Genomic DNA, 115,343 nt, shown 5'->3' with positions numbered 1-115,343 from the left:
CTCTGAGCGAAAACATTGCTGCCTTGCGCGCCGATCCAATCCGCGCGGCGGTCTGATCGGCGCGGTTTGACCCGACGCGTCACGATATCAGATGCGCTTCGCGCACGCATGGGCCGGTCTGTGGTTGGCGCTACAGCGTCACTTTTGCCTACGCGAAAGTCGAGAGGGCGCCCGCCAAAGCTGAACCCGGTCATGATAGCCATGCCTTATGGCAAAAAGTCAACTGGGACCGAATTATTGGCGGGGCGGTGGTGCTTTGCTGGCCAGACTGTCGATGTCGGCGCTCACGGCCATCCTTTCTCCGTATCTATGCCGTCAGAGCGCTACGCCGGGTGGATTCATGATTTTGACTGGCTGTTCGATCTTCTCACAGCTCAGGGCGGCGCGGCGAAGGCCGGACAATTAGCGGTGCAATGGGCTGATCTGTTTGCAGGCGGCAACAGCTTCGTCTTTGCGCCGGATCGCCTCGCCCGAAGAGGTCTGAACTGGGGTCGTGCCCTATCCGCTTTGCCAGATCCGACCGGTCAACTCGCGGCGCGATATGCTGGACAGATGCGGGCGCTTAGACGCGCTTTGTCGCGCGTCAGTCCGGGCCTACCAATGCTCCGCGCCCAAGCTGCATTGGTGATTTTTGGGGCCCGTTTAAACGACAAAGCGGAGACGGTCTTAGCCCGCGCGCTTGATGGGCTTGATGAAGAAATAACGGGGCAGATCCTTGCGGATGGCGGCCATATCAGCCGTTCTCCCATGGCGACGCTTGATGCCCTTGAGATTTTGATGGGAACCGACGCAGTCTTGCAGGCGGCGGGTTTGGAAGGGTCGCGGGCGCTAGGGCGCGCGATTGATCGGCTCATGCCGATGGTTGCGACACTGCGCCATACGGACGGTGCGATGGCCGTTTTCCATGGTGGTCATGAGGGTGACCCGGACAGAGTGTCAGCGCTCCTTCGGGGTCGCGATGGTGGCGAGTCCGATCCTCAACCGTTCGCCTATGGCCCGCATACGGGCTACCACAGGCTCGATGCAGGTGAGAGCGTCGTCTTGATTGATACGCAGAGCGTTGCACCGCGCCCATATGACCTTGATGCGCATTTGGCTCCGCTCGCTATGGAAATCTCGACATCTGAAGGTCGATTGCTGGTGAATTGCGGGTGGCACCCTGCCGCTGCGCCAGATTGGCGTCGACCCGTCCGGGCCAGTGCAGCCCATTCAACCCTAACTTTGGCTGATCGTTCGCCAGGCGAAATCCTCGAAGACGGCTTTATGGCTGACGCGCTTGGCGCAGTGGTTGCAGAAGACTCCGGTATCGTGCGTGCCCGTCTTAAGGAGCAAAGTAGTGGTATTTGGTTGGAAAGCTCGCATGACGGTTATAAAGATGCGCACGGCCTCGTGCATCGACGCAGGTTATTTGTAGGTGAGGATGGCGGTGATATTCGTGGCGAAGATAGCTTGTTTGTGCCGATGGGTGACGCGCCGCTCTCACGCGATCCTGTTCCTTTTGCCCTGCGGTTCCATTTCCATCCTGATGTCCGCGTGAGCCTCGCTCAGGATCTATCCAGCGCGTTACTTGTGCAGAATGGCCGTTCTGGCTGGCGTTTCCGCACGGATGGTGGCCCATTAGCGGTTGAACCGAGCGTCTATCTCGCTGGCGGGGCGCGCCCTGTCCGCTGTCAGCAGCTTGTCATTTCCGGCAACGCTTTAGGGGATGGAGATGGTCAGGGACGCGACAATCGTGTGCGCTGGTCACTGCGTCGTCTCAGGGGTCGATCAACGTGACCCGAAACAAGTCCGACACATCTAACGCCCGCACACCTCTGCATAGCGCCTTAATCAGCATAGCGCTGGTTTTGTTTGACGGCGCTATGGCGTGGTTAGCCATGTTGATGGCTGTGCGTTTGCGGTATGATTCCATCAACCGACCCATCCAAGCCGATATTGATCATCGCTCAGCGATTGTTGCGGCTATCGTCGCCGTTCTCGTTTGGGCGTTTATGCGTCAGGATAGAGCGATCTGGCGGTTCACGTCGCTTGCCGATTTCAGACGCCTTCTCGCAGGCGTTGTCGTTGTTATGCTGATCGTCCCGCTTGTGCTCTTCTTGGGATTTGAACGCGGCGAACATTTCCCACGCTCAGCCCCATTTATTGCGGGGCTTTTATTTGCGCTCGGTATCATTCTGTCACGCCTGATCGCGATGGTGATCCGCAATGGTGATGTGCGCGCGCTCTACCGCTCACCTTCGCACTTTTCGCATGATGCTATTCTGGTTGGACAGGCGTCTAATTTGTACAATTATCTGCGCGATAGCTCGCGTCGCGACCGCGCCAAGGGCTTTAATCCGGTCGGCCTGATTGAAACATCGGGGCAATATGCGGGACGCTCAATCCGCTCAGTGCCGGTGCTCGGTAAGCCGGACGATTTGGCCCCCATCTATCGCAAGCTGGCGGCCCGACGAGATCGTCCCCTACATATTCTCTCGCTGGACCCCAACCCCGACCGCCAACTCACGCAGCATTTAATCAAAGTGGCGGCTGAATTGGATGCACCGCTATCAAGATCAGCGCCTGGACCTAATAAAGGTCTGACTCGGTTCGAAGCCGCCGATCTGATTGGGCGTGACCCGCGTCTGCTCGACATGACGCCCGTATCGCAGCTCATTTCTGGCAAGCGGGTTCTGATTACCGGAGCAGGTGGCTCTATCGGCTCAGAACTTTCCATGCAGATCGCCCGGCTCGCACCCAGCCATCTTGCGCTAGTGGATGTAAGCGAACTCAACCTGTTCAATTTGGAACGCCATCTGGCGCCATTGCAACCCTATGCCCACTCTGCGCCTTGGCGAACCTATTTGGGTGATGTGTGTAGCGCGGGGCGCATGGACGAAATCTTCGCAGCTGAACGGCCCGAAATTGTGCTGCATGCGGCAGCGTTGAAACATGTGCCGTCAGGTGAACGTAACCCGGTCGAGACGCTCCGGACTAATGTTTTGGGCACGCATGTCACGCTCGACATGTGCGAAATTTACGGGGTTGAGCATTTCGTTTTGATCTCAACGGACAAGGCTGTGGACCCGGCGAATGTCATGGGCGCGTCCAAACGTGTGGTCGAATTGCTGACACTCGCGCGTCAGAGTCAGGTGCCGACTATGCATGCATCCGCCGTGCGTTTTGGGAACGTGCTGGCCTCAACCGGCTCAGTCGTCACTCTATTTGAAGAACAGATTGCGGCGGGCGGACCCGTCACGGTCACCCATGAAGATATGAACCGGTATTTCATGACGGTTGAAGAAGCGTCGTCGCTCGTGCTGCAGGCTGCGGCCCTCAACGCCGCGCAGGAAGCTGAAACAGCGCATATCTATGTGTTGGAGATGGGCGATCCGGTGAATATCGCGCAACTGGCCCGCAACCTGATCCGTTTGCGGGGCAAGGTTCCTGAGGAAGATATCGAAATCCTCTATACAGGTTTGCGTCCCGGCGAAAAACTGACAGAGCGTCTCACCCATAGTGAAGAGATGTTGTCGCCGACCCCGGTATCGGGCGTGGCGCGGTTTGATGCGCTTGTGGTTGATCCGACGTCAATCCTGCGGCGGGTTGATGTTCTTCTCGATGCGATTGACCGACGGGATCGGGTGCAGATCAAGAAGGCCTTGACCGGCTTGCTCAAAGGCTATGCGCCAAAGGATACGCTGGACGGGCTACAGCCAATCCACGATCTACCTGCGCCGGCGAACATTCCCGGACTGAAATCCCCGCGACCAGGGCCTTCTTCACAGTAGATGGCCTTCTTCACAGTAAACCGTCTGGATCGTCTGGTTTGAGATTGCGGACCGTGATAGCGCGCCCGCGTCCATTCCTCTTCTCTTCGACGGACCGACCATGCCTAGCCCTAATCCTGACCTTAAACCTTTTGATCCAGACCGTCGCCGCCCAGTCGCGCGCGCCCTGATTTCTGTCTCTGATAAGTCGCGTCTGATTGATCAGGCCAAAGCCTTGTCCGATCTTGGCGTCGAACTGGTCAGTACAGGCGGCACGCGACGCGCCATTGCTGATGCGGGAATTGCCGTCAGCGATGTAGCGGATTTAACCGGGTTTCCGGAAATGATGGATGGCCGGGTTAAGACGCTGCACCCAATGGTACATGGCGGCTTGCTCGGTGAGCGTGATCTATCCAGCCATGTCGACGCGATGAGCGCGCATAATATCCGTCCGATCGATCTGTTGATCGTCAATCTTTACCTGTTTGAACAGGCTGTGGCCGCTGGCGGCGATTATGAAACCTGTGTCGAAAATATCGACATTGGTGGTCCAGCCATGATTCGGGCAGGGGCGAAGAACCACGCCCATGTTGCGGTGTGTGTCGATGCAGATGATGTGGACGCCGTGATTGCGGAAATGCGCGATAATGATGGCCAGACGTCGGGCACGTTGCGCCAACGCTTGGCGCATAAATCCTTTGCGCGCACCGCTCATTATGATGCGGCAATTAGTAATTATTTCGCTGGCGTTCGCGGCGATATGGCGCCGGAATACCGCGCCCAAGGCGGCTCACTGCGTCAAAGCCTGCGCTATGGTGAAAATCCTCACCAGACGGCGGCCTTCTATTCCGACGGATCGGACCGTCCCGGCGTAGCCACCGCGGACCAGCTCCAAGGTAAAGCTCTGTCCTACAACAATATCAACGATACGGACGCGGCCTATGAACTGGTCGCGGAATTTGGTGATGCCCGGAGCGGTCGCCGACCCGCCGTTGCGATCATCAAACACGCCAATCCGTGCGGCGTTGCCGTCGCGGATAATTTCATTTCAGCCTATAAAAACGCGCTTGCTTGCGACCCCGTCAGTGCCTTTGGCGGCATTGTCGCACTGAACGGCTTACTAGACGAAGACACGGCCAAAGAGATTGTGAAGGTCTTCACCGAAGTCGTGATTGCGCCCGACGCCACAGAGGCTGCGATCAAGGTCTTTGCTAAAAAGAAGAACCTACGTCTGTTGATTGCGGGTGATCTACCCAACCCGTCGGATGCGTCGCTCACCTACCGGAATGTAGCGGGCGGTATTCTTGTACAGGACCGCGATAATGGTCATGTCGCTGACGGCGCGCTCAAAGTGGTCACCAAACGTGCGCCGAACGAGACCGAAATGGCGGACCTCAAAATGGCGTGGCGTGTTGCAAAACATGTCAAATCCAACGCCATCGTGTATGTAAAAGAAGGCTCCACGGCTGGGATCGGCGCGGGCCAGATGAGCCGTTTGGACTCAGCCCGCATTGCAGCCCGCAAGGCCGAAGACGCAAAAGAGGCCGCCGGTTGGGATGAACTCCGCACTCAAGGCTGCGCCTGTGCATCCGACGCCTTCTTCCCTTTCGCAGACGGTATGCTCGCTGCTGCTGCTGCGGGCGCGACCGCCATCATCCAACCGGGCGGTTCAATCCGCGACGACGAAGTCATCGCAGCCGCTGACGAAGCCGGGCTTGCCATGGTGTTCACAGGGATGCGGCACTTTAGGCATTAGAGCTTGGCTGTAATCACCTTTGCGTCAGAGGTCCGGGTCAAGCGTCGATTTCTTCACGATATCAACCTATAGGCTCGCTCATGCGCGCCCTGTTCTTGTCTCTCTTTCTCTGGTTAATCGCGACAACGAGCGCTTTTGCGACCACCTCGCTCTCTGTCGATACGGGGAGGGTCGAGGCGTCGCTGCTCTCTTCTCATTATACGGTCACGCCGGGGCAGACGTTTCAGATCGCCCTGAAGACGGAGCTGGACGAGAACTGGCACACTTATTGGCGTAACCCCGGCGACAGTGGTGAGCCGGTCCAGATTACGTGGATTCTGCCCGACGCGCTTAGCGCGGACGACATTGTCTGGCCCTTGCCCGACACCATTCCGACAGGACCGATTATCAATTACGGATTTGAGGGTGCTCCGCTCTTTCCGGTCGCGTTCACCGTGGCTGAGAATGCCGCGATCGGCTCGATCCTCGAGATTGAGGCGCAGGTCTATTACCTCGTTTGTTATGATATCTGCATTCCCGAAGACGGTACGTTGCGGATCGTTTTGCAAGTGTCCGAGACGGCGGATCTGAACGATGAAAACGCTGCCGCAATCGTTGAAGCGATTGGTCAAGCTCCGCGCGAGATTGCGGTCCGTGCGGCCATGCAGGCCGACGGCGCGGCCTTGTCGATCCAATTTTCTGACCTTCCCGAGGGTGATTTTTCGGACGCCTATTTCTTCCCCTATGACAAAACACTCTTAGTCCATTCCGACCCCCAAGTTGTGAGCGTCGGCCCAGATGGGATCCAGATCGACACGAGCGCAAGCTTTGGCTGGCAAGATGGGTTTTCCGGCTCACAATCAGGCGTGCTGGCGTTTGATCTTAACGGTGAGCGGACAGGACGTATTGTCAGTGTTGCGCCAGGCCCCGCCATTGCGGTGGGTGCCGTCGCAGGTAATCTTCCAGGGGGTTCTGGACCTTCGGGCGCACCCATTGGCTTACTCGGCGCTATTATTGGCGCGTTCATAGGCGGCCTCATTCTAAATCTGATGCCCTGCGTCTTCCCCGTCATCTCCTTGAAAGCGCTGAGTCTCGCCAAGTCAGCCCATAGCGAACGCGCGGTCGCGCGCCGTGAAGCGTGGGCTTATGCGTTCGGGATTTTTGCGACCTTCGCGATTTTGGTGGTCGTGCTTTTGGCTATCAAAGCAGGCGGTGCAGAACTCGGGTGGGGCTTCCAACTACAGAACCCTATCTTTGTGGGTCTGATGGCACTGTTGCTCTTTGCTGTTGGGCTCAATCTGGTCGGCGTGTTCGAAATTGCGGGTGGGACTTATCAAGGTACTGGCGCTGGTCTCGCAGGGCGAGGCGGACTTAGCGGGTCTTTCTTTACGGGCGCATTAGCCGTGCTTGTCGCAACGCCTTGTGCGGCCCCCTTCATGGCTACTGCGGTTGGATATGCCCTTTTGTCTGAATCTGCGTTCGTGACGATGTTGGTTTTCGCGGCGCTCGCGGCCGGTTTTGCTGCGCCGTTTATCTTGTTCGCCTACGCACCAGGTCTGTTATCAAAATTGCCAAAGCCAGGGCCATGGATGGTTCGTTTACGTGAATTCCTCTCATTTCCGATGTTCGCTGCGAGTTTGTTGTTTGTTTGGGTCGTGGGTAATCAAGCGGGCGTCGACGGCATGGGATTGGTCCTGCTGGCCATGCTCGCTTTCGCGCTGGCCGTTTGGCTGTTGCAGCGCAAGGGGATATGGCGGATCGTCGGCGTAGCCACCATCATTCTTGCGATAGCTTTGCCCTTTGCAGCTCGGACTGAGACAGCCACTGGTTCGGCTGATATCGCGACAGATGCATGGAGTCCGGAACGGGTCGCTGAACTGCGCGCGGAGGGCCGTCCTGTCTTTGTCGATTTCACGGCTGACTGGTGTGTGACGTGTAAGGTCAATGAGCGGTTGGTGTTGAAAACCGACTCTGTGAAACAGGCTTTTGCAGAGACAAACACCGCGTTTCTGATCGCAGATTGGACGAATAAGAATGATGTTATCGCCCGTGAGCTCGAAAGTTATGGCCGGGCTGGTGTGCCGCTTTACCTATACTTTCCAGCGTCTGACAATTCCGTGAGGGGGCAAGTTCTCCCTCAAATCCTGACGGTCGATATGTTATTAAATACGCTTAAGGGGACCTGATAAATTTCTAACGGAGAGTGACAATGAAGACTTTCGCCCTAGCCTTAACCTTGCCTCTGGCATCCGTGTTGGCCTTTTCAGCGCCCGCATTTGCTAAAATTGCAACGGGGTCGACGGTGTCCGATATGGCCGTCGTCGATAGTAATGGCGTAACCCACAATCTTTCCGATTTTGAAGGCCAGCGTGTCATCCTGGAATGGACGAACGAAGGCTGCCCTTACGTCAAAAAGCATTATAAGAGTAACAATATGCAGGCTCTGCAGCGCGAAGCGACGGCGTCTGAGACAGAGACTGTTTGGCTCTCCGTGATCTCTTCCGCGCCCGGCAAACAGGGTCACAAGGACGGCAACGGTGCCAATCAGACTGTGGAGCGCTATGCAGCCGCTCCGACGGCTGTCATCCTCGACGAAGAGGGCACGATGGGCCTAGCATTCTCTGCGCGGACGACGCCGCACATGTATATTATCGATGCGGACCAGACGTTGGTCTATCAAGGCGCAATTGACGATAATAGCTCATCTAGCGTCGCATCCATTGACGGGGCAACAAACTATGTCCGGGCCGCTCTGGCCGATCTGGATGCGGGCCGTGCTGTCGCGACCACAGATACACAGCCCTATGGTTGCTCGGTTAAATACGCATCTTAGAGATCGACAAAGACTCAGAATGAAAGAAAGCCCGCCAAATTGGCGGGCTTTTTCTATTCAATGGTCTCAACCGTAAGGTTATTATTGGTGAAGACGCAGATCCGATCGGCGATCCCCATGGCTTTGCGGGCCAAGGTTTCGGCGTCTTCTTCATATTCGGTCATAGCGAGAGCGGCAGCGTAGGCGTAGTTACCGCCAGAGCCGATGGCGACAATGCCTTCATCAGGTTCGACGACGTCACCATTTCCGGTCAGCACAAACGTCTGATCCGCGTCAGCCACGATCAGCATGGCTTCCAAATTGCGGAGATATTTGTCGGTCCGCCAATCCTTGGTCAGTTCGACACAGGCGCGGGCGAGTTGGGTCGGATATTGTTCGAGCTTGGTTTCAAGGCGTTCCAGAAGCGCGAAGGCATCCGCCGTCGCCCCCGCAAACCCAGCCAACACGTTTCCGCCGCCGACACGACGAACTTTGCGGGTTTTTGCCTTCATCACGGTGTTACCCGCGCTGACTTGGCCATCACCCACAACCACAACTTTGCCGTTCTTACGTACAGATAGAATGGTCGTGCTACGCCATTTTTCATTTAGATAATCATCGCTCATGAGAGCGATGTGGTCATGGTGAGCCAGAGCGTCAAGCGGCTGAGTGTTTAGCGACCCCAGCGGGCCGTCGTTCCGCGCCCGTCAACATGAACAAACGGGCCGTGGACCGCATTGGCCCGGTAAGCGCCGATCCCACCCTTGGGCAGGTCCTTCTGGTTCTTGTAGAGCTTTTGCGCATAGTCGTAGAGCCAATTGGCGTCAGCCTTGGTGATTTTTCCGTCGCGGTTCAGATCATCCATATTGCCGTTGCGAGGTTTGTAATCGACATAGATATCAGCGGCATCGCCATACATGTGGCGAGAGAATTTAGCCGATCCGATGGCTGAGTTATAAAATGGTGTGCGAAAGCCGCTCATCACGAAAAATGTGTCTGCATCCGTCGTTTTGTCATCGTTGAGGGATGTCAGCAGGGCTTCTAAACGCCGCACATTATTCTGTGTCACCAGAACATATTTCGGCCAGTGCCCCGGCTGTTGTTTGCACAGAAATTGCCCAACTTTGAAATGTGGGGAGAGCGCGTGTTCGCGATCTTCAGGACCGTCAAGACGAATGAAGCCTTTCGGCGGATTACGCGGATAGGTGCCAATACGGTAGCCATTCAGCCAGCCTTTGGAATCGATGTTGGTGCTGGGTTCCAAGACGAACACGTTGATTTTGGCGATTAAATTGCCGCCTGATATAAGTTCCGCCGGCAATGTTTGCGCTGTTTCTGGGGCGCGCCAAGCTGGCGTCCAAACGGCTCCATCAATAACCAGCTGGTGTCCTGCAGGCAGTTCAACCGCCAGTCCGTCACCCGGCATGATGGTCTCATACCATTGATCGAAAAGAGGGGCGTAGGCCGCTTCGCTTGTGCCGGAAAAACTAGTCTTAACGACGTCGCCCATCTGCGCATATGCAGGCAGGGCTGAAATCAGAGGCAATAAGAGTGCGGCCGCGAGGAGTGGCTTTATAGGTCGTATCATTATTGCAGCGTATCCGTCCGGTGACCGCTCTCATCATATGTTTCGACAAGAAGGTCATTACTATCATCTTCTGGACGTATATCGTCAGAATATGTCCCGTTCGCTAGCGTCGGTTTCTTAAATTGCTGATATATATCAGCGGGAAACTCAACACGGCCTTCAGGACTGACAACAGCAGGCAGATACGTCAGGTGAACCTGCACATGCCTGTCGAGATAGAAGCGTTCGCGTTCACGGCTTTCCAATGTGGTATTGAAAACCTCTGTCGAGACACCTTCATCTCCATCCGTCAGCCAATTTGCCATAGCGACAGGGTCTTGTAGGCGAATACAGCCAGATGATAGAGCGCGAACGTCCCGTTCAAACAGGTGGCGATCTGGTGTGTCGTGTAAATAGATGGAGTGCTTGTTCGGGAAAATGATCTTCAACTGACCCAATGCATTATGCGGTCCCGGCGTCTGAACCATTTGAATTTTTCTTGAAATGCCCGGTTCAGTCCAGTCAATATCATATGGATTGACCTTGGCGCGGGTCGCACGATCATAGACCACATAATTGTGGCGGGCGGCATAGCCTGGATCCTTACGCAGTTTGCGCAGCTTCTGACGTTTGAACAAACCAATCGGCAGGAACCACTTCGGGTTCACCACAATATATTCGATTTCGTCTGAGAATGCGTTGCTGGGCGTACGTTTCTTACCAACGATCGTGTCCATCGTAATCTCGCGGACGCCATTGTTCCAGCCTTCAACCCGATAGGATGGGATATTAACCCAGACATGACGCTCGCCCAGATTGGCGTTTTTGCGCCAGTGATTCATAGAGCGTTGGATGCGATCAATTTTTGACTCAACGCTTTCGTTAAGCGCGGCCAATGTCGCAGGGCCAAGGACGCCGTCTTGTTCCAAACCATGGGCCGCTTGGAATGCTTTGACTTGATCGACAAGCTCGTCATCATAAACGGTGGGCGCGAAACCCATATCCAGATCTAGACTGGCATATTGCCACTTCAAGGGTGATGGGTTGAAACAGCTCTCAGCTTTCAACCGCTCACGAAGCGCCGGAACGCGTGGATCATCCATGCCGGGCTCCAGCATGTCTTTGCCGTCGCGGATTTTCATCCAACCGCCATTCGCGGCGTGCTGGCGGTAATGCTTCAGAGCGTCCTTGAGCATGTCATATTGTGGAGACAAGCTCGAAAACCGTTCCATTGCTTTGATAGGATCACTTTGCCCCGCATCGCGTAAGGCTGTCACCAGATCGGACCGTGTCGGGCGTGCATCCGTGGATCGGACCATGCCGCCTTCGTCGGACAGACCGCCGCTCATCCGTGACGCTATGACCAACCAGGTGGCTGTAAGCTTCAGGTCACCAGAGGCGCGCTGGCCTGCGTCGCCTGTGAAGCGATCGTCAATAGCAGCGCGAAGTTCGTCATCTGTGAAACCAGAGTCAAAACCATTTTCCTGACAGGTTGGGTTTGCGAGCATCAGTTTCTCAGCCGCTTCACGCGTCCAGAGCGGAGCAAAAACGCCTTGAGCGTAGGCCTGACGGGCGGCTGCTTTCGCGCCGGGTGAAACCTTATCGCCGAGTGTTTCGTCGATCCGGCCTTCCATCACGCGGTCTTCGATCTCAGCGGCGATAGCAGACCCTTTAGGTTGCCCCATCAGCGATGTGACTAATTTTGTCGGGCCGTCGGCGCGTTTGACGGGAGAATGCATTTCTGCATTCGCCATGGGAACGGCAAACAAGACTGTGCTGAGGGCAATCGTGCTCGTTGCTAAGAGCTTCAAACCCTGCGTTCGGGCCTTGGGTGTCTGTGTCGAGTTAGCGTGTGTCATGCAGGTCAAACGCCTGCTTGCCCCGCAATGTTCCCATTGATTGTGTCTGGAGGCAGTTAAAGCGTGCGAGCGCGTTCAATCAGGAGGATCGGAACGCCGTCCCGGATGGGATAGGCAAGACCCGCCTTTTTGCTAACCAACTCATTGGTTTCATTGTCGTGGACTAAAGGTCCACGCGTTTTTGGGCAGACCAGAACCCCCATCATTTTTGGGTCGATAGGAACGGGGGCTGTCAGAGTGTCGGTCATAGGCTTTATTGTGTCGGCTGTGTCTGATTGTCATCGGCGCCGCCTGACGCATAGAGATGCATCAGCCCAATTAATAGGCGGCGACGCTCATCCGACGTCTCGGCTTCGATCAGCGATTGTTTGTCGGGCGATGAGAATGGGCTGATCATCGCCGCTTGATTGACAAGAATAGGTAAGGGGATTTCTGCAAGCGCTGTCCAGTCCACCTCAACCCCGACAGCTTTTGCGAGCGCCTTCATAGCAACTGTCAGCGCCGCACGGTCCGATCGTCCGGATTCGGACAAGGCCTCAGATGTCTGCCGGACCGCGTGTAGATCAGGATCTTCTCCAAAACGGTCATAGCTTACATCGGCCTGCCGATAGGGTGTGTCGACTGTGGGTAGCCCCGTAATCCGGAACCGGCGAAGTCCCTTGAGGACCACGAGATAGCGACCATCGTCAGTCTCAGAGAACTGAATGATCCGGCCGAGCCCGCCAACCTCGGCGATACCTGCTGGGTTGGAGTCATCGTCCGTGGTTTGCACCATACCGATCAATCGGTCGCCTTTGAGCGCATCGTCGATCATGTTGAGATAACGTGGCTCAAAAATATTGAGCGGCAGGTCACAGACAGGCAGCAACACCGCGCCGCCGAGCGGGAATATAGGAATCCGCGCAGGCGTCGTCCGACGGGCCAAGGATTTATAATGCGCGCTCATAAATCTGTTTACGCAAACAAGATCGAAGAGAGGCGGCGGCGACCGTCAATAGAGACCTCGCTTTCCGGTCCTTCGGCTTCAAAAATGGTGAGCAGGAAATGGCGGGCTGCCTCGTCATCATGCATTCGGTTGCGTCCGATTGAATAGATGAGGTGATCCACTGCCTCGGCGCGTCTGCCGCGCGCCGCGAGGGCCTTAGCAAAGACCAGACGCGCATTGAGGTTGGTTTCATCCGCCGCGACGGACGCTTCTGCGTCGCGGAGTTCCGTATCGTCTTGGGCAGGCGCGTCCGGTTCAGGCGCGCTTTCTCCCAGCGCGAGCTCAGAGCGGATTGAGGCCACTTCTGGGTGCTCTGACAGGGCGCCCGTCGCATTCTGAACCATTTCTGTCGCCATTTCCCGATTGCCCATATCCAAATAGACGCGCGCTAGTCCGGCCAAGGCAGAGCCGCTTTCCGGATCAAGCTGCAAGGCCTGCGCGAAGTCTTGCGCAGCACCGCCCGGATCACCAGCCGTCAGGCTATCGCGAGCCCGCAGGACGAGTGTTTCCGCTTCTTCCTTGGGATCCACGTCGCCGGACAGGCGCGCGATGAATTTGGATAATTCGCTTTCGGGTTGTGCGCCCATAAAGCCGTCGACCGGTTCGCCGTCCTTAAATGCGAAGACAGCTGGGATACTGCGCACGCCGAGTTGCCCTGCCACGCCTGGATTTTCATCGATGTTGATTTTGACTAGCTTGACCTTGCCGCCAACGGCTTTCACCTGTCGTTCCAGCGCGGGCATGAGTTGTTTACAGGGTCCGCACCATGGGGCCCAGAAATCTACCACGACGGGCGTTTCCTTGGACGCTTCAATTACGTCAGCCATAAAGGCAAGATCGGATGAGTCTTTTACGAGATCTGTCATGAGAGCTTAGATGGGCGACAGCTCGCGCAGGTTCAAGGCGGGTTCCGACAGAGTCGCGAAAAAGTGAGGGTCAACCGTGAGGGGCAGCCTCAGAGTCATTCGCCCATCGGAGCGTAGTAAAACTGTTCGCGGATAATTTTTCCGTCCGCATCAACCGTGTAGAGACCCACTTCGGACATTTGCATACGTTGGCTGCTCTCTTTTTCGGTCACGTCCATTTGGAAGATCAAGCTGAACTGATCCGGTGCATGGAAAAACGGGCCTTGGGCAGAGGTGGCATGTTCTTCAAATGCGCCGTCCCACCAATCATGCTTAGCTTGAATTGCCGCGAGACCTTGGGCTTCGCGCCCATTCGGCCCTTCCAGTGCCTCAACACTGACGCAATCGGCATGATAGAGCGTATTGAGTGCATCGCGCTCCGTGCCGGCATTACAATGCCCTGCCAACGCCGTTCCCGTCTTGACCAGATGTGTATCAAATCGCGCCTGTCCCATTGTCAGTCTCCTGCTGCTAGCCCCGCCAGATCGAGGATAAGCGGATCATGCTCCGTTGCTTTGGCGAAGGCAATGAGGTCGTCAGCCCGAACGCGCGTACTCGCTGTGTTACGCAAGGGATGAAACCAGACGAACTCTTGCTCGAACAGCGCCGCGTCGAGCACCAATCGGACTTGAGCGTTGGTGTCATTCATCACGGAAAACACGGTCACAGATCCGGGCCGCACACCTAGATGATCGAACAACGCCTCTTCTCGTCCAAAGGATAAGCGTTTCATTCCTAGATGAGCATGGAGTCGGTTCAGTTTGATCGGTGTGTCGGCCAACGCGCTGATCAAGACGAATTGACCCGCCTTGTCTTTCAAGAAGAGATTCTTGGAATGGCCACCCGGCAAGCGCGCTTTTATGTCCCGGCTTTCCTCAACGGTGAACACAGCCTCATGCTCTTCAGTCTGGTGAGCAATGCCCAGCTGGTCCAGTAGAGCATAGAGTTGGGGTTCATTAGGGTGTAAAGCGTTCATATGGCGGGCCTAAACACCGCGCTGCAAATTCTCAAATCTTGATGTTGCAACGCGGCGCGCACTTTCATATACGCCCGGCTTCAACGACTGCGATGCGGGCGTAGCTCAGTGGTAGAGCATCACCTTGCCAAGGTGAGGGTCGAGGGTTCGAATCTCTTCGCCCGCTCCAGTTGTTATCTCTTATTTCCAAAGCTTTATAAGTGGCGCGTCAGCGCCACTTGGCGTTGGCCATGACAGGCGTGGATATAGCGCGTCCGGGTTTTATCCCGATGTCTGCGCCGTACCCAATACGACAGCATTCACGAGCAAAAGATTCAATCCATGTAAATAGGCGCGTGTTGTCGGGTCTTGCGTGAACCCGATCACCATCCCGTCGCCTGCGGTCTGCATCATAACAAAAGGTTTGTGGGCGAGTTGGGCGCGGTTCTCTTCCCAGAGGTAGCCGCTCAGCAATAATTCGTCGGCGCTGGAAAATGAGAAAACATTCTCACCATCTTCGCGCTTCAGGGGACGATAAATATCATTGCCGATGACAAGCACATTGGCGGTGTCGTACCCGGCGGCCAGCCAGTGATCGGTGTTGGCAGACGCCTTTGCTAGAACGCCGGGGACGTCCTCAGGGGATGCCGCATGATTGGAGATGTAGCGTTCATAATCATCTTTTGTTTCAAGAATAAGGCCTTCCCCCCGGTCCTCTGTCTCATCGTCTGAACTGGGTTTTTCGACCTCCTCTGAGAGCGCTGCAAATTCGCGCTGTGTCGCCAGTAGAGGCGTGTCTCCCTGCGCCAAGGCGTTAATCGCTCCCTGCAGACCAATGACGACGCCGCCAGTTTTAGCAAAACGCCGGACATGTTCTAACGGTAGATCGCCGCGCATGTCGGGCACAATCAAGACGTCGTATAGACCCAACTCGGCATTCTCTAAATTAGACAATCTGATTGGGGCCACGGGCAGGCCAAGCTGTCGTTCAAGCACGAAACGCGTATTGCCGGCTGAAGTCGCGCGTGTGCCTTCGCCCCAAACCATTGCGATTTTGGGAAGTTCTACGGTTTTAAAAGCGCGGCTGCCAAAATTTGGCCCACGATCAACCCAGCTATTGGGCATACCAATCAGGGTGGATCCATAGGTTTGCGCGAGACCTTCTAGGACTTGTCGGAAATCAGCTGAGTTTCCTGATGTCGGGAAAATAACGGTGCCAGATGGAAATTTGGTGCCGCCTTGTTCAAACGACTTATCGGTCGATTTTGCATACAGCCCGGCTTTGAGGGCTGCGATGACCAGCCGAGCTTGGCCGCCATCCGTCCACGGCACGGCATAACCGAAACTGGCCTGGCCAGAGATATTGGCTTTGGCTGTTGCGTCCTTATCGACAGTAACCGCGTCACTCAGGTCGACATTGGCGCACATCTGCGACGAAACATTGTCCATTAAAGGTAAGGACCAGGCGGTCACGTCATAGAGTTCGTGATTGAGGTTCCGCGCGCGTCGATCTTCTTGGATGTCAATGAAGTCCGCGGCCAATTCTGTTGACGGCGCTAGAAGTGTGCGGGCCAAACGGCCCCTTGGCTGAGCGAGGTCAATAATGAGTGCACCGTTTTCATAGGATCGCCCACACTGCGATGTGCCGGGGCGGGTGCGTTGGACCGCAACTCCTTGCGACGCCATGCGGCCTGCCAACGACTCCGCCTCAAATGTCCAGCTTGATAGATCAAGGACGACGTATCGATCCTTACTGTCCTGCGCGCTGTCGACGGCGCTTTTCCGATAATCCGCATAATCGGTGAGATGTTTGGATTTGTTTCTCGCGACAACTTCCAAGGCGGACAGTGACGTCAAAACATTGTTTCTGACGCCCTCAGCATAGGTGAGCTTTGTTCCGTCGTGACGAGCGAATAGAAGGCCACGCGGTGAGGCCTGCTCATGCGTCATAGCGGTCGCGCCATTAAGCGTTGGCCACATATCGCCATAACCCGGATAGAAGGCATCATACACTTCGCGCGTGAAATACGGCACGCCGAACTTATCAAACCACTTCGCATGATTGAGCCCCATATCACTTTGTTTTGCGCGCTGCTCTGGCACAATAAGGGGGTTGAGAGGACGGGCAGGGGGCGGGAAGAAATAGGTGCTGTCGCCGCTCATTTCATGGCTATCGACATAGACAACAGGGTTCCATTCGAGAACAGCGCTGACTTTGCCTTTGGTTTCAGGTTGGGTGAGGGCGAACCAGTCCCGGTTCAGATCGAATAGATAATGATTATAACGTCCACGTGGCCACGGCTGGTCATGCTCTGCGGTATGCCTGTCGGCTAAAGGCTCAAGGCCTAGACTGGACTCAAAGCTGTGAACGAAACGGGCGCGGCCATCTGGGTTCTGGCTCGGGTCAATAATGACGATCACGTCGTCCAGAATCTTGTCGACGAGCGCGTTATTCTCTGCGGCCAGCAAATGATACGCGACGAACAGCGCACTGTCGGGGGGCGTTATTTCGTCCCCATGCACACCATAAGATAGCCAGACAACGGCAGGTATCTCCGCAATGATGCGGTCTTGATCGGCGGCGTTCAAATTTTGACCAGATGACAGCTGACCCATATCCATTTGGATAGCGTCGAGCCTCTGCATGTTTTCCGGAGACGAAATAACCGCGTAGATGAGGTCTCGACCCTGCCAAGTCTGACCATAATTCCGCACTTGTATGCGATCAGAGGCCGCCTCTTCCAAGGCATGAAAATAGTCAGAAATATCAGAAACGCTTGAGATCGCCTCACCATGGTCATGCCCGACGACCTGTTCCAATGTCGGAATAGTCTCAGCATAGGTGGCAGTGGGATATGCCTGCGCCGCCGCCAGCTGCGGGGCAAAGCAGATCGCTATGACGTTTAGAACAATGACAAGGCGGGCTAACCCGAAAGGTTTCTGAGAGTCATTGGACGTAAACAACATAATATCTCTTGCTTGGGGCTACTCGTTTTTACAAACCATCGTGCTGAGCAGCATTGGATATCGCTTCTCCTTAAAGAGAGAGGCGATGTGTCGTGCGATTACATAGAACCGTCGCTATTCAAGATACTGCTCATACCAATCCAGATAGCGGTTGTAACGGTCCCGCACGAAGCTTGGACGACGTATCCCGTGATGTTCATTCGGGTAAACGACGAGCTGAGTCGGTGTGCCAATCCGTTTCAAAGCCTGATAAAGCTGCTCTGAGTTTTGTATGGGAACATTCCAATCCAAGTGCCCGCCAATGACTAAGGTCGGAGTCGTGACCTTTCCGACATTGTTGAACGGATTAATGCGTTCCCAAGCGTCGATGTTTTCCCACGGTAAACCAAGTTCGGTTTCCCAGGCCAGCTGATAGATATCGTGCCCGTAATTGGCCCTATGATTGACCTCACTCGCACCAGACACAGCCGCCGTGTAACGGGTCGTTTGTGTGATCATATAGTTCGTCAAGATGCCGCCATAGGACCAGCCGCCAATCCCGATGCGATTCTCGTCGGCGATTTTATTGTCGATCAGATGGTCCGTAATTGCTTCGATGTCGGCAAAATCCGGAACGCCCCATTGCTGGTTCAGGGCATAGGAAAAGTCTTCGCCATATCCTGATGATCCGTGAGGGTTCGGCAGAACGGCGATATAACCCTTGGCGGCGTAAAGCTGGCCCCAGGAATCAAAGCTTGAGCTATGTTGGCCAACGGGTCCGCCATGGAAGTTAAAGATAACGGGATAAGGCTTTCCAGCGTCATAATCGGAAGGGTAATAGACGAAGCTTTCGACGTCCCTGCCTTGCCACCCACTGACCTTTAACCGCTCCACGCGAGCGAGGTTGACGCCGTCGAGCAAGTCTTTGTTGAGTTCGGTTAAACGAATGTCGCCTTGGCCCGCTCGCACATATACATCGGTCGGCTGATGATGAGATGAAAGGAGATAGGCAATCTCGCCGTTCTTCCCGAGGTCAAACCCTCGGATGACAGTGTCGGGTTGGCTATGGCGTGTCCGCGTGCCGGTCTCCACATCAAATTCAATGAGAGGTGAGTCGCCCTCATCGGCGGCCAGAGCATAAATGGACTCCCCCGATGGCGCATAAGCGAGCGAGTAGACGAAACGATCATAATCTTTTGTGAGAATTTCCACATCGCCACTGCCAGAGGCAGGAGCAATCGCCAAATGCTCGACATCATACCAAAGCTTCTCGGGCTCTGTGGATGTAATATGGGCGATTGATTGGCCATCCGGCGACCAAGCCGGCCCAAAGTCCGGGCCTTTATTTTGAGTAATTTGCGTGAGTGGGAAGGTTTTCGCGTCCGCATCTGCGGCAACTGTCCAAATATCACTATTGCTATTGGAATCTGGATCGCCCTGTCGCTTGGATACGAAGGCGATTTTCTGTCCGTCAGGACTCCAAGCTGGATCCTCATTGTCATAGTCGCCGCTTGTGATTTGTACGGGATCCGCCTCTCCATCGAAAAGATAAAGGTGCGTGCGGCGACGATCGAGGTAGCCGACATAGTCTTGTTTGAATTGTAGGCGATCAATCACCCACGGTTCGGCATCTTTTTCGTCCTCACCGTCTTCGGCTTCTGGCTTGGCGTCTTGGATGACCAGAACCATTTGATCTCCCGACGGGGAATAGGTGAATGAGTCTACACCTTGTTTAACCGTCGTATACTGACGCGCTTCACCACCACGTCGATCTAAGAGCCAGACTTGCGTTTCCGCATCTTCATCGTCCCCGCGAACCCCCAAAAACGCCAAATCTGTTCCATTCGGGCTCCAGCGTGGACTCGACGCGCTGCTATAGCTTGCCGTCATGGGTAGGCGTGTTTTTCCGTCGGTTGAGCTCATCCAGATTTGAGAAAAGGACTTGTCTTTCTCTTCGTCCATACGCCGGACGACATAAGCGACCCAAAGACCGTCAGGACTTATTTTCACATCGCTGACTGTCTTTAGCGACATCAGGTGATCAACAGTGAACGTAGAATCCGAAGCTTTTTCATCGTCCGCAAACGCAGGCGAATTGAGTGAAAATGCCATGAGAAGTGCGGACGTTAGACCGTAAAAAACCCGCGTTCTAAAGAGAGGGGATCGGTCAGGTGTTGAGAGCATCATTTTTTCTACGAGTTTTGTAAGGCTTGTCAATCAAACCCATAAACCCTGAACAACCTCTCGGTCGCTATTGACGGAAGGTGTAGCAAGACTAGCGTCCTGAAACTGTGCGCAACGACAAAGGGTCTTTCAGTGAAAACCATCATCAAATGGATTGCCATCGTGTTTGGCGGGCTTGTTGCTTTTGTCGCTATCTTGGCGTTTTTCGGAGAAAGTTTGGCGACGGCCTATCTCGGCGCACCTAAAGCATTCTCGGCAGAGAAAACGCCCGCGCGACTAGATTATACGTCGTTGGACAGTTGGGCTGCGCACCCCGATACATCCGACCCAACCGATCTTCATAAGGCGAATGAGACACCGCCCGAAGACGCCGCCCATCCCGTTGATGTTTTTTACGTTCACCCAACAACCTATTTCGGGCCGGGTGAATGGAATGCGATTGCGGATGATAGTAATTTCGCGGGGCAGCTATTGGAGCCTATTCTTGCCGTGCATGGCAGCGTCTTTCGGGATTGTTGCGATGTTTATTCGCCGCATTATCGACAGGCTCATATCGGTTCATTCATTCGCCATGGATCCCCAGCGAGCTTTGCCGCGCTCGATCTCGCATTCTTTGATGTGGATGCGGCGTTCGATGAATTTTTGTCGCAACGACATGCTGACCGACCGTTTATTATTGCCGGACACAGCCAAGGCTCTTTACATGCCATCCGGCTGATCGAGACTCGTATCCAAGGTACGGACTTGCAGGATCATATGATCGCAGCTTACCCGATTGGTTATTGGGTGCCTGCTGACAAGTTGACGCGGGGTCTAGGGCCGACGGGTCTGTGCCAGACGGCTGACCAAACAGGCTGTCTCGTGACCTATGATAGTTATGGCGATTTGGGTCCGGGTCGGGATCTGAGCGGGCAGATTCCCTACTGGTATGCGTCAGGCTGGGAATGGGTGTCTCCGCAGACAACGCTCTGCGTCAACCCTCTGAGTTGGGAAGCGAACACAGAGACGGTCTCAGCGGACGCCAATAAAGGGGCTCTGACAACGGACTCCGTATTTTCCCTCATAAGCCTTTTACGCGATCGAAATGACGGCATCACCTTTGACGCATTGCCAGACTCAGTTCCGGCGCTAACGGGGGCGCACTGTGATGCGAACGGGACCTTGTTTGTCGAAGGCCAAACCGAAGGCCCGTTTTCTGTCGGCATGGATCAGAAAACCCACATGTATCACAGCTATGACTGGTCGCTGTTTTACGAGAACCTGAAAGAGAATGTCGAAAACCGGATCGTAAAATTTGCTGGGTAAGGCGATCTTACCCTGACCTGCTGGCTACCTCTTAAGGCTTGGAGGCGAAGTCACTCCCCTATGCTGGCAAGCTATGGCCAGGGACTGTCACAAAGTCTCCATAGTAACGTCACGACACTGCAATCTGACCGTCATCTGTTTGAAACATCTCGGTCGCAGGGGCGCTTCGAAATCTTCGAAGAGGTGACTCGTGTCTCGCAAATCCGTTTTCGCGCCAAACTGGCTCGTTTCCGCGTCTGTTGCAGTTCTCTGCGCCGGACTCCCACATCTAGCTGCAGCTAATATGCTGACAGGTCAGGTGACTGACGCCACAGGTCAGGCGCCGTTTGAGGGTGCCATTATCCGCATCGATGAAACGGGTCAGACAACCGCCACCAATCGGTTTGGGCAGTATCGGCTGATCAATCTTGAGCCCGGCACATACACGGTGACGGTAGAGTATATCGGTGCGCCGTCAGTCACGCAGACCATAGTGATCCCAGAAGCTGGGGCGGACCTTGATTTCATTTTAGGCGACGACGTTGCCTATGAAGATAATATCATCGTTGTCGGGACAAAGGCCGCGCAAGCAAGCGCTTTGAATCAACAGCGGGTTTCAGACGCCCTCATCACGGTCATCGACTCTGATGGGTTGGGTAACTTCCCAGACACGACCGTTGCGGAATCACTGTCGCGCGCCGTTGGCCTTTCGGTTGAGACCGATCAGGGCGAAGGGCGATATGTCTCGATTCGGGGTATCAATACGGACCTGATTTCGTCTTCGATCAACGGTGTGCGGACCCCGTCGCCAGAAGGCCGTCGCGGCGTATTGCTGGACGGTGTGCCGTCTGATTTGTTGGATGGGATCGAAGTGCAGAAATCCCTGACGCCGGACGTCGATGCAGACAGCATTGGCGGCGTCATCAACCTAAAAACGCTGTCGGCCTTTGACCGGAAGAACCAGTTCTTCCGCGCCAAAGTCGAAGGCGCTTATAATGAGATCACGGACCAAGTGTCGCCCAAGGGCTCTGTCACCTATTCCAATACATGGGCCGATACGTTCGGCGCGGCGGTATCAGTCACCTATCAAGACCTGGCGATTGAATCGCATAATAACGAAATCGGCGAATGGGATCGCGACGCCAACGGCAACTTCTTTGTTGCTGATGATTATGAGCAGCGTTGGTATGACCTGACCCGAGAGCGGATCGGTCTGGTTGCAAACTTTGACTGGCGTGTGTCTGACAATACCGAACTTTATCTGCGTACCCTCTATAACCGATACGTCGAAGATGAAATCCGCAACAAGTTCGAATTTCGTGAATTTGACGAAGAGATCATTGGTGTCACGCCGGACAGCACCACGATCCGGCGCGGCGAAGTCGATGCCGAAGGAAAGTTACGCAAGGAAATTCGTAACATCCAGACCTACTCGGTTGGCGGCGAAAGCTTTGCCGGTGCTTGGACGGTCGATTACCAAGCCTCCTACGCCTATGCTGAAGAGGATGACGCCGACAATCACGACATCAAATTCCGGTCTACGCCGGAACAAAGAGATAGCAATGTCGGCTCTATCACGCTGACCTATGATGATCCGCAGCAGCCTATCGTCTCCGGTCAGGCGCTGCCCTTCCTGCTGACCCCGTCTAACTATGAGCTCGATGTGTTCGAGCGGGAATTTACGATCAATAAAGACACGGAATATGGCGCGCAGTTCAATGTCGCCTATGACGGCCAGCTTGGCGATACGCCAGTCGTCTGGAAAGCAGGTGCGAAATATCGCGACCGCAAGAAGACACGGGATCAGAATATCGTTTTCTACGAACGTGACGATGTTAATCTCGCTGACTTTATCCGCTCAGACGCTGAAGTTACGGATTGGCGTCTGAGTAACCGCATGTTCCGTTGGCCGGATGCAAACCTGACATCGGCTTTGCGCGGCGCGTTTACCGAAGATGAATTGGTGCTCGACGATACATTGCTGGAATCCAGTGTCGGTGATTACCGCATCGATGAGCGTATTCTTGCGGGTTATGGCATGGGGACGTTCACATTGGGGCAGGCGACAGTGGTCGCAGGCGCCCGGGTCGAACAGACGAATGTCGATTTGCTCGGCAATCTTTTTGATGAAGCAACCCTGACGGCCACACCACGTGAAGTCTCACAGGATTATACGGATGTATTGCCATCCGTAAACTTCCGCTATGATTTCAATGATCGTGTGATCGGACGTGCCGCCTATTACGCCGCCGTTGTCCGCCCAGCCTTTGGCGACATGGCGCCGACAGCTCTGCTCAATGATGACCGGGACGAAATCGAACTCGGTAATCCAAACCTTCAGCCTTATGATGCGGACAATTTCGACATTGGTTTGGAATTTTATCCGACCAACCTATCCGTCTTTTCAATCGGTGCGTTCTATAAATCGATTGATAATGCCATCTTCCCGGCGGAATTCGATATTGCCGACTTGCCTACTGACATTGACCTAAGTTTCCTGCCTGCTGCGACGCTGGCTGGGATCACCGACGTCAACACCTTCATCAATGTCGGCTCAAGCAAGATTTACGGTATGGAAGTCAACTATATTCAGAATGTCGGCGATCTGTCGGACGCGCTGGACGGATTCATCTTTTCGACCAATCTGACCTTGTCAGATAGCGAAGCGACCTTGCCAGACGGACGCGATGTCCCGTTCCTGAAACAGTCCAGCGCCGTCTGGAACATCGCGCTGGCTTACGACAAAGGGCCATGGGACCTGCGCGTATCAGGCAATTATCGCGGTGACTTCCTTGACGAGTTACAAGAAGCCGAGCTTGACCGTTATACGGATGATCGGTTCCGCGTGGAAGCGTCAGCTAAATACCGGGTGAGCCGTCAGTTGCAGCTTTATCTCGAAGGACGGAACCTGACGGACGCACCGGAATATTACTATTTCGGCGACGAGTCTCGTCTCTCACAATATGACGAATTCGGCCGGACAGTCGTCTTCGGTGCCCGCTTTACTTATTAGGAGCTGATCATGATCCGCAACTCTACTCTTGTCGCACTATTAGGTAGCGCCGCATTGCTCACTGCCTGCGCGACGACCCTCGATCCTGCCTTTGAGGCCGTCCCAGTAACGGCCGCGTTTGAAACGCCTGTTATGGCCAGCATTGGCGATAGTGCCGACGATCCGGCTATTTATATCGGCGCGGATGGTAACGGCTTTATCGCCGCGACGGACAAACAGGCCGGGCTCTATATCTATAGCCTTGAGGGCGAATTGCGCGAGTTCATGCCCATTGGCACGCTCAACAATGTCGACCTACGCGAAGGCTTCTCCTATCGCGGGGTGGATCACGTCCTGCTGGTTGCTAGTAATGACGAAACCAACGAAATTGCGATGCTGCTATATAATCCGGCGACGGACAGCTTCACGCGTCCTGAAACGCCTACGATTTCAACCGGAACGCTGTCGCCCTATGGCATCTGCCTCGGTCTTTCGGTCAATAAGACTTATCATGTCGGTCTGACGACGAAGGCTGGGATTTATGAGCAGCATGTGATCTCAGAAGATGACGGCACGCTCAGCGCCCGCAAGGTTCGCACATTCTCGACTGGGACCAAGACCGAGGGCTGCGCCTTCGATGATCGTACGGGCATGCTTTACATCGCTGAAGAAGGGGGGGGACTTTACCGCTACCCGGCGTCCCCATCTGGCAAAGACGGACAGATCGTCATCGCAACGGCCAAAGATTACGGCATGAAGGCCGACCTAGAGGGTGTGACCGTCTATGAGGATGGCGCGAATAGCGGCTATGTGCTGGTCTCCTCACAAGGCAATAATAGCTTCGCCGCTTTCAATTTGCCCGACCATAGTTTCGCGGGTCGATTCACGCTGGTTGACGGAATTGTTGACGGCGTGTCGACGACGGACGGCATCGCTGTGACCTCAACGCCGACCGCGCGTTTCCCCAAAGGGTTCATGGTGGTCCAGGACGATATGGACGAGACCTCCATCTCAGAGCCGCAGAAGAAACAGAACCTTAAAATCATCGACTGGCGCGAGATTGAAGCGGCATTACAAAGCCGCTGAGGCTGAGCGCTCAATCTAGATTTAGAAGCCTGACCCGAACATCGCCGTCCTGACGGGGTAAAACCCAGTCGGGACGCGATGCGGCAAGGTCGGCCAGATCAGGCCCGATACCGTAACGTAGGATGGCGATCTGTCCGACCGGCATATTGGCGGGTAGCTCAATATCAATCCGAGCTTCCCTGACGCTCCGTCCGGCTACGCGTACACCCCATCGGCTGGGTGTTACCTCAACCCCATTGATCGACAACGCAGTCCAAAGAGCCTCGCGGGAGGCGGGCGCGAGATGAAGTCTGTCGGCCGTAGGTGCATTAACGCTCAAGCTTAATCGCCGCACATCATTCTCTGTTTGGTCGTCAAGAACGACCAAGCTCGCTTCAATGTCGGGCTGCGTCGCTGTGGACCGGGTCCATCTGGAGCGGTTATAAGCGGGTAAGGTGACGTCTGCGGGACCTTCGAATGTGAACGCGCCTTCCTCAGTCATAGCGGGCGGCGGCATTGTGCGACCCGAAAGCTGCACATAATTTCCGGCGTCAAATTCGATATGCCGGATCGATACGCCGCGCGGCGCGTCGACGCTATAGGGCGGGACCAAGGCAGCCGTAACGATCAAGATGAGCGCCAAGGCGCCTGCACCCATCAGCGGTACATCCAATACTTTTCGAGGCGGGATTGTAGCGATGAGGATAACCGTGGGTATAGCCCACAGCGCCGCGAAGGGTGCCGCGTCAGCGCCAAGGGCCGCAAGCGCGAAGCCCGGTAAGGGTAAGTTGGTGATCAGGAACAAAACCGCAGCAGCGGCACTGAGTCCAACGGCTAAACCTTTACGCCCGAATAAGGCAGCGAGCGCACAGAGTGTTGCCACCGCCAAGGCAGGCACAAAGATCACAATAGAGCCAGAGAACAGAACCAAGCCTATAGCTCCCAGGACGGCTAGCCAAACCCAGCTTTTCAGCGCGGGACCCGGATCGACAGCGTCGTCTGTGTTATGGTGATCATGGAGGGTGATAGCTATCAACGCGCTGATAAGCACCGCAATTCCAGCCTGCGCCCCCTGCAACGCCCATGGATGCGCTGGTGCAAAGGCACCAGCCTCACGGATTAGTCCCAGTCCCATTGACAGGCCGACAGAGGCCAGGCCGGCTGCGATGAGGGCGATCGGTAGAACAGCCCATCCGCGCCAACCACGCCATGCGCTAGTCTTTATAAGGGCGGTTAGAGACAGCGCTCCGCCCAGAATGATCGCAGCTATCCCGGCCCAGAAGGGAACAGAGACAACGCCGCGTGTCAGGAGGTCGAAATAGAGACGGCGAGTTTCTGGCGACTGAGCAGCACTTTGCTGAGCAAAGCCTTCGACCGCGGCCAGCGCATTGATACCGGAATGGAATAGTGAACCCCGGTCTAGGTTTGCGAGATTGTCACCCGGCGTGTGGTAAAAACTGTCGCCTAGAATGAAAGCAAAATTGGTCGCATCGACCGCGCGCGGGGCGTCGTCATCTAAAAACCGCGAGAGATCCGTATCGTTGGGCATGGCGTCGTAAATGTCCGAACTCAACGTGTTCGCCATAGCTGTTCGCCCGGTCTTGGCGATCGCGCTGATATCGCGACTATTAGGGCGGGAGGTTTGGAACATGGAGACGGGACCGGTGACGCCGCGTGCCTCGACATTGACGACCGATCCGATCCGGGTCGCCAGCGGGTCCGTTTGCACAAAGCTTTCTGCGCCCAATAGACCAATTTCTTCGCCGTCCGTGATCAGGACCAGCACAGGCCGGGGCAGGTCTCGACCCTTAAGTAGACGCGCCACTTCTAGTCCGACCGCCACACCCGCGCCGTCATCGCCTGCGCCGGGTCCAGCAGGCACGGAATCATAATGGCTCATCAAAACCACACCCTGTGTCACTGTGTCCGTCGGCGGCACGGCCCAGAACATGACGTTTTGGACTCGTCCGCAAACGCCGCCGAAATGATTGGTGCAGTGGAAATCATCCCTCACAATCGGATCAAACCCAAGCGCCCGAATTTCCGTAAGCAGTCGCTCTCGCACGGCATCATTGGCATCAGAGTCGATGGGGTGAGGCCGCTCGTCACCGAGAATGCGCGACAAGGTCTCAGCGGCGCGTACGGTATCGAATGGGTGGTCAGGATCCGGTGAGGGGGGGCGTACAAAAGAGAGGCTGAAGGTGAAAATCAGGATCATCCCGACCAAACCGAGTGTCACTAAAACGGACGTATTCTTACTTCGTTTCGTTGTCATACTCTGTCCCCCAAATCGTCTTAAGGCATGGCATGTCGGCGGGTTCAAGTTATGAGATGATTATGCTGGACGGCCACATCATTATTATGGGTGTTTCAGGCTGCGGAAAGTCCACGGTCGGAAAGATGCTGGCAGAGCATCTGGGTCGGCCTTTTCTCGAAGGCGATGATTTTCACCCGGCCGAGAATGTTTCGAAGATGGCGTCGGGTCAGGCGCTTACAAATCAGGATCGTGAAGCTTGGATAAAAGCGCTCTGCCATTCAGCAAACGAAAGCCAGCTTTCGATCATTGCCTGTTCGGCTCTGAATGCCACCGTTCGGAATTGGCTAGGCGCAGGATTAGAAAAGTCTGTTTCTTATATTTGGCTAAAAGGGTCTGAAACTCTGCTCGCTAAACGGCTGGCCACCCGGTCGAACCACTTCTTTTCCCCAAGCTTACTAGCGAGCCAGTTCGCGGCGCTTGATCCGCAGGAAGATGCGATTGCGGTCTCTGTTAATCAACCCGTCGAGGCCATCATTGCCGAAATCCTTTCAGCCTTAGACGACGAGTGATAAGGCGCAGCAGACGGCGAAGCCTGTCAGGCCGATCAATGTAGTTGAGACGGTCCAGCTGCGTAGTGTTTGCGACTCTGTCAGGCCGAGATAGCGGCTGACTAACCAGAAGCCGCTATCATTGACGTGGCTCAGCATGGATGCGCCAGACGCGATTGCGATCACAATTAGCGCAAGCCCAGCCCCCTCGACACCGGCGACTTGTGCGACGGGAGCGGTCAAACCCGCCGCCGTGATCATGGCGACGGTCGCAGAGCCTTGCGCCACTCGGACGATGAGTGCGACGATAAATGCGAAGAGCAGGATCGGCATAGAGCCCGCCGTGAGCGCTTCGGCCAGGAGACGGCCCGCGCCACTGTCGACCAAGATTTGCTTGAACACGCCGCCCGCGCCCGTGACCAGAACGACAAGGCCAGCGGGTTCCAGCGATTTCAGCATTGCATTATGGACATCGCCCGCCGCCATCCCGCGCCGAATGCCAAAGGCATACCAAGCGTAAAGACAGGCGATCAGCAGCGCGACGAAGGGATGACCGACGAAGGCGATAATTGTTGCGGCTGTGCCCGAGAGATCCAGCGCCATGGTGATCGTCGCGCCGAGGATGAGCATAAGTGGCAAGGCGATCACGCTCATGGCAGCCCCAAAACTGATTGGGTTGGCGGGGGCGTCTAAACCGGGCGCAAAATCGATGGCTTGCGTGACGGCAAATTCCGGACGGTCGGCAATGATCCGCGCCAACATCGGCCCGCCGACTAACATGGCGGGGAGGCCCGCAATTGCCCCGAACAGAATGACCCAACCCAGATCGGCCCCTAGGATTTCGGCTACGGCAATGGGTCCGGGCGTCGGCGGGATGAAGGCATGAGTGACAGCGAGTCCTGCCAATAGCGGGATCGCGAAATAGACAAGGCTCTTCCCTGTTTTGTCGCGCAGGCCAAGTAGAACTGGCATGAGGATAATGAAGGCGACATCGAAGAAGACGGGGATCGCGACAAGAAAACCGATCACGCCGAGAGCCCCTTGTGATCGTCGCTCGCCGAAACGTTTCAAGATCGTGTCTGAAATAGCCCCAACCCCGCCCGACGCTTCGAGCAGTGCGCCCATCATAGCGCCGAGACCGACGACGACGGCGACGAAACCGAGCGTCCCGCCCATGCCTGTTTTGACCGCTTCGATAACATCCATCGGAGCCATGCCGACCGATAGGCCAAAGCCGAGAGACACGAAGAGCAGCGCAATAAATGCGGGTAATCGAAAGCGCAAAACCAGAAGCAGCAGTCCCGCAATAGCGACAACCGTCATGACAAGCGGATAGGCCATGTGAAATCTCCCCTGCATGCGGCCCTAAATCAGGCGATGCGGGTCGTCACGTTAGAAATCGATAGAGCGCGCGGCAGGGAAATTAGCTCAAGACAAAATGGGTGGCTAAACTTGACCCATATCAAGTCCGCTTCAATGCATGTGTTGGATTGTCACACCCTAACGCAACACGGCTCGGGACAGCCGGTTCGATGTCCGGAACTATTTCCAGACCCAAGGGGATTATATGACGCATTCGAATTTATTCCGCACGGCAAGCTGTGCATCCGCACTTCTCCTTGGTCTTGGCGTGGCCGCTCCGACATTGGCTCAAAGCACGGACGAGACTGTCCGGATCAAGGACGAGATCATCGTCACGGCCCGGAAGACGGAAGAGACGCTGCTCGACGTACCGCTCTCCATTACCGCAATCACTGCCGCGGATATCGAGCGGTCGGGACTGGACAGCATTGCAGATGTGGCGTTGCAGACACCCGGTTTCTCTTTCCGCCAAGGTTTCGGTCGGGCTGAAGGCGGCGCCAATAGCCGCCCTGCTATTCGTGGCATGTCCAATGTTCTCGGCTCACCCAATGCAGGTTTCTTTGTCGATGGGATCTTCGTTTCTGACAGCATCACCTCTTATCAACTCGATAATCTTGAGCGTGTGGAAGTCATTCGTGGACCACAATCTGCTCTGTTTGGGCGCAATACTTTTGCAGGTGCTGTCAATTTCGTGACCCGTGATCCGGGCGAAGAAATGCAAGGTCGCATTTCTGCAATGGCCGCTGAGCATGACGCCTATGAGCTGACGGGCTATGTTAACGGTCCGATCAAGGAAGGCATACTCTACGGTGAAATCAATGCCCGCTTTAATACGTTTGGCGGCGACTATGAGAATGCGGATGGCGGCGACAATCTCGGCGCGCAGGAAACAACTAATGTCGGCGGTAAACTGGTCTTCAAGCCGACCGACGCGTTCACGGCTCGGCTCAATCTGGGCTATTCTCAAGTGCGCGATGGCGGCTTCGCTTATGGCGGATTGGGCAGCAATAATTTGAACTGCTTCCAGCCTAATGTGACTGGCTCCTTCTTTGGAATTGATCTCTCGTCCAACCGGTCTCGCGGTTACTTCTGCGGCGAAATTGAAGTGCCGGACACGCTCGCCTTCAACGATGCTGAGCTTAATGATTTAGGTTATGAAGGGATTGAACGCGATAGTTTCCGGTCCAGTCTGCAAATGGATTGGGATTTGGACAATGGGTACTCGCTGACATCGATCACGGCCTATAACAGCTCCGACAATATCAATATTTTCGATAATGCTTTGGTGTCATCAACAGCGCCAAACTTCTCCATCGGCAAAACATCCCGGAACGATTTCTCGCAAGAGCTTCGGATCCTGTCGCCACGCGACAAACAGTTCCGCTGGCTCGCAGGCGGATACTATTTCGAAGAAAATGACGGCGAAGGCTTTGATGCAGGCGGCGTTTATGCGCCTAATGGCCAATCTAACCGTCCGCGACTGTTTGATTCTGGCGACAAGGTCGAAAACATCGCCGTTTATGGTATGGTCGAATATGATGCGACGGAAGACCTAACCCTCTCGCTTGAAGCGCGCTATCAAGAAGACACAATCACGGCGACGGAAGAAGTATTAGGTGCGGCTGATTCCACGACCCGCCCGGCCTTCACGGACATTCGTGAGATCAAATATGATAGCTTCCTGCCACGGGTCACGGCGCGTTATTCTCTGAATGAAAATACGAATATTTACGGATCAATTGCCAAGGGTAATAAGCCGGGCGGTTTCAACTCCGTGCCGCCTCAATCTGAATTCTTCAATCCACAAGATTTTGCTGAATTCACGCGGGACTTCGCCACATTTGAAGAAGAGTCGATTTGGTCGTACGAAGTTGGGGTTAAGGGGCAGGACGGAACCGGGCGTCTCAACTATAATCTTTCGGCCTATTACATCGATTGGTCTGATCAGCAGCTGACGCAGTCCCAACCCTATACAACGGCTTCATCAGGCGGTCGGTCCGGGACGACGTTCCCGGCTGTGGTCAACGCAGGGGCTTCGGAAATCTTTGGCTTTGAAGCTGAGCTCTTTGGATCCGTTGATCGGTTCGACTACTCGCTGGGCTATTCCTACAGCAACGCTGAACTGACAGACTTTTACGATGAAAATGCTGAGGAGTTGTTTGATACGGACGGGATTGCGTCGGGTCAGCCCGGTGATGTGGACGGCTTAAATGGACAGCTTGCAGGCAATAAACTGCCGCAAACGCCCGCCCACCAGATCAATGCATCGGGTACCTATACAATCCCTATCAGCGACACGACGGACTGGTTTGCTCGTGCGGATTACAATTATGAGTCCAAGCGGTTCGTGCAGGTGTTCAATCTTTCGCATACAGGCGATTCGCATATGCTGAATCTGCGGACCGGCATCGATCGTGGGAATTGGAGCCTGTCAGCGTTTTACAACAATGTTCTAGGCGATAACACGCCCCTAGTTGTGACGCGTCTGCTCGACTTCAACCGCCCACTGCTGATCCCTGATCCGGTCCGGTCTTTCATCTTCCTGCCGAACCGACGCTTTACCTTCTATCGTGACTTCACGATTTCCGGTCCGCGCAAATCGCAGTTTGGGGTGAGAGCCTCTTACAAGTTCTAGTCATGGCGGGCCTGATCTCTCCGGCGCTCCGGCTCAAATTACTAAAGTGGCATCGCTGGTTTACACTGGCGTTGCTGCTGCAGTTGGGGATCTGGCTGACGACGGCGCTTATCATGACGATGATCGCGCGGGCGTCCCTGACGGCCTACCGTGCGCCTGCACCCATCTCCGTCGATGCTGTTGCGACTTGGCCGGATCTGAACGCTTTAAAGGCGGGCGCTCCGGATGGCGTCATGCGGGTTGCGCTTGATCACGCGGGTCCGACGGTTCGCCTTAGCTTTGACGAAGACCGTGTCGTTTCTCCTGATACGCTCGCGGTTCTTATACAAATCGAACCTGCCCGAATTGCGCAGCTAGCGTCGGAGATGACGGGTGAGAACATTGATGTATCAAACGTCAGTCTGAAAACACGCAATACGGTCGAGTATCAAAAACTCCCGATCCCGGCTTGGCGCGTTGAGGCAGAGCAGGCGGTTCTGTTTTTCAGTCCGACGACGGGCGAATATATCACTCAGACCACCCGTATGAAGTTTTTGGAAAACCTGGCCACGACCATCCATATCATGGATTATTCGGGCCAGGCCGAATTCCGACGAAACATCGTCTTAAGTTTTTTTGCGCTGCTGTTCTTTAGCGCAGCGGTCATGGGCGTGCTGGCCTTCAAGAAACTCTATCTCAAGAAGCGCGCTATTCCGAAAGCAATGAAAATCCACCAGATCGTCGGGTTAGTTCTGGCGGTACAGGTATTCTTCTGGGTGACATCGGGTCTCGGGATTGTCTGGTTGCTGCACCCTCTTCGAGATCAAGCGGAAAACATCCTGAAGCATGACGTCGCTCCGATCGATTGGACCGCAGTGGCCGTTCACCCGACCGATATTTTCGACGTCTCGGATGCGCGTGGCGCGCCGTCCGCTATTGTCCTTCGTATGCTTGGGGGCGAGCCCGTCTACCAAGTTCGCTGGCCAGGGCGAAATCCGGATCAAGTGCTTTGGAGCGCGCGGGATGGCCAGACGTTGAAACTGACGGAGGCAGATCGCGATGCGATTGTATTGCGTCGGCTTGTTCCGGAAGCCGCAGGATCGATTGAGCGCTGGGAGGTCGCGGAAGGGCCGCAGGATTTAGACTTCTATTTTTACACCGGGCCTTATCCGGTCTGGAAAGGCTATTTTACGGAGCCAACGGCGGGCGCTGTCGCCATCGATCAAGTTACGGGTCATGTTCATGACCCACGGACCGGGACCGAGATATTCTTAGAGCGCTATTACAATGTCCACGTCGTCAATTGGCGCTTGCGAGTGATCCAATATCGGCGCGAACCCGCGCTCCTGATCGTGATTGCGCTCGCTATGCTGCTCTTCGTAACTGGCGTGATGATGCAAATCCGGCGTTGGAAAGCGACCGGTCGGCTTTAGGCGCTGGTTTATCTGTATTATATTTATCGAAAAACGATAAATTTCTTGATCTCACCGCATTAGCGCGTCTAGGGCGATACCCAGCAATCACATTGCACGGGGATCGATATGAACACGTCCAATATTACAGGTCACGCTTTACTCGCGACCATCATCATCGGCATCATTGGGGCGCTGACCGTTAATGCCGGCATCGACATCAATCTTTCGGCTGACGTTGAAGCAACAGCTAGTGCGATGTTGGAAGCGGAAACGCGCCTTCGTGGTCGGGCCTACCTCTCCTTGCTCGTCCTCGGGTTGAACATATTGTTTCTTGTGGGCGTGTTTCGTCTTTTGAAAACCAAAGGCCCTTTGCTGGCGGGGTGGAGCCTGCTTGTTGGTTTGGGCGCGGGGCTATTGTCCCTCGTCGGCGCGGTCGCTGCCATGAATGTGGCGGAGCTGGCAGGTGGGGTCGCTTATCAGTCCTTAGCGAGCGCCGAGCAACGGCTTCTATTGGCAGGCTTGCAGGCGACGTCGGACTATACGTCTTTCCACCTTAGCTTGGTGTTGTCTTCAGTGTCTAATGCGGGTTTCTTCTGGTTGTTTCTGCGCGCGGGCGGGCTGCCGAAGATCACGGCGGGATGGGGGTTTTTTGCCTCGCTCTTTGTCGCAGTTTCTATCGTCGCGAGAGATTTTATTCCCGCCTTCGGCCACGATCTTGTGACCATGGCCTTCATGCTGGCTAATCTGACGGCCCTGATTGCAACTGGGATTTACCTAGTGGTCTGGGGCAAAAGCGAACTGACTTAGACCCCGCGCGCGCTCGTCATGGGCGAGGGCGCGGCCAAGTGGCGGATGGGCGCGTTGCGGGCAGGCTTCTCGTTCACACAAATAGCAATTTGGCCCAATCGGCATCGGGTTGCCCGATAACCAATCTGAATAGACGAGGCGCTTGGCATGGGTCATGTCGCAACCGAGCCCGATGGCAAAGCTCTGCGAGGGGGCCGAGCTAGTCCCACCGGAGCGGGTCACGCGGCGCGCGACTGTGAGATATGTCTCCCCGTCCGGCATCTCCACTGATTGAACCAGCGGCTTATCCGGCGAGGCGAAGGCTTCGTGGATGGCCCACCGCGGGCAAACTCCACCAAATCGTGGGAACACGAATCGGCCTTGGCTAAACCGCTTCGATAGATTTCCAGCAATGTCGATGCGGACGAAAAACATCGGAACGCCGCGCGCTTCGGGTCGTGACAGCGTAGTGAGGCGGTGGGCGACCTGTTCAGCCGAGGAACCAAACCGGTGGGCGAGCGCGTCGATATCGTAACGAAGAGCTTCGGCGGCTTTCAGAAACGGCCCGTAAGGCATCAGTAGAGCGGCCGCGAAATAGTTGGCGAGGGTTGTACGGAGCAATCGCTTGGCATCAATGGTTGGCAGATCGGCGCGCTCAACGATCGTGTCGATAACGCTGCGTTGCTCCAACATCCCAATCTGAAACGCGATCTGGAACCGGCGGGAACTGGCGGGCAGAAGTTCAGACAGGTTCAACCGCCCGGAATGGCGATCATAATAGCGCAGCATATCAACCATTACATCATTTGGAAGGATGCGAACGACGGTGTTATGGTGATCCTTCATCCGGGCGATGAGCGCAGTAAGTGGCTCAGTCCGGCGCAATTCAAGCTCTGTGTGGAGATCTTCTGCGGCGCGGTCGAGCGGGTCGAAATAATTGCGTGCGCGCTGCAAGACATCGCGGACAAGATCGGTAGCCGGAACGGTGCCTTGTAAAGCGCTCGCTGCTTCGTCGGCGCCTTCTTCCCTTACAAGCCGCCGCGAGAGTTCGGTATAGCGTTGATGTAGGTTGACGAGCGCGCGGGCGGTGGCAGGGCTTGCGCCCACCACATCCTCCACTTCAGATTTTGGCACGCGATCACGACCGAGCGCCGGGTCGCGCAAGGCTTCGAACAATTCACCGACCAACTGTTGGTCCGTTCCGGACGTCAGCGCCGAGAGGTTGATGTCATAGGTCTCTGACAGGCGCAGCAACACCTTAGCCGAAACGGCGCGTTGGTTGCGCTCCATCAGATTGAGGTAGCTACCAGAGATGCCCAGATCCTCAGCCATGCGAGTCTGGGTCAGGCCCAGACTTGTGCGGAGCCGCCGGAGCCGTGGGCCGATCAAAATCTTTTCCCCACGCTTGTTTACAGAGTTCACCATATTACTGATTTTGACTTTACAAACGCAACAAAGCAACCCGCATTTTACAGACTCATACAAAAAAACTCGCTAACGGACGCTCACACGATTTTGTTGGAGAGTGCCATGAATGCGCCCGTTACCCCTGAGACCACCCCGATCCCGCGTCACCGCGTGTTAGCCAAAGTTGTGGGCCCAAAATCAGGAGAGGCCGTCGCCGATCTGGATCGTGTCCTAACGCCGGATGCCCTTCTATTTCTGGCGGACCTTGAGAGGCGATTCGGGCCGCAGCGCCGTATTCTGCTGTCAGATCGCCAACTTCGCCAAGACCGTTTCGACGATGGTGAGCTGCCTGGGGTCCCGCTTGAGACGGCTCATATTCGCAACAGCGCCTGGGAAGTCGATCCGGCCCCCAAAGCGCTAACAGACCGCCGCGTCGAGATCACAGGCCCCGTTAGCCGCAAGATGATGATCAATGCGTTCAATAGCGGCGCAACACAGTTCATGGCTGACTTTGAAGACGCCTCTTCGCCGACCTTCGCCAACATGATCGAAGGTCAGGCGAATATGATCGATTACACAAACGGTCAGCTGACCATGAAAACAGAAAAGCGGGCTTACGTCATTGGCGACAACCCAGCGACATTGTTGGTCCGTCCGCGCGGCTGGCATTTGGAAGAGAAGAACGTGACCGTTGATGGCCTGCCTATGTCGGCCTCCCTGTTCGATTTAGGTCTGCACCTGTTCCACAATGGTGTGGCACTGGCGTCGGATGGTCGTGGACCCTTCTTCTACCTGCCGAAGTTAGAGTCCTATCAGGAAGCTCGTCTGTGGAATGACGTGTTCAACTTCGCCCAAGCGTCACTGGGTATTGAAAACGGGACGATTAAAGCAACTGTTTTGATCGAAACCTTGCCCGCCGCCTTCCAGATGGAAGAGATCCTCTACGTCCTGCGTCGCCACATTACGGGGCTGAATTGTGGACGTTGGGACTACATCTTCTCTTACATTAAGACGCTGCGGAACCATAAAGCCTTCTTGCTGCCTGACCGGGCACAAGTCGGCATGGATCGCGATTTCCTGCGCGCCTACTCCCTCCGCTTGATTGAAACCTGCCATCGTCGTGGGGCTCACGCGATGGGCGGTATGGCGGCACAGATCCCAGTCAAAAATGATGACGCAGCCAATGATGCAGCATTTGCCAAAATTCGCGCTGACAAGGAACGTGAAGTCCGTGCTGGTCACGACGGCACTTGGGTTGCGCATCCTGCAATGGTTGCGGCGGCCACCGAAACTTTTGACGCTCACATGCCAGGTAAGCACCAGATCAAGGCCAAACGTCAGGCTCCGCGCATCAGCGATGAGGCGATGTTGGAACCACATGACGGCACGATTACCGAAGCCGGTCTGCGGACCAATATCGAAGTCGGTATTCGTTACATCGCGGCCTGGCTGTCAGGCCGCGGCGCGGTCCCGATCCACGGATTAATGGAAGATGCCGCAACGGCTGAAATCAGCCGCGCACAAGTCTGGCAATGGCTGCGTCACGGTGCAGATGTGCAACTCGCGGACGGATCATCCGAACGCATGAGCAGCACGCTTTACGGGCGCATCTATGACGAGGTGTTTGAAGCGCTTCAGACGGAGCTTGGTCGCGACACTTTTATCGCCGGTCGTTTCCCAGAGGCCGCTCGCCTGTTCACTCAGACGGCGACATCCGCCGATCTGCCCGAATTCCTAACTATTCCTGCATACGAAATTTTGGAGGCTTAAATGACCTACACACAAACACTCAATGACATCCAAGCCCGTTACCCTAATGGTGTGCCGGGCGGCATTAATGTCGAAGACATTGCTCAGTTGAAGGTTCAGAACACCTACGAGACCCATCTGGATATTGCCAAAGCGATGGCGAAAGTCATGCGCGCCGACATGGCGCGTTATGATACGGACACGAGCCAGTTCACACAGTCACTCGGCTGCTGGTCCGGCTTCCATGCCATGCAAATGATGCGCGCTATTAAACGCCAAAAAGGCACGCTGGACCGCGCATATGTCTATCTGTCCGGTTGGATGGTTGCGGGCCTGCGCAATAGTTTCGGACATTTGCCGGATCAGTCTATGCACGAGAAAACCGCGGTGACCGATTTGATCAACGAGATTTATACGTCACTGCGCCAAGCCGATGAAGTTGACTTGAACGATTTGTTCGGCGAGCTGAAATCCGCCGATGACGATGTGAGTCGCCAAGCGGTCATTTCAAAGATTGACGGGTTTGAGAGCTATGTCCGTCCGATCATCGCTGACATTGATGCTGGCTTCGGCAATGTTCATGCGACCTATCTGCTTGCCAAAGAGCTGATCAAGGCGGGCGCTTGCTGCATTCAGATCGAAAACCAAGTGTCGGACGCCAAACAATGCGGACACCAAGACGGTAAGGTCACAGTTCCGCGTGAGGACTTCATCGAAAAACTGCGCGCTGTGCGTATGGCGTTTGAAGAACTTGGTGTGGATGATGGTGTGATCGTGGCGCGGACCGATAGTCTCGGTGCTGGCCTGACACAGAAAATCCCTGTCTCGCGTGAAGCGGGTGATCTGGCTTCGGAATATACCAAATGGCTTGAAGCCACACCGGTCGAAGGCCTGTCTGATCTAGACGATGGCGATGTGGCCATTCGGCTGAACGGTCAGCTCGTTAAACCAACGCGGCTGCCCAACGGTCTCTACAAGTTCAAAGCCGACACAGGTGAAGAACGCGTGGTCGAAGACTGTATCGCGGCGTTGAATGATGGTGGCGCAGACCTGCTCTGGATCGAAACGGCGACTCCGAATGTGGCGCAAATCGCGGGCATGGTGAACCGTATCCGCGAAGCGGCGCCGCAGGCGAAGCTGACCTATAACAATTCACCGTCCTTCAACTGGACGCTCAATCTACGCAAACAGGTGCGTGAAGATTGGATCAATGAGGGTCGCATCCAAGCGGGCGATTATGACGAAGCTCGTCTTATGTCCGCGGCCTTCGATGAAGACGCGCTGGGTATTGAGGCGGACCGTCGCTTGCAGGCGTTCCAGACGGATATCGCGCGTGAAGCGGGTGTGTTCCACAACCTCATCACTCTGCCGACCTTCCATATGGACGCGCTCGGTATGGATCGTCTGAGTGAAGGCTATTACGGCGACGAGAAAATGCTCGCCTATGTCAAAAACGTTCAGCGCGAAGAGATCCGCGGCGGTGTGTCCGCAGTGCGCCACCAGCATGAAGTTGGATCCGATATTGGCGACAGCTTCAAAGTTATGACCGGCGGTGATCGCGCTCTGAAAGCAGGCGGTGAGCACAATACAATGAACCAGTTCGCAGACGTCGCCTAACCACGACACGGATGTGGCTAAGTAAAGCCACCGCGCGTTCTAACGAGTGGCTCCACAACCGGAATGAACCCTCGGCCCATTGGTCGGGGGTTTTTGCGCACGGCACCGCGATAATCTATGCTATGAAGAACCCGCCTTGGCGAGCAGAGCATGGAGAATCACAGCATGGTGACAGGCAAGTCTCCGCCGAAAGCGCCTGCTCAGACGCATGGATATTCAGGTAAGTCATTGTTTCAGAAAATTGGTTTGAAACCAAGTATGACCTGTCTGACCATAGGTGCGCCAGATCATTATTCAGAGCTCATTGCGGGGGCCGAAAATGTTGCGTTCAGAACCCGGGCAAAACAAGCTGACATAGTCCATCTCTTTTGCCCAGATCGCAAAACGCTTGAACGGAAGTACGACACAGCGTTGGGAAAAGTGGCTAATGGCGGAGCCCTATGGATCTCTTGGCCCAAGAAATCGTCTTCGCTCTACAAAGACTTAACTGGTAATGACCTCAGGCGCCTCATCCTCCCAACGGGTTGGGTGGATGTCAAAGTTTGCGCCGTCGATGCAGACTGGTCTGGACTAAAATTCGTTCGCCGTAAGGGCACGTAGATGGCACTCAGACAGAGTGCATATGCATGTATCCATTCTAATACTTCCCAGGTTTCTTTGTCTTGTTGAGGCGGATCATTTTGCCGAACTCTTTGTCCTTTTTCCGACGTTGAGCGAGGTTGGCGGAGTTAAACGCTTCTTCAGCGATGAGTTTCCGCCATCGTTTCAGCCGTGCCGTGTCGATGTCACCGCGTTCTAAGGCGCTCAGGACTGCGCAGCCGGGTTCTGTTTCATGCTGACAATCTCTGAACCGGCATTGGTTGGCAAAATCACGAATGTCTGAGAACAGATCCCCGATTCCCGATATTGCATCTGTGAGCTGCAACTCACGCATGCCGGGTGTGTCCAACACCATGCAGCCTTCTGGAATACCATGTAATTGCCGAGTCGAGGTCGTGTGGCGACCTTTGGCATCGTCTTCGCGGATCGCTTGCGTTTCAATCAACTGATTGCCGATTAGAGCGTTGGTCAAAGTCGATTTTCCAACACCTGAAGACCCCAGAAATGCAACGGTTTGGCCGGGTTTACACCACTCTGCCAACTTCTCCCTTGGCTCATCACCGCGCGCATCTAGGGCAACAACGGTTATGAGGTCAGAGATCGCGCGGGCCTGATCCAGATAATCTTGCGGTGTATCGGTCAGGTCGGCCTTAGTTAAAATGATGACGGGTGTGATGTCCGCGTCAAGCGCCAAGGCGATGTAACGTTCGAGCCGGGCCACATTGAAATCTTGGTTGAAGGACGAGACGATAAACGCCGTGTCGATATTGGCCGCAATCAGTTGGATCTGTCGATCCGATCCTGGCGCGCGGCGCTGTATAATGCTCTTCCGCTCGAGGACGCGGCTGGTCTGGGCTTGCTCGCGATTAAGCAGGACCCAATCGCCAACCGTAGCGTCTGATAGCGGTGGGATCAGTTCATCAATATCATCGCCGATAACGTGCAACGCGTTGCGGTGTACTTCGACGATGCGGACAGGCGGCGTGTCAGCTAACTCGTCAACGCTCGTCTGTTGGGCGAAGTAAGGTTGCCACCCTAGTCGTTTAAGGGGTGGGTCGTTTTGGTCTGAATGTCCGCGTCTCATCTCAGGTGGTAGGAATTTGGAATAGTCCCGTGTCATGGCGGGTCAACTTTCATGGCTTCGTCACGAGCAAAGCTCGGACATATAGGATCAGTGTCGTTCGAAACTGCAAACCAACAGGCCCGCCAACGGTCTTGGCGGTGTATATCAATCGTTGGTTTTGCATCGGGAGGACTGTTGCCTCCCCACTTTACCGGGGCATGAAGTCTCCATTTGAGAGACCTTTACCATAGGCTTTATATAGGCCTGCATCAAGATATTCCGTTGCAATTTCACGCAAGCCGAGCCGACTGCGTCAGGTCATCGGCGACTTCTAGGCCTATGGTTGGGTTGATAGTGGCGTCTATTCTGCTTCATCTATCTTTGTGTAAATGCCCGTGAACCAAGGTTTCCATTCGTCGGTGTCTTCAGAATATTGATGGAAAACCTGCTCGACTGTGCCGTCTTCACGCAACGTCCACTTGCCGCGAAATCGACCATTATTGTCCGACCCCGGCAGATAACCAATCCGGCCCTCCAGTATCATGGCACCGTCCGCATCCAGTCCGCCAGAATAATTGATTGTTGCCCCTGTTGAAACCCAGACTTGTCGCCAATCGCCAGTATCGCGGTCTACGAAATTGTAACTCTGGCCAGTGCCACCGCTGGCGCTTGTCCAGCGTTCGACCAGAAGGCATCCGCTTTCTTCTGACGTGATCCGGTTGGTCCCCGCCAGTGCCCCATCGGGTGATCGAACCTCCCACGTTCCAATCCAGAAATCGAAATCGCGATAAGGTGATCCGGTACAGGCTGGTTTTCGAACCGGGGCTTCAACAGAGGGGTCTTCCACATTTTGCGCAGTGGCCGTGTTCGCCGATAAAGCCAGACACGCGACCGAGAGGATAGTGAGACCTATGGTTTTCATCATGACTCCAACGCCTTGAGAATTGCGGCACTATTTTCGTTCAACTGCGGCGACGGCGCGTGGCTGATACCATCTTTATTATTAAAACGCGCGGCCGGACGCACCGAGAAGATTTCGCCGAGATAAGGGTGAGTAACAGTTGCGACTGTGCGGTTCGCTTGGATCTGAGGATGAGTCATGGCCTGTTCCGGGGATAGGCATTCGCAGCACGGTACATCATGCGCTTCCATATAGGCGAGCACGTCAGCGATCGGTTTGTCGACGGGTTGGGCCGTCATTTCCGCAATCATAGCCCCAATGTTCATGAGCCTGGCCCGTGGCGTGGCAAAGCGCGGGTCATAAATTAGCTGTGGCTGCCCGATCAGGTTGAAAACGGCTTTGGCTTGAACGTCGCCTATCCCAGCAATGACGAAGTAACCGTCCTGAGCCGCCATCACCGCATAGGTCGCCGTGAGCGGATCAAGATGAATGGCGTCATCCGCAAGCAGCGTGTGCTGCATCAGCCCGTCAGGGAAGAAGAAATGCATGCCCGCGTCAATCATGGACAAATCTATGCGGGAGCCTTGGCCCTGATTAGGTCCGAGTCGTTCACGCGCGAAGAGGGCAGAAGATACGGCCTGCGCCGCCATAAGTGCGGTCGCTTTGTCGCAAATCGCGTGCTGGATATGGACCGGTGCGCCCCCTTGCGCCTCGCCTTGGGCGGCCGTCATGCCAAGCTGTGCCTGCATGACATGGTCATAAGCGGGTAACAGGGCTTGCGGCCCATTGGTGCCAAACCCGGTAATGCGCGCGAATACGAGCTTCGGATTCACAGCTTTCAATGCCTCATAAGACAGACCCAGCCGCGCCATCACGCTAGGGCGGTAGTTTGAGACAACCACATCGGCGCGTTCGCAGAGCTTGCGCGCGACAGAGAGATCACCCTGATCTTTCAGATCCAGCGCAATGGACTGCTTGCCGCGATTACAATTGTGAAACAGCGCAGAGAGCCCCGATTTCTGTGAGCCGATAAAGCGCATGGGGTCGCCCATACCTTGCGGTTCAATTTTGACGACGTCTGCACCCTGTTCAGCCAAGATCATGGCCGCAAAGCTCGCCGTGATCATGGTGGACATCTCCACGACGCGAATGCCGTGAAGCGGCAGGTGCGATGTGTCGCTCATACTATGCTCTCCCTTGCGATGCTTGTCGCGTGCCGCACGTGATTTGTCCAATCTGCTCCCGCTACCGCTTTTGGAGATTACGCGGTGTCGTGCCACAAGATACTGATAGGGGACATTTCATGCGAAATTTGACGGCAATATTTATTCTAGGCACCGCGACGTTGATATTGGGGGCGTGCACACCAACAGCGCCGACTTCGACTTCGGAAACGCTGACAGTTGTGGAGGCACGGCCAGTGCCTGTTGTGGGCGAGGGACGGATGATCCCGATCAAAACAGATAAAGGCACATTTGAGGTCTTCACAAAGAAAGTCGGCGACAGCCCAACGATGAAGGTTCTGCTGCTACATGGTGGGCCGGGCGGCACACATGAGGTCTTCGAGAATTTCTCTGACCATCTTCCGGATGCCGGAATCGAGTTTTATTATTACGATCAACTGGGCAGCTATTTTTCAGATCAACCCAATATGGATGATCTGTTGACCATAGACCGCTTTGTCGATGAGGTCGAACAGGTGCGTCAAGCGCTCGGGCTCAATGCCGATAATTTCTACCTTTATGGCCAGAGTTGGGGTGGTGTTCTCGGCATGGAATATGCGCTCGCTCATCAAGATAAGCTCAAGGGATTGATCGTGTCGAACATGGTGAGTTCGATCCCCGCCTATAATGACTATGCCCATAACGTTCTGATGGCCGATATGGATCCGGCGGTTCTAGCTCGGCTGGAAGAACTGGAAGCAGCGGAAGCGTATGAGCACCCGGACTATATGGGTCTGCTGATGGAGCATCATTATGTGGATCACATTCTGCGCAGGCCTGCCGACCAATGGCCGGAGCCTGTGATGAGAGCCTTCCCGCATCTCAATCCTGAGGTTTACATTCCGATGCAGGGACCGAGCGAGCTTGGCGCATCCGGTCTGCTCGTCGATTGGAATATTACAGATCGGTTGCACGAAATCGCTGTGCCGACCTTGGTTATGGCGGCCAGCCACGACACGATGGAACCTGCCTTTAAACGTATGATGTCGGAGCGTATGCAGCAGGCGCGTTATGTTGAAATGCCAAATGGCGGGCATTTTGCACAATGGGACGATACGGAAAATTACTTTCCAGCGCTGATTGATTTTATTCAGGATGTAGATGCAGGTCGATCTATCGCAGAATAGACGACCTCACTCCGCCGGTTTGGCGGGGGCCTCGGGCTCTGGCATCATATGTGATTGTCCGGCGATGCAGGGCGTCGGAACGGCTTCGAGTTTAATACTATCGCGCCATTCTCCGGTGTCTTCATCCTTGCGGCCATCGATACGGGCCCAGCCACCGTCAGCATAGGTCTCGAAATAGATACGGCGTTCGTCGCCTTCAGGGTAGACCTGCCACAATTTCATTCGGCCCGTTTCAGGGTCGAATTTTTGGTGAAGTTCTTTCGTTTGCAGATTAGCCGTGTGGGTCCAAGCCGTTTTCCAAAGATCACCCGTTTCGTCATAGAGGCGGATATTAATCCCGGAATCTTTGGGCGTATGCCACCAGTCCATGACGGCGCGACCGTTAAGAGCATAGCGCCCGTTCCATCTTGCTAGCGGAATGGAGGGGCTCCACCCATCTGCTGTCATCCGGCGCGCCATGACGACGAAATCCCCAACCATGAAATCGAACTGGGCGAAGCCTTCCGGCATATTCGGCGCAGGCTCTCCCATGTCGCAATTCACTTGGGCGGCAGCTGGCACAGCCAGACCGCTGCAGAGGAGTCCTGACACGACAAGTTGCTTAAAACAGTATGTCATTCGATTTCCCCTGACTAAGTTTGAGGAGACTAGATGACGAAGCGATCTCTGTCGATGCCCCGATCCTTGGCTTGCCTCTCGCAGCATACCGACCTAAGCGATCCGTCGCGGCGGGCGTAGCTCAGGGGTAGAGCGTCAGCTTCCCAAGCTGAATGTCGTGGGTTCGAATCCCATCGCCCGCTCCATTTCTTGAACCAGTAAAATCGACGTTTCTACGGGACATTGAAGCCAATTCGATGTTTTCGACTGGGTTCGAGAGTTGCTCTTCGCGGGGTCCGAGGGGCTCGGTTACTTCGTGGTTACATGATGGGCATGAACACGAGGGAAGGCGCATCAACGCTTTCCAAATGTGAAATTATTCGGAGCCAGTACGGACTTCCTCATGACGGGGTCATGAAACTTCTGCTGTTTGACTGCTGCAGTAAAAGTCGTCTGATGTTCGCTATGGGGGGGGGCAATGCTGACACTATCTGAGCAGCTTAAAACGCCCTCCGTTCATCTCCCCGAATCTGGCCGATTTTGTTCTTATTCTTATTTTTCGACGATGGATTAATATCGGATACTACTCCTTCTGTAGTTGGTGCATCAGATTCTAAGGGGATTAACACGATAAGTGTTACACTCACGCAGAAAAACGATATGACGGCAATTGCGGCTTTCATATTGAACCTTGGAACGACAGTGGTCTGAAACAGTTCAGCCTGTCCGGATACCACGCCCAAGAGTGTATAGCCTCTGCCTCTAATTGTCCGAATATAGCGCGGGTTCTTTGGATCATCGTCCAAAGATTTCCGTAGCAGTTTGATGCGCTGAGCAATTGTTTCGTCAGATACGTGGGTCTTTCTCCAAACCGTATTTGAAAGCTGTTCTCGACTCAGAATAGCAGGCGCTGACTGAACTAAAGCTAAGAGTAGCTCAAAACTGAGCTCCGGGAGCTTAAGGGCTTCTCCATCGCGGGACACAGATCGAGATGTGATGTCAATTGACAGATCTTTGAAGGAATATCGCATAACCTACTTTAAAGTATTGTTTTGTCTACATTATCAGGAATCTTCATTATTCTTCAGGTGATATAGACGGCGGTTGATTGGCATACGTTTAGGAGGACCACACACTGATAAAGAGTTAAAGATGCGTACTGCAATCATACTAGCATTTTTCGGCCTCATCATGGGCGTTGCATTTATCACCATTTTCACTGAGCCGGAAGACATTCGGAAAATTGCAAAGAGTGAGGAAGCTGAAATCGAGCGGCACTTGCAGGAAGTGATCGAAGAACATGGTATCAACACAGCCGCAATTTCTGTTATCAAAGACGGTAAGGTTCAATGGACAAGGAGCTTCGGTCAGCAATCTCGTGTGTCAGCTGTTTCTGAGAGCACTTTATTCAATGTCGCATCGATCACAAAAACGGTGATCGCAGAAACTGTTCTATCGCTCGTCGCAGAGAACCGGATATCGTTGGACGAACCCATGTTCGATTACTGGGTTGATCCGGACCTCATGGACGACCCTCGTCATAAGCTTCTCACGCCCCGTATGATCTTGTCCCACACATCAGGCTTTATGAATTGGCGTTTTTTCGCCGAAGACGGAAAGCTCAAATTCGTATCTGATCCGGGCACGACTTATGGATACTCTGGAGAGGGATATAAGTATCTAGCAGAATTTGTTGAACGGAAGCTTGGTGAACCCTTAGAACAACTGGTTGATCACTACGTATTTACGCCTCTGGAATTAAACAATGCATCATTGACTGTTCGATCTGACTTGTTTGCTCAAATTGCCCAAACACTAGATCAGGATGGACAATTTCATGGTCACTATTGTCGGCCAGAAGGGTGGTGTCGTGAGGAAGGGAGTTTTTCTGCCTCAGGCGACATGGTCATATCACTGTCGGAGTACACGAAATTTCTTATTTCAACGATGACAGATGAACGACTGGGGATCGCTCTAACGCAGGAACGTAATTCAATCGTCAAGCCTGAAGCCGAATATGATTGTAGACCTGTTCCGGATGCACTGTGTCCGGATCGATCCGGATATGGATTGGGTTGGCATGTCTTCGACCTTCAAGATGGAAAGACGGTCGGACATTTAGGGTCGGATTGGTCTATGGTTACCTTGGCGTACTATTATGAGGATAGTCGCGATGGTTTGGTTGTGTTTCTGAACGCTACGAATGCGGCTGGGATATCGGCAATGGTCGACATTCTTGATTTGCTCGATCCGGACTCGCCGGAACTTCATGGCTATGTTGCCCGTTCAAAGCGATTATAGCCGTGGCTTCCTAGATCCAAGGTCGCATCCTCGAATTCCACGACAGGTCGGCACTTTGGTGAGCTTTTCATGATACGCTGTCGCTGCAATGCGCATTCGTGCTTTAATACTGTAATCTGTTTTATTATTGACCGATTTCGTCTGCGGTAAGTGTATTTACGCATGCACGCATCGCAACTCTTCGTATTCGATTTTGAAAGTCTAAGCGCCCTAAATTCTACCCTCAAGGATACTCAGCCGATGTCCGCTTTGTCCACAAAGTAGCCGTTGGCATGACGCCATTAAAACGGCTGGAAACGACCAGATGCAGACTTTGGTGAGCGTCTTATTTTGGGCGTTTTACGTCTCTGGCTCGAGTGGCCGTTATGGGGCGACTTTAAGACGCTCAACGTCTGATGTGACAAGGTCGGCATCTGCATTTAAGATCTGACGGTATCACGCCCAGCTATTCAGGTGAGCTTGGTCGCGTCCAGAGGAATAGGCTAACGAGGCTGAGCACACCTATTTGCAACCAAATCACAAAGGCTGGGAGCTGTAAGAAGACGCTAAAAGCGACAATCACAATCATGGATATGAGGCTAGCAATCTTTGCATTTATCGAGATCGCCCGGTGTGTCTGCCAGTCCTGAATAAGCCTTCCGAAAACTTTGTGCTGCAACAGCCACCTGTGAAGTCTGGGAGATGAGCGAGCGAACGCAAAGGCCGCAACAAGCATAAATGATGTGGTCGGGAGTAGAGGCAAAAACACGCCTATTGTTCCCAGACACAGGCAAACCAACCCAAGACTTAGCCAGAGAAAGCGCCCGGGAGCGTAAGGCTTCATAGTAGAGGTAAAGCCATTGAGACTTGGCGGATTATCAGCATTTTTCACGGCTTTCCTCGGCGGTATTTGTGAGTGTTTGGACACCTATCAAAATAAATGCAGACCTGCAACTCATTCTCATTTACATCAATATCGCTATTGGTTAGAGGGCCTCGAATTCATTCTTGTGAGGTCATATGTTCCGCTCCAAATTCTCTATCGCTCTTCTACTGAGCACGTCACTGAGCCTTCTCTCCAATGCCGCGTTGGCGCAAACATCCGTTCAACTCGATGAGATTATCGTCACCGGGGAGCGCCAAGAGACGACTCTAAAGAACACAGGGTCCAGTGTCGTCGTGACAACAGGCGCAACACTCGATGCTTTTGCTGGACCCGATACGCTGGAGCGCATCTATCAACAGACCGCCAACGTAACGAGCAGTGGAGCAGATGGCCAAGGCCCAACCATTCGGGGATCAAATACAAGCGGCATTCTAACGAGCGTTGAGTCATTCTTTGGTGGCGCTCTGCCACGCACAACAATTCAAGTGGACGGGCGACAACTGTCTTTCAATGAATTTGTTTATGCCAGTGCATCAGCCTGGGACATCAAGCGTGTCGAAATCTTCCGAGGCCCCCAAACCACGACTCAGGGGCGCAATGCGATCTCCGGCGCGATTTTTGTCGAAACGAATGATCCGAATTTTGAAGAGTTTGAGGGCCGCGTTCGAGCTATTGTTGGCGACGATGCCACACGGCAAGGTTCTGGCGTTATCAGCGGCCCCATCGGCAATGGCGATGTCGCCTTCCGCCTCTCTGCCGATTATCGGGAACAAGATACGTTTATCGAACCGCTTGGCGTAACCAACGATTTTGGCGCTGACAGCCTCACAAAAACCGAAAGCCTGTCATTGCGCGGCAAGCTCGGTATCCGCCCGTCATCTATGCCGGGTCTGGATGTGCTCTTAACAGTCTCTCACTCTGACAGAGAAGGTCCACAGTCGGAAACCTTAGACGCGCCATTTGAAAATCTCACGCGGTTCAATCCGACCTTTGCGGTTTTTGGAACCGATGCCACGGCGGGTATCGCTAATATCAAATATGATTTGAACGATACAATTTCGTTTCAGAACGTCTTCACCATTTCTGATGGGAACGCGACGCGCCTTGCGCCCGCAGGGTCCGGGGAGGCGACCATTAGTTCTGATGAGGTCAGCAATGAGTTTCTCGTCAAGCTCAACACAGACCGCCTGACGGGCCTCGCAGGTGTCTATGTCTCCGCCATCGATAATGATGATGCCATCAACCTAGCAGGCTTCGGGATTGGGAGCGGCAGCTTTGAAGGGGATCGGGACAGCCTCGGTCTTTTCGTGGAAGGCACATACGGGATTACTGATCGCCTCTTCCTGACAGCAGGCGGACGGTATCAAAAAGACAGCCAGACTCGCACAGGGGGATTCACGATAATCCCGATCAACTTTGATGATACGTTCGATGCGTTTTTGCCCAAAGCCGAACTAGCCTATGATGTCACAGACAATGTCCGCATCGGCCTTCAAACTGAAAAAGGGTTTAATGCGGGCGGTTTTACCTTCAACTTCGAAACCTTCCAGCAGGATGTCTTCGAAGAAGAGACATTGTGGAATTACGAGGCGTTCTTACGCGGTGATTTCTTAGGCGGTCGTTTGGGCGTCAATGCTAATGTCTTCTACACAGACTTTAAAGACATTCAGCTCTCAACTTTGGTCGAGCTTGGTCCTGACTTTTTCGCTAATGTCTTTTCGAATGCGCCTGAGGCGCGCGCCATTGGCGGCGAGGTCGATGTACGGTTTCAAGCGACAAAAACGCTACGATTAAATGCGGGCTTGGGACTGACCGACACTGAAATTGAAAGCAATACGACAGCGGGTGCTTTAACCACAGGACATGAGTTTCAACGCGCACCCGGCTTAACGGCGATAGCGGGCGCAGTTTGGAACCCGATAGAACCCGTCGAACTCAGCGCTTTTGCTAGATATTCAGACGGATACTTCAGCGACGATGCCAATTTGGACGCCAACGCTGTCGACAGCTATTTCACAATGGACTTGCAAGCCAGCTATACGATTGGACAAGCGCGCTTCTTCATTGATGCCACCAATGTCTTTGATGAGTTTTATGCGGTCAACGTGTTCTCCGAAGGCGCATCGGGAACCATTGGTGACCTTCGCCGCGTCAGTGTCGGACTGGACTATCGTTTCTAGTGCCTAAGGCTGGTTCTCAAAAACACCGAAACTTGCGCGATTGGGTGCTGGACACCCACGCCTGGATGGGCGCTGTCGCCGCACTCTTCATCTTGTCCGTATCCATTACAGGGATCGGCTTGGCGTTTACCGGATCATTGATGAAACTAGAGACGGGAGCTTTGTCTGTTTCAGGCGAGCGATCAACTTTGGTTGATATAGATAATCTTATCGAAGCAGCGCAGGTTAAGGCTGGAGAGACCTTTTTGCCTGTTGGCTATCTTGGCCCTAGTGCAGAGATCGTGACGCCCGCTGAGATGATCTACGGGATGTCCGACAGGCCAGAGAATGGTGGTGAAGTTCAAATTATCAGTTTTGATCCTGCCAGTGACCAAGTCACAGGCACCTTCTACTTAGACAGAACTTGGACGCATCACCTTATCGATTTTCATTATAACCTACTGGCGGGCACAGTTGGTCTCATCCTTATAGCCGTTGTTGGAATACTCATGGCGGCTCTGGCTATCATGGGAGTTTGGTTATGGTGGCCCGGTCGCGGACGCGCGTGGAAGAAGGCCAAAAAGACATCTTTCAAAGGGCCATGGATCACGAAGAGCTTTAGGCTCCATGGCTTAGCAGGGCTATGGTTGTCCGTTACTGTGCTGCTCTGGGGACTGAGCGGAACCTATTGGTCAAAACCTGACTGGTTTCCAAAAGGGCTAACACCCCAAACAGACCGTATGGCCAGCACCCTTCCTTCTGAATTTGTGGACGCCACATGTGGTAGCGCCATATCAGTGGGTGAGGCCGTCTCGTTTGCCTTAAATGAATATCCAAAGCATCGGCTTTTTGAGGCTGAATTTGCGGCCCCGTGGCAGAACTTTCATGTTCTGTATCTCAGTTACGGATCAGATACTGACCAACTCGATGCGGATACTCGCATTTGGGTTCATGCCCAATGCGAAGGTTTAAGCGTTAGTGAGAGCTTATCTGGAGCGGGGAAAGCTGGGGCTATCGCGCAAAGGCTACACTCCGGACGTTTGTTTGGAGCATTGAGAGTGCCGATAATCATTCTCATCGGAGTGGCTCTCATTTTGATGTCGCTGACAGGTTTACATCTGTGGTGGAAACGTGTGCTCCGACCGCGGCCTCGTCTCAATCCATAAAGTAATTTCGGAGTGATTTGAAATGAGCACGGAAACGATAGTGGGCAGCCGAGGACTGGCCGATCTGTTAAAATCAGAAACGTGGGACCTGCACAAAGAGGCAGAGACAACGGGATTTATCAATCAAGTTCTTCGCGGCACCGCAAGCTTACCCAGCTATATCAGCTTTCTTAAAAACCTAAAGCCGATCTATGAAACGATGGAGAGCTCTAGAAGATGGCTTGAGACTTATCCCAGGCTTAAGCCCTACATCGGGGAACCTATTGCTCGAACGCACGCGATAGAAACTGATTTGGTGCATCTTCGCACATTTTGTAAAAAGCCTGTCTGCCCCGCTATTTCCCCAAACACTCTCACCTATCAAGCGGATATAAAAAAAGCTCTCATGCAAAATCATCCAGCCATGTTGGCGCATATTTATGTGCGCTATCTCGGAGACCTAAACGGAGGTCTGGTTTTGCAACGTCTTTTAGGAAAGAACTTTGGCCTTCCGGAAGAGTGCCTTAACTTTTACAACTTTCCAAAAATAGACAATGTTTCGGGCTTCAAAAAGGACTTTAGGAAGGCTCTCAACGACATCGCCTTGCCTGAGGACGATGAAGACAGGGCTATTGAAGCGGCGAAAAATGCGTTCCGTTTTAATGTAGCGTTATCGACCACATTGACGGGATAAAATCAGTCCGACACTTTAAGTGTCTGCAAAATTTAGGCGACTGTAAGCTACAATTAGTGAGCGTCCGTTTTTGCGCGTTTTAAGTCACTGAGCCAAAGTCGGTTTCTGCCGCCAAGCTGGACTAAACGACCTTCTCGGTAAATGTCTGTTTTGAAACCAATTTTGTGACGCGGTTACTTCGCGGTTACGAGTTCTAGATCGAAACTCATTCGACAAAGTTTCACGCTTCTTCACTAGAATTGACAAAAACGGCCGACACAACCCCCGATTTTCAAAGGCAATTCGGCTCACATTTCGTCAACAATCGTCAACTGTAGCGCACTGACCGAACATCCCAATTTTCATTTCCCAAGCTGAATGTCGTGGGTTCGAATCCCATCGCCCGCTCCATTTTCAAAACCCCCAAAATGGACAGTATCCACATCGCAAAATCGAGTCCTCTTAAAGGGCGTCGGTGCCGCAAATAGGCGACTCTGCATCGTGTGCCGAAAGGGCATCGGTTAAACAGATGTTCGATAATGATGCTATTTGAAAGGGTAGACATAAACCAGTCAGGCAGCTTTGCTTGTGCCACCGCAGAGATTGTCCTGGACGCCAAACACTAGCCCGTTCACCTGCCCGCCAAGGAACTTTACGAGATCTAGCTTGTCAATGATGTAGTCAACGCCAAGGTGGCTGGCACAACACAGGTAAGTCTGACTTATGTCTGCCGTCGCAATAACCATCGGCATCGCGCCTCTCGCTGCATTCATCATTGGGACGGTAAACTTGGCGTTAATCGATCTGCTTAAACGATTATCTAAAATGATAAGATCGAAGTCATTTTGATGAAGCTCAGGTATGGCCCGGCTGCACTTTGAGACGTGCGTTACGAAGCACTCTCGTTTCGTGACGGCCTTCAAAGCTCGCTTTATAATGATGGCTTCCTCGGGGTCGTCATCGACGAGAAGGACTTTGTAGTTTTGATCAATGGTGCCCATGCTCTGGCACCTAGCTCCGCTTAGTGAACAGGGTCTGAAATGTCTTAGTAAAGCGCGCGTTAATTACCGATACAAAGACACGGTCCGTTTCGATATTGATACCGACGCCTCAGTCTAATAAGCCATTCGCCAATGCGGATTTGAACTGGAACTTATCAACGACCTTATTGATGCCAAGACGAATTCGGTCTTTGAGGTGGTTTGAGTTGATGTCTTTCGAAATCACCACGATTGGCACATTGAAGGCTCTTTTCTGCAATTGCGGAATAGAATCGGCTGATGTCATGCCGCGCCCTAAACGATCATCCAACAGGATCAAATCGACAGGTTGTTCTGAGAGGTATGACTGTGCATCCGCTATATTCTGAGCATAGCCTAAACTGAAGTCGTCCCTAAATCGATCTTTCAATAGAAAGTTCACGAACATGAATTCATGTTTCTCATCATCGACTAGTAAAAAACGCCTCATATATTCAGCCTCTTGCACCTAGGGTTGCACGGCCCCCGTACACCATTACAGCTTGGTGAACAAGTGTTAACACATTGTATCAATTTGGACCATGGACGAAATGTCGCGATTTCTTTCGGCCTGTTTTGGCGTTCGTTCAGTGATTTTCGCATTAATCCGCCCTTAACCGCAAATATAGACCGACCATTAAATCCTGCCCATTAGATGGTTTTGCAGGGATAACTTATGTCTCAGATCATTTTGACGGATACCCGGAGTATTTAGTCAATCTGCCCTGATACAAATAGTTGGCACTTTCCCTTTAGTGGCCGTCTTCAGAAGACAGCTCACAGAGTGCCCGAGATTTTTAAGTTGGATTGTCGCTCCTGACGATCTCATAGACCTGATCTTAATCAGATCTATCAACGCGCCTTCATTCCGTGGACAGTGATGTCCATGAACAATGTCGCTTGGCTAAAAATCTCAGCGCCGCCGTTAAGGCTTGCGCCCAAACCTCAAAACTAAACTTCACATGATGGTTTCGGCCATCTTCATCTTACCGACCTCTGAAAGGAACTCAAAATGACCTTCACGTTTAAAAAAACAATGATAGCTTGCGTTGCGCTTTCGACTTTGTGTTTCGCCTCAACGGCGCATGCTGGGAACGCGTTTAACAAGTTTCCCACCCAGCCTTCGACGGCCACGACTCAAGGCCTTCAGGATTCAGCCTATATTGTCGTCAGTGATACCAAATCGGCTGTGACCACAACAAAACGTCGTATCAAACGGGTCGTTTTACCTGTGCCCAAAGCGCCATCTGCCCAAGTGTCATATGCTCTAGATACGGGCTCGACCAACCTGGACCGTGGTTTCAACAAAATGGTCCCACAGGCTAACAAGTCCATTACGACCATGCCGGTCCTTGTCGACAACCGCGCTTACACAGCTCGATAAAGAAGTAACGTGGACGGAAGTCCGCGATACGCTTTGGACGACCATTTAGGCTCCCACCTCATCCCAAATTGGATGGTCGTCCAAAGCATTTTCAGACCCTTCCTCACCCTATTCTACAGGAGAGCTCCATGTCTTTTTCACGCCATATCATTGCGGCACCTGGTGTATTCATTTTAGCGGCATGCGCCGTAGCAGATCCGCTGCCCTATGCTCAGCTGGAGAGCCCGCCCCCCACAGTGATTTATGTGAGTTCAGATTTTGCGGCAAAGAAGAAGCCGGAAGAGATTGCAAAAATGATGGCGGACGCCAGCCATATCACACCCCGCATCAAACCAGCCACTATGGCTTCTGTCCCGGCCTATAAAGACAAGGCACTACCATCTTTGACCAAAGCATCCGTCCAAATGCCTCAAGCCAAGAACCCTATATATTGGAACACCCATATCGTTGAAGCCGGCGACACTGCCTATAGTCTAAGCCGCCGCTTCTGTAGCCGGACGGAAGACATAAGGGCGTATAATGATTTGGACAGTCAATACTCACTTCAAGTAGGGCAAGCGATCATTCTGCCCCGGACGACGTGTTAGGCCTTCTGCTCGGTGTCGGCCAGATTATGCTGTACGAAACTGTGCGGCAAGATTATGGTTGAGCAGGGAGGGGCCGGACATGAGTTACGATCTCTCAGTGTTAGCTCAGTCTTAATCGGACCCCTTATAATATGCGATTTCGTCGCAGGAATCATGCATGTCTCCAACCCTAAATTCAATCCTAGACACCCATCCAGATCTTATCTGTCGGTATAATCCTTCGCTCGAATTCACTTATGCAAATTTAGCGATGGTAGAGTTTCTCGGCGCTAGCAAGGAAGAGGTCTTAGGATCGAATTTGTTGAGTTGGTATCCCGCAGACATCAAGAACAATATACTTTCAATCTATGACGTGATTACGCCTGAGCGCCCGTCGCAAACTCTAATACAAGCGAGCGATATGAAGACCGGCGCGTCCAGTATTCTTTGGACGACTATTGGCTTATTCGAGGGCGACGCTGTTAGAGAATACCAGTCTGTTGGTCGCAACATAACGGCCGAAGTCGAGCTTGAGCATAAATTAAAATCTCAGACCCAAACTCTTGATCGTGTTCAGACGGAATTACGATCAGTCTTAGACGCCGTGCCGTCTCGTATTTGGTACAAGGACGATAAAAACAACATTCTTCGTCTGAACCAAGCTGCGGCCTCATCCATGGGAATGACGGTCGCTGAAGTCGAAGGACAGAACACATACGACCTCTTTGGTGATGCAGCCAAAAGCTATCATGAAGCTGATCTGAAAGTCTTCGAGTCTGGCGTGGCGATCCGGGGTCTTATCGAAGCTTATACCCCTGAAACAGGGGAGTCGGGCTGGGTACAGACTGACAAAATTCCGTTCGACGACGATCCGGAAGAGCCACGAATTTTGGTTGTCTCGACCGACATCACCGAACTCAAGGAGCAGGAGGCTATCCTGAAATCAATCAACAAAAATCTTGATGACTTCGCCTCACTTGTTTCTCATGATTTGCAAGCTCCATTGCGGAAAATCGCCATTACAGCTCAACTGATGGAGCTTGAGCTTGGAGACCAATTACCCAAAAGCGCTGGGGATTATTTCAAGGACATTTCACAAGGCGTCAGCCACATGCGGACGCTTATCCAAAGTTTCTTGAAGTTTATGCGCGCATCACCGGATAGTGTAGCGCTGGACACGGTGAACCTAACAGCCCTTTTGCGGGAAATGGCTGATGAAGAAATGACAGAAGCCTTCAGTGATGCCGGCGGCACACTCAGTCTGCCTGACAATGATATCCTCGTGCGCGGCGATATGGATCTACTCAGGCAAATATTTGCGAACCTTCTAGGGAATTCGATCAAATACCGAGCCGCGGATCGCCCGATAGAGGTTGAGATCACTGCCAAAAAGGATCAGCAATTTTGGGCAATAACGGTTTCCGACAATGGAACGGGTATCGATGAGAACAGTTCCGAACAGATTTTTGATCTTTTTGGGCGGTCCAAACCTCATAAAGAAATCGAAGGATCAGGCATCGGCCTCGCACTCTGCCGTCGAATAATAACTTTGCATGGTGGAACAATCGAGCTAGTCTCTAAAAACACACCCGGAAGCTCTTTCAGGGTCAAACTCAATCGCGCGAGGCAAAGTGATGGATAAAGTCGTCATCATTGACGATAGCGATTTCGATCGCAAAATGATCATGAAAGCGATCTCTTCTGGGCGCTCAACGGTTTCGTTCACTGAACTCGAAAGCGGAGAGAATGCTGCCGACGTGATTGCACAAGAATGCCCAAAAATCACGATTCTTGATATTCGAATGCCTGGAATTGATGGTTTTGAAGTTCTTGCCAAAATTAGATCCAATCCTAAGTTCGACGATATACCGATTGTAATGATTTCGGGATCGGAAGAAGCTGCTGACCGCGCTTTGGCCACAAAACATGGTGCCGATGGCTACTACGTCAAACCTCCATCCGTGGCTGGTTACCTCTCTCTCGGTCAAAACATCTGCAGTCATTATCTCTGACGAAATTGCCGTTTTGATGGGTTAAAAGGTCAGGTGCTTACGGCGGCAAAGCAGTTGGCACGGTCATTCCCAGCGGCTGGACTACGATCACGATGGCCGACCTCCGAAGCGCAAAGACCTATGCGGAACGGGCTCAAGTCATTAATATTTATGTTCTTATATAGACAAGACAGGGCTCCCATCGCCTGCTCAATTTTTCCTCTTAAACAATCTCTATGCCGTCGAAGAGGGGGTCATTGTCCGCTCTTTCAACACGGTCTTCTATGGTTACTTCTGCATCCTCTAGGTCGCCGACTCGGGCGACATGGAATAACGCGTCACCTCGATTGACGATTGGCAAATTCGTGCGGCCAATGATCACGCCCGAATATTTGACGATCACCTCTTCTTCGACTTGGCCTAAAGGCCCTGCAATGCGAGCAATAACGGATCCTTTTTTAACCACATCGCCGAGGCTATAAGCGGCCCGCATGAGGCCTGACATGGGCGCACGAAGCCAATGGCTGGACGTAGGTTGCACCGGATCAACGACCGATTTTCGAGGCTTTAGCTTGGGCAACATGTCGATATGACGGATGACGCTCAGAACGCCTTTGACGCCGATACGAATAGCGGTCTCATCGAATCTTAAGGCTTCACCAGCCTCAAAGAGCAACATGTGGCAGCCAACGGATTGCGCGGCTTCACGCAGGGATCCATCCCGAAGATTAGAGTTCAGCATGACCGATGCTCCAAAGGCTGTCGCCATGCCTTTGACGACGGGATCATCTAGGTCAGCTCGGATTTGAGGTAGATTTTCGCGGTGTATGGCACCGGAATGAAGATCAATCCCAAACTGACATTTGGACACGATTTCCGTCATGAACGTATGTGCCAGTTGCGACGCCGGCGATCCTCCGCGATGGCCCGGGAAGACGCGATTTAGATCCCGGCGATCCGGTAGATAACGCGACATACCCAAGAAGCCGTAACCGTTCACAATCGGGATAAGGATGAGCGTCCCTTTGAGACGCGATAGCATCTTCATTCGCGATATCCGCCGGATGATTTCTACACCAATAATTTCATCGCCATGTATGGCGGCGCTGACAAAAAGCGTCGGTCCAGGTTTCTTGCCGTGAATGACCTGCAGCCGCAGCGTCATGTCCGTGTGGTCGGCCAAGCGGCTCAGTGGAAGAAGGACGGTTTGCTGCGTTCCAGGGTCAATGGAATGCGCCCCAATGAGGAAGGGGTCCCGCATTCTAGCCTTTACCTCGCGTGGTCGTTTTCCCAGGCTTTGCGCTCTTCTCAATGAAGTCGATGATCTTGCCCGCAACGTCAATGCCTGTCGCGTTTTCGATCCCCTCCAGGCCGGGCGATGAGTTGACCTCCATCACAACTGGGCCCCGAGAGGAACGGAGCAGATCCACACCGCAAACATTCAGACCCATAGCCTTGGCGGACCCAATCGCTGCGGCGCGTTCTGCGGGCGAAATTTTGATGGATTTAGCGGAGCCGCCGCGATGAAGGTTGGAGCGGAATTCCCCTTCCTTGCCTTTGCGAAGCATGGTTGCGATGACCTTGCCGTCGATAACTAAACACCGAACGTCTTCCCCGCCGGCTTCGGCGATAAACTCCTGAATCAGGATATTCGTATCAACGCCGCCAAACGCCTCAATGATACTCTCCGCTGCTCTATCAGTTTCGCTCAGCATGACGCCAATACCTTGCGTGCCTTCGATCAGTTTGATCACCACGGGTGCGCCCCCTGCGCGTTCAATAACCTCACTCGGATCATTGGTCTTATGCGCGAAGATTGTGCGGGGGAGTCCAATACCCCGCTTACTTAGCAATTGCAGACTGCGTAATTTGTCTCGCGAACGTGTAATCGCGACAGACTCATTGACGGGATAAACCCCCATGACTTCGAGCTGACGTAGTACGGCCGTCCCGTAAAATGTAACTGACGCTCCAATTCTGGGGATCACGGCGTCGTAAAGAGGGAGTTCCTCAGACTTATAAACTAGCTTGGATTGTCCAGACGATATGTCGATCAAGCACCGAAGGTGATCGATCACATCCATCGAATGGCCACGCTCTTCGGCGGCTTCGACTAATCGTCTGTGCGAATAGAGCTTGGGATTACGGCAAAGCAAAGCAAGTTTCATAATCGTCTCCTGAGAAAGAGAGACGATAACACGCCTTAGGCACGCGGTGTGGGCTCATTATTTATCAAAATCGCGACATCAGGATATAAGGGCCAAATCTTTGACCTGAATTGAAGGCTATTGCACAACCGCGCTGAGTGTTTCACTGTTGATGGGCTTATTAAATTTCACGCCCGCGAAGAAGTCGTTCTGCCATCTGACATGACCGGCATGCCAGATACCTTCGAGTTCAACCTGCACCTTGCCTTCATGCAAAATCCGGCCTGAATGCTCTAGTTTGAAGCCATTCATGGAGATATCGACAACAAACATTTCGGCTTGTTCCATTCCGAACCGGACTTGCACGGGCTTATGGAGAAGGCTTCGGGCCTCGCGGACCGTGCGGTTTTTGGCGCGACGCCGAAGGTAAAATCCGAGGGCTATCAGCGCTATTCCAAGCATTATCAGTGAAAACAGCGTGGTGCCGCCATCCATAAGGGCGCCGCGGGCGAGGCCCACCCCATTTGATTGTCCACCCGTTTCAGCGCCGCTACCAGAGCCGGGGTTCTTGGCTTGAAGATTGACGGTTTCTTCCCTGCGGTCTTCAACCGTTTTTTCGTCGGCGCCAGCGCCTCGCGCGGCATCGACAGGGATGTCCTCGTCCTCTTGGCTGAGTTCTTCATCGGGTCCGCAGCCCCAATGTTGATCCAAGGATTGCAGACTCCGCGCGAGATCTCGGTTGAGTCCGGTAATTAAGGTCTGTCGGGCGTAATCATCATAGCCGGATTTCGATCCGGCAATGGCTTCGCGAATGCTCGATAGATAAGCGCGGACGGCGGCGCTTTCATCCGCCAGCACGTCGCCGGTTTCCGGTGGGACAAGGGCTGGCAGTGATATTTGACCGACCAAATTTTCTAGTCTGGTAAAGTTTTCAAAATCGTTGCGATGGGTCTTATCGGCCTGAACTTTCCGGATGAGTGAGGCGGTTCTCATGACCGCACTGATCGTATCGCAGGCGGGTTCGGCTCTTGCGGTTTGGACGCCGCTCAATGTCAGGACTATGCCGAATATGATGCCTGTGCGTATCATTGCGGCACATCTATGCGCGATTGAGGTTAAATTACCATTTCGAGCAAAGGCGGAGCTGTTGCGGGTTTTTCTCCACTGACAGCCGTGGCGCATCCGAACATATGGCTTGTATCGCGAACCATCAGCCCGTGCTTGCGGAGCTGTTCGCCGAATTCACGGATATTTCCAAACCGTGTGCTATATTGGCCGATCATCGAGAAATCCTGCGCACCACGCAGCATGAGCCGTTCGACCATCGGCAGTACGCGCGTCAAATGGAAGAGGTAGAGAGGCCTCAACCACCAGCCTTTTGGATCAGACGCCTCGATCATTGCAAACCGACCTCCGGGCTTCAGGATATGGTCGACGAGCGCGGCCAAACGGGCTTGTTGATATGGATCGAACGTTTTCAAACCGAAAGTGGAAACGACAAAGTCTGCACTCGCCTCGGGTAACGCGCTTTCCAGAACATCGTCGCGAATGAAGTCTATTTTGTGAGCTCGGTGCTTGTGAAGCCTATCCATCGCTCGCTCATGCATGCCGGTCGAAATATCGACGGCGGTAATAGCCGCGATGTCGGAATGACGTTTCAGAAGATGTGGCCAGACTTCGCCGGTTCCCGCCATGAGGTCGTAGCCTTTGGCGCCACTAGACGAGGTGAGTGCGAGCAGGTTTACGCATTGGGAGCGCCAACGTTCGGTGAATCCTAATGAGCAGAGATAGCTAAAGGCGATATAGGTTCCAGAACATCGATCAAACACATCTTTGACGAAGGCCGGGTCATATATCGACCCGCTCCGTTTGGTCGTTTCCAGTGTGGTATCGATGTGGCTCACCCGACCGCCATAGGGGCGGTTCGGGCTCGCCTCAACGATCTACTTTGCTTCATGATCCCGAACAAGTTGATCCATGAAACGGACACCCCAACCGGCATGGCCTTTGGGTGCCGTCGGGGTTGCGCTATCACGCCAATCCACGCCGGCGATATCGAGGTGAACCCATGGCTGATCCGCGTCCACGAATGTTCCGACGACGGCGGCCCCGATTGAGGCTCCGGGATTGCCGGCAGTCGATTTGATATCGGCAATGTCTGAATCAATTTGAGTGAAGTGGCTGTCATGTAACGGAAGTGGCCAAACATCTTCACCAGACCGCTTGCCAATATCCATCATCTCAACGGACAGGTCGAAATCACGGGTGATCACCGCACCATAATTGTCGCCCATGGCTCGCGCGGCCGACCCGGTCAGGGTGGCAATATTGACGAGCAATTCAGGGTCATACTTATCCTGCGCATAGGCGACAGCGTCAGCCAAGAGAAGGCGGCCTTCTGCGTCCGTCGACATGACTTCAATCGTCGTGCCGTTATAGGTCGATAGAACATCGCCAGGGCGGATCGCCCGACTACCCGGCATGTTTTCAGCCAATGGCATCAGCCCAACCAGATTGATGTCGGCACCACGTTTCGCGGTCGCAAGCAAGGTTCCGGCGACCGCAGCGGCACCGGACAAATCAGACTTCATTAGCCACTGACCGGTATTGGGTTTCAAGCTGATTCCGCCTGTGTCGAACGTGATCCCCTTGCCGACCAAGGCAATAGGTGCGTCCGTTCGGTCTGCACCGCGATAGTCTAGGATCAGCATGCGAGGATCATGAACAGACCCTTGGCCGACGCCAACGATGCCGCCCATGCCTTCACGCTCAAGGTCATTCAACTCCAATACGGTCACACGCAGGCCGGGAATGCCGCGCGCCTCTGCACGAACACGTTTGACGAATTCTTCCGGATAAACCGCCATTCCAGGCTCATTGCCCAGATCGCGCGTTAGCCGGATTCCATCGGCAAGGCCGTCATAATCGCGCTTCATCACAGCGTCTTCGGCAGCTGGGTTCGCGGTGACAATAATCACATTACGGTCATCATTCGGCATATCAATGACGCCCTTTTTGCCAGTCTTGCCGGTTTTGTAGGTTAGGAAACTATAGTCGCCGAGCTTATAGCCCATAGCGATTTCCGCGCTTGGCAGAGCTGCTGCCGTGTTTAGGCCGGTCGCAATGATGGCGATGGTCTCCTCGCCCGGAGCTTTGACCGTATGCCCACCAAGGTCATGCAACTGACGACGGGAAAGAGCTTCGTTCCCCGTACCAATTACAGTCACTGCGTCGAAATCACCAAGGCCATAGAAAGTTTCATGTTTGCCGAAGGCTCCGCCAAATCCCGAAGATTTCAGCGCCTGATTCAATGCGGCCACATCCTCAATATCCATGAGCTCACCAATATCGGGCAAGCTTAGAGTTTGATCGAGATAGAGAACAATATTGGACGCGTCAGCCTCAGATAGAGAGCTGAAAGTAATCTTATCGGCCGCCAATGTAGCTGGAGCAACGGAGAGAGAAAGGGCGAGCGCGAGAGAGGCTTTAAGCGCGCGGGAACGTGTAAGTGGCATGGGTGAGCTCCTGTTCATGAGAGTTTGTTTTAGGGCTTGAGTGCAGAAACAATGTCCCGACACGGCGGAAACTCCAAGCTATACTGCCTATAGTTTTCTCCCTTAACTTAGGCGCACGTCTGTTTCGGGTTGCAGGAGCGCTTCCGCAGCGCTCGACAGAATATGCCCGATAGTCTGAAATTTGGGTGAGAGCGGCGAAGTCGGGCGCCAGAGTAAGGCAATGTCGCGTATGGCTTCCGGCGCTTCGATCCGACGGATGACAAGGCCCGGATCCTCGCGGGCTTCGGATCTGGTGTATAGGCTTGGCAGAACGGCAACCGATCCGCCCATCGCGGCCATCTGACGAACGGCGTCTAGACTCGTTCCTTCATATTCAGAGCTGATCTGCGCACCGGCGATTTCGGCAAGACGTCCGACTAGGACCGATAATTTGTGTCCATATCCGAGCGTTAAAAGGTCACGACCCGACAGCTCCGTCAAGCTGACTGGTCCGCTCTCACGGGCTAAGGGGTCATCTGGCGCGACTCCAATGAAGAGGTTTTCACGGAATAGTTTCATGTGGCGCATGGTTCGATGATCTTCCGGCGTCGAGATCACCACGTCTAATCGCCCATCCTCTAAGTGCGCTTGCAGATCGACGGTCCGTTCCTCTCGCACAACAATACGAAGTTCAGGGTAGAGCTTGTGCAATCGGCGCACGGCCAGAGGCAGCAAATAGGGACCAATTGACGGCAATGTGCCTAGCCTGATCCGCCCGGCGAGTGTCTGTCCGGCTTCCCGTGCGAGCGTTCGAAACGCGTCCATATCGCGCAGGATAATTCGGGCCCGACCAGCGAGTTCTTGTCCGATGGGTGTTAGGGGCGCCCCTCCGCGACCGCGTTCGACTAAAATCGTATCGAGCACTTCTTCCATGTCGCGTAATTGTGTCGATAGGGATGGCTGCGAGACATGGGATAGTTTCGCCGCTCCAGAGAATGTCCCCGCCTCATCAATGGCCACAAGATACTGCAACTGTCGCAGAGTTGGTTTCATCGAAAAGCCTTTTGCGAGGTATATAGTCAAAAACTATAGAATCTATTCAATACTTATTATCTCCCTAAACCGAGTTCATGCGTATTTCAACTGAGAGAACACGAAAAGGAGATCAAAATCATGTTCCGCCTGAAGCAAGCCTTGTCCCAAAGTGAATTCCTTGCTGGATTTTCCGCCCGTGCCGAACCGGCATTGAGGCCGATTCCGATTGCAGTCGAACCGACTGATGTTCCGAGGCGGTTGTCTCGTCGTCGTCGCCCGTCGCGCGTTTACGTTCAGATCCACGGCGTATGATTAAAGGTCCGCAAAATTAATTTCAAAAGATAGTTCCCAGAGGAGAGTGTCATGACCCGATTAACCGCCGCCTTATGGAAGGGTAAAGCCGAACTGACCTTGATCGGGCTTGTCGTGTTGATTGGTGTGACTGCCTAACAGTCCCCTCGGTCGCGTCATGCGGCCAATTTTGACCCCTTGCCGCGTCCGGTTCCCCTGCCGGGCGCGGTTTCTTACTTGAATTCATTCTTTAAATCCGCACTTTGCGAGCCGACTGAGACGATTAACGGCCTCTGTCGCAAGATCGCTATATCCGAGAGTTTCTCATGACCGACACACCGCAGCCCAGCCGCTATGCGCCGCGCTCGATCCGACAGCGCGTGATGGACTTTATCCATCTAGAAGCATCAGGCGGGATCGTCCTGATGTTCATGGCGCTTTTGGCGCTGCTTGCGAACAACTCTCTGATGGCGTCCGGCTATACCGGAATTCTAGACACGACTGTGAAGGTACAGTTTGGCGATTTCATTATTCAGAAGCCGTTCCTGCTCTGGATCAATGACGGGCTTATGGCGATCTTCTTCTTCCTTGTCGGATTGGAAGTTAAACGCGAGGTTCTGGACGGTGAATTATCCTCATTGGATAAAGCAGCCTTACCGATCTTTGCGGCTGTTGGTGGCATCGCCGTGCCAGCCATGGTCTATCTCGGCTTCAACTATTCAGATCCGGTCACGTCCCAAGGTTGGGCTATTCCGGCGGCGACTGATATTGCCTTCGCACTTGGTATTTTGGCTTTGTTGGGACCTCGTGTTCCCGCATCATTGAAGATATTCCTTCTGGCTGTTGCAATTATCGATGATCTGGCTGCGATCATCATTATTGCGCTTTTCTACACGCAGGATCTGAGCCTTGTCGCGCTCGGCTGGGCCGGGGTGGGCACGGTCGGACTAATATTGCTCAACCGGTTCGGTGTTATGCGTATTCTTCCTTATGCGCTGATTGGCGTGTTCGTTTGGGCCGCCGTTCTGAAGTCAGGTGTTCACGCCACGCTGGCGGGAGTTGTGACGGCGCTAGCCATCCCATTGGCGCGCCCTGACCCTGAAACGCCGTCTCCCTTGAGCCGCGCGGAGCATGGCCTGCATATCTGGGTCGCATTCCTCATCCTTCCGCTCTTTGCTTTCGCCAATGCGGGTGTGTCTTTGAAAGGTATGTCGTTCGCCGATCTACTGTCGCCCGTCCCGCTCGGGATCGCTTTAGGTTTGTTTATCGGTAAGCAGATCGGGGTCTTCAGCTTGTGCTGGATCGCCGTAAAAGCAGGGTGGGCTAAGCTCCCTGAGGGGGCGAACTGGGTGCAGGTCTACGCTGTTGCCTGCCTGACCGGTGTTGGTTTCACCATGTCGCTCTTTATCGGCACGTTGGCCTTTGATGACCCACAGCTTCTTAACGGTGTCCGTCTGGGTGTCCTGATGGGGTCGATTGCCTCGGGTATACTTGGCTATATGCTGTTGCGGGTCTTCTGTAAGAGTGACGCAACCGAATCGGAAACGCCTGTCGCCGATCCGACTTAAGCAACCTAAATCAGACGCGCTGGAGCGACCATGAATACTCACGCCGAAGCGACTCCCGGAGGGGCTGAAGCCGGACCGAAAAAGCTCGATAAGAACCTCAAGCTGTTCGATGTTTATGCGATGTCGACAGGTGCGATGTTTAGCTCGGGTCTGTTCCTGCTGCCGGGTATTGCGGCGGCGGCGACCGGTAATTCGGTGTTCTTGGCCTATTTCTTTGCCGGGTTCCTGATCCTGCCCGCCATGTATTGTATGGCGGAGCTCAGCACCGCTATGCCAAAGGCAGGCGGAACCTATTATTTCCTCGATCGGGCCATGGGTCCACTCATGGGAACGATTGGGGGTCTTGGCTCTTGGGTTGCGGTCGTCTTTAAATCGGCCTTCGCCTTAGTCGGCATGGGGGCCTATCTCGGTCTTTATCTCGACCTGCCGTTTGAGATCACAGCGATCATTCTCGCCATCGCGTTTGGTGCTGTGAATATCGCAGGCGCGAAAGAGACGACGAAGTTGCAGCGCGTACTTGTGACGACCTTGGTCGCGATCCTGGTTGGGTTTACACTGCTGGGTCTGAAGGCGGCACTTGAGAAGAACGGGTCGTTGATCGTGTTTGACCCAGCCTATGGCGATTTCTTCAAAGGCGGTTTGGTTGGGTTCGTTTCGACGATTGGCCTCGTCTTCGTCTCTTATGCGGGTCTGACCAAGGTCGCGTCCGTTGCTGAAGAGGTGGAAAATCCTGACCGGAATATTCCGCTCGGCATGACCTTGTCTCTGTTGACAGCGACAGTGCTCTACACGTTGGGGACAGTCGTCTTAATCAAAATCCTGCCCGGCGAAGAATTGTTCGGTAGTCTGACGCCCATCGCTGATGCGGGTCGTGTCTTCATGGGGGACTGGCCATTTGATATTGGCGTTATTCTGATCGTCATCGCGGCCATTGCCGCCTTTGCCTCGACTGGCAATGCCGGCATTATGAGCGCGTCGCGCTACCCCTACGCCATGGCGAAGGACAAGTTAGTGCCAGAGAAGTTGGCCGAACTGGGAAAATTCAAGACGCCGACATTCTCAATTCTGCTGACGGTCGCGGTCATGATTGTGGTCATCATCATCTTTGATGTGGCCTCCGTCGCCAAGCTCGCCTCCGCCTTCCAGCTTCTGCTCTTCATGCTGGTCTGTGCGGCGGTCATGGTGATGCGGGAGTCGCGCATCCCAACCTATAAGCCTGGCTTCAAAGTCCCGCTTTATCCGTGGATGCCCATTGCCGGTATATTGATCAGCTTCTGGCTGATTATCGAAATGGGCACGATGGCCATCGCCTTCACGGGCATGATGGTGATTGCTTGCGTCGTTTGGTACAACACCTATGCTTCCCGCCGCGTTGAACGCCGTGGTGCCATTTTCCATGTGCATGAGCGATTGGGTCGGAACGCCTATGAGGGTCTTGAGCATGAATTGATGACGATCATCAATGATCGGACCCAAGCGGAGAATCTGTCTTATGAAGCCGTGATTGCACGCTCTCTGGTCACTGACTTCCGCTATGGCCGTTATGATTTCGATCAGCTCGTCGATTTGATGGCCGTCGAAGGCGAGGCGCGTTACAAAATTGAGCCAGAGCAGACCCGCGCCGTGATTGCGACGACACCTCCAATCTTCCGCCCGATCAGCGACGGTGTCCGTCTGACCCGCTATGTTGATAGTCGCGTGACTGAACCGGAGCTTTTCATCTTCCGCTTTGGTCCAAAGGCACGGCTCGAAATGGAACTCGACAATGCAGATGACGTGCACACGCTGATGGTTTTACTATGCCCTGCCAAGCCCGCTGGGCTTGATATGCGCATCGGTGGCCACTTGGCAGAAATTGTCCAAGGTGAAGGTTTTGAACGGCGTTGGTTGTCAGCCCGGTCCGAAGCCGAGTTGAATGACGTGCTCGTTCGCGATGACCACTTCCTCCATGTGCCAATCGCTGACCTGCCGCGCCTAAAAGCCCAAGTCGGTCGACCGGTCGGCGATCTGGCGGGCTTAGGTGACGTTGTTGTGGCGCTGATTGAGCGCGGCGATAAAACCATGATTGCAACATCCGACAACGTCCTCATGGACGGGGATGTGGTTGCATTGGTAGGGGAGCCGAGCGACTTAATGACGCTGCGCGGTGCTTCTGCCCAATTGCCCGAGGAAGAAGAATGAACGCCCTCGACACCTTGCTTTCGCCGGTCGTATTATTTTTCGCGCTTGGCCTTTGTGCGGCACTGTTACGCTCACCGATGAGCGTCCCGCAGAGTTTCGCCAAGGGTCTCGCCATCTATCTGATGATGGCTATCGGCTTGAAGGGCGGCGTAGAAATGTCCAAGACCGCCATAGATGGGCAGGTTTTTGCAGTGTTCGGTGCGGCCACGATACTGTCTTTCGGGATGCCCCTTATCGCTTATGCCGCGCTGAGGTTTACGAGCGGATTGTCGAAAACGGACGCGGCCGCAACGGCGGGCCATTATGGGTCGATCTCGATTGTGACGTTCGTTGCTGCAATTGAGGCTTTGCGCATCGCGGGCGTGCCAAGCTCCGGTTATCTGGTCGCCGTGGCTGCAATCATGGAAACCCCGGCAATCATCACGGCGCTTTGGCTCGCTATGCGCGGGAGCAAAAAATCTGATGCAGATGAGGTCGCTCGCGACAAGGGCGAGTTGGCGCGCGAAGTGCTACTCAATGCCTCCATCGTTGTCCTTCTCGGCGCACTGGTGATCGGTGCGGTTGCAGGGGCTGAGGGTTATGAGCGTCTGTCACCTTTCTTCACCGCACCGTTCCAGGGTATTCTCTGCCTCTTCATGCTCGATATGGGGTTGAATGCTGGTCGGGGCCTGCGCCGTGGCTGGCGGAAGTTGGGTGTCGCGCCGATTCTCTTTGGTATCTACATGCCGCTGATCGGTGCGAGCATTGCGGCCGTTTGCTGCATTCTGATCGGGCTACAGCCGGGCGATATGGCTCTGCTGATGGTGCTGTCGGCATCAGCCTCTTACATCGCAGTGCCTGCTGCCATGCGGCTCGCGCTGCCAGAATCGGACCCGTCCGTCTATCTGACGCTATCGCTGGGCGTGACGTTTCCCTTCAATATCGCGCTCGGTATTCCGCTCTATATCGCCGCCGCTTCCATGCTAGCTGGGTAGGGCTATGACTGACGATAATAAGAAACTCCGCCTTGAACTCATCATTGAAAGTCCGGCTTTGCGCCGGGCCGAGGACTTGTTGCGCGATGCGGGCGCAACTGGCTGGACCGTGGTCCCGGCTATGTCCGGTTTTGGCGGTCAGACTCGATGGTCGCGCGGCACGGATATTTCCGAGGCAACCGATATGGTCGTGCTGATCTGTATCGCTGACGAAGATGTCCTAGAACCGGCGTTGAAGACGATCCTCTCGATGCTCGACCGCCGCATCGGCGTGGTCAATGTCTCTGACGTTCGCGTCCTGCGACCGGGTCTCTTCTAGACGCCAATCTGGTCTTTGCTTTGGAAGAAGCTGTTGAGCGTCAAACGCGCTGTCTCTGGATTATCCGAGAAGGGAAGGTCTTTTGGGATCACCCCGGAGTGCAGCAGGTGCGAACGGTATAGTACCGCCCGGTTGGGCTTTGCCGCTATGTGACCGATCTGCTCGAACCGTGTGTCGGACCCGCGCATATAGCCGGGTTGGGGCACGCCCTCGGCCTCTATCGCAGCGGTGTACTCAGGGAGCCCAGCCGTGTTCAGCGTTTCTGTCCCGGTCCCGCGGTGCCGGTAGAACGCCGTGCCGCCCGTTTCTTCTCCGGATAGGTAATGGAGCAAAGCGATCCGCCCCGGATCGGTCGTATCCACATGCGGAAGGCTTTGGATTGGTGCGAGGTCGGCGTCTGGCACAGTCACCACCGAATAAGTGCATTGGATCAGCGATACGCCAGCGCTGACGCCGAATATCTCTTGAAATATCTGCGTCAGTAAAGCGCCAACAGGCTGTAAATGCCGAGGGTCAGCCGGGGCCTGTAGGCCGGGATAATGCGGTCCGAGCCGACCATAGTCTGCACCGTTCGCCGCGGCGCGTAATTGGTCAAAGTCAGGGTGGAAGTCCTCTATGACGACAACTGGCTCCCCGACATGGCCGACATAGCTAGTCTCGAACATAGACCATCCACCCCCAAGCCGGGAGGGTTTGCATCTCATCGCCAAGCGTGACGGGCGCGTTCGTACGGAATGTCCGGTAATCCCCTTTGGGTAGACCGTCTGTGAATACAAAGCTTTGCGGTGTGTCCGAGAGGTTGGCGATGACCAGCACAGCATTCCCATCATCATTTCTGCGAATGAAGCTGAAGACTTTTTGCGGATTGCTGTTCTCGACCTTGGTCGTGGTCGCGCCCCACGCGCCATTATGCAGCACGGGATTATCGGTTTTGAGCTGAACCAGATCGCGGAACAAGGCGTTGAGCGGATCGTCGCAATTCCAAACGATCTCATCCTTTTCGAAGAATTCTAACTGGTTCGGGTTCGCGCATTCCTGTCCGCTATAGATCAGCGGAATGCCTTCGCCAGTGAACTGCAGCACGATGGCGGCTTCATAGGCATCGCCATAGATATTTTGCGGAAGGCCATCCCAGCTATTTTGATCGTGATTATCGGTGTAGGTCATGCGCATGGCATCGCGCGGCCAGGCGGATTCATTGGCCGAATAATAGCCGTAGAGCGCGCCGGTGTCAGACTTGCCTTGGGCGATGTTTTGCATGCCTTCTTTCCATTCCCACGCATAGGTCGCGTCGAACGCGCGTTCATGCAGGTCACGGGTCTGCCACTCGCCAAGCATGAAAACGGGCTTGATTGTATCAAGGCGGGCACGGAGCCCGTCCCAGAAATCAAGGGGAACATAGCCAGCGACGTCAGCGCGGAAGCCATCAACGTCCATTTCTTCGACCCAATAGGTCATAGCGTCTGACATATATTGCCGCACGCCAGGTTCGCTAAAATCGAGGTCGATAATGTCGGACCAATCCCACCAGGGTGTGGGCCGGAAGTCGCCCTTCCAGTCTTTTTCGTACCAGTCGGGGTGAGCGGTCGCGAGCTCATTATCCCAAGCCGTGTGGTTGGCGACCCAGTCGAGAATGACTTTGAAGCCTTGAGCGTGAGCATCATCGACAAAGCGTTTGAAATCGTCTTTTGTGCCAAACTCCGGATTGACGCCGTAATAATCACGCACGGAATAATAGCTGCCCAGCGTGCCCTTGCGTTCGACCTCACCAATCGGATGGATCGGCATCAGCCAGAGAATATCGACGCCGAGGTCTTTGAGCCGAGGCAAGTCCTCCCGCACCGCGTCGAACGTGCCGGCGTCCGAATATTGCCGCACATTGATTTCATAGATGACCGCATCGCGGCTCCAGTCTGGATGCTGAATTTTGACATAGTCTTGCGGTGTGATGCCGTCAGAGATCGGTGCAGGGGCAGGCAATGTTGTGCAGGCGGCAATGAGCCCCATCAGTAGAGTATGTTTCATCGTCTTTCTCCGCCGTCCACATCCTCGCCCGCGAGCAGGAATTGTAGCGGCACATGGACCCGGTTGCGCCAAGCGCGTTCAGAATGGTCATGGCCTTGAAATTTTCGCGTCGTCCAATTGTTACCCGCCGCATATCCGGCGGCCATCACGGCGCTGTCCATCCGGTCCTGATAGCGCTCATAATTATGATCGAGGGTTTCCGTTCCAAAATCGAAATAGAGTCGGTGCGTATCAGGGTCCGGCAAACGGTCTGAGAAATAATCAACCAGAGCCCCATCGCCGAGCGGGAAATGAGTGGAAACCATGCCCGCACGACCGAAGACTTCCGGATATTCGCTGATCGCATAAAGCGAGATCAGCCCACCCATAGAGGAGCCCATAATGGATGTGTCGTCGCGCCCCGGTTGGGTCTGATAGGTCGCGTCTATCTGTGGCTTTAGCTCTTGGACCAGAAACGTCAGATAATTGTCTGCATTCAGCTGACTTAGGTCGAATTGTCCGAAATCGCGCCGAAAGGCGTCAGCCTGTTCAGGGCCGGCTTTCTGCGGAAAATAGTCGGGGTTACGGGTTTCGGAATCACTATGAACACCAACCACAATGACCTCAGGCACATGACCATCGGAGATCAGCACCGTCAGAGCTTCGTCTATGCCCCAGTCCCACTTAGAATATTTAGACTGTTCAGGATCGAACAAGTTTTGCCCGTCATGCATGTAGAGCACGGGATAGCGACGGTCGGAATCAGACTCATAGGAGGGTGGCAACCAAACCTCTACATCACGTGTCGTCACAAGATCGGATGTCGCCGTGAAACGCTCCACTGTGCCTGTAATCCCGCGATAATCCCCCGCGACGGTGTCAGGGTCGACTTGTGTCTCAACCGCTACGGCTTCGGGCTGAGCACAGGCTGTCAGCCCGATGAGCGCGATGGCAGCTAAGGCTCTCATAGTTTCTTGAATCGGATCGCCGCGCCGCCGGAGCGAGCGAGTGGAAGAACAAGCCGATCCTCGCTGGTCACGGTTCGGCGTTCGATTCGTATGTCGTAAGGATTGGTTTCATAATCCGCTTCGGGTCCGTCGCGGTAGATCTGGGCCTCATAATTCCCATCGTCGAGGAAGCTCAGTTCAACTTCGACAGCCCGTGCGTTGGCGTCAGTCACCGCTCCCAGATACCAATCGTCTCGGCTGCGGTCTTTCCGGGCGATGACGGCGAACTCGCCGATCTCTCCATCGAGCGCGACGCTGTGCTCCCAATCGGTCGGAACATCTTTGATGAATTGAAACGCGTCGGGGCGCTTGGCATATTCTTCGGGACTGTCGACCACCATCTGGATGGGCGAATAGAGCGCGACGTAGAGCGCGAGTTCCTTGGCCAGCGTATGTTCAATGCGTGATGCGGGACTGTTTCTCTGAAAGTCGTCTCGGACGGGTGGTTTTTCATTGGGACGTAGATCGAAGGCACCCGCCGTATAATCCATCGGCCCGGATAGCATGCGTGTGAAAATCAGGTTCGGTACATGGTCCGGACCGTTGGGCGGCACGCCCCACGCATTGAATTCCTGACCGCGTGCGCCTTCACGCGAGACCCAGTTTGGATAGGTGCGGCGCAGCCCCGTGTCCTTGACAGGCTCATGCGGGTTCATCGCGATCTGGTGCTCATGCGCGCGTTGGACGACCTTGATGTGATGGGCGACCTGCGGTTGGCTATCGTGATATTCGTAGCGCGGCACGCCGTTCGCATCGACAAATTTTAAGTTGCCATCATCGGCGACATAACCGGATTTGATGACCCGAACGCCGCTTGCCTGATAGAGGTCGAGTGCGTCTTCGAGTTGAGTCTCATAATTGGTGATGTTGCCGGATGTTTCGTGGTGACCGATGAGGCGCGTGCCGACTTGCTCACCATAAGCGGCGACTGCGGCAATATCGAAATCATCATAGGTTTCGGTGAAGGAAAACACGTCGCCATTATTAAACCAGTCGTCGTCCCAGCCGATATTCCAACCTTCGACCAAGACACCTTTGAAACCATTCTCTGCGGCGAAATCCATATAGGCTTTGGTGCGCTCAGTTGTGGCGGCGTGCAGGCCCGTCAGCTCGCCCTGAACCTGTCCCCAAGTGCCGTTGCGAATATGCTGATCCCACCAAATGCCAGCATATTTGCCCGGTTCGAAATATGAAACATCGCCCAGTTTATTGGGCTCATTGAGGTTGAGGATCAAATCTGAATTGATGAGGTCGACGGCTTCGTCGCCAATCTGGATTGTCCGCCACGGCGTGACAAATGGCGTATTGACCACAACCTTTTTACCATCGCTGCGCGGCGCGAGGCTGGCTTCCAGAACACCTTCGCGCTCTTGCTCCAAACTCATGCCGGAATAGTTGATCAGTGCGGCTTCATGGATCGACAGATGCGCCCCGAAATCCGTGCGCATTGTAACCGGCGTATGCACCATCTGGATCTCGCCCACTGGCGTGTTCTGATAGAGGTATTCGTAGCGATTATACATGCGCGATGGGATCCACCAGCTGTCCGTCTGGGCCCCGACATTGAACTCCGTCAGCTCATCCATAATTGAAACGGTTGCGGGCAAGTTGGCCTGTTCCGGCACTTCGTAGCGAAAGCCGAAGCCGTCATTGAAGACACGCACGCGCACATTGAAACGGATATCTGGTTCTGCCCGGCGGAGATTGATCAACAATTCCGTATGATTGTCGCGCACGACTCGGCGCTCACCCCAAGGCTGCTCCCATGTCTTGTCTGATTCGCTCTCTTCAATTCCGATGATTTCAAGATCATCATCCAAACCGAAGCTTTCCGCGAAGCGCAGACCGAGCCGCGATTGGCCGATGACAGGTTCCCCTTGGAAATCCACGGTGTAGCGAAGCAAGCCGCCATCCGTTCGAAGAGTAAACTCGATTTCACCATCGGGGCTCGCGACCGATGTGGTCTCAAATATCTGCTGTGGCGCATCTGGGGCAGTGATGGCGGGGGGGCTTTCCGCCTCGTTCGCGATGGGTGTTTCGGACGTGCAAGCCATGAGGGCGAACAGGCAAATACCGATTAGGCCCTTTGAGCGCATGGACATGATGATCTCCCCTGTTACTCTGTTTTCATTCCTTTACAGGAATTTGCGTAAACTGGAAAGTGAAAGCGATATAATCGTGGTTTTATTGCGATTTCGTTTTGCAAAATTTGCGAGGCTTCATGTCAGATAATCAAGCTTTGTCGCGGATTGTGATTGTTGGGGGCGGTTCAGCGGGCTGGATGAGCGCTGCCGCGCTGGCCAATGCGATCGGTGGGTCTGTGCAGATCGATTTGATCGAGTCTGAAGCGATTGCGACGGTCGGCGTGGGCGAAGCGACCATCCCGCCTATCCGCACGTTCAATCAACGGCTTGGCATTGATGAGGCGACCTTCATCCGGGAGACACAAGGCTCCTACAAGCTTGGGATTGAATTTGTTGACTGGTTGCGGATCGGTCATCGCTACTTCCACCCCTTCGGACAGTATGGGGCCGAATTTGATTGGGTACCTTTCTACCAATATTGGATGCGCGAACATCTGGCAGGGCGAGATGAGCATGGGCTCGATGCCTATTGCATGGCGTGGGCGGCGGCGAAGGATGCTCGGTTTGAACCGCCTATGGCGGACCGCCGTAATATCCGTTCGCGCCACGACTATGCCTATCATTTTGACGCGATGTCCTATGCCCAGTTCTTACGGGGTTATGCAGAAGCGCGCGGTGTCACCCGTCATGAAGGGCGGATCGAAACGGTTGAACGCGACCCGGAAAGCGGGTTCATCACATCTGTTGCGACAGGTGATGGGCGGTCTTTTACGGGCGATCTGTTTTTGGACTGCTCGGGTTTTCGCGGTTTGCTGATCGAGGGGGCGCTAGAGACGGGCTATGAGGACTGGTCCCATTGGCTTCCGATGGACCGCGCCGTCGCTGTGCCCTGTGAACCGGTCGGCCCGACCTTGTCCTATACACGTTCGACCGCACACCGGGCAGGCTGGCAATGGCGCATTCCCTTGCAGCATCGGACTGGCAATGGGCATGTCTATTGTTCGGCTTACGAGACGGCGGACGACGCGACGAAAACCCTCCTAGATAATCTTGATGGCGCACCGATGGCGGAACCCAAGCATTTGCGTTTCACGACCGGCATGCGAAAACAAATCTGGTCGAAAAACTGTGTTGCGATTGGACTCTCTGCTGGCTTTGTGGAGCCGCTGGAGTCGACGTCGCTGCACATGATCCAATATGGGATCATGCGGTTGCTCGCTATGCTGCCCGATGCGGGGATGAGCCCTATTCTGGCGCAGGAATATAATGCGCTGACCCGTGCCGAGTATGAGCGTATCCGCGATTTTCTGATCCTACATTATCACGCGACGGAACGGGATGATTCTGAGTTTTGGACGTATTGCCGGACAATGCCAATCCCGGACACGCTCGCCTATAAGATCGACCATTTCCGCCGGCACGGTTTGATCGTCTCAGACGAGCGCGAGCTGTTCAATAATCCAAGCTGGATCGCGGTCTATACCGGGCAGGGCATCTGGCCGGAACGCGCGCCGGTCCTATCTGAGCTGCGCGGCGCTGTGCCCGTGAGCGACCGTCTGGCACAAGTTCGGCAAGCGATCGCAGAAGCGGCTGCGGCTATGCCTGAACATGACGATTATCTGCGTCGGATCATCGGCTCATAGAAGACAGGCGCGCTATACCGCGCAATGGGCCGCGATGAAGTCCGCATGGCTGGGAAGCGGGTTCACCGTCTTTGCGATGATGGCCTGAACGTCGGCCATGAACTGGCCGAGTTGTTCGTCGCTGAGTTGGTCGGCATGGCGATGCCAGCCTTCCGGCATGATCCCTTGTCCCAACATCACTTGCACCCAACTGCTCTCACGGAACAGATCCTCGGGGTCGCGGAACAAGTGACCCGTAGTTCGGAATAGATCTATTTTGTGTCGTAGGCTGTCCGGAATTTCCATGTTCGCACAATGACGCCAGAAGGGTGTGTCATTGCGATCGGTCCGGGCGTAATGTAGGATCAGGAAATCGCGGATCAGGTCATATTCCTTGGTCACGACCCGATTATATTCGGTAATATTGGCGACCGAAAAGCCCATGTTCGGGAAGAGTTCGATCAGACGCGATACATTGCTTTGGATGATATGGATCGACGTGCTTTCTAACGGTTCGAGAAAGCCCGATGCCAAGCCTAGGCTGACGACATTTTTGTGCCAAAGTTGTTCGCGCCGCCCGGTCTTAAATCGCAAAAGACGTGGCTCCGCAGTCGTGGGCGCATCGAGATTATCGAGCAGAGTCTGCGTTGCCTCATCATCTGATAGGAAATCGGACACATAGACATGGCCATTGCCGGTGCGGTGCTGCAAGGGAATGCGCCATTGCCAGCCCGCACCATGCGCCGTGGCTTTGGTGTAAGGCAGGAGCGGGTCTGTCCGTTCACAGGGCACTGTCACGGCCCGGTCGACGGGCAGCCAGTGGCTCCAATCTTGCCAAGCCACGTCAAGCGAGCCGCCGATCAGCAAGCCTCGAAAGCCAGTGCAGTCGATGAAAAGATCGCCCGCTATGATCTCTCCGGATTCCAATGTCACGCTGGCGACATGCCCGCTTTCATTCTCTAAAGTGACGTCGACAACTTTGCCTTCCGTTCGGACAACACCGCGCGGTTCTGAGAGTTTGCGCAGGAACAGGGCGTAAGCTGTCGCGTCAAAATGATAGGCATAGGCGAGTCCCGTCATTGATGTTCGGCCGACGCGCTCAACCTGTCCGAACTTGTGGGCGTAGGCGGCGCGATGATGCAGCGAATAATCCCAGAGGTTCGATCCTTCGAACGACGCCGAATATTTTCGCCAATAATGATGGAAAGGGATGCCCTGTAAATTGATCCCGGCATCGCCAAATGTGTGCAGATAGCGTTCGCCCAAATGGCCCCAATTGTTGAACTCTATGCCCAGTTTAAACGAGCCTTTTGTCGCGCGAACAAATTCATGCTCATTAATGCCGAGAATGGCGTTGAGCCGCCGGAGCTGTGGAATTGTGGCCTCGCCGACGCCGACTGTGCCGATCGCGTCTGACTCGATCAGACGAATGTCGACGGCCTTACCAAGCGTTTTCGCAAGCGCTGCCGCCGCGATCCATCCAGCTGTTCCGCCCCCGACAATAACGACAGACTGGACGGGCGGATGTGAAGCAGCACTCATACTAAACTCCTAACTGATGAAAGCGACGATGTCACAGTGACTTGGGGAGAGGAGGCGCGTGAGAAGGGCGCACAAAAAAGCCCGCCGAGTGATCGGCGGGCTGAACTGTTTTGGCTGGGGGCTGACCTAAAACTTCTTGGCCAGCGTGATGTTGAAGGTCCGACCATAATCCTCGTGGCGAGACACGAAGGTGGCCGTGCCAGCGCCATTGCCGTCGAGATCATTTTCGGTCCGGAATGGCTCGTCTGTGAGGTTGTAGGCTTCCAAATTGACCGAAAAACCTTCGAGCTTGCCGGACTGGAATTCGTAGCCGAGTTGCGCATCGACGATGAATTCGGACAAAGCCTGCTGACCGTTTAGCGACCCATCAAACTCTTGGATTTCCGCCAAGAAGCCAGAGCGATACCGCGTATTGACGCGGGCGCGCCATCCGCTTTGCTCGTAATAGACTTCGCCAGAGAAGGTTTCTTTCGAATAGCCCGGAATGGGGATGGTCTGTCCTTGGAAGTCCAGCGAGTTGTCTGTGTAAGTATAGGCCGCGTTGAGTCCGAAGCCTTCAAGGGCGCTGAAGACATCTTCCAAAGGAAGACGCAAGGCGAGCTCGAAGCCTTTCAGGTTTGCGGATTCAGCGTTTACCGGACCACTTAGACCAATCAGAGATGCTCCTGCCGTGGAAGCTGCTGTGCCCGTCAAGAATGGGGCCACTGCGGCACCACCTTCAATCAAATCGAAGTCACTGACGATGTAATCGTCCACATCCTTGTTGAAGACCGCCAGTGTGACTGCGCCGCCTTCAGAGAAATATTTCTCAATAGCCGCATCCAGAGATGTCGACTTGTAAGGACGTAGGAACGGGTTGCCGCCGTTAATCTTGAAACAAGTCTGGTTTTGAGCGGGGTTGAAGAAGGCCGTGACAATTGTGTCGGCGATCCCGTCGCCATTCGTGTCAGGACAGGCTGTCGAATTGAGCTCAAGCGCCCCAGATGCCCGAAGCTGGTCCATACGGGGACGGGTGACGGATTTTGCAGCACCCAACCTGAAGAAGGTTTGATCCATGATTTCGATGGATAAGTTGGCGCTCGGCAAGAAGTCGCCATAGCTATCTTCAAGGAAACCACCGGATATAGATGATGATTGCTCAACATCGGCATATTGCGCGCCGATGTTACCGCGAACCGGCATGTCGCCCAACTCCGTATCGATTTCGACATAGACGTACGGTGTGAGGATTTTTTCTTCCACACTCCACTGCACGCCCGCTGTGGGGTCTAGGCGATAGGTACCATTGGTGATCAGATCAGTCGGATCATAGGCCGCAATTGGGAAGCCGAGCGATCCCGTGTCGGTGGCGCCAAGGAAGTTCGGAATGCCAGCAACGCCGTCCACAAAACCGCTTCCTTCGCGTAGGAAGGCTTCGTTGGAGTCAAATGTCTTCTGACGGTCTGTATAGATTAAGCCTGCAGAAATACCGTCAATGAAGCTCAGACCTGTTTCATATTCAGCTTCCATCCGGATTTGATTCAACTGGTCGTCAATCTGCGGTTCTTTGATGAAGCCCGCTTGGCCCCAGCCGCCTGGATCGGTCAGGACGATATTGTCTGGGTTGCCATAATCGATCGAGCTGTCGACCGAATAAGCGCCATCTGACGGGGTCGTATAGGTCAGTGAGCCGCGCAGTGACGGATCCGCAGAGGCGGGGCCGAACAAGATGCCCGGTCCTGTGCCCGCATAGCTTTCATAATCGATGTCACTCTTATCCACGCCTGATGTCGAAGCGTCGATGGTGATCCGAACACGCTCACTCAGATTTGCGGACAAGTTGGCACCGATGGCATAAATTTTAGCCGTTGTGCCTTCAGTATCCGTGCGAACAATTCCGCCAACAGGCGCGTATGTCGCGGAGTCGACGAAATCACCTGAGCCAGAGGAATTCGTCAGCTGTGCGCCAGACCAGCCCGCAATCGGTGTCTCGACGCCGCGGAAAATACCTGTGTCTTCGAAGTCTGAATAAAACCCATCGACGGTGAAGGCGAAAGTTTCATCCGGTTCAAATTGCAATGTACCGGCAACAGATGTCCGTTCGAAATCACGTGATGTCACGCCAGAGCGAGGATTGTCAGAGGCATAATAGGTCCCGTCTGCCAATTGTCCTGTTTGGAACTGGTTCGTTTTCAACTCACGCGAAATATATTGTGTGGGATTGGACTGGTTAGTGATGCCGATGGCCCAACCGAGCGTGCCAGCTTCATTCTGATCAATATAAGACCCGAATAGACGGTAGCCTTGGTCAGAAAAGTCGGGGTTCAATCGGCCATTATCATTGATAACATATTTGCCGGACACGTTGAATTGACGGCTAGTATAGTCCAGCGGCTTGACGGTGCGCAGATCGACAGCACCAGCGACGCCAGTTGTCGCCAGACGCGCATCCGGCGTTTTGTATACAACACCTTGAGCAATCAACTCAGACGGGAAGACATCAAACTCAATGCCGCGATTATTACCCGCGGAGACGACTTCACGGCCATTCAGAAGTGCGATCGAGAAATCCGGGCCAAGGCCACGGATCGAAATTTGTTGGGCCCGGCCACGAACGCGTTGGGCGGTCACGCCTGGCAGGCGCGCCAGAGAGTCGGCGATGGAAACATCGGGAAGCTTACCAATGTCTTCAGCCGTGATGGCTTCAATAATAGAAGAACTGTTCCGCTTCAGATCCAAGCTTTCTTGGATCGACTGACGAATACCTGTGGCAACAACAACATCTTCTTCCGTCTCACCGGCTCCGGGGGTCTGCGCGTAGGCAGGGGCGGCGGATAGAAGCATGGCGAATGAGGCGACGCCGAGCAGTAGCTGGCGCTCCAACGTGGACGACTTGGTCATGGTTTTCCCTTCGTGAGCGTCGCTCAACTGGCGGCGCATTCATTGTTTCGAGTCCGTAAATGCTGGCGCAGCTCCGTCCTCTGTCAATAAACCTACACAAATTTGCATAGATTTTGCAAATCTTTTTATTGTGAGCTTCAATTTTCCGCACAAGTCTGTGGCAATTTGGCAACAAATGCGCTGAAATAGGGGGCTTATGCGCCGAAAATGCGGTTATTTGACATAATTTGTTCGCTTAAAATTATGCAAAGTTTTGCATTTAGCCTTGCGTCTGCGTCCAATCTCACCCTATGAGGTTTGAAACAATAGGGATTGTAGGCGGGCATCATTCATGTCGGCTGCAAAAAATGATATGTCAGATGTAACTTTGCGCTCCGCCCGACCCGTGATCCGCATAGGTTTGCGGCAACTGGCGATGGCCGGCGCTGCAATGCTGACACTTACAGGGTGTGAAACCGTTTCTGCGGCGGACCCTGTGGAACAAGCCTCAGCGATTACAGGCGAGATGTTGCGGACGGCTGAGCGACTCCCACAAGATGAGATCGTTTACTTCATGCTGCCGGACCGGTTCGAAAATGGTGATGTGTCAAATGATGTAGGCGGTTTTCCTGGCGGCCGACTTGATCATGGTTTCGACCCGACATCTAAAGGGTTTTATCAAGGCGGCGACCTTAAAGGTCTGACCTCACGTCTGGATTATATTCAGGGTATGGGTGCCACAGCGATTTGGCTGGGTCCGATCTATAAGAACAAACCCGTACAGGGTGGGCCGGGTCAGGAAAGCTCCGGCTATCACGGCTATTGGATTACAGACTTCACTGATGTTGATCCACATCTCGGCACGAAGGCTGATCTAAAGTCATTCGTCGATAGCGCCCATGAGCGCGGGATGAAAGTCTATCTTGATATCATCACCAATCACACGGCTGATGTGATCAGCTACCGGGAATGCCACGACGCAAGCTATATGGGCGCGGACAAGGTTGATGATGGTTGCACCTATCGCTCCGTCGCAAACTTCCCATACACGACCGAAAGTGGCCCAGACAGCGCACCGATTAATCCCGGTTTTCTAGGCGATGCCCCGCATGTGCAGACCTATGAGAATTTTGAAAAACTCGTCGATCCCAACTATGCCTACACGCCCTATATCCCAGCAGGCGAGGAGACTGTGAAAACTCCGGCCTGGCTCAACGACCTACAATATTACCATAATCGCGGTGAAACGACGTGGTCTGGGGAAAGCTCGCTTTATGGCGATTTCTCGGGCCTTGATGATCTCTTTACGGGGCATCCCGTCGTAGTTGACGGTATGATCGACATTTTCAAAGACTGGATCACGGATTACCGGATTGATGGATTCCGCATCGACACGACACGGCACGTTAATCCAGAGTTCTGGCGCGCCTTTTTGCCAGCCATGAAAGAACATGCGGCCTCCATCGGCATTCCGCATTTTTACGCGTTCGGAGAGGTCTATGATCCTGATCCCGGCGCCTTAGCCCGGTTCACCCGCGTCGACGGATTTGAACAAGTGCTCGACTTTGGGTTTCAGTCTGCCGTCTTTGATGTGGTTTCCGGCAAGGAAACGACAGCGCGGCTGGACACCTTCTTGCGCGGTGATGATCTTTACGGAGACGCAACACAGAAGGGGCTCACCCAGCCGACGTTTCTCGGCAATCACGATATGGGTCGCTTTTCTGGCATGTTGAAAGCCGAAAACCCTGATATGAGCCAGGGCGAATTATTAGCGCGCACGCAACTGGGCCACGGTCTGATGATGACCATGCGCGGGGTTCCCGTAATCTATTCCGGTGATGAGCAAGGTTTCGTTTCAGATGGCGGCGATCAGCTGGCGCGTGAGCCGCTCTTTCCGAGCCAAACCGACGTTTACAATGACAATGATCTAATCGGCACGGATGCGACGACCGCTGATAGTAATTTCGATACGGATCATCCGCTTTATCGCTATATCGCGGCAACTGCGAAGATACGCACGGATCATACGGCCTTCAGGCGTGGCGCGATGGAAACGCGCTTGTTCGAAATGGGCGGCGCGGACGGGACAGGGCGTGCCTTTGCTTTTTCCCGCTTTGATCCAGTGACTGGTCAAGAATATCTCATTGTCGCGAACACAGGCGAAGTGCCTCTGACAATTAATACGCGCGTTGAGCCCACGACGAAGACCCTAAGTCCTCTCATGGGGACCTGCCCAACACAGGTTGCGACCACCGCGACAGCGACTGTAAATGTTCCGGCTTTTGGGCTCGTTGTTTGTGAAACTGACGGACGTGCGGAGCGTCATATCCGATGACCCTTCCAACCTCTGTTGCAACGGTGCAAAACCCCATCGTGAGTGATATGACTATCCAGCCAATCAATCAGACTGACACGGTGCCTTGGTGGAAAGGCGCAGTGATCTATCAAGTCTATCCGCGGTCCTATCAGGACACGACTGGTGACGGCATTGGCGATCTGCCCGGCATCACGCAGCGCATGGACCATATTGCCTCGCTTGGAGTGCAGGCGATCTGGATTTCGCCCTTCTTCACCTCACCGATGGCCGATTACGGCTATGACGTCGCAGATTTCTGCGATGTGGACCCTATTTTTGGGACCCTCGCAGATTTCGATGCACTTGTAGCCAAGGCGCATGCATTGGGGCTCAAAGTAACGATTGACCAGGTCTACTCTCACACGTCCGACCAGCACCCTTGGTTCGCAGAATCGCGCACGTCTCGCGACAATGATAAAGCTGATTGGTATGTTTGGGCTGATGCGCAAGCTGACGGGACGCCGCCCAATAACTGGCAGTCTGTCTTTGGTATGGGGGCGTGGGAATGGGACGCTCGCCGGGGGCAGTACTATCTGCACAATTTTCTACGAGAGCAGCCAGACCTTAATCTCCACAATCCAGATGTTCAGTCCGCAATTTTAGATATTACTCGGTTCTGGCTGGAGCGTGGGGTCGATGGTTTCCGTCTCGATGCCTTGAATTTTGGCATGCATAATCGCGATCTGACCGACAATCCGATCGAGACGGACCACAAACAAACGCCGACCCGCCCGTTCGATTTCCAGCGCCACATCAATAATATGAGCCAGCCCGAAATCGTCCCGTTCGTCGAGCGTATTCGGAGTGTTGTCGATGATTTCGGTGCCGACAAATTTACCGTTGCAGAGATTGGGGGCCCCCGACCTCTCGACGAGATGAAAGCGTTCACGCAAGGGGATCAAAGGCTAAATTCCGCCTACGCGTTTGACTTCTTGTACGCCGATCAACTGACAGCAGAGTTGATCCGAAAGACCCAAGCGCAATGGCCGGGAACAAGCGGCGAAGGCTGGCCAAGCTGGGCGTTTGAAAATCACGACGCCCCGCGGGCTGTCAGCCGTTGGCGCGGGGACTGCGACTCTGATCACTACGCCAAGCTGCTCGCGCTTCTCCTGATGAGCCTGCGCGGTAACGCCTTCATTTATTATGGCGGCGAGTTAGGGCTGACCCAAGCGAACATCGACTTTGAGGACCTTAAAGATCCTGAGGCCATTACCAACTGGCCCGAAACATTGGGTCGTGACGGTGCACGCACACCCATGCCGTGGGACGGAACAAGCAATGACTATGTCGGCTTTTCCGAGGCCAAACCTTGGCTCCCCGTGTCGGACGATCATGTCGCCGCGAGTGTAGCGGCCCAAAATGCAAATCCAGACTCGGTCTTAAATTTCTACCGCTCAGCTATCGCTCTGCGAAACAGCTGCCGGGTTTTGCGAGAGGGTTCCATCCAGTTTGACGGTTTGGGTGAACTCCTTGTCTTTGTCCGGATTTTAGATGGACGGTCACGGCGATGCGTCTTCAACATGAACGCAGAGCCGCTTGCCTATAACGGTCCGACGGCAGCGGAATTTTGTCTAGGGGATCGTCCGAGTGATCGTATGGTGCCCGGCTGGTCAGCCTTCGTTTCGCCTTTGAACTAGCTTTCTGACGGACTATCATCACCCAGACGAAACCTTACGACAATGACCCACAGCTCTCGCGCTGGATTAGCTCTGTGGGAAGCCGTTCGGAACGCAGATCACTTGGTCCAGACGCGTTGAGTAGTTTCATGACCATCAACCGCCCAGCTAAGGTCAGATCTTGACGAATTGTAGTCAGGGGTGGTTCAATATAGCGGGCCAGTTGAATATCGTCATAGCCGACGACTGACACGTCATCTGGGACAGAGCGACCGCTCTGTCGTAAAGCGCGAATGACGCCAATGGCGACCAAATCTGATGCGCAGACAGCGGCGTCAAACTCAGTTCCGCGTAAAATCAGCGAGTGCATGGCATTGGCAGCGCTTTCGATTTCAAATGGAGCTGGAAACACCAAGTCGGGATCAAGGTCGAGGTCGAACTTCTCCAGTGCGCGGCGGTAACCTTGGAAGCGCTGATTAATTTCTGGTGCGTCTGTGTCGCCGAAGAATGCAATGCGTTTGCGGCCTAGTCGCGCTAGATGAGCTGCGGTGATTTCACCGCCTTTCAGATTGTCCGACCCGACCGATGCATAGTCCTGACCAGGAAGTTGCCCACCCCAGACAATGAATTTCATCGGATGTCCGGTGAGTCGATTAAGGCGGTCGTGCAGCGAACTTTGTCCTAGAAAAATGATACCGGCAGCCCGCGAGCTATCGAGCAGTCTGGAGAGATCGTCATAGTTTTGTGGGTCGGAGTGGGAGACATGGTAGTCGCAGCTTAGTGCCCGTGCCGCTTCGCCGATACCGCCTAGCAAGGCCTGAAAAAAGGGATCCAGCATCCATTGGCATCGACCCTGAGGTTTAGGCACGATAATAGACAGGGTGGCATCGGCAGATACGCCGCTGCTGGGTACGCTACGAATATTGTAGCCCTGACGTCGCGCCATATCCCAGATGCGTCGTTTGGTCTTATCGCTCACGGCTGGGTTGTCAGAGAGAGCCCGCGATACTGTCGCGATTGATACGCCGGCTTCCAGCGCAATATCTTCCAACCGAACTTTCTTAGTCATCAGGCGTTTTCCGGTCGCTCATAAGGCACAAAGATCAGGAGCAGCGCGCCGAGCATCATCACGCCCCCTGCAACAACGAGCGTCAAAATCGTTTGCCCGCCGAGAACTGTGTTGAGCACGGTTCCCATGATCGTGCCAACGACCAATTGAGGGATAACGATGAAATAGTTGAAAATGCCCATATAGGTTCCCATTCGTCCGGCCGGCAGAGCATCCGCCAATAAGGCATAGGGTAGGGTCAAAATGCAGGCCCAGACAATACCGATCCCAATGGCGGACAACCAAAACAGGCTCGGTGGGAACAGATAAATCGAGATAAAGGACAGGCCCCCAATCAGAAGTGAAAGCGCGTAGAATGCCTTCAAGCCAATCAAGCGGGTCCCGACCGGGATCAGAAGCGAAAAGCCCCAAGCGACCAGGCTGTAGATGGCGAAGATATTATTCACGGCCAATGACCCAATGCCAAAAGCATCGGATGTTGGGTCGGTCGTGCCAAAATGGTGCGAGGTAACCGCGGAATTGAGATAAACCCACAGGGTAAAAAAGGCGAACCAAGAGGTGAACTGCACCAACGCTAATCGCTTCATGAGCGTTGGCATGGTCGCCAAATCGTCCATCAGCGATCCGATCATGCCTGCAGCGCGCCCGCCTTTGAGCCGTAGGGCATTGTAGATCAGTAATAGTCCAAGGCCGACAACGAGCGCTGCGAAGACGCTCAACTGTCGCTCGGCCGTCCCGGTAATGACGAGCAAGACCAACCCCACGCCGATAGCCAGCGCGATCAGTCCGCGCATCTGGAACCAGCCTGGTGCAGGCACGGGGCGCTCGACGCGGCGGGCTTCGCCCAAGGCGCTGTCATCACTGGCCTCAAAGGCGTCCAAAGTGTCCGGGTCATATTCCTTTGATGTCAGGATGGTGAACAGGACCGACGCGAATAAGAGCGCGGCCCCAAATAGAAACGCGATCTTCAATGAGTCAGGAATGACATTGGCTTCCGCCGTATTGGCTGCGCCAAATTTTGTTGCCCATTCGGGTAGTTTGGAGCCGACATAGCCGCCCGCACCGATGAAAAAACCTTGGATCGCATAGCCGAATGTGCGCTGTTTCGTGTTCAGATTGTCACCGACAAAGGCGCGGAACGGTTCCATCGAAATATTGAGTGAGGCATCAAGAATCCAGAGTGAGCTGGCCGCGATCCATAGCGCCGGAGAATTGGGCATGAAGATAAGAGCGACGCTGGCAAGGAAGGCCCCCAAGAAAAAATAGGGTCGCCGCCGACCGAAACGAGTCCAAGTTTTGTCCGACAAATAGCCAATGATGGGCTGCATAATCAGGCCTGTGACGGGACCAGCAAGCCAGAAAAGAGGGAGCGTATCGGGATTGGATCCAAGTGAGGTGAAGATGCGCGAGGCGTTGGCGTTCTGCAGCGCAAAGCCGATCTGCAGTCCGAAAAACCCAACCGCCATGTTGATGATGGACAAAATTGGTAGGTTGGGTTTGAGGCGGGGATGGCCGTCTGTCGCAGCAACGGTTCCGTCATAGGCCGGTGTATTTGTCATGTTGTCCCCTTAGCCGCTGGTTGGAAAACCCATGGGGAACAACCAGCGCAAACTCTTTGCATTGAACCTGCAATTATTTTCATTTTGTCGCAAGGGTAGACCTTCTATCACCCATAAAAAAAGCCCGTCGCGGGGGAGCGCGGCGGGCTGATAAGTCAGTCTAGGCGATCATTTAGCCATCGAGACGGTCATCGAGGCGATCAAAAAACTTGGCCGATGAACAGACGTCAGCGTAAGCTGTTTTCAGAAGCTGTGTGCCTGTGGTGTCGAGTTGGCCATCTTCGATACAGTCTTCGATTCGGTGTGCGAGAAAGCTCTCACCGTTTTCAACGGATTCGACGGCGCCTTTTTCATCATCGCGGAACGTGTTGGCGAAGTTCATCCAGCCCCGATGGACTGCACCACGCATGGTGCCGTGTGTGGATGGCTCACCACCAAGCTGACGAACATAGCCTTGGATCGATGCGATGTGCTTCGAGCGAGCTTCTGCGCGCTGGTTAAACTCAGACTTCAGAGCCCAACTATCGTCGGATTCATCTGCGGCTTCACGATAGCCTTTATAGCTGTCGATCATGAGGCGCGTAACATCGTTCAATTCCTCGATCGTGTCTTCCTTGGTCAGGGCACCTGGGGTTGGGGTATTTGTAATATCCATTTTGATTTCCTCTCTTCGTTAAGTTGTGCCTAAGCAACGAGAGGATCGGGGGTGTTGTTCCAAATTGATCTGCGCATAGACATGAAAAATCTGACAGAAACTTATGGGTTGGCGTCGAACCAGTCTGTAAATTCTTCCCGCTCAACCTCGCTCAGATGCAGGCCGAGTTTAGTCCGTCGGAACAGTACGTCGTCAGCTGTCTTCGCCCATTCATGCGCACGCAGATAGCGGGCTTCTGCTTCGGTTAATTGCGCGCCGAAATGTTGTCCCAGATCGACCTCGGGTCCGCGGCCCAACACAAGCGTAATGCGCGTTCCATAGGCGCGGCAAAGATGATGGAGAATATCATCGGGAACGTCTGGATAGCGCGCGGCCTGTTCCGCAACAAACCCAGCAAAATCATCGGCTGGGAAATCCCCGCCCGGTAATTGCGCCTTCGCTGTCCAGTCATCGCCTGCCTTGGGATAATATGGCGCCAGTTTTTGCAAAGCGTGTTCGGCCAATTTGCGAGAGGTCGTGATCTTGCCGCCATAGATGGACAGTAAAGGCCGACCGTCTGAGAGCTCGTCAATGTCGAGCACATAGTCACGCGTGACCGCGGACGCATTCTCGCTTTTATCATCATAGAGCGGACGCACGCCTGCGTAACTCCACACCACATCATCGGCTGAAACATCATGTTCGAAATATTCCGATGCCGCCTTGCACAGATAATCCGTCTCTTCAGGCGACACATCCATTGGTCCTGGCTCGGTCTCCCACGGGACGTCTGTCGTACCGATCAGGGTGAAGTCGCGCTCATATGGAATGGCGAAGATAATCCGGTTGTCCGCGTTCTGGAACATATAGGCGTGATCGCCGGGGAAGAGCCGTTTGGTGACAATGTGACTGCCCTTGATCAGGCGCAGGCCAGCGTCATTCTTATCGCGCTTGATTTTGAACAGAACCTCGTCAACCCAAGGGCCCGCCGCGTTGACAATGCCGCGCGCAGTGACTGTCGACCCATCGGATAATATGGCCTGATAGCCATCCGCATGTTTGTCTAACGCCGTAACTTCCACGCCGACACGAATGTCCGCGCCATGATGGTGTGCGTCAACGGCGTTCAATGTGACAAGCCGCGCATCTTCGACCCAACAGTCGGAATATTCGAACCCAGTCTTGAGACGTGATTCTAAAACGTCTGCATGGGGTTGCTTGCGAAGGTCGACCGTCTTGGTGCCAGGCAAAAGTTCGCGTCCACCCAAATTGTCATAGATGAACAGGCCAAGCCGCAACATCCAAGCGGGTCTCTGGCCTTGATCATAGGGTAGGACGAAACGCATCGGCCAGATGATGTGGGGGGCAGATCGTAAAAGAACTTCACGCTCAATCAGAGCCTCGCGCACCAGCCGGAATTCATAATATTCGAGATAGCGTAGCCCGCCATGAATCAGCTTGGTTGAGGCGGAGCTGGTATGACGCGCGAGGTCATCTTTCTCACACAGGACGACAGATAGGCCGCGACCCGCCGCGTCACGCGCAATCGCGGTGCCATTAATGCCGCCGCCAATGATAAGCAGATCGCAAGAAGTCATGGTTGCGCCATAACGAACTGCGCACAGGTGGCAAACGGACTTTCGAATGTTAGAGCGCGCAAAAAGCCAGAACGCGCAAGAAAGGAAGAGTTTGATGATCATACTCGGTACAGCGACAACGATAAGCGCGACCAAAGTTATGCTGCTGGGCGCTGGCGAACTCGGCAAGGAAGTCGCGATTGAGTTACAGCGGTTGGGTGTCGAGGTGATTGCGGTTGACCGCTATGCCAATGCGCCGGCCATGCAGGTCGCGCATCGGTCCTATGTCATCAATATGCTGGACGCGGACGCGCTACGCGGTGTCATCGAACAGGAAGTGCCGGATCTGGTCGTGCCGGAAATCGAAGCTATCGCGACTGATTTACTGGTTGAGCTTGAGGCAGAGGGCTTGAACATTGTCCCCACCGCACGCGCGGCGCGCCTGACAATGGACCGGGAGGGCATCCGTCGCCTGGCAGCGGAAGAATTAGGTTTACCAACCTCACCCTACCAGTTTGCGGATAGTGAGGATGAGGCCCGCGCCGCCGCAGAGACCATTGGCTACCCTGTCGTGATCAAGCCGGTCATGTCGTCATCCGGTAAAGGGCAGAGTGTCGCGAAGACGCCTGCCGATATGTCCGACGTCTGGCGTTACAGCCAAGATGGCGGCCGCACAGGAGCGTCCAGGGTCATTGTCGAGGGTTTTGTCGATTTTGATTATGAGATCACGCTGCTAACCGTGCGTCACAGGGATGGCACCAGCTTCTGCGCGCCCATCGGACACCGCCAGGAAGACGGCGATTACCGTGAAAGCTGGCAACCGCAAGCGATGAGCGATGCGGCCCTGCGATCTGCGCAGGCTATGGCTGAAACAGTGTGCGCCGCCTTGGCCGGGAAGAGGAATGGTTGGGGTGTGTTTGGCGTCGAGATGTTTGTGCGCGCTGATGACGTAATTTTCTCAGAAGTCTCGCCCCGACCGCATGATACAGGTCTGGTGACCCTTATCAGTCAGGATCTGTCCGAATTTGCTCTGCACGCTCGCGCTATTCTCGGTCTGCCGATCCCTACGATTCGCCAGTTTGGCCCGAGTGCCTCTTATGTCATTTTGGGGCATGGCACCTCTGACAATCCGAGGTTTTTCGGTGTGGAAGCGGCGCTTGCGGAGCCGGATACACAGTTGCGACTGTTCGGAAAGCCGTCGTTGGACGGCACCCGACGGCTGGGCGTGGCGTTAAGCCAGGGCGAAACGATCGCCGGTGCGCGGGCCAAGGCTGAACGGAGCGCGACAAGGGTTCAGGTTAAATCTTAAGACGCTGAAGCTCTACGCAATCAACCAAAGACGATTACCCAATGCGTGAGGGCGCAATTCTGGAGAGCGGTAAGTCGATTGTCACCGTAACGCCTTCAGGTCTCCAATCTCGTTGGATCGTCCCGCCCATCTGTCGTTGAATGGCGGCTTCGATCAATCGCGTGCCGAACCCGCTTGTCACGGTTTCAGGGGGTAAAATTTGTAGAGACGGGTTGAATTCGAACCACTTAATGCTGACGGTGCTGGCCGTTATAGCCCACGACAATGAAAGCGACCCGTCTGGATGAGCGAACGCGCCATACTTCGCGGCATTGGTCGCTAATTCATGGAGCACTAAAGAGATATTTGCCCCGATGTCGGAGTTCAGAAAGAGAGCGTCTCCATCAATCTTGATGCCGCCATCGCGCGAATGCGGCGCGAGAATGACGCGCGCGATCTCACTCAGGCAAATTCCATTATCGATTCCGGCCTCACCGGATATAGCGGGCTGAACCAAGGCGTGAGCCGATGCGAGAGCATTGATGCGACCGCGTAGAGCCTCCGCCATGTCTTGGGGGCTGTCGGAATTACGCGCGGTCATGCCGATCATGCCAGACACCATGGCGAACAGGTTTTTTACCCTATGGTTCAACTCGCCCATCAGCAGGTCTCGGTCGATTCCGATCCGATTGGCGTCATTGAGCGCAAGCCGCAGGCTGATCTCACTTTGAACCGCACTAGCCACATCGCTCAGCGTTTTAATTTCGTCATCGGTCCAATTGCGGGTTTTCATATCGAGGACACAGACTGAGCCGAATGTATGCCCCCGCGCCGTTGTCAGAGGAATGCCAAGATAGGATCTGACCCCCATTTCCGTGATCGATAGATTGTCACTGACACGCGGGTCGTTGGGGGCGTCGGTCACGACCAGCTTTTGTCCGCTCTCGACGACATGTTTGCAGAACGAATAGGTCAACGGCAAAATGCGCGTATCCACGCCCGCCTCTTCTAGACCATGTTCAGCCTTGAAAAACTGATAGTCCTCTCCCACCAGAGAGACTAGCCCGACCGGAGTTTTCAAAAGACGGCTGGCTAAGGTCACCATCCGGTCAAAGACAGGTTCTGGTAGGCTTTGCATAAGACCACTGGCGCGGAGACGTTCAATCCTATCGGGATCAAGCAGACGGGGCCGCTCACTATTAGGAAGATTCGGTCTGTCGGGTTTCGCGTCTTGAACGGCCAAAAAAGGATTTCACTTTATAGTGTCGATTGCGACGGCTGGCTGTTCTGTGCCTTTGGATCAATGATTGATCAGCAGCGAAAGATACGCAGGCAATTGAGCCCGGTCAATTTAAAACCGATTGAGTGGCTAACAGTGCAAGATGCTAGCCCGTCCGGATCTTCCCAAACATCACAGCGGCAACTTTCCTCATCTGGATCTCTTCGCTGCCTTCGGTGATGCGGTAACGGCGATGGTGGCGGTAGATATGCTCGAAGGGTGTGTGCCGTGAATAGCCAAGACCCCCATGAACCTGCATCGCGCGGTCAGCGGCGTCACAGACGAGGCGGTTTGCGCGGTAGTTACACATGCTGACCCTATCAGTGAGCCGTTTGGCGACCTCGACCTTGTTCATTCCGTCCATATCATGGGCTGTCTTGTAGATTAGCAAGCGCAGCATATCGGCTTCGGTCTGAAGCTCGACGAGCGGGAATTGAATAGCTTGGTTGAGCCAAAGTGGCTTGCCAAAGGGCGCGCGGCTCTTGGCGTATTTTACACTCTCATTGATGCAGAACTGCGCCGCGCCCAAGGAGCTCGCGGCCTGGCGGATACGGTTCTCATGAACGAAATGCTGGGCGCAGGCGAGGCCGTAATCGAGATCGCCCAGGACCATATCGTTCGGCACGAACACGTCTTGGAAGGTGCAGGTCGGATGATCCGTCGGCATGTTGAAGGTCCAAAGATACTCGCCAATTTCAAACCCGTCTGCCTGTGTGTCGACCACAAAGCAGCCAATGCCTTTGGCGTCGCCGTCCGCGCCCGAATGGCGCGCAAAACACATGACGTGGGTCGCGACATGCAAACCCGTCGTCCACATCTTGCTTCCGTTGATGAGCCAGCCATCAATACCGTTGCGGGTCGTCGGAACCGCGCGCGTTTCCATCCAGGTGGCGTCGGATCCGTGCTCCGCTTCTGTCAGACCGAATGACCAAATCATCTCGCCCCGGCACATCGGTTCGATAAATTGTTTCTGCGCCTTTGTCCCAAAATCGCGCACCATGAGCGGCTGAACAAGGTTTCCGACGATGGAATGTTCGTTCTGCAAATCATTATGCAGCCCTAGACCCTTCGCCGCGAAATGCTCGCGGATCCGCGCCATAGCCAGATTGCCGCCATTCTTGCCGCCAAATTCTTCTGGTAGCTGAAACCGAAAATGCCCTGCCGCATCGGCGCGCTTGCGGGCTTCAGCAAGCAACATTTCCCAGTCATGGGCGGGCAAACCGCCCTTTTCCCAGTCCGTCCGGGCATTCTCGCGCCGATGATCGAAAAAGCGAATATTGTCGTCTTGCTGTTCGAGCGGTCTGATTTCAGCGTCGATGAAAACGTCCAATTCCCCCAGGTAGTCTTCAATCTTTGAGGGGATTTGGAACAATTCTTGCATGAAACGCAGCCTATCATCCGTTGCCCCCGAACGGAATATCAGGGCTACGAGCATCCGGTTTGTAATGGAGTAAGACTATTCCGGTAAGGGCTCATCCCGATAGGGTTGCCTGATGAGAAGGTGATTCACCAAATCAAGGACGCGACAATGGTTGTCATTCGTTATTTTATGGGGCTTGTGGCGCTCTTTTTGACCGGTTTTGCCGTTGTCTCCGCAACGCCATCGCAGGCTCAAACAGACGCTGTTGCGCTCCGCCCGACCACGCCGATTTCCGAAGTTCACTTCCGCGGCGGCTATTTCGATCAAGATAAGACGCAATTCGGCCGTTGGTACGAAAAGCGCAATAATGGCAAAATCAACTACGAATTCTTCGAGACCGCCTCTGACGGCAAGGTCATTGAACTGACGGGGCCGAAGGGTCTGGTAAAGATGAAGTTGGACCTCAATGCCAAGATCATTCAGGGGGAATGGCCGGGACAGGCGATGCGCACAATCTATAAGATCAATGGTATCAAACCCATGGTGTTCAAAGATCTACCCGTTGTCGCGCCCCCGGTTGTGACACCGCCTGTGATCACGCCACCATCTCCTCCTGTCGCCAATCCACAAGCACCGCGCCCGCGAGATCTTCAGTTTGTGAGTCATACGCGCGGTCATTTCGCCCGCACATCTGGAATGATGTGGGAGGAACGCGCGACGGGTGGGCAGGGCTTCCCCTTCACCGAAATCGGTCATGATGATCGCAGCCTTTATCTTTATGATGAAGGTCGCGATGTTCTCATTACATTAGAGCCCAAAGACATGCAGTCGCGTGTCTCGATCGGTGGCGAACCATTGCGCAGACTTTATGCGCTCACTGGATTTGCTCAGCCTCCGCAGACACCGATCCCGCACACACCGATTCCGACGCAACCCGATAATCGTACATTGAGCGAAGCAGAAAAAATGGCCTGTACGCGCCGCGGCGGGTTTGTGGAACGGGCTGGACTGCTGGGCGCGGAACGCTGCACCATACCGTATAGCGATGGTGGAGATGTCTGTACCGACTCTAGCCAATGTCAGGGGCAGTGCCGTTCGAATTCAGATGCACCGACGGGCGCACCAGCGTCAGGTCTCTGTCAGCCGACTGATAATCCGTTCGGGTGTCATTCTGAAATTCTGGGCGGACGGGTCGCACCCGGTCTCTGTGTAGACTGAGTTGGCACTGGGCGTCGATTAACGCGACATCCCGACCATATCATGGTTGGGAAAGGTGAATTCAGGGCTTGATTTGCCGCGCTAAGACCGAGAGGCCGTTTCCAAAATTAGGAGACGGCCATGAAGACCCTCGGACATTTCATCGACGGTAAGCCTGTCGCAGGTTCCGGCGACCGTACGCACGACATTTTCAACCCCAATACGGGTGAGGTGCAATCGCGCGTCACGCTCGGAACGACCGGCGATTTAAACGCCGCCGTTGCGTCTGCTGTGAAAGCGCAAGCCATTTGGGCGCAGACCAATCCCCAACGCCGCTCGCGCGTCTTGTTCGCCTATAAGGCGTTGGTCGAAGCGCATATGGAAGAGCTGGCCGAGCTCTTGTCCCGCGAACATGGCAAAGTGATTGCTGATAGTCGCGGTGATGTCATGCGCGGCCTCGACGTCATCGAATTTGCTTGCGGTGTGCCGCACGCGCAAAAAGGTGAGCACACTTACGGCGCCGGTCCAGAGATTGATGTTTACTCGATGCGCAAACCGCTCGGTGTTGTCGCCGGCATTACCCCGTTCAATTTCCCTGCCATGATCCCAATGTGGATGTTTGGCATGGCTATCGCGACGGGCAATGCCTGTATCCTAAAGCCATCCGAGAAAGACCCATCCGTGCCGATGCGTTTGGCTGAGTTGTTCGTTGAAGCGGGCGGCCCTGAAGGGCTGCTCAATGTCGTTAATGGCGACAAGGTGGTGGTCGATGCGATCCTTGGACACCCCGATATTAAGGCCGTCAGCTTTGTCGGCTCCTCCGACATTGCGCAATATGTCTATGCGGGCGCAACCGCGACTGGAAAACGGGCACAATGTATGGGCGGGGCGAAGAACCACGGCATCATCATGCCGGACGCCAACATGGAACAGGCCGCAAAAGACATTCTCGGCGCGGCCTATGGCTCCGCTGGCGAACGCTGCATGGCGCTGCCCGTTGTGGTCCCAGTCGGCGAGGGTACGGCGGAGCGCTTCTTGGAAGCCTTCATGCCGAAACTCGAAGCCTTGAAGATTGGCATCTCGACGGATGCTGAGGCCGATTACGGCCCAGTCGTGACTAAAGCGCATCTAGAGCGCGTCGAAGGTCTCATCGATCAAGCCGAAAAAGAAGGCGCTAAAGTTCTTGTCGATGGGCGCGGCTTTAAATTGCAGGGTCATGAAGACGGGTTCTTTATCGGACCAACGCTGCTTGATGACGTGACGACGGATCAGTCCACCTACCACGAAGAAATCTTCGGCCCGGTCCTACAGATCGTCCGCGCCAAGAATTTCGAAGAAGCGCTACGGCTGCCGTCCGAACATCAATATGGAAACGGCGTCTGCATCTTCACCAATAATGGCCGGGTCGCGCGCGAATTTGCAGACCGGGTCGAAGTTGGCATGGTTGGCATCAATGTCCCGATCCCTGTGCCTGTCGCCTATCACAGCTTTGGCGGCTGGAAGCGCTCAGCTTTTGGTGATGCGAACCAGTACGGCATGGAAGGCCTGCGCTTTTACACCAAGGTGAAGACCGTCACGCAGCGTTGGCCCGAAGGCGAAACAGAAGACTCAGCCTTCATCATTCCGCATTTCGGATAAGCCCATGCATTTCCAACTCACCGAAGACCTGAGTATGATTCAGGACATGGCCCGGCAGTTTGCGGCTAGCGAACTCGCGCCACATGCGGAAAAATGGGACCGGGAGAAATATCTCGATCGGTCCGTCTTTAATAAAGCGGCAGAACTCGGCTTTCTGGGAATTTACACGCAGGAAGAACATGGCGGCACGGCCCTGTCGCGCCTCGCATCGGCGATGGTGTTTGAGCAACTCGCCGCCGGGGATGTCAGCCATACGGCGATGATGACGATCCACAATATGGCGACGTGGATGATTGATCGGTTCGCCGATGATAATTTGCGCGCACGTTATGTGCCGCGGCTGACTGCGGGTGAATTGATCGCGTCCTACTGTCTGACCGAGCCGGGGGCAGGATCGGATGCGGCATCGCTGTCGACCAAAGCGATCAAAGATGGCGATGATTATGTACTGACAGGGAACAAGCAGTTCATTTCCGGCGCAGGCTGGTCGGACGTCTATGTCGTCATGGCGCGTACGTCCGATGACGGCGCGCGCGGTGTCTCATGCTTCGTGGTTGAAAAAGACATGCCCGGCGTGTCCTTCGGCGCTGAGGAACGCAAAATGGGCTGGAACGCCCAGCCGACGGCACAGGTGATTTTTGATGAGTGCCGCGTGCCAGCGGCGAACCGCGTCGGCGCGGAAGGCGACGGCTTCAAATTCGCTATGGCAGGTTTGGATGGAGGCCGGATCAACATTGGGGCTTGCTCGCTGGGCGGGGCGGCGGCCGCGCTTAAGCTGGCAATTGATTATTCGAAAGAGCGCAAACAGTTCGGTAAACCCATCGCCGAATTCCAAAACACACAGTTCCGACTCGCTGATATGGCGACAGAGCTCGAGGCCTCTCGCTTGATGATCTATCGCGGTGCGGACGCGATCGATAATAAAGAGCCGAATGCGGGGATGTATTGCGCGATGGGCAAGCGGTTCACGACCGACCTTTGCTCCAAAATCGCCAATGACGCGCTGCAAGTTCATGGCGGCTATGGCTATTTGGCTGACTATCAAGTTGAACGGATTGTCCGTGATTTACGCGTCCACCAAATCCTCGAGGGCACGAACGACATTATGCGGGTCATCATCAGCCGCGGATTGTTGAGGCAGTAGCATGAGAGACCAGATCACGACCTGCATCGAAGGCTCGCTTGGACGGATCACGCTCAATCGACCGACGGCCTTAAACGCACTAACGACAGAGATGTGTGTCGCCATGACCGAGGCTTTACTCGACTGGCAAGATGATGATGCGGTCAAGGCTGTGCTGGTTGACGGCGCAGGGGATCGGGCGTTCTGTGCAGGCGGTGATGTCATCATGCTGCATGATAGTGGGAAAGCTAAAGACGGTCGGGCCGAGATGTTTTGGCGGGTCGAGTATGCGCTGAATGAGCTGATCCATCGCTATTCTAAACCTTATATCGCGCTGATTGATGGGATTGTCATGGGCGGCGGTGTCGGCTTGTCCGTGCATGGGAAACATAGGGTAGCGGGCGATACGACCTTGTTCGCCATGCCGGAAACCGGGATTGGGTATTTCCCTGATGTGGGCGGGACTTACTTCTTGCCGCGTTTGGGTCATTCCGGCTCTTTGGCTGTCGGCAACTGGCTCGGTTTAACCGGCGCTCGTTTGGGGCCGGCAGATTGCGTGACCTTGGGCGTTGCAACACATTTCGTCCCAACTAACGCGCATGATGCGCTGATTGCGGCCCTTCGCAATGCCGACGATGTTGAAGCGGTCTTAGCAGACTTCAACGAAACGTCGCCCGAAGGGGCGGGTATTCCAGAAGCGGTCGCGGCATTTGAAAAGGCCACAGTCTCAGATATTCTCAAGGCGCTCGACGCGGAGGGATCCGATTGGTCTGCGCTGCAAGCCAAGCTGCTTCGCCGTAAAAGTCCGATGGCTCTGGCGACAACTTTGGAGGCCCTGCGCCGGGGGGCTGCGCTGGATTTCCGTCAGGTGATGACGCAGGAACTCGACCTCTCACTCAATTTCCTGACCATTCAGGATTTCTACGAAGGTATCCGGGCGCAACTGATCGACAAGGACCGTAATCCGGGGTGGTCGCATGATGCGTTAGACGCCGTGACCGACGCGCAGATCGAACGCATGTTCCGTCAGACGGCCAAGCCACGTCAGGAGTTTCTGCCATGATCATCGCATTCATCGGGCTGGGAAATATGGGCGGCGGTATGGCCGTCAATCTCGCGAAACATCATGATGTGCGCGCGTTTGACCTGTCAGCCGATGCCGTGGCTAAAGCAGTTGATGCCGGGTGCGCGAAGGCTGAAACAGTTGAGGCGGCTGTCTCTGGCGCAGACGCAATTGTGACCATGCTACCTGCCGGTGCGCATGTTCGGGCGGTCTATGCCGACGTGTTCGATCATGCCGACAAAGGCACATTGATGATCGATTGCTCAACCGTTGATGTCGACAGTGCGCGGACTGTGATTGGCAAAGCGACTGAACGTGGCTTCGCCATGATTGATGCGCCGGTGTCGGGCGGGGTCAAAGGGGCTACGGAAGGTACGCTGACCTTCATGTGTGGCGGAACTGCAGAGGCCTTTGCGGGCGCTAAACCGCTGCTTGAGATTATGGGAAAGAATGTGTTCCATGCGGGCGACGCAGGCAATGGTCAGGTCGCGAAAATCTGTAACAATATGCTGCTCGGCATTCATATGATCGGGACGTGCGAAGCGTTCAACCTCGCGAACAAACTCGGCCTCGACGCGCAAACCTTCTTCGATATTTCTAGCACGGCCTCTGGTCAGAATTGGTCGATGACCAGCTATTGCCCGGCCCCCGGCCCGGTTGAAAGTGCGCCGTCTAATCGCAATTACCAGCCGGGCTTTGCCGCCGCGATGATGCTTAAGGATCTACGCCTAGCCAAAGAAGCCGCGTCGACTGCTCGCGCGGCGACGCCACTGGGTGCGCAGGCTGAGGCGCTCTATGCGCTGATGGAAGCGGCAGGCGAGGGCGGTTTGGATTTTTCCGGCGTGATGAAATTGATCGACGGGAGCTTGTAGCCCAAAGAAAAAGCACCCCCGAAGGGGTGCTCGCCTTTGACGGGCCTTAGCAGCCGCTGCGCGGCAGACCTTACTGGGTGTACAGGCCTTAAGTATTCATAGAATCGAAGAAGTCGCCATTTGACTTCGTATCTTTGAGCTTGCCGAGCAGGAACTCAATCGCGTCCATCGTGCCCATTGGGTTCAGGATGCGGCGCAGGATGTAGGTCTTGGTCAGTTCCGCTGGCGGCACCAAGAGTTCTTCTTTCCGCGTGCCGGACTTAGTCACGTCGATGGCTGGGAAGATGCGCTTGTCCGCGACTTTCCGATCGAGAATGATTTCCGAGTTACCCGTTCCTTTGAATTCCTCGAAGATAACTTCGTCCATCTTGGAGCCGGTCTCGATCAGTGCGGTCGCGATAATAGTCAGTGAGCCGCCATCCTCGATGTTTCGGGCGGCACCAAAGAAGCGCTTTGGGCGTTGCAGGGCGTTGGCGTCCACACCACCGGTCAGCACTTTACCAGAGCTTGGCACGACAGTGTTGTAGGCGCGGCCCAAACGGGTGATCGAATCGAGCAGGATGACAACATCCTTACCGCTCTCAACCAAGCGCTTGGCTTTCTGGATCACCATCTCTGCGACTTGCACGTGGCGCGTGGCCGGTTCGTCAAAGGTCGAGGAAACCACCTCGCCCTTCACGGAGCGCTGCATGTCGGTCACTTCTTCGGGACGTTCGTCGATCAGTAGGACCATGACGTAACATTCCGGGTGATTTTTCTCGATAGAGTGCGCGATGTTCTGCAGTAGAACGGTTTTACCGGTCCGCGGCGGCGCGACGATCAAGGCGCGCTGGCCTTTACCGATGGGGGCGACGATATCGATGACGCGACCGGACGTATCTTTCGCCGTCGGATCTTCGAGTTCCATCTTGAAACGCTGATCGGGATAGAGCGGCGTCAGATTATCGAAGTGCGCCTTCATCCGTGCCTGTTCGGGCGTAGAGAAGTTGATTTCTTCGGATTTATTCAGAGCGAAATAACGCTCATCACCCTTGGGCGCATCAAGCAGGCCAGAGATTGTATCGCCAGTGCGCAAGCCGAATTGGCGAATATCTTTTTGACTGACATAAATATCGTCAGGGCCAGCCAGATAGTTGGCTTCCGGCGCGCGCAGAAAGCCGAAGCCGTCCTGCAGCACTTCCAGTACGCCGCGCCCACGCACGAGTACGCCGCGTTCGGCTAAGTCTTTGAGGACTTGATAGAAAATATCTTGTTTGCGCATGGAGCCAGGGTTTTTGATCCCGACTTGTTCAGCGAAGCGGTTCAGCTCGCCAGGTTTCATTTGTTTGAGATCGTCCAGCGAAATCGTTTCAAGCTGGTCTACGGGTGTATCGACGGTCATGTTTTAGTCTTTGAAGGGCACAACACAGGAGGACCCTGCGCGGCTATTATATCGGGTGGGAAAGGCTAAGCCTTAGATCGCGCTCGCGCCAAGAACGGCAAACTCACACGGAACAGCCGGACGGCTGATGGACAACAGATAGGTGAGGGTGCGCGCCTGGTCAAGCGCGCTGATGCGTTGAAGATTTGACGCTGTCGCTTGTAGAGTCGAAAGCGAGATTATGAAAAACGCTTTTCTCGTCTCTGTTCTACTCGCCCTGTTCTTGTTCACCATGTCGGCGCCCGCCTTTGCCTCGAATTCAGTTTACGGCGTCTGGCTGACGGAAGAGGGGACGGCGACGGTTCGGATTGTCGATTGCGGTGACGCGTCACCCTGCGGCGTTATTGAGACGGCGGAAATTCCGTCAGGAGAACCGACCACGGACGTTAATAATTCGGACCCAGATCTTCGCGACAAACCCATCATCGGACTTGTCATGCTTCACGGCTTTGAGCGTGACGACGATAAATGGAAAAAGGGCCGAATTTATAATCCCGAAGATGGAAAGAGTTACAAAAGCTCGATTCGCGTGGATGACGATCCCAACGTCTTGAAGGTTAAAGGCTGCATCGCCTTCCTCTGCCAGACGCAACGCTGGACGCGCGTAGAGACGCCCGCTACCCTAACGGAATAGGCCTGTAGATAATCCTGACGTGGTTTTCGTTGTCTAGCGCTTCCAAAATCTGCATTTTTCATTAAAGTTGACCGTCAAAGGTCTTTTCCAAACGGCTCATTCATCATGAAACTCACCCTCGAACGCAGCGCGCTTCTCACCGGACTATCCCATGTCCAGTCGGTCGTGGAACGACGCAACACGATCCCGATCTTGTCCAATGTCTTGATGGGCGGCGACAATGGGCGACTGACGCTAGTTGCCACCGATCTGGATATCGAAGTGTCCGAATCGGTTGAAGCGGGCGTGGATGCACCGGGGCAAGTGACCGCCCCTGCGCACACGCTTTACGACATTGTCCGTAAATTGCCGGACGGCGCGCAAGTCCAACTGACGATCAATTCCGATGATCGTTTGGATGTTGATGCGGGGTCGGCCCATTTCACGCTACCATTGCTGCCCTCTGGCGATTTCCCCAAAATGACGGCGGACGGGTTCTCCAATGAGTTCACTCTTCCCGCGTCTGATCTGTCGCGTCTGATTGATAAGACGAAATTTGCGATCAGCACGGAAGAGACGCGCTATTATCTCAACGGCATTTATCTGCACGCCCGTGATGGGTTGCTACGCGCGGTTGCCACGGATGGTCACCGTTTGGCCTTGGCGGAACAAAGCTTGCCGAACGGCGCGGACGATATGCCGGGCGTGATTATCCCGCGCAAAACTGTTGCAGAGCTTCGCCGGCTGATTGACGGCACCGACTCCGATGTAGCCGTCGCCGTCTCTGAATCCAAAATTCGATTTACGACGGGCACGGTGGTGCTGACGTCGAAACTCATCGACGGCACATTCCCAGACTATGAGCGCGTAATCCCGCGCACCAACACCAAAGAGCTCGTGCTCGACAATAAGGTGTTCGCCTCAGCGGTTGACCGGGTTGCGACGATTTCGGCTGAAAAGTCCCGCTCGGTTAAGCTCTCCCTCGCGGACAGCAATTTGGCCTTGTCGGTCAATAACCCAGAGTCAGGCCAAGCTCGCGAAGATCTTCCGGTCAATTACGATGATGATGCAATGGAAATCGGCTTCAACGCCAAATACCTCCTTGACGTCGCGGGACAGATCGAAGGTCAGGACGCGACCTTCATGCTCGATTCCGCCTCATCGCCTGCGCTTGTCACCGATTCGGAAGATGAACATGCACTCTTCGTGCTGATGCCGCTGCGGGTCTAAGCCGATTGGATGGCGGCACTCGCCTCTCTACGTTTGACGGATTTCCGGTCTTATGACCGGCTTGATCTAGACCTTTCGCCTGGACCGATTGTGCTGTTTGGCGCGAATGGTGCGGGCAAAACAAACCTCATGGAAGCGGTCTCCCTCCTGTCTCCGGGCCGGGGTTTGCGCGGGGCTGGGATTGATGCGCTCGCCCGAGTTGAGCACGGTCGAACCGCACCCGCTTGGGGCGTCAATGCTGAGCTAGATGAAGGCACGCGCATTTCCGTCGGTCAGCTGCCCGATAGTCCGCGCCGCCGCGCAGTCCGCATCAATCAGACCAATGCCACGGCATCACAACTCGCCGAATTGCTCACGGTCCAATGGCTGACCCCGGTGCAGGACCGGTTGTTCGCGGGACCGGAAAGCGACCGCCGGAAATTCCTCGACCGTTTAGCGCTCGCTTTTGAGCCGTCTCACGGTGTGGCCAGCTTGCGCTATGAAAAGGCCCGGTCTGAACGCAATCGACTGCTGTCTGACGGCATCTCTGATGCCAGTTGGTATGACGCGCTAGAGGCTGACATGGCGGCCTGCGGTGCACGCATCGCTAAGACCCGCGTCGATACGATCGAGCGATTAAGGGAGGCGATCATGGAGCGTAGCGCATCGGCCTTTCCGCAAGCGGAGATCGCTATTGAGGGAACCGTCGAGGCCCTTCTTCAAGATGGCATCTATCTAGATGATGCGGAAAGTGACTTCCGTGAGCGTTTGGCAGAGACACGGCCAATAGACCGCCGCGCCGGGCGTTCCCTGACGGGGCCGCATCGATCCGAAGTCAAAGTCGTGCATCAAGGTAAAGCGATGGCCGCGGCCCTTTGTTCGACGGGTGAGCAGAAGGCGCTGCTGATCGGGCTGATCCTTGCTCATGCCCGGGCTCAAGTGACGCGCTCACCTATCCTTCTACTCGACGAAGTGGCCGCCCACCTGGACTCAGAGCGCCGCCGCGCCCTGTCAGAGGAATTGATCGATCTCGGCCTTCAGGTTTTCATGACGGGCACGGACCAGTCGCTTTTTTCGGACTTCGGGGCGCAGGCGCAATGGTTTGAGGTCAGCGGCGGTGCGGTCACCGAGCAGACGGGTTAACGCAACAAAGTCGGTCGCTCGCCCGTTTCCCCGGCGGCTTCGCGGCGAATGAGCATGTGGAGGGCGGGCATGTCGTCAATAGCGGCAAAGGCGGCACGGCGGGCATGACCAAGCAGAGATAGTGGGCCGCGTGTTGGGGCGGTCGCCAGCGATGTTGTCAACGTCGCCAGCATGGTTTCATCTGCTCGGCGCCACCGCTCATAACCGATCAAACCTGCTGTGCCGATATCCTGCCCTGTCGAGACGGCCTCGCGGACACCCTCAACCAGCGCACCAATATCACGGATACCGAGATTGAAGCCTTGACCCGCAAGCGGGTGGATGACGCGCGCCGCATCGCCAATAAGAGCGACGCGTCCTCGGCTGAGCGCTTCGCTCCGTTGGCCGATGAGTGGATAGCTCTGGACGGGCATATCTAGCCCGGTGACGTCCAAGGCGCCCCACAGACGGTCATCAATCAGGGCGATCAACGCCTCTTCAGGTAGAGCGCGAGCTGCGGTTATCGCTTCGGATCTGTCAGACCAGACGATCTGCGAGCGGTGGCCCGCTTTCGTCGTTGCGAAGGGCAGGCTGGCGACAGCGCCCACGGGCTGAAAGCGCTGTAACGCTATGCCTTCATGTGGCTCTGCATGGATCACGGTCGTGACCAAAGCATGCTGGCCGAAATCAGATCGCGAGACGGATAGGCCTGCCATCCGGCGTGTCGCACTGTTGCGGCCATCTGCGGCCACAACCAGATCCGCCGTGAGCTGAGTACCATCGCTCAACATCAGATTGACGGAGCCGTTTTGAGATAGAGTGTCGACCCGAACATTATCTCGGATCTTCACGGGCCTTGTCTTCAAACGTGCCAATATTGACGTCCTCAGACGCTCATTCTCGACATTGAAAGCCAGCGGTTCGTCGTCCCGTTCTGGCAGTTCAAACTGCCATGGCGTGTCAGCTTCACCTTCGCCCACGCGCATGCCAAGAATCGGCGTCGCGTCTACCTCCTCGACGCCCAACCGTGTGAGCGCGCGCATGGCGGACGGGGTAAGAGCCGTTGCTCGACCATCCGTTTCACTTCGATCAATCGGCTTAGCATCAATCAGGATGACCTCTCGACCGGCCCCATGCTCCGGGTCCGATAGGGCCAAGGCTGACAATAATCCTGACAAGCCCGCACCAATGACGGCGATTTGCGTGTGTTCGCTCATAATCGAGAGACCTAAGCCCGCAACGGTCGCATGGAAAGTGGCTTTCGCGGGCGGCAATTCGTCCACAAGGATGCATCCGGCTTTAACGCCCCCTTTACGCCTTGGCGTCACCTTTCATTAACCTGCTACTCTAGTTTCGGACCCCAGATGACGCCGCCCCCTGCCGCCACCGCCCCTTATGAGGAATATTCGCCGGAAGCGATCCAGGCGATGATGGATGCGGTGACGCAGGCAGAAGCCAGTGCGTGGAAGCGCGCCGTCAGCGCCCTGTCGATGATTGGGCTGGGCGGGATGTTGATGATCATCCAACTAACTTACTCGCCGTTCGACGCGACGATGGACACAGCGGGCGTCGGCGGTATCGGCAATGCGTTCGGCGCGCCGGGTGCTTGGGTCGCCAATGTGTTGATGCAAACTCTGGGTTGGGGCGGGTTGCTGGCCAGTTGCCTGATGATGATTTCTGGTGTCCGCCGGTTGCTGCGCCGCACGGTTCGTCTTCAGACAAGACGTGATCGCGCTGGACGCGCGCTGATATATATGGGGGCTGTCCTATTAGGCACGGCAACCCTGTCTGCCTTTCCGATCCCGCAAAGCTGGCCGATGGGCTCTGGGTTGGGGGGTTGGTTCGGCGACCTGATGCATTTCGGGATGAGGCGCTGGCTCGTTCATTTTAATATTCCCCTGTCAGGCGGTATCGTCGCTTTGGTCACGTTCCTCGGATTTGGTGTATGTCTCGCGCGGCATCTTGGCCTCGTTCGTCGAGACGTAGTCGACATCCTCGATGCAGCCGGTCTGGTCTGGGCTTATGTCCGCGTTGGGGTCGATGCCATGGCGGCTTGGTTGGTCAGGATCTTCCGAAAATCCTATGAAGGTGAGCTAGACACCGAGACTGTCGGGGTCCGCACGATCCCTGATGCCCCGTCTTTCACGCCCGCGCCTGCACCCGTCCCCGCGCCCGTATCTGTGGCTCCAGCGCCTAAACCGAAACCAAAGTCCAAGCCTAAGTCGGTGGCCCGTAAGGTCACCAATCCAAAACGTGGTGCTCCGGAATTCGATTTCTCGGCGGCCACGGGGTTTGTCTTACCCACGCCTGATTTACTTAAGGCTCCACCGCCGCGCAGCACCGTGCGTGATGAGGGTATGTTGCAGCGCCAATCCGACCAGTTGCACCGCGTCATGGGCGATTATGGCGTCGAAGGTGAAATGGGCGATGTCCGTCCAGGTCCAGTCGTCACTCTATTTGAATTCGAACCAGCGCCCGGTGTGAAGTCCTCGCGCGTGATCAATCTTGCCTCTGACATTGCTCGAAATATGAGCGCAAAATCTGCGCGAATCGCGGTCGTTCCCGGTCGCAATGCGCTGGGTGTGGAGATGCCGAACCGCAAGCGCGAAATCGTCTGGTTGCGACAAATGCTGGAATCTGAAGCGTTTGAAAATAGCGACGCCCGTCTACCGCTCATCATGGGCGAAGATATTGGCGGCGCGCCCTTCGTCACCGATCTGGCGTCCATGCCGCATATGCTGGTGGCAGGTACAACCGGGTCAGGTAAATCGGTCGCGGTCAATTCCATGATCCTCAGCCTGATGTACAAGCTGACGCCGGAACAGTGCAAATTCATCATGATCGATCCAAAGATGCTGGAGCTCTCCGTTTATGACGGTGCGCCGCATCTGCTGGCGCCCGTCGTGACAGAGCCGAAAAAAGCTGTTGTCGCGTTGAAATGGGCCGTGCGCGAGATGGAAGATCGCTACCGCAAAATGAGCCAAATCGGCGTGCGAAATATGGAAGGCTTCAACGAAAAAGTCGCCGAATCGAAAGCGCGCGGCGAGACCTTGTCCAAGACGGTTCAAACGGGCTTCGATCACGAATCGGGGGAGCCGGTTTTTGAGACACAAGAATTCGAATTCGAGCCCATGCCTTATATCGTCGTGATCATCGACGAGATGGCAGACCTGATGATGGTCGCCAAAAAAGACATTGAAGGGTCTGTTCAGCGACTAGCGCAAATGGCGCGCGCTGCTGGCATTCATATGATTCTCGCCACGCAGCGCCCATCGACTGATGTCATCACCGGCACGATCAAAGCCAACTTCCCAACCAAAGTCTGTTTTCGCGTTGGATCCAAAATCGACAGTCGCGTCATTCTCGGCGAAATGGGCGGCGAGCAATTGCTTGGCAAAGGCGATATGTTGTTCCTCGGCGATACAGGCCCCAAACGCTATCACGGGCCGTTCGTGTCTGATTCTGAAGTGGAACGCGTCGCCAACTTCGTCCGCGCTCAAGGCGCACCAGCCTACCTCGAAGATATCACAACGGATCGGGATGAAGGACCATCTGATGACCCAACCGTCGCAGGCGGCGGGTCTAGCGGTGATTCCTTGTTCGACCAAGCCGTCGCGATTGTCTCCAATGACCGCAAGGCCTCAACCAGCTATATTCAGCGCCGTCTTTCCATCGGCTATAACCGAGCCGCCGATCTAATCGACCGGATGGAACAGGAAGGCATGATTAGCGAAGCCGGGTCTGGCGGAAAACGTGAAATCTTCCTGCCTGAGAGCGAAGCGTTCTAGCACACCCGGTTATGACTTGCGGGACGGTCGCGACCCGCTAACCTAAGTACATGTTCAGGACGTTCCCTTTGCTTCGCGCGTGGCAGCATATGCTGCCCGAGTGTCAGCTTGCCCCGCGAGTGATCTTTTGATCAACGTTTGCCGCTTTGGTTGTGTACTATTTTGGGCGTTTTTGTTTCAATCTCTGTCAGCGTGTTCAACGATCCCATCCGTTCAAACCGTGCCTCTCGAAAGAATGCTAGAAAGTTCAAGTGCAACAGCGCTTGATTACGAAACCTCTCAAGGGGGGCTGATAGTTTTGAGGCTCGATCTTCTTGAAACTGGGCCCGGCAAATTTATCCTTGATACAGGAGCAACAACGTCAGTGATCTACCGGGACTCTATCCTGCCGGGCGCAGTCATAGAAGGCGGTGGTCAAGTTCGTATCCACGACATGAATTTTTTGGCAACGCGCCCCACGACCATAATTCAAAATTTTCTAATCGGATCAAAAGAGATCAAAGGCGTAACTTTCGCAATCCTTGATCAACCGAAGTATAGCGACCCATTGTTGAGGCAAACCAAAGGTATTATTGGGTTAGATATATTGGCGGAATATAAAATCTTGATTGACCCAAATAGTCAGAAAACATTCTTCATTGACGAAAAATCTGCGCCGCTGACGTTTGATAAAACCTGGTCCTCTATCCAGTTGAATGAACGTCCCTTCAATAGGGATGTGCTGGGACTTCATTTTCTAGATTTGCAGGTTAACGGAACAGAGGCCTTCGCCTTGGTGGATACGGGTTCAGAGTTCAATGTGATGAATTGGAATTTTAGACGTTTGCGGAAATTGAGGGTGAGACGCCATCATCTTCGCAAAGAATGGAAGGTGAATGGGGCAATAGGTGAGTTTAAACCAGAATGGCACGTGGTTTTGGAGGGAATAGAATTTGGCAATCGCGCGTGGCCGCATCAACTCTTCTCTGTGCATCGTCTAAGCTTGTTCGATGTGATAGATTTGGAGGGTAAGCCAATGATGATCGTTGGGATGCCTTTCTTCGAAGGTAAGTCCATTTTGATTGACTTTGCGAATGACGTCATGTGGATCAAAATGGAGTCCTCATAGGTCAAGTGCTCCGCATTGATTGATTGCCATTTTGCTAGTCCTGAACTCAATTAGGGTCCGCGTCAGCATTTCCAATCTGTGCGGAACAGGCTAACTCAACCTTATGCCTAAGACTTCTCCACCGCCACGCGCCTGGCAGCGCATGCTCTCCGGGCGTCGGCTCGATCTGCTTGACCCGAGCCCACTCGATATTGAAATTGAGGACATCGCCAGAGGTCTAGCCCGCGTGGCGCGGTGGAACGGGCAGACATCGGGGGATCATGCATTTTCGGTCGCGGAACATAGTGTCGTGGTCGAGGATTTATTTTATCAACTCTATCCCAAGGCATCGGCAGAAGAGCGCATGACAGCACTGCTGCATGATGCGTCCGAATATGTGATCGGCGATATGATCAGCCCGTTTAAGGCGGCGCTCGGCTATGACTATAGGGCGTTTGAGACGCGCTTGGACGAAGCCGTCAATCGCCGGTTTGGCTTAACGGCCCCAACGCCATCTCGGCTTAAGAAACAGATCAAACGGTGTGATGTGATCTGCGCCTGGTTTGAAGCGACGCAGATTGCGGGCTTCACAGTAGAGGAGGCGGATCAGTTCTTCATCACGCCGCCCGACGGGCTGCATGTCACGATTGATCCGGCGCCTGTCGTAGCAGCGGAGCGGTTGTTTTTAAAACGGTTCGCCGAGTTGGACGCTGCGCTTTAGCGCCGCCCAGCGCGGGGGTGCGCACCCGCATGCACCTCGCGTAGGCGCGCCGCATCGACATCCGTATAGCGCTGAGTTGTCGACAGGCTGGCATGGCCGAGTAATTGTTGGATTGTGCGCAAGTCACCGCCCCCAGCCAGAAGATGTGTCGCGAAGGAATGGCGCAGCGCGTGCGGTGTCGCGGATTCGGGTAGACCAAGATAGGCGCGGAGCTTCTGCACTTCGGCTTGGATGATCCGAGGGCCGAGGGGGCCACCGCGAACGCCCCGAAAGAGGGCCGATCCGGGTGCGAGGGAATGGGGGCATAACTCAGCATAGCGCGTGACCGCCTTGCCGATCGCAGGCAGGATCGGAATCATTCGAGATTTTCCGCCTTTACCGTGAACGATGAGCGTATCGTCAAGAGGCAGTACCTCTGCTGTCAGGCTGAGCACTTCCGAAATACGTAAGCCAGCGCCGTAGGCGAGGCTTAATACGGCACTATTGCGCGCTTCTATCCAAGGGACCGCCCCATCCATCGACCCGGCCGCGACTAAGTCTCGCGCACCGTCAACCGACAAGGCTTTGGGAACGGGCCGTTTGGTGCGTGGGCCTTTAATGAGGGCGATAGCAGAATTGGCAACATCCCAGCGTCGTTCCAGATATCTGTATAAGGTACGAATGGCGGACAGCAGGCGTTGTACGGACGCGGATCCCAGACCTGGATGGCCCTGTCCACCCTCGCGTCTGAACGCGAGATATGCGCGAAAGTCAGACGGTCCGAGTCCTGCCAATGCTCGAAGACCTGCGGGTTCGCCGAGGTGGCGGGCTAGGAAGTTTTGAAAATCACGAATGTCGCGCCCATAGGCTTCAACCGTTTTCTCGGACAGGCGGCGCTCACCAGCCAGATGGGACAGAAACGTCGTTCTCACGTCATCCGCTGAGATGTTGGGGGTTGCCGCCATAATTTGATCTTGCCGCTCAGACCTTAAAGAATAGGCAAAATCGATCGTCGCTTGACAAAATATGAGGTGCGCATTTATCAATTACGACAGATGACGTAATTTTATTCAAAGCCGTTTTGGGAGTTCATGATGCGCAATGGCTTCATATTTTCAGCGGCTTTTACCCTGTTCGCGCAAACGGCCATTGCAGCGCCAGACTGCCCGGCGCCTGAGCCCACAACAGAAGCGGACAGAATCTACGCTCTGTCGAAGATCTGGAAGATCGCGGATAGGGATTTCGCTTGGTTTCATCAGGTGCCGGACTTGGACTGGGATGCCGAATATCTTCGGCATCTTCCTATGGTTCGGGATGCTGAGACGGAATTGGAGTATTTTCGCGCGCTGCAAAGCTTCATCACAGCACTGCAGGATGGGCACACCAATCTTAACCCGACACCATCGCTGAGACGCGGATGTGTGTTGGACGCACCGCCTATTCGTCTGACCCCTTTTGGGGCGGGAATATACGTCACCAATATCGACAGCGAGTTGGCAGATACCGTCCCGGTCGGAAGCCAAGTCGTTTCAGTGGATGGAGAAGATATAGAAGCGAAGATTGAGCGGGATGTTCTGCCTTACTTGGCGACGTCATCACCACATGTCAGGCGTGAGTATGCCGCGGGTGGACGGTCTTACTGGCTATTGGGGCCGCTCTTTGGTTCTGTCGGCACGACCGCCCGAATTGGAATTGTGACGCCCAACGGCGAAAATCGCGTCATCTCGGTTAAGCGCAACCGATATAGCGAAGGCGGGATAGACTGGGTCAGAACGCGCAATGATCCCGCGGGTGAGGGCAGTGTGCATCTCAGCTGGGACCGCGATATCGCCATCCTGTCACTGAATTCTTTCTCTGATGATACTGTTCCTGAGCAATTTGATGCTCTGTTGCCTGAAATTCGTCGCGCCAAGGGGCTTATTATTGATGTCTCCCGCAATGGCGGCGGCAGTACCGCCATCGGTGGTCATGTGATGAGACGTTTCATCAATGCTCCGGCACCGGGGTCGCGTTGGATGACACCCAAACATGTTTCAGCGTTCAAGGTATGGGGCGAAGGCGGTTTGGAGGGCTATGCTGAATGGGCGTCGCCGATGTGGGAAACAGGCGAACACAATACGCTCACCCCACTGGACGTAGCTGACCGATTGATCGTCCCGATAGCCATCGTCACCTCTAAATGGACAGCGTCAGCGGCAGAAGACTTTATGGTTTTCGCAAAGAGCCAACCGCACATGGTTCAGATCGGGGAGGCGACATTCGGCAGCACGGGCCAACCAGTCCATTTTGAGCTGCCGGGCGGCCTAAGTGCGCGGGTTTCAGCGAAGCGTGACACACTGCCGGATGGTACGGATTTTGTCGGGACGGGCGTTATACCAGATATTGCGGTCAGCCCTGATCTTGATGACGTTCTCAATAATCGCGATCCGGCGCTTGACCGGGCGATTGAGAATGTGCGCGGTCGCATCGAATAAGGTTCTGGAGTAGGGAGCGGTTTTACTCAGTTCGCGTCTCGACCATTGCGCAACGGCGCGAGGTCACGGTAGGACGACGCAAAAGGATCCTGCCATGACTCTCAAGCTTCACCACTCACTTCTCATTTCTGCTGCTCTACTCGCTGCCTGTGCGACTTTGCCGGAGCCGAAAAGCGCCACGGAGATTCATGATCAGACACTGACACTCGATACGCATATTGACATCCCGCTAACCTATATGACGGAGATCGACCCGACTGGCCCGACAGAGCTACAAGTTGATCTACCTAAACTAGCGGCGGGCAAGCTCGATAGCGGCTTCTGGATTGTCTACACGCCGCAAGGTGAAATGACGGAGGCGGGTTACGCGGCGGCGCTGGATATTGCCCGCACGCGCGTTACGGCGATTGAAGCGCTGACGGACACCCATTCGGATGATTTTGAACTGGCCCTGACAGCCGACGATGTTCGGCGAATCGTTGGCGAGGGGAAACATGCCGTATTGATCGGCATGGAAAACGCGTTTCCGCTTGGCCCGGACTTATCAACGTTGGATCATTGGGCTGAGCATGGCGTGCGCTATATGGGGCTCACCCATTTCGGCAATAACCAGTTCGGCGATAGTTCCAATCCACATGCGGAACGCGATGGCGGTGTCGGCAAATGGGGCGGTTTGTCACCGCTCGGCCGTGAACTCGTTGAACGGCTCAACGACCGCGGCATCATGGTTGACGTCTCGCATACAGGCAAAAAAACGATGATGCAGGCTGCCGATCTGTCGCGCACACCGATCATTGCCTCGCATAGTGGGGTCAAAGCTGTCGCAGATAGCGCCCGTAATCTTGATGACGAGCAGCTTCGCAAAATTGCCGAGGTGAATGGCGTGGCGCAAATGGTCGCGCTGGGGGCCTATGTTAAAGTGCAGACGCCTGAGCAGGTTGCGGCGACTGAAGCGGCCGCCATCGAATTCGGTATCAGTTCGCGCGCAGAGTACAACGCGTTGTCCAAGGAAAAGCAGGCTGAAGTGGATGCGCGCCGCGAGATGATCGCTGCGATGGAACCGGAAGCGACTGTCGCTGATTTCGTCGACCACATCGACCATGCTGTGTCCGTCGCAGGCATCAACCATGTCGGCATCGCGTCAGACTTTGATGGCGGTGGCGGCGTTGATGGCTGGCGTGATGCGTCTGAGACCGAAGCGGTCACAGCTGAGTTGGTCGCAAGAGGGTATAGCGAGGCGGACATTGCTAAGATTTGGGGCGGTAATTTGCTTCGCGTGATGGAAGCTGTTGAGGCCGGCGCATTGAATTAAGGGCAGCGCGCAAACCGCATTCCCTAGTTGACGGGCCGAAAAGCCCTGACTATATGCCCGCCCGTCAGTGGACGTGCTGTCTGTGGGTTGCCATAGAAACCTCGTTCGAGACGAAATTGAGACCCAGATTGGCCCGATGGCAACCGCCGCCGGGCCGGTTTTTATTCCAGCAGGCTATCCGGTTCTTCCCATGGAAGAGACGGTCGTCTGCGCTTTGTGTAGGGCGTAAGCCCTTCTCGGAGCGAACCAAAAATTGGCGCGGCATACCCCGCGCGGTATAAATGTAATGAATAGTCGCGGCACGCCCCGCGCACGCAAGACAAGGACGGCTTGATGCCAACAATTCAGCAGCTCATCCGGAAGCCCCGGAAAGACAAGCGCAAGCGCAACAAGGTTCCGGCCTTGGAAGCGTGTCCGCAGAAACGTGGCGTCTGTACGCGCGTTTACACAACCACACCAAAGAAGCCGAACTCGGCTTTGCGGAAAGTGGCTAAAGTTCGCCTCACCAATGGGTTTGAAGTGCTGAGCTATATTCCAGGCGAAGGCCACAATTTGCAGGAACACTCTGTGGTCCTGATCCGTGGCGGTCGCGTGAAAGATTTGCCGGGTGTGCGCTATCACGTTTTGCGTGGTGTTCTGGATACGCAGGGCGTGAAAGATCGCCGTCAGCGTCGTTCGAAATACGGCGCTAAGCGTCCGAAATAAGAGAGTAGATCATGTCCCGTCGTCACAGAGCCGAGAAACGTGAAGTCCTGCCGGACGCCAAATATGGCGATATCGTCCTGACTAAATTCATGAATGCCATCATGCTTGATGGTAAGAAATCCACCGCCGAAAACATTGTCTATGGGGCGATGGAAATCGTCGAAGACAAAGCTAAGACTGAGCCGATCCGCGTCTTCCATGACGCGCTAGAAAACATCAAACCATCTGTCGAAGTGCGGTCTCGCCGCGTCGGTGGTGCGACCTATCAGGTTCCTGTTGAGGTCCGTGTTGAGCGTCGTCAGGCTCTGGCCATCCGTTGGTTGGTGACTGCGTCGCGTAAGCGCAATGAGAACACAATGCGCGAGCGTCTCGCTGGCGAATTGCTGGACGCAGCCAATAACCGCGGCACCGCCGTGAAGAAGCGCGAAGATACGCACCGCATGGCGGAAGCGAACCGCGCTTTCTCACACTACCGCTGGTAACCCACACTTTATTCTTTCGAGGAGCCTGAAATGGCACGCGATTACGACCTCAAGGACTACCGCAATTTCGGCATCATGGCCCATATCGATGCAGGTAAAACAACCTGCACCGAGCGGATTCTTTATTACACTGGTAAGAACCACAAGATTGCTGAAGTTCATGATGGCGCGGCCACCATGGATTGGATGGAGCAAGAGCAAGAGCGCGGCATCACGATTACGTCGGCTGCGACGACCTGTTTCTGGGCTGGCAAACGCCTGAACATCATCGATACGCCTGGACACGTTGACTTCACAATTGAAGTTGAGCGGTCTCTTCGCGTGCTTGATGGTGCTGTTGCGCTGCTGGACGCCAATGCGGGTGTTGAGCCTCAGACTGAAACGGTCTGGCGTCAGGCTGACAAATATAATGTTCCGCGCATGATCTTCATCAACAAGATGGATAAGATCGGTGCGAGCTTCTATAATTCTGTTCAATCCGTGAAGGATCGTCTGGGCGGAAACGCGTTGGAAATGCAGCTGCCGATCGGTGCTGAAGATCATTTCAAAGGCGTTGTCGATCTCGTCAAAAATGTTGCTTACATCTGGGAAGCTGAAGCTGACCTAGGCGCGACATATGAAACTGTCCCGGTTCCAGAGGACATGGTCGAGAAGGTTGAAGAATATCGCCTCGCGCTCATCGAAGCTGTTGCTGAGATGGATGACGCTGTGATGGAAAAATACTTCGAAGGCGAAATGCCTGACGTTGAAACGATCCAGCGCCTCGTTCGGGCTGCGACGATCGCGAACAAAGTTGTTCCTGTCTTCTGCGGCACGGCGTTTAAGAACAAAGGTGTTCAGCCATTGCTTGACGCGGTTGTTGCTTACCTGCCGAGCCCGCTCGACATTGACGCTATCAAAGGCATCGATGCGAAGACTGGCGAAGAAACAACACGTCCGGCTTCTGATGATCAGCCACTCTCCATGTTGGCGTTCAAGATCATGAACGACAAGTTCGTGGGCACGCTGACCTTCTGCCGTATCTATTCCGGGAAGCTGGAAACGGGCACGACCCTGCTTAACTCCGTCAAGGAGCGTAAAGAGCGCGTGGGCCGTATGATGATGATGCACTCCAATGATCGTGAGGACATCCAGGAAGCCTATGCGGGCGACATTATCGCCGTTGCTGGCCTCAAGGGCACCACAACGGGCGATACGCTCTGTGATACGTCCTCGCCGGTCATTCTAGAGCGTATGGAATTCCCTGATCCCGTCATCGAGATTGCTGTCGAGCCTAAGACTAAAACTGACCAAGAAAAGCTGGGCCTCGGTCTTCAGCGTTTGGCTGCAGAGGATCCATCCTTCCGGGTTTCGACTGATCATGAATCAGGACAGACCATCATGGCGGGTATGGGCGAACTGCACCTCGACATTCTGGTCGATCGTCTGAAGCGTGAATTTGGCGTCGAAGCCAATATCGGTCAGCCGCAAGTGGCTTACCGTGAGGCGCTCGCTCACGATGTTGATATCGACTACACGCACAAGAAGCAGTCAGGTGGCTCAGGTCAGTTCGGTCGTGTTAAGATCAGATTCCAGCCGCTAGAGCCGGGCGAAGGTATCATCTTCGAGAACTCCGTTGTCGGTGGTAATGTGCCGCGCGAATATATTCCGGGTGTTGAAAAAGGTATCCGGACGATGGCTGAAACCGGCCTTCTGGCAGGCTTCCCTGTTATCGACTTCAAAGCTGAGCTTTATGACGGCGCGTATCACGACGTTGACTCCTCTGTGATGGCCTTTGAGATCGCGGCTCGCGCTGCGTTCCGCGAGATCAAGAACGAAGGTAAGATCAAACTGCTCGAGCCGATCATGAAGGTCGAAGTAGTCACACCTGACGAATATATGGGCGACGTTATCGGCGACCTAAATTCTCGTCGTGGTATGATCGAAGGCACGGAAATGCGCGGCAACGCCAACGTCATCAATGCAATGGTGCCGCTCGCCAACATGTTTGGTTACGTCAACGATCTGCGGTCCAAGTCTCAGGGCCGTGCGCAATTCACAATGGTCTTCGATCACTATGCGGCGACTCCGCAGGCTGTGATGGACGAAGTCATCAGCAAACAAGGCGGTGCGTAACTACGCGCCCCTCACATTAGTATCTCACGAGTAAGAGGAGCCTCCCATGGCGAAGGAAAAGTTCGAGCGTAACAAGCCGCATGCGAACATCGGCACGATTGGTCACGTTGACCATGGTAAGACGACGTTGACGGCAGCGATCACGAAGTAT

The 115,343-nt window shown here is 54.6% G+C and carries 93 protein-coding genes and 2 tRNA genes (1 of these 95 running past the window's edge); 53 read left to right on the top strand and 42 right to left on the bottom strand.

All coding sequences use genetic code 11. The annotated features are described in order from the left end of the window. From rpe to QQL54_RS08520, 6 genes are all read left to right on the top strand, one after another. Positions 1-56: the final stretch of a ribulose-phosphate 3-epimerase gene (gene rpe, locus QQL54_RS08545; protein ID WP_284389629.1), read on the top strand. Its footprint begins 619 nt before the window's first position; only the last 56 of its 675 coding nucleotides appear in the window; its start codon lies off the left edge, out of view; it ends in the stop codon at positions 54-56. 136 nt (positions 57-192) lie between these two features. Then, positions 193-1,776, top strand: a complete 1,584-nt coding sequence (locus tag QQL54_RS08540) for a heparinase II/III family protein (protein ID WP_284389626.1) — start codon at positions 193-195, stop codon at positions 1,774-1,776. Continuing rightward, positions 1,773-3,770 carry a polysaccharide biosynthesis protein gene (locus QQL54_RS08535; RefSeq protein ID WP_284389624.1) on the top strand — a complete coding sequence of 666 codons (1,998 nt, stop codon included), beginning with the start codon at positions 1,773-1,775 and terminating at the stop codon, positions 3,768-3,770. The genes QQL54_RS08540 and QQL54_RS08535 overlap by 4 nt, the downstream gene beginning before the upstream one ends. A 100-nt stretch (positions 3,771-3,870) precedes the next feature. After that, on the top strand, positions 3,871-5,505 hold the full coding sequence (gene purH, locus QQL54_RS08530) for a bifunctional phosphoribosylaminoimidazolecarboxamide formyltransferase/IMP cyclohydrolase (RefSeq protein WP_284389622.1): 1,635 nt from the start codon (positions 3,871-3,873) through the stop codon (positions 5,503-5,505). Positions 5,506-5,585: 80 nt separating this feature from the next. After that, positions 5,586-7,670, top strand: coding sequence for a protein-disulfide reductase DsbD family protein (locus tag QQL54_RS08525; protein WP_284389620.1), 2,085 nt, complete (start codon positions 5,586-5,588; stop codon positions 7,668-7,670). A 23-nt stretch (positions 7,671-7,693) separates the two neighbouring features. Next, positions 7,694-8,317: a redoxin domain-containing protein gene (locus tag QQL54_RS08520; RefSeq protein ID WP_284389617.1), complete on the top strand. Its 624-nt coding sequence runs from the start codon at positions 7,694-7,696 to the stop codon at positions 8,315-8,317. A 53-nt stretch (positions 8,318-8,370) separates the two neighbouring features. Here the strand turns inward: QQL54_RS08520 and hslV are convergent, their stop codons facing one another. The 8 genes from hslV to QQL54_RS08480 all read right to left on the bottom strand — a co-directional run bounded on the left by hslV (position 8,371) and on the right by QQL54_RS08480 (position 14,588). Next, complete coding sequence (hslV, locus tag QQL54_RS08515; protein ID WP_284389615.1) at positions 8,371-8,922, bottom strand: ATP-dependent protease subunit HslV; 552 nt, start codon at positions 8,920-8,922, stop codon at positions 8,371-8,373. A 47-nt stretch (positions 8,923-8,969) separates the two neighbouring features. Continuing rightward, positions 8,970-9,884, bottom strand: coding sequence for a D-Ala-D-Ala carboxypeptidase family metallohydrolase (locus QQL54_RS08510; protein WP_284389614.1), 915 nt, complete (start codon positions 9,882-9,884; stop codon positions 8,970-8,972). Next, complete coding sequence (locus tag QQL54_RS08505; protein WP_284389612.1) at positions 9,884-11,722, bottom strand: L,D-transpeptidase family protein; 1,839 nt, start codon at positions 11,720-11,722, stop codon at positions 9,884-9,886. Before QQL54_RS08505 ends, QQL54_RS08510 begins: the two co-directional genes overlap by 1 nt. A gap of 56 nt (positions 11,723-11,778) precedes the next feature. Next, positions 11,779-11,970 (bottom strand): Trm112 family protein, encoded by a 192-nt coding sequence (locus tag QQL54_RS08500; RefSeq protein WP_284389609.1) that lies wholly within the window; start codon positions 11,968-11,970, stop codon positions 11,779-11,781. Positions 11,971-11,975: 5 nt separating this feature from the next. After that, entirely contained in the window at positions 11,976-12,668 is a 693-nt protein-coding gene (locus QQL54_RS08495; protein WP_284389608.1) for an LON peptidase substrate-binding domain-containing protein, read from the bottom strand. 8 nt (positions 12,669-12,676) lie between these two features. Beyond that, positions 12,677-13,573, bottom strand: coding sequence for a thioredoxin (gene trxA, locus QQL54_RS08490; RefSeq protein WP_284389606.1), 897 nt, complete (start codon positions 13,571-13,573; stop codon positions 12,677-12,679). A gap of 95 nt (positions 13,574-13,668) precedes the next feature. Beyond that, on the bottom strand, positions 13,669-14,067 hold the full coding sequence (locus tag QQL54_RS08485; RefSeq protein WP_284389604.1) for a SnoaL-like domain-containing protein: 399 nt from the start codon (positions 14,065-14,067) through the stop codon (positions 13,669-13,671). 2 nt (positions 14,068-14,069) lie between these two features. Next, positions 14,070-14,588, bottom strand: coding sequence for a prolyl-tRNA synthetase associated domain-containing protein (locus tag QQL54_RS08480; protein ID WP_284389602.1), 519 nt, complete (start codon positions 14,586-14,588; stop codon positions 14,070-14,072). Between the two features lie 94 nt (positions 14,589-14,682). On the opposite strand from QQL54_RS08480, the gene QQL54_RS08475 reads away from it, so the two are divergent. Then, positions 14,683-14,757: transfer RNA gene (locus QQL54_RS08475), tRNA-Gly, on the top strand. 92 nt (positions 14,758-14,849) lie between these two features. Here QQL54_RS08475 and QQL54_RS08470 read toward each other — a convergent pair. Both QQL54_RS08470 and QQL54_RS08465 read right to left on the bottom strand, forming a co-directional pair. Then, positions 14,850-17,534, bottom strand: a complete 2,685-nt coding sequence (locus QQL54_RS08470) for a M14 family zinc carboxypeptidase (protein ID WP_284389600.1) — start codon at positions 17,532-17,534, stop codon at positions 14,850-14,852. Between the two features lie 114 nt (positions 17,535-17,648). Beyond that, positions 17,649-19,625 carry a S9 family peptidase gene (locus tag QQL54_RS08465; RefSeq protein ID WP_284389596.1) on the bottom strand — a complete coding sequence of 659 codons (1,977 nt, stop codon included), beginning with the start codon at positions 19,623-19,625 and terminating at the stop codon, positions 17,649-17,651. Between the two features lie 204 nt (positions 19,626-19,829). Between QQL54_RS08465 and QQL54_RS08460 the strand changes: the two genes are divergently transcribed. The 3 genes from QQL54_RS08460 to QQL54_RS08450 all read left to right on the top strand — a co-directional run bounded on the left by QQL54_RS08460 (position 19,830) and on the right by QQL54_RS08450 (position 25,059). After that, entirely contained in the window at positions 19,830-21,002 is a 1,173-nt protein-coding gene (locus QQL54_RS08460) for a DUF3089 domain-containing protein (RefSeq protein WP_284389594.1), read from the top strand. A gap of 190 nt (positions 21,003-21,192) precedes the next feature. After that, a complete protein-coding gene (locus QQL54_RS08455) occupies positions 21,193-23,994 on the top strand; it encodes a TonB-dependent receptor (protein WP_284389592.1) in 2,802 nt (933 codons plus the stop codon). Positions 23,995-24,003: 9 nt separating this feature from the next. After that, entirely contained in the window at positions 24,004-25,059 is a 1,056-nt protein-coding gene (locus QQL54_RS08450) for a phytase (protein ID WP_284389588.1), read from the top strand. Between the two features lie 10 nt (positions 25,060-25,069). Here QQL54_RS08450 and QQL54_RS08445 read toward each other — a convergent pair whose 3' ends face one another. Further along, the gene (locus QQL54_RS08445; protein WP_284389586.1) at positions 25,070-27,313 is read right to left on the bottom strand and encodes a M28 family peptidase; all 2,244 of its coding nucleotides are present in this window, start codon (positions 27,311-27,313) and stop codon (positions 25,070-25,072) included. A 32-nt stretch (positions 27,314-27,345) separates the two neighbouring features. Between QQL54_RS08445 and QQL54_RS08440 the strand changes: the two genes are divergently transcribed. After that, positions 27,346-27,864: a gluconokinase gene (locus QQL54_RS08440; RefSeq protein WP_284389583.1), complete on the top strand. Its 519-nt coding sequence runs from the start codon at positions 27,346-27,348 to the stop codon at positions 27,862-27,864. Here the strand turns inward: QQL54_RS08440 and QQL54_RS08435 are convergent. Then, positions 27,850-29,184 carry a GntT/GntP/DsdX family permease gene (locus QQL54_RS08435; protein WP_284389580.1) on the bottom strand — a complete coding sequence of 445 codons (1,335 nt, stop codon included), beginning with the start codon at positions 29,182-29,184 and terminating at the stop codon, positions 27,850-27,852. The two genes, QQL54_RS08440 and QQL54_RS08435, sit on opposite strands and share 15 nt — an antisense overlap. A gap of 226 nt (positions 29,185-29,410) precedes the next feature. On the opposite strand from QQL54_RS08435, the gene QQL54_RS08430 reads away from it, so the two are divergent. The 3 genes from QQL54_RS08430 (at position 29,411) to QQL54_RS08420 (ending at position 34,041) form a co-directional block, all read left to right on the top strand. Then, the gene (locus QQL54_RS08430; RefSeq protein WP_284389578.1) at positions 29,411-31,840 is read left to right on the top strand and encodes a TonB-dependent receptor; all 2,430 of its coding nucleotides are present in this window, start codon (positions 29,411-29,413) and stop codon (positions 31,838-31,840) included. A 2-nt stretch (positions 31,841-31,842) separates the two neighbouring features. Then, positions 31,843-33,252 carry a PepSY domain-containing protein gene (locus tag QQL54_RS08425; RefSeq protein ID WP_284389576.1) on the top strand — a complete coding sequence of 470 codons (1,410 nt, stop codon included), beginning with the start codon at positions 31,843-31,845 and terminating at the stop codon, positions 33,250-33,252. A 108-nt stretch (positions 33,253-33,360) separates the two neighbouring features. Continuing rightward, positions 33,361-34,041 carry a DUF4386 family protein gene (locus QQL54_RS08420; RefSeq protein WP_284389575.1) on the top strand — a complete coding sequence of 227 codons (681 nt, stop codon included), beginning with the start codon at positions 33,361-33,363 and terminating at the stop codon, positions 34,039-34,041. On the opposite strand, the gene QQL54_RS08415 is transcribed toward QQL54_RS08420, so the two are convergent. Next, positions 34,009-35,445 (bottom strand): helix-turn-helix domain-containing protein, encoded by a 1,437-nt coding sequence (locus QQL54_RS08415; protein ID WP_284389573.1) that lies wholly within the window; start codon positions 35,443-35,445, stop codon positions 34,009-34,011. The two genes, QQL54_RS08420 and QQL54_RS08415, sit on opposite strands and share 33 nt — an antisense overlap. Before the next feature lie 105 nt (positions 35,446-35,550). On the opposite strand from QQL54_RS08415, the gene aceB reads away from it, so the two are divergent. The 3 genes from aceB to QQL54_RS08400 all read left to right on the top strand — a co-directional run bounded on the left by aceB (position 35,551) and on the right by QQL54_RS08400 (position 39,393). Continuing rightward, the gene (gene aceB, locus QQL54_RS08410) at positions 35,551-37,197 is read left to right on the top strand and encodes a malate synthase A (protein WP_284389570.1); all 1,647 of its coding nucleotides are present in this window, start codon (positions 35,551-35,553) and stop codon (positions 37,195-37,197) included. Beyond that, positions 37,198-38,793 (top strand): isocitrate lyase, encoded by a 1,596-nt coding sequence (locus QQL54_RS08405; protein ID WP_284389568.1) that lies wholly within the window; start codon positions 37,198-37,200, stop codon positions 38,791-38,793. 258 nt (positions 38,794-39,051) lie between these two features. Continuing rightward, positions 39,052-39,393, top strand: coding sequence for a hypothetical protein (locus tag QQL54_RS08400; protein WP_284389566.1), 342 nt, complete (start codon positions 39,052-39,054; stop codon positions 39,391-39,393). Between the two features lie 37 nt (positions 39,394-39,430). Here the strand turns inward: QQL54_RS08400 and rsgA are convergent, their stop codons facing one another. The 3 genes from rsgA to QQL54_RS08385 form a co-directional block, all read right to left on the bottom strand. Then, positions 39,431-40,513 carry a ribosome small subunit-dependent GTPase A gene (gene rsgA, locus QQL54_RS08395; protein ID WP_284389562.1) on the bottom strand — a complete coding sequence of 361 codons (1,083 nt, stop codon included), beginning with the start codon at positions 40,511-40,513 and terminating at the stop codon, positions 39,431-39,433. Between the two features lie 304 nt (positions 40,514-40,817). Further along, complete coding sequence (locus tag QQL54_RS08390) at positions 40,818-41,381, bottom strand: hypothetical protein (RefSeq protein WP_284389561.1); 564 nt, start codon at positions 41,379-41,381, stop codon at positions 40,818-40,820. Beyond that, a complete protein-coding gene (locus tag QQL54_RS08385; RefSeq protein ID WP_284389559.1) occupies positions 41,378-42,541 on the bottom strand; it encodes a CaiB/BaiF CoA transferase family protein in 1,164 nt (387 codons plus the stop codon). Before QQL54_RS08385 ends, QQL54_RS08390 begins: the two co-directional genes overlap by 4 nt. Before the next feature lie 119 nt (positions 42,542-42,660). On the opposite strand from QQL54_RS08385, the gene QQL54_RS08380 reads away from it, so the two are divergent. Then, complete coding sequence (locus tag QQL54_RS08380) at positions 42,661-43,707, top strand: proline iminopeptidase-family hydrolase (protein WP_284389558.1); 1,047 nt, start codon at positions 42,661-42,663, stop codon at positions 43,705-43,707. A 6-nt stretch (positions 43,708-43,713) separates the two neighbouring features. On the opposite strand, the gene QQL54_RS08375 is transcribed toward QQL54_RS08380, so the two are convergent. Next, positions 43,714-44,325 (bottom strand): hypothetical protein, encoded by a 612-nt coding sequence (locus QQL54_RS08375; RefSeq protein WP_284389556.1) that lies wholly within the window; start codon positions 44,323-44,325, stop codon positions 43,714-43,716. 110 nt (positions 44,326-44,435) lie between these two features. On the opposite strand from QQL54_RS08375, the gene QQL54_RS08370 reads away from it, so the two are divergent. Next, positions 44,436-44,510 (top strand) — tRNA-Gly (locus tag QQL54_RS08370). A 294-nt stretch (positions 44,511-44,804) separates the two neighbouring features. On the opposite strand, the gene QQL54_RS15535 is transcribed toward QQL54_RS08370, so the two are convergent. Beyond that, positions 44,805-45,335, bottom strand: a complete 531-nt coding sequence (locus QQL54_RS15535; RefSeq protein WP_431355929.1) for a winged helix-turn-helix domain-containing protein — start codon at positions 45,333-45,335, stop codon at positions 44,805-44,807. Between the two features lie 121 nt (positions 45,336-45,456). Here QQL54_RS15535 and QQL54_RS08365 point away from each other — a divergent pair, with 121 nt between their 5' ends. Continuing rightward, a complete protein-coding gene (locus tag QQL54_RS08365; protein WP_284389554.1) occupies positions 45,457-46,605 on the top strand; it encodes a serine hydrolase domain-containing protein in 1,149 nt (382 codons plus the stop codon). A 445-nt stretch (positions 46,606-47,050) separates the two neighbouring features. On the opposite strand, the gene QQL54_RS08360 is transcribed toward QQL54_RS08365, so the two are convergent. Beyond that, positions 47,051-47,428, bottom strand: a complete 378-nt coding sequence (locus QQL54_RS08360; protein ID WP_284392471.1) for a YbaN family protein — start codon at positions 47,426-47,428, stop codon at positions 47,051-47,053. Positions 47,429-47,604: 176 nt separating this feature from the next. Here QQL54_RS08360 and QQL54_RS08355 point away from each other — a divergent pair, with 176 nt between their 5' ends. The 3 genes from QQL54_RS08355 to QQL54_RS08345 are packed head-to-tail and all read left to right on the top strand — an operon-like array spanning position 47,605 to position 51,468. Beyond that, complete coding sequence (locus tag QQL54_RS08355; RefSeq protein ID WP_284389552.1) at positions 47,605-49,650, top strand: TonB-dependent receptor; 2,046 nt, start codon at positions 47,605-47,607, stop codon at positions 49,648-49,650. A gap of 44 nt (positions 49,651-49,694) precedes the next feature. Then, on the top strand, positions 49,695-50,795 hold the full coding sequence (locus tag QQL54_RS08350; RefSeq protein WP_284389550.1) for a PepSY-associated TM helix domain-containing protein: 1,101 nt from the start codon (positions 49,695-49,697) through the stop codon (positions 50,793-50,795). Positions 50,796-50,817: 22 nt separating this feature from the next. Next, the gene (locus QQL54_RS08345; RefSeq protein ID WP_284389548.1) at positions 50,818-51,468 is read left to right on the top strand and encodes a biliverdin-producing heme oxygenase; all 651 of its coding nucleotides are present in this window, start codon (positions 50,818-50,820) and stop codon (positions 51,466-51,468) included. Between the two features lie 551 nt (positions 51,469-52,019). Here QQL54_RS08345 and QQL54_RS08340 read toward each other — a convergent pair. Both QQL54_RS08340 and QQL54_RS08335 read right to left on the bottom strand, forming a co-directional pair. After that, entirely contained in the window at positions 52,020-52,448 is a 429-nt protein-coding gene (locus QQL54_RS08340) for a response regulator (protein WP_284389546.1), read from the bottom strand. Between the two features lie 109 nt (positions 52,449-52,557). Beyond that, positions 52,558-52,917 carry a response regulator gene (locus QQL54_RS08335; protein ID WP_284389544.1) on the bottom strand — a complete coding sequence of 120 codons (360 nt, stop codon included), beginning with the start codon at positions 52,915-52,917 and terminating at the stop codon, positions 52,558-52,560. A 561-nt stretch (positions 52,918-53,478) separates the two neighbouring features. On the opposite strand from QQL54_RS08335, the gene QQL54_RS08330 reads away from it, so the two are divergent. The 4 genes from QQL54_RS08330 (at position 53,479) to QQL54_RS08315 (ending at position 56,428) form a co-directional block, all read left to right on the top strand. Then, positions 53,479-53,850: a hypothetical protein gene (locus tag QQL54_RS08330; RefSeq protein WP_284389541.1), complete on the top strand. Its 372-nt coding sequence runs from the start codon at positions 53,479-53,481 to the stop codon at positions 53,848-53,850. A 128-nt stretch (positions 53,851-53,978) separates the two neighbouring features. After that, positions 53,979-54,437 (top strand): LysM peptidoglycan-binding domain-containing protein, encoded by a 459-nt coding sequence (locus tag QQL54_RS08325; RefSeq protein WP_284389539.1) that lies wholly within the window; start codon positions 53,979-53,981, stop codon positions 54,435-54,437. Between the two features lie 157 nt (positions 54,438-54,594). Continuing rightward, positions 54,595-56,058, top strand: a complete 1,464-nt coding sequence (locus QQL54_RS08320; RefSeq protein ID WP_348520727.1) for a PAS domain-containing sensor histidine kinase — start codon at positions 54,595-54,597, stop codon at positions 56,056-56,058. Continuing rightward, the gene (locus QQL54_RS08315) at positions 56,051-56,428 is read left to right on the top strand and encodes a response regulator (protein WP_284389537.1); all 378 of its coding nucleotides are present in this window, start codon (positions 56,051-56,053) and stop codon (positions 56,426-56,428) included. Before QQL54_RS08320 ends, QQL54_RS08315 begins: the two co-directional genes overlap by 8 nt. A 202-nt stretch (positions 56,429-56,630) precedes the next feature. Here the strand turns inward: QQL54_RS08315 and QQL54_RS08310 are convergent, their stop codons facing one another. The 6 genes from QQL54_RS08310 to QQL54_RS08285 all read right to left on the bottom strand — a co-directional run bounded on the left by QQL54_RS08310 (position 56,631) and on the right by QQL54_RS08285 (position 63,101). After that, positions 56,631-57,668, bottom strand: coding sequence for a succinylglutamate desuccinylase/aspartoacylase family protein (locus QQL54_RS08310; RefSeq protein ID WP_284389535.1), 1,038 nt, complete (start codon positions 57,666-57,668; stop codon positions 56,631-56,633). A 1-nt stretch (position 57,669) separates the two neighbouring features. Beyond that, the gene (rimK, locus tag QQL54_RS08305) at positions 57,670-58,575 is read right to left on the bottom strand and encodes a 30S ribosomal protein S6--L-glutamate ligase (RefSeq protein WP_284389534.1); all 906 of its coding nucleotides are present in this window, start codon (positions 58,573-58,575) and stop codon (positions 57,670-57,672) included. Between the two features lie 117 nt (positions 58,576-58,692). Continuing rightward, the gene (locus tag QQL54_RS08300) at positions 58,693-59,643 is read right to left on the bottom strand and encodes a PilZ domain-containing protein (RefSeq protein ID WP_284389533.1); all 951 of its coding nucleotides are present in this window, start codon (positions 59,641-59,643) and stop codon (positions 58,693-58,695) included. A gap of 26 nt (positions 59,644-59,669) precedes the next feature. Beyond that, entirely contained in the window at positions 59,670-60,458 is a 789-nt protein-coding gene (locus QQL54_RS08295) for a class I SAM-dependent methyltransferase (protein ID WP_284389532.1), read from the bottom strand. 39 nt (positions 60,459-60,497) lie between these two features. Further along, entirely contained in the window at positions 60,498-62,069 is a 1,572-nt protein-coding gene (locus tag QQL54_RS08290; RefSeq protein ID WP_284389529.1) for a leucyl aminopeptidase family protein, read from the bottom strand. 102 nt (positions 62,070-62,171) lie between these two features. After that, entirely contained in the window at positions 62,172-63,101 is a 930-nt protein-coding gene (locus QQL54_RS08285; RefSeq protein ID WP_284389527.1) for a hydrogen peroxide-inducible genes activator, read from the bottom strand. A 120-nt stretch (positions 63,102-63,221) separates the two neighbouring features. On the opposite strand from QQL54_RS08285, the gene QQL54_RS08280 reads away from it, so the two are divergent. From QQL54_RS08280 to QQL54_RS08260, 5 genes are all read left to right on the top strand, one after another. Beyond that, positions 63,222-63,395: a hypothetical protein gene (locus QQL54_RS08280; RefSeq protein ID WP_284389525.1), complete on the top strand. Its 174-nt coding sequence runs from the start codon at positions 63,222-63,224 to the stop codon at positions 63,393-63,395. A gap of 305 nt (positions 63,396-63,700) precedes the next feature. After that, on the top strand, positions 63,701-64,942 hold the full coding sequence (gene nhaA, locus QQL54_RS08275; RefSeq protein WP_284389524.1) for a Na+/H+ antiporter NhaA: 1,242 nt from the start codon (positions 63,701-63,703) through the stop codon (positions 64,940-64,942). A 30-nt stretch (positions 64,943-64,972) separates the two neighbouring features. Further along, complete coding sequence (locus QQL54_RS08270; protein WP_284389522.1) at positions 64,973-67,123, top strand: APC family permease; 2,151 nt, start codon at positions 64,973-64,975, stop codon at positions 67,121-67,123. Next, the gene (locus QQL54_RS08265) at positions 67,120-68,097 is read left to right on the top strand and encodes a sodium-dependent bicarbonate transport family permease (protein WP_284389519.1); all 978 of its coding nucleotides are present in this window, start codon (positions 67,120-67,122) and stop codon (positions 68,095-68,097) included. The genes QQL54_RS08270 and QQL54_RS08265 overlap by 4 nt, the downstream gene beginning before the upstream one ends. Before the next feature lie 4 nt (positions 68,098-68,101). Beyond that, positions 68,102-68,416, top strand: a complete 315-nt coding sequence (locus QQL54_RS08260) for a DUF190 domain-containing protein (protein ID WP_284389517.1) — start codon at positions 68,102-68,104, stop codon at positions 68,414-68,416. Here the strand turns inward: QQL54_RS08260 and QQL54_RS08255 are convergent. The 4 genes from QQL54_RS08255 to QQL54_RS08240 are packed head-to-tail and all read right to left on the bottom strand — an operon-like array spanning position 68,413 to position 73,481. Beyond that, positions 68,413-69,081, bottom strand: a complete 669-nt coding sequence (locus tag QQL54_RS08255) for a DUF6445 family protein (RefSeq protein WP_284389516.1) — start codon at positions 69,079-69,081, stop codon at positions 68,413-68,415. The genes QQL54_RS08260 and QQL54_RS08255 overlap by 4 nt on opposite strands. After that, positions 69,068-70,441 carry an alpha-amylase family glycosyl hydrolase gene (locus QQL54_RS08250; RefSeq protein ID WP_284389515.1) on the bottom strand — a complete coding sequence of 458 codons (1,374 nt, stop codon included), beginning with the start codon at positions 70,439-70,441 and terminating at the stop codon, positions 69,068-69,070. Before QQL54_RS08250 ends, QQL54_RS08255 begins: the two co-directional genes overlap by 14 nt. Further along, entirely contained in the window at positions 70,438-71,388 is a 951-nt protein-coding gene (locus QQL54_RS08245; protein WP_284389513.1) for an alpha/beta hydrolase, read from the bottom strand. Before QQL54_RS08245 ends, QQL54_RS08250 begins: the two co-directional genes overlap by 4 nt. Then, positions 71,385-73,481 carry a glycoside hydrolase family 97 protein gene (locus QQL54_RS08240; RefSeq protein ID WP_431355934.1) on the bottom strand — a complete coding sequence of 699 codons (2,097 nt, stop codon included), beginning with the start codon at positions 73,479-73,481 and terminating at the stop codon, positions 71,385-71,387. The genes QQL54_RS08245 and QQL54_RS08240 overlap by 4 nt, the downstream gene beginning before the upstream one ends. Positions 73,482-73,648: 167 nt before the next feature. Between QQL54_RS08240 and QQL54_RS08235 the strand changes: the two genes are divergently transcribed. Beyond that, positions 73,649-75,154 (top strand): tryptophan halogenase family protein, encoded by a 1,506-nt coding sequence (locus QQL54_RS08235; protein ID WP_284389508.1) that lies wholly within the window; start codon positions 73,649-73,651, stop codon positions 75,152-75,154. Positions 75,155-75,166: 12 nt separating this feature from the next. On the opposite strand, the gene QQL54_RS08230 is transcribed toward QQL54_RS08235, so the two are convergent. Beyond that, positions 75,167-76,675, bottom strand: a complete 1,509-nt coding sequence (locus tag QQL54_RS08230) for a tryptophan halogenase family protein (protein ID WP_284389505.1) — start codon at positions 76,673-76,675, stop codon at positions 75,167-75,169. A gap of 126 nt (positions 76,676-76,801) precedes the next feature. After that, entirely contained in the window at positions 76,802-79,555 is a 2,754-nt protein-coding gene (locus tag QQL54_RS08225; RefSeq protein WP_284389503.1) for a TonB-dependent receptor, read from the bottom strand. Positions 79,556-79,886: 331 nt separating this feature from the next. Between QQL54_RS08225 and QQL54_RS08220 the strand changes: the two genes are divergently transcribed. Continuing rightward, positions 79,887-81,869, top strand: a complete 1,983-nt coding sequence (locus QQL54_RS08220) for an alpha-amylase family glycosyl hydrolase (protein WP_284389500.1) — start codon at positions 79,887-79,889, stop codon at positions 81,867-81,869. 47 nt (positions 81,870-81,916) lie between these two features. After that, the gene (locus tag QQL54_RS08215; protein WP_348520742.1) at positions 81,917-83,527 is read left to right on the top strand and encodes an alpha-glucosidase; all 1,611 of its coding nucleotides are present in this window, start codon (positions 81,917-81,919) and stop codon (positions 83,525-83,527) included. Positions 83,528-83,561: 34 nt separating this feature from the next. Here the strand turns inward: QQL54_RS08215 and QQL54_RS08210 are convergent, their stop codons facing one another. From QQL54_RS08210 to QQL54_RS08195, 4 genes are all read right to left on the bottom strand, one after another. Beyond that, positions 83,562-84,575, bottom strand: a complete 1,014-nt coding sequence (locus QQL54_RS08210) for a LacI family DNA-binding transcriptional regulator (protein ID WP_284389494.1) — start codon at positions 84,573-84,575, stop codon at positions 83,562-83,564. Beyond that, positions 84,575-86,134: an MFS transporter gene (locus tag QQL54_RS08205; RefSeq protein WP_284389493.1), complete on the bottom strand. Its 1,560-nt coding sequence runs from the start codon at positions 86,132-86,134 to the stop codon at positions 84,575-84,577. Before QQL54_RS08205 ends, QQL54_RS08210 begins: the two co-directional genes overlap by 1 nt. Positions 86,135-86,306: 172 nt before the next feature. Further along, positions 86,307-86,789, bottom strand: coding sequence for a ferritin-like domain-containing protein (locus QQL54_RS08200; RefSeq protein ID WP_284389491.1), 483 nt, complete (start codon positions 86,787-86,789; stop codon positions 86,307-86,309). 101 nt (positions 86,790-86,890) lie between these two features. Next, on the bottom strand, positions 86,891-88,366 hold the full coding sequence (locus QQL54_RS08195) for a glycerol-3-phosphate dehydrogenase (protein WP_284389489.1): 1,476 nt from the start codon (positions 88,364-88,366) through the stop codon (positions 86,891-86,893). Between the two features lie 94 nt (positions 88,367-88,460). Between QQL54_RS08195 and purT the strand changes: the two genes are divergently transcribed. Then, entirely contained in the window at positions 88,461-89,654 is a 1,194-nt protein-coding gene (purT, locus tag QQL54_RS08190) for a formate-dependent phosphoribosylglycinamide formyltransferase (RefSeq protein WP_284389487.1), read from the top strand. A 34-nt stretch (positions 89,655-89,688) separates the two neighbouring features. Here the strand turns inward: purT and QQL54_RS08185 are convergent, their stop codons facing one another. Continuing rightward, positions 89,689-90,771 carry a GAF domain-containing protein gene (locus tag QQL54_RS08185; protein ID WP_284389485.1) on the bottom strand — a complete coding sequence of 361 codons (1,083 nt, stop codon included), beginning with the start codon at positions 90,769-90,771 and terminating at the stop codon, positions 89,689-89,691. Positions 90,772-91,018: 247 nt separating this feature from the next. Next, a complete protein-coding gene (locus QQL54_RS08180; RefSeq protein ID WP_284389483.1) occupies positions 91,019-92,293 on the bottom strand; it encodes an acyl-CoA dehydrogenase family protein in 1,275 nt (424 codons plus the stop codon). Positions 92,294-92,440: 147 nt separating this feature from the next. Between QQL54_RS08180 and QQL54_RS08175 the strand changes: the two genes are divergently transcribed. The 5 genes from QQL54_RS08175 to mmsB all read left to right on the top strand — a co-directional run bounded on the left by QQL54_RS08175 (position 92,441) and on the right by mmsB (position 98,165). Then, positions 92,441-93,490 carry a hypothetical protein gene (locus QQL54_RS08175; protein ID WP_284389481.1) on the top strand — a complete coding sequence of 350 codons (1,050 nt, stop codon included), beginning with the start codon at positions 92,441-92,443 and terminating at the stop codon, positions 93,488-93,490. 120 nt (positions 93,491-93,610) lie between these two features. Continuing rightward, the gene (locus QQL54_RS08170) at positions 93,611-95,107 is read left to right on the top strand and encodes a CoA-acylating methylmalonate-semialdehyde dehydrogenase (protein ID WP_284389479.1); all 1,497 of its coding nucleotides are present in this window, start codon (positions 93,611-93,613) and stop codon (positions 95,105-95,107) included. Between the two features lie 4 nt (positions 95,108-95,111). Beyond that, positions 95,112-96,251: an acyl-CoA dehydrogenase family protein gene (locus QQL54_RS08165; RefSeq protein WP_284389477.1), complete on the top strand. Its 1,140-nt coding sequence runs from the start codon at positions 95,112-95,114 to the stop codon at positions 96,249-96,251. Position 96,252: 1 nt separating this feature from the next. Continuing rightward, positions 96,253-97,293 (top strand): enoyl-CoA hydratase/isomerase family protein, encoded by a 1,041-nt coding sequence (locus tag QQL54_RS08160; protein ID WP_284389476.1) that lies wholly within the window; start codon positions 96,253-96,255, stop codon positions 97,291-97,293. After that, positions 97,290-98,165 carry a 3-hydroxyisobutyrate dehydrogenase gene (gene mmsB, locus QQL54_RS08155; protein ID WP_284389475.1) on the top strand — a complete coding sequence of 292 codons (876 nt, stop codon included), beginning with the start codon at positions 97,290-97,292 and terminating at the stop codon, positions 98,163-98,165. Before QQL54_RS08160 ends, mmsB begins: the two co-directional genes overlap by 4 nt. Positions 98,166-98,253: 88 nt before the next feature. On the opposite strand, the gene rho is transcribed toward mmsB, so the two are convergent. After that, the gene (rho, locus tag QQL54_RS08150; protein WP_348520726.1) at positions 98,254-99,546 is read right to left on the bottom strand and encodes a transcription termination factor Rho; all 1,293 of its coding nucleotides are present in this window, start codon (positions 99,544-99,546) and stop codon (positions 98,254-98,256) included. A 220-nt stretch (positions 99,547-99,766) separates the two neighbouring features. Between rho and QQL54_RS08145 the strand changes: the two genes are divergently transcribed. The 3 genes from QQL54_RS08145 to recF all read left to right on the top strand — a co-directional run bounded on the left by QQL54_RS08145 (position 99,767) and on the right by recF (position 102,550). Continuing rightward, complete coding sequence (locus QQL54_RS08145) at positions 99,767-100,219, top strand: DUF2147 domain-containing protein (protein ID WP_284389474.1); 453 nt, start codon at positions 99,767-99,769, stop codon at positions 100,217-100,219. Positions 100,220-100,324: 105 nt separating this feature from the next. Next, positions 100,325-101,428, top strand: coding sequence for a DNA polymerase III subunit beta (dnaN, locus tag QQL54_RS08140; RefSeq protein ID WP_284389471.1), 1,104 nt, complete (start codon positions 100,325-100,327; stop codon positions 101,426-101,428). Between the two features lie 9 nt (positions 101,429-101,437). After that, positions 101,438-102,550 (top strand): DNA replication/repair protein RecF, encoded by a 1,113-nt coding sequence (gene recF / locus QQL54_RS08135; protein ID WP_284389469.1) that lies wholly within the window; start codon positions 101,438-101,440, stop codon positions 102,548-102,550. Here the strand turns inward: recF and QQL54_RS08130 are convergent. Next, the gene (locus QQL54_RS08130) at positions 102,547-103,746 is read right to left on the bottom strand and encodes an FAD-dependent monooxygenase (protein ID WP_348520725.1); all 1,200 of its coding nucleotides are present in this window, start codon (positions 103,744-103,746) and stop codon (positions 102,547-102,549) included. The genes recF and QQL54_RS08130 overlap by 4 nt on opposite strands. Before the next feature lie 147 nt (positions 103,747-103,893). Here QQL54_RS08130 and QQL54_RS08125 point away from each other — a divergent pair, with 147 nt between their 5' ends. From QQL54_RS08125 to QQL54_RS08115, 3 genes are all read left to right on the top strand, one after another. Further along, positions 103,894-106,317 (top strand): FtsK/SpoIIIE family DNA translocase, encoded by a 2,424-nt coding sequence (locus QQL54_RS08125; RefSeq protein WP_284389467.1) that lies wholly within the window; start codon positions 103,894-103,896, stop codon positions 106,315-106,317. Positions 106,318-106,552: 235 nt separating this feature from the next. Then, positions 106,553-107,425: an aspartyl protease family protein gene (locus QQL54_RS08120; protein ID WP_284389465.1), complete on the top strand. Its 873-nt coding sequence runs from the start codon at positions 106,553-106,555 to the stop codon at positions 107,423-107,425. A gap of 103 nt (positions 107,426-107,528) precedes the next feature. Further along, positions 107,529-108,125 carry an HD domain-containing protein gene (locus QQL54_RS08115; RefSeq protein ID WP_284389463.1) on the top strand — a complete coding sequence of 199 codons (597 nt, stop codon included), beginning with the start codon at positions 107,529-107,531 and terminating at the stop codon, positions 108,123-108,125. Here the strand turns inward: QQL54_RS08115 and QQL54_RS08110 are convergent. Beyond that, positions 108,122-109,069, bottom strand: coding sequence for a tyrosine recombinase XerC (locus QQL54_RS08110; RefSeq protein WP_284389461.1), 948 nt, complete (start codon positions 109,067-109,069; stop codon positions 108,122-108,124). The genes QQL54_RS08115 and QQL54_RS08110 overlap by 4 nt on opposite strands. 126 nt (positions 109,070-109,195) lie before the next feature. Here QQL54_RS08110 and QQL54_RS08105 point away from each other — a divergent pair, with 126 nt between their 5' ends. The 6 genes from QQL54_RS08105 to QQL54_RS08080 all read left to right on the top strand — a co-directional run. After that, a complete protein-coding gene (locus tag QQL54_RS08105; RefSeq protein WP_284389459.1) occupies positions 109,196-110,578 on the top strand; it encodes a S41 family peptidase in 1,383 nt (460 codons plus the stop codon). 94 nt (positions 110,579-110,672) lie between these two features. Next, positions 110,673-111,890, top strand: coding sequence for a dipeptidase (locus QQL54_RS08100; RefSeq protein WP_284389457.1), 1,218 nt, complete (start codon positions 110,673-110,675; stop codon positions 111,888-111,890). Between the two features lie 333 nt (positions 111,891-112,223). After that, positions 112,224-112,595, top strand: coding sequence for a 30S ribosomal protein S12 (rpsL, locus tag QQL54_RS08095; RefSeq protein WP_284371828.1), 372 nt, complete (start codon positions 112,224-112,226; stop codon positions 112,593-112,595). Positions 112,596-112,606: 11 nt separating this feature from the next. Next, the gene (gene rpsG, locus QQL54_RS08090) at positions 112,607-113,077 is read left to right on the top strand and encodes a 30S ribosomal protein S7 (protein WP_284389455.1); all 471 of its coding nucleotides are present in this window, start codon (positions 112,607-112,609) and stop codon (positions 113,075-113,077) included. Positions 113,078-113,107: 30 nt separating this feature from the next. Continuing rightward, complete coding sequence (gene fusA, locus QQL54_RS08085; RefSeq protein WP_284389453.1) at positions 113,108-115,192, top strand: elongation factor G; 2,085 nt, start codon at positions 113,108-113,110, stop codon at positions 115,190-115,192. Positions 115,193-115,238: 46 nt separating this feature from the next. Then, on the top strand, positions 115,239-115,343 hold a 105-nt coding region (locus tag QQL54_RS08080), incomplete at its 3' end, for a GTP-binding protein (RefSeq protein WP_233354145.1).

The organism is Algimonas ampicilliniresistens (assembly GCF_030159955.1).
In the GTDB taxonomy this organism is placed as follows: Bacteria; Pseudomonadota; Alphaproteobacteria; order Caulobacterales; family Maricaulaceae; genus Litorimonas; species Litorimonas ampicilliniresistens.
Note: the sequence above shows the minus strand (reverse complement) of the source record. Positions and strands in the feature narration are given on the sequence as shown.

What these genes read in the sequence shown, in the direction of transcription:
- QQL54_RS08440 (WP_284389583.1), top strand. Translation starts at nt 27,346, where the DNA reads ATGTCGGCGGGTTCAAGTTATGAGATGATTATGCTGGACGGCCACATC.
- QQL54_RS08160 (WP_284389476.1), top strand. Translation starts at nt 96,253, where the DNA reads ATGAGAGACCAGATCACGACCTGCATCGAAGGCTCGCTTGGACGGATC.
- rpsL (WP_284371828.1), top strand. Translation starts at nt 112,224, where the DNA reads ATGCCAACAATTCAGCAGCTCATCCGGAAGCCCCGGAAAGACAAGCGC.
- QQL54_RS08400 (WP_284389566.1), top strand. Translation starts at nt 39,052, where the DNA reads ATGACCTGTCTGACCATAGGTGCGCCAGATCATTATTCAGAGCTCATT.
- QQL54_RS08445 (WP_284389586.1), bottom strand. Translation starts at nt 27,313, where the DNA reads ATGACAACGAAACGAAGTAAGAATACGTCCGTTTTAGTGACACTCGGT.
- rimK (WP_284389534.1), bottom strand. Translation starts at nt 58,575, where the DNA reads ATGAAACTTGCTTTGCTTTGCCGTAATCCCAAGCTCTATTCGCACAGA.
- QQL54_RS08290 (WP_284389529.1), bottom strand. Translation starts at nt 62,069, where the DNA reads ATGCCACTTACACGTTCCCGCGCGCTTAAAGCCTCTCTCGCGCTCGCC.
- QQL54_RS08470 (WP_284389600.1), bottom strand. Translation starts at nt 17,534, where the DNA reads ATGTTGTTTACGTCCAATGACTCTCAGAAACCTTTCGGGTTAGCCCGC.
- QQL54_RS08180 (WP_284389483.1), bottom strand. Translation starts at nt 92,293, where the DNA reads ATGCAAGAATTGTTCCAAATCCCCTCAAAGATTGAAGACTACCTGGGG.
- QQL54_RS08375 (WP_284389556.1), bottom strand. Translation starts at nt 44,325, where the DNA reads ATGACATACTGTTTTAAGCAACTTGTCGTGTCAGGACTCCTCTGCAGC.
- QQL54_RS08100 (WP_284389457.1), top strand. Translation starts at nt 110,673, where the DNA reads ATGACTCTCAAGCTTCACCACTCACTTCTCATTTCTGCTGCTCTACTC.
- QQL54_RS08380 (WP_284389558.1), top strand. Translation starts at nt 42,661, where the DNA reads ATGCGAAATTTGACGGCAATATTTATTCTAGGCACCGCGACGTTGATA.
- nhaA (WP_284389524.1), top strand. Translation starts at nt 63,701, where the DNA reads ATGACCGACACACCGCAGCCCAGCCGCTATGCGCCGCGCTCGATCCGA.
- dnaN (WP_284389471.1), top strand. Translation starts at nt 100,325, where the DNA reads ATGAAACTCACCCTCGAACGCAGCGCGCTTCTCACCGGACTATCCCAT.
- purT (WP_284389487.1), top strand. Translation starts at nt 88,461, where the DNA reads ATGATCATACTCGGTACAGCGACAACGATAAGCGCGACCAAAGTTATG.
- QQL54_RS08420 (WP_284389575.1), top strand. Translation starts at nt 33,361, where the DNA reads ATGAACACGTCCAATATTACAGGTCACGCTTTACTCGCGACCATCATC.
- mmsB (WP_284389475.1), top strand. Translation starts at nt 97,290, where the DNA reads ATGATCATCGCATTCATCGGGCTGGGAAATATGGGCGGCGGTATGGCC.
- recF (WP_284389469.1), top strand. Translation starts at nt 101,438, where the DNA reads ATGGCGGCACTCGCCTCTCTACGTTTGACGGATTTCCGGTCTTATGAC.
- QQL54_RS08255 (WP_284389516.1), bottom strand. Translation starts at nt 69,081, where the DNA reads ATGTTCGAGACTAGCTATGTCGGCCATGTCGGGGAGCCAGTTGTCGTC.
- QQL54_RS08525 (WP_284389620.1), top strand. Translation starts at nt 5,586, where the DNA reads ATGCGCGCCCTGTTCTTGTCTCTCTTTCTCTGGTTAATCGCGACAACG.
- QQL54_RS08425 (WP_284389576.1), top strand. Translation starts at nt 31,843, where the DNA reads ATGGCGGGCCTGATCTCTCCGGCGCTCCGGCTCAAATTACTAAAGTGG.
- QQL54_RS08195 (WP_284389489.1), bottom strand. Translation starts at nt 88,366, where the DNA reads ATGACTTCTTGCGATCTGCTTATCATTGGCGGCGGCATTAATGGCACC.
- fusA (WP_284389453.1), top strand. Translation starts at nt 113,108, where the DNA reads ATGGCACGCGATTACGACCTCAAGGACTACCGCAATTTCGGCATCATG.
- QQL54_RS08385 (WP_284389559.1), bottom strand. Translation starts at nt 42,541, where the DNA reads ATGAGCGACACATCGCACCTGCCGCTTCACGGCATTCGCGTCGTGGAG.
- QQL54_RS08390 (WP_284389561.1), bottom strand. Translation starts at nt 41,381, where the DNA reads ATGATGAAAACCATAGGTCTCACTATCCTCTCGGTCGCGTGTCTGGCT.
- QQL54_RS08435 (WP_284389580.1), bottom strand. Translation starts at nt 29,184, where the DNA reads ATGGCCTATCCGCTTGTCATGACGGTTGTCGCTATTGCGGGACTGCTG.
- QQL54_RS08225 (WP_284389503.1), bottom strand. Translation starts at nt 79,555, where the DNA reads ATGACCAAGTCGTCCACGTTGGAGCGCCAGCTACTGCTCGGCGTCGCC.
- QQL54_RS08330 (WP_284389541.1), top strand. Translation starts at nt 53,479, where the DNA reads ATGACCTTCACGTTTAAAAAAACAATGATAGCTTGCGTTGCGCTTTCG.
- QQL54_RS08315 (WP_284389537.1), top strand. Translation starts at nt 56,051, where the DNA reads ATGGATAAAGTCGTCATCATTGACGATAGCGATTTCGATCGCAAAATG.
- QQL54_RS08480 (WP_284389602.1), bottom strand. Translation starts at nt 14,588, where the DNA reads ATGAACGCTTTACACCCTAATGAACCCCAACTCTATGCTCTACTGGAC.
- QQL54_RS08540 (WP_284389626.1), top strand. Translation starts at nt 193, where the DNA reads ATGATAGCCATGCCTTATGGCAAAAAGTCAACTGGGACCGAATTATTG.
- QQL54_RS08285 (WP_284389527.1), bottom strand. Translation starts at nt 63,101, where the DNA reads ATGAAACCAACTCTGCGACAGTTGCAGTATCTTGTGGCCATTGATGAG.
- QQL54_RS08360 (WP_284392471.1), bottom strand. Translation starts at nt 47,428, where the DNA reads ATGAAGCCTTACGCTCCCGGGCGCTTTCTCTGGCTAAGTCTTGGGTTG.
- QQL54_RS08270 (WP_284389522.1), top strand. Translation starts at nt 64,973, where the DNA reads ATGAATACTCACGCCGAAGCGACTCCCGGAGGGGCTGAAGCCGGACCG.
- aceB (WP_284389570.1), top strand. Translation starts at nt 35,551, where the DNA reads ATGAATGCGCCCGTTACCCCTGAGACCACCCCGATCCCGCGTCACCGC.
- QQL54_RS08175 (WP_284389481.1), top strand. Translation starts at nt 92,441, where the DNA reads ATGGTTGTCATTCGTTATTTTATGGGGCTTGTGGCGCTCTTTTTGACC.
- QQL54_RS08405 (WP_284389568.1), top strand. Translation starts at nt 37,198, where the DNA reads ATGACCTACACACAAACACTCAATGACATCCAAGCCCGTTACCCTAAT.
- QQL54_RS08345 (WP_284389548.1), top strand. Translation starts at nt 50,818, where the DNA reads ATGAGCACGGAAACGATAGTGGGCAGCCGAGGACTGGCCGATCTGTTA.
- purH (WP_284389622.1), top strand. Translation starts at nt 3,871, where the DNA reads ATGCCTAGCCCTAATCCTGACCTTAAACCTTTTGATCCAGACCGTCGC.
- QQL54_RS08510 (WP_284389614.1), bottom strand. Translation starts at nt 9,884, where the DNA reads ATGATACGACCTATAAAGCCACTCCTCGCGGCCGCACTCTTATTGCCT.
- QQL54_RS08200 (WP_284389491.1), bottom strand. Translation starts at nt 86,789, where the DNA reads ATGGATATTACAAATACCCCAACCCCAGGTGCCCTGACCAAGGAAGAC.
- trxA (WP_284389606.1), bottom strand. Translation starts at nt 13,573, where the DNA reads ATGACAGATCTCGTAAAAGACTCATCCGATCTTGCCTTTATGGCTGAC.
- rho (WP_348520726.1), bottom strand. Translation starts at nt 99,546, where the DNA reads ATGACCGTCGATACACCCGTAGACCAGCTTGAAACGATTTCGCTGGAC.
- QQL54_RS08500 (WP_284389609.1), bottom strand. Translation starts at nt 11,970, where the DNA reads ATGACCGACACTCTGACAGCCCCCGTTCCTATCGACCCAAAAATGATG.
- QQL54_RS08240 (WP_431355934.1), bottom strand. Translation starts at nt 73,481, where the DNA reads ATGGCTTGCACGTCCGAAACACCCATCGCGAACGAGGCGGAAAGCCCC.
- QQL54_RS08520 (WP_284389617.1), top strand. Translation starts at nt 7,694, where the DNA reads ATGAAGACTTTCGCCCTAGCCTTAACCTTGCCTCTGGCATCCGTGTTG.
- QQL54_RS08495 (WP_284389608.1), bottom strand. Translation starts at nt 12,668, where the DNA reads ATGAGCGCGCATTATAAATCCTTGGCCCGTCGGACGACGCCTGCGCGG.
- QQL54_RS08320 (WP_348520727.1), top strand. Translation starts at nt 54,595, where the DNA reads ATGTCTCCAACCCTAAATTCAATCCTAGACACCCATCCAGATCTTATC.
- QQL54_RS08415 (WP_284389573.1), bottom strand. Translation starts at nt 35,445, where the DNA reads ATGGTGAACTCTGTAAACAAGCGTGGGGAAAAGATTTTGATCGGCCCA.
- QQL54_RS08245 (WP_284389513.1), bottom strand. Translation starts at nt 71,388, where the DNA reads ATGAGAGCCTTAGCTGCCATCGCGCTCATCGGGCTGACAGCCTGTGCT.
- QQL54_RS08205 (WP_284389493.1), bottom strand. Translation starts at nt 86,134, where the DNA reads ATGACAAATACACCGGCCTATGACGGAACCGTTGCTGCGACAGACGGC.
- QQL54_RS08505 (WP_284389612.1), bottom strand. Translation starts at nt 11,722, where the DNA reads ATGACACACGCTAACTCGACACAGACACCCAAGGCCCGAACGCAGGGT.
- QQL54_RS15535 (WP_431355929.1), bottom strand. Translation starts at nt 45,335, where the DNA reads ATGCGATATTCCTTCAAAGATCTGTCAATTGACATCACATCTCGATCT.
- QQL54_RS08165 (WP_284389477.1), top strand. Translation starts at nt 95,112, where the DNA reads ATGCATTTCCAACTCACCGAAGACCTGAGTATGATTCAGGACATGGCC.
- QQL54_RS08145 (WP_284389474.1), top strand. Translation starts at nt 99,767, where the DNA reads ATGAAAAACGCTTTTCTCGTCTCTGTTCTACTCGCCCTGTTCTTGTTC.
- QQL54_RS08170 (WP_284389479.1), top strand. Translation starts at nt 93,611, where the DNA reads ATGAAGACCCTCGGACATTTCATCGACGGTAAGCCTGTCGCAGGTTCC.
- QQL54_RS08365 (WP_284389554.1), top strand. Translation starts at nt 45,457, where the DNA reads ATGCGTACTGCAATCATACTAGCATTTTTCGGCCTCATCATGGGCGTT.
- QQL54_RS08235 (WP_284389508.1), top strand. Translation starts at nt 73,649, where the DNA reads ATGTCAGATAATCAAGCTTTGTCGCGGATTGTGATTGTTGGGGGCGGT.
- QQL54_RS08465 (WP_284389596.1), bottom strand. Translation starts at nt 19,625, where the DNA reads ATGGCATTTTCACTCAATTCGCCTGCGTTTGCGGACGATGAAAAAGCT.
- QQL54_RS08265 (WP_284389519.1), top strand. Translation starts at nt 67,120, where the DNA reads ATGAACGCCCTCGACACCTTGCTTTCGCCGGTCGTATTATTTTTCGCG.
- rsgA (WP_284389562.1), bottom strand. Translation starts at nt 40,513, where the DNA reads ATGACACGGGACTATTCCAAATTCCTACCACCTGAGATGAGACGCGGA.
- rpsG (WP_284389455.1), top strand. Translation starts at nt 112,607, where the DNA reads ATGTCCCGTCGTCACAGAGCCGAGAAACGTGAAGTCCTGCCGGACGCC.
- QQL54_RS08115 (WP_284389463.1), top strand. Translation starts at nt 107,529, where the DNA reads ATGCCTAAGACTTCTCCACCGCCACGCGCCTGGCAGCGCATGCTCTCC.
- QQL54_RS08430 (WP_284389578.1), top strand. Translation starts at nt 29,411, where the DNA reads ATGACGCATTCGAATTTATTCCGCACGGCAAGCTGTGCATCCGCACTT.
- QQL54_RS08220 (WP_284389500.1), top strand. Translation starts at nt 79,887, where the DNA reads ATGTCGGCTGCAAAAAATGATATGTCAGATGTAACTTTGCGCTCCGCC.
- QQL54_RS08300 (WP_284389533.1), bottom strand. Translation starts at nt 59,643, where the DNA reads ATGATACGCACAGGCATCATATTCGGCATAGTCCTGACATTGAGCGGC.
- QQL54_RS08310 (WP_284389535.1), bottom strand. Translation starts at nt 57,668, where the DNA reads ATGCGGGACCCCTTCCTCATTGGGGCGCATTCCATTGACCCTGGAACG.
- QQL54_RS08325 (WP_284389539.1), top strand. Translation starts at nt 53,979, where the DNA reads ATGTCTTTTTCACGCCATATCATTGCGGCACCTGGTGTATTCATTTTA.
- QQL54_RS08125 (WP_284389467.1), top strand. Translation starts at nt 103,894, where the DNA reads ATGACGCCGCCCCCTGCCGCCACCGCCCCTTATGAGGAATATTCGCCG.
- QQL54_RS08215 (WP_348520742.1), top strand. Translation starts at nt 81,917, where the DNA reads ATGACTATCCAGCCAATCAATCAGACTGACACGGTGCCTTGGTGGAAA.
- QQL54_RS08485 (WP_284389604.1), bottom strand. Translation starts at nt 14,067, where the DNA reads ATGGGACAGGCGCGATTTGATACACATCTGGTCAAGACGGGAACGGCG.
- hslV (WP_284389615.1), bottom strand. Translation starts at nt 8,922, where the DNA reads ATGAGCGATGATTATCTAAATGAAAAATGGCGTAGCACGACCATTCTA.
- QQL54_RS08335 (WP_284389544.1), bottom strand. Translation starts at nt 52,917, where the DNA reads ATGAGGCGTTTTTTACTAGTCGATGATGAGAAACATGAATTCATGTTC.
- QQL54_RS08105 (WP_284389459.1), top strand. Translation starts at nt 109,196, where the DNA reads ATGATGCGCAATGGCTTCATATTTTCAGCGGCTTTTACCCTGTTCGCG.
- QQL54_RS08130 (WP_348520725.1), bottom strand. Translation starts at nt 103,746, where the DNA reads ATGAGCGAACACACGCAAATCGCCGTCATTGGTGCGGGCTTGTCAGGA.
- QQL54_RS08355 (WP_284389552.1), top strand. Translation starts at nt 47,605, where the DNA reads ATGTTCCGCTCCAAATTCTCTATCGCTCTTCTACTGAGCACGTCACTG.
- QQL54_RS08450 (WP_284389588.1), top strand. Translation starts at nt 24,004, where the DNA reads ATGATCCGCAACTCTACTCTTGTCGCACTATTAGGTAGCGCCGCATTG.
- QQL54_RS08210 (WP_284389494.1), bottom strand. Translation starts at nt 84,575, where the DNA reads ATGACTAAGAAAGTTCGGTTGGAAGATATTGCGCTGGAAGCCGGCGTA.
- QQL54_RS08185 (WP_284389485.1), bottom strand. Translation starts at nt 90,771, where the DNA reads ATGCAAAGCCTACCAGAACCTGTCTTTGACCGGATGGTGACCTTAGCC.
- QQL54_RS08280 (WP_284389525.1), top strand. Translation starts at nt 63,222, where the DNA reads ATGTTCCGCCTGAAGCAAGCCTTGTCCCAAAGTGAATTCCTTGCTGGA.
- QQL54_RS08340 (WP_284389546.1), bottom strand. Translation starts at nt 52,448, where the DNA reads ATGGGCACCATTGATCAAAACTACAAAGTCCTTCTCGTCGATGACGAC.
- QQL54_RS08120 (WP_284389465.1), top strand. Translation starts at nt 106,553, where the DNA reads ATGCTAGAAAGTTCAAGTGCAACAGCGCTTGATTACGAAACCTCTCAA.
- QQL54_RS08260 (WP_284389517.1), top strand. Translation starts at nt 68,102, where the DNA reads ATGACTGACGATAATAAGAAACTCCGCCTTGAACTCATCATTGAAAGT.
- QQL54_RS08250 (WP_284389515.1), bottom strand. Translation starts at nt 70,441, where the DNA reads ATGAAACATACTCTACTGATGGGGCTCATTGCCGCCTGCACAACATTG.
- QQL54_RS08230 (WP_284389505.1), bottom strand. Translation starts at nt 76,675, where the DNA reads ATGAGTGCTGCTTCACATCCGCCCGTCCAGTCTGTCGTTATTGTCGGG.
- QQL54_RS08110 (WP_284389461.1), bottom strand. Translation starts at nt 109,069, where the DNA reads ATGGCGGCAACCCCCAACATCTCAGCGGATGACGTGAGAACGACGTTT.